This is a genomic window from Pseudomonas sp. LAMO17WK12:I10, from assembly GCF_900215185.1.
GTDB lineage: Bacteria > Pseudomonadota > Gammaproteobacteria > Pseudomonadales > Pseudomonadaceae > Aquipseudomonas > Aquipseudomonas chlororaphis.
Window position 1 is genome coordinate 1 of the sequence record NZ_OBDX01000019.1, and the last position, 111197, is coordinate 111197.

111 protein-coding genes (1 of these 111 running past the window's edge) are annotated in these 111197 nt (G+C 63.1%); 59 read left to right on the forward strand and 52 right to left on the reverse strand.

The genetic code is table 11. The annotated features are described in order from the left end of the window. Positions 1-363, forward strand: a 363-nt coding sequence (locus CRO75_RS33265; RefSeq protein WP_239990615.1) for a hypothetical protein, incomplete at its 5' end; no start/stop codon positions are given. Between the two features lie 84 nt (positions 364-447). Here the strand turns inward: CRO75_RS33265 and CRO75_RS19980 are convergent. Together CRO75_RS19980 and CRO75_RS19985 are read right to left on the reverse strand one after the other, a co-directional pair. Further along, positions 448-1668: a CaiB/BaiF CoA-transferase family protein gene (locus CRO75_RS19980; RefSeq protein WP_097137660.1), complete on the reverse strand. Its 1221-nt coding sequence runs from the start codon at positions 1666-1668 to the stop codon at positions 448-450. A gap of 13 nt (positions 1669-1681) precedes the next feature. Continuing rightward, a complete protein-coding gene (locus tag CRO75_RS19985) occupies positions 1682-2863 on the reverse strand; it encodes an acyl-CoA dehydrogenase (protein WP_007924234.1) in 1182 nt (393 codons plus the stop codon). Positions 2864-3020: 157 nt separating this feature from the next. Between CRO75_RS19985 and CRO75_RS19990 the strand changes: the two genes are divergently transcribed. From CRO75_RS19990 to CRO75_RS20040, 11 genes are all read left to right on the forward strand, one after another. Continuing rightward, entirely contained in the window at positions 3021-3920 is a 900-nt protein-coding gene (locus CRO75_RS19990; protein WP_009046306.1) for a LysR family transcriptional regulator, read from the forward strand. Positions 3921-4371: 451 nt separating this feature from the next. Further along, the gene (locus CRO75_RS19995) at positions 4372-5493 is read left to right on the forward strand and encodes a Re/Si-specific NAD(P)(+) transhydrogenase subunit alpha (RefSeq protein WP_007924238.1); all 1122 of its coding nucleotides are present in this window, start codon (positions 4372-4374) and stop codon (positions 5491-5493) included. Positions 5494-5508: 15 nt separating this feature from the next. Continuing rightward, entirely contained in the window at positions 5509-5832 is a 324-nt protein-coding gene (locus tag CRO75_RS20000) for an NAD(P) transhydrogenase subunit alpha (RefSeq protein ID WP_003187010.1), read from the forward strand. Beyond that, positions 5832-7268, forward strand: a complete 1437-nt coding sequence (locus CRO75_RS20005; RefSeq protein ID WP_097137661.1) for an NAD(P)(+) transhydrogenase (Re/Si-specific) subunit beta — start codon at positions 5832-5834, stop codon at positions 7266-7268. Before CRO75_RS20000 ends, CRO75_RS20005 begins: the two co-directional genes overlap by 1 nt. A 180-nt stretch (positions 7269-7448) precedes the next feature. Further along, entirely contained in the window at positions 7449-8942 is a 1494-nt protein-coding gene (locus CRO75_RS20010) for an acetyl-CoA hydrolase/transferase family protein (RefSeq protein ID WP_009041554.1), read from the forward strand. Between the two features lie 319 nt (positions 8943-9261). Further along, positions 9262-9477 carry a DUF1127 domain-containing protein gene (locus CRO75_RS20015; RefSeq protein WP_009041553.1) on the forward strand — a complete coding sequence of 72 codons (216 nt, stop codon included), beginning with the start codon at positions 9262-9264 and terminating at the stop codon, positions 9475-9477. Between the two features lie 277 nt (positions 9478-9754). Continuing rightward, positions 9755-9964: a DUF1127 domain-containing protein gene (locus CRO75_RS20020; RefSeq protein WP_007924249.1), complete on the forward strand. Its 210-nt coding sequence runs from the start codon at positions 9755-9757 to the stop codon at positions 9962-9964. Between the two features lie 165 nt (positions 9965-10129). Further along, positions 10130-10447, forward strand: coding sequence for a DUF2388 domain-containing protein (locus CRO75_RS20025; protein WP_007924251.1), 318 nt, complete (start codon positions 10130-10132; stop codon positions 10445-10447). Between the two features lie 106 nt (positions 10448-10553). After that, positions 10554-10862 (forward strand): DUF2388 domain-containing protein, encoded by a 309-nt coding sequence (locus CRO75_RS20030; RefSeq protein ID WP_053263282.1) that lies wholly within the window; start codon positions 10554-10556, stop codon positions 10860-10862. A 27-nt stretch (positions 10863-10889) separates the two neighbouring features. After that, on the forward strand, positions 10890-11210 hold the full coding sequence (locus CRO75_RS20035) for a DUF2388 domain-containing protein (protein WP_009041550.1): 321 nt from the start codon (positions 10890-10892) through the stop codon (positions 11208-11210). Beyond that, on the forward strand, positions 11207-13168 hold the full coding sequence (locus CRO75_RS20040; protein ID WP_097137664.1) for a DUF4105 domain-containing protein: 1962 nt from the start codon (positions 11207-11209) through the stop codon (positions 13166-13168). The genes CRO75_RS20035 and CRO75_RS20040 overlap by 4 nt, the downstream gene beginning before the upstream one ends. Before the next feature lie 56 nt (positions 13169-13224). Here CRO75_RS20040 and CRO75_RS20045 read toward each other — a convergent pair whose 3' ends face one another. Further along, positions 13225-13626: a GFA family protein gene (locus CRO75_RS20045; protein WP_097137665.1), complete on the reverse strand. Its 402-nt coding sequence runs from the start codon at positions 13624-13626 to the stop codon at positions 13225-13227. Positions 13627-13968: 342 nt separating this feature from the next. On the opposite strand from CRO75_RS20045, the gene CRO75_RS20050 reads away from it, so the two are divergent. The 9 genes from CRO75_RS20050 to CRO75_RS20090 all read left to right on the forward strand — a co-directional run bounded on the left by CRO75_RS20050 (position 13969) and on the right by CRO75_RS20090 (position 24124). Continuing rightward, positions 13969-15276: a CitMHS family transporter gene (locus CRO75_RS20050; protein WP_007924260.1), complete on the forward strand. Its 1308-nt coding sequence runs from the start codon at positions 13969-13971 to the stop codon at positions 15274-15276. 88 nt (positions 15277-15364) lie between these two features. Next, positions 15365-16132, forward strand: coding sequence for a TerC family protein (locus CRO75_RS20055; protein WP_009046297.1), 768 nt, complete (start codon positions 15365-15367; stop codon positions 16130-16132). A gap of 215 nt (positions 16133-16347) precedes the next feature. Then, positions 16348-18006: a Na/Pi cotransporter family protein gene (locus CRO75_RS20060; protein WP_097137667.1), complete on the forward strand. Its 1659-nt coding sequence runs from the start codon at positions 16348-16350 to the stop codon at positions 18004-18006. 56 nt (positions 18007-18062) lie between these two features. Further along, positions 18063-19445 carry a pitrilysin family protein gene (locus tag CRO75_RS20065; RefSeq protein WP_097137669.1) on the forward strand — a complete coding sequence of 461 codons (1383 nt, stop codon included), beginning with the start codon at positions 18063-18065 and terminating at the stop codon, positions 19443-19445. A gap of 60 nt (positions 19446-19505) precedes the next feature. Further along, positions 19506-20537, forward strand: coding sequence for a DUF5924 family protein (locus CRO75_RS20070; protein WP_097137670.1), 1032 nt, complete (start codon positions 19506-19508; stop codon positions 20535-20537). A 69-nt stretch (positions 20538-20606) separates the two neighbouring features. Further along, positions 20607-21755 carry an ABC transporter permease gene (locus tag CRO75_RS20075; RefSeq protein WP_097137672.1) on the forward strand — a complete coding sequence of 383 codons (1149 nt, stop codon included), beginning with the start codon at positions 20607-20609 and terminating at the stop codon, positions 21753-21755. Beyond that, the gene (locus tag CRO75_RS20080; protein ID WP_007924271.1) at positions 21752-22555 is read left to right on the forward strand and encodes an ATP-binding cassette domain-containing protein; all 804 of its coding nucleotides are present in this window, start codon (positions 21752-21754) and stop codon (positions 22553-22555) included. Before CRO75_RS20075 ends, CRO75_RS20080 begins: the two co-directional genes overlap by 4 nt. 1 nt (position 22556) lies before the next feature. Then, positions 22557-23495, forward strand: coding sequence for an MlaD family protein (locus CRO75_RS20085; RefSeq protein ID WP_097137674.1), 939 nt, complete (start codon positions 22557-22559; stop codon positions 23493-23495). Further along, positions 23492-24124: an ABC-type transport auxiliary lipoprotein family protein gene (locus CRO75_RS20090; RefSeq protein ID WP_097137676.1), complete on the forward strand. Its 633-nt coding sequence runs from the start codon at positions 23492-23494 to the stop codon at positions 24122-24124. Before CRO75_RS20085 ends, CRO75_RS20090 begins: the two co-directional genes overlap by 4 nt. A gap of 78 nt (positions 24125-24202) precedes the next feature. On the opposite strand, the gene CRO75_RS20095 is transcribed toward CRO75_RS20090, so the two are convergent. The 5 genes from CRO75_RS20095 to CRO75_RS20115 form a co-directional block, all read right to left on the reverse strand. Further along, a complete protein-coding gene (locus CRO75_RS20095; RefSeq protein WP_097137678.1) occupies positions 24203-25432 on the reverse strand; it encodes a spore maturation protein in 1230 nt (409 codons plus the stop codon). A gap of 99 nt (positions 25433-25531) precedes the next feature. Continuing rightward, on the reverse strand, positions 25532-26863 hold the full coding sequence (gene gltP, locus CRO75_RS20100; protein ID WP_085532561.1) for a glutamate/aspartate:proton symporter GltP: 1332 nt from the start codon (positions 26861-26863) through the stop codon (positions 25532-25534). Between the two features lie 740 nt (positions 26864-27603). Beyond that, positions 27604-28068 (reverse strand): inhibitor of vertebrate lysozyme family protein, encoded by a 465-nt coding sequence (locus tag CRO75_RS20105; RefSeq protein WP_097137679.1) that lies wholly within the window; start codon positions 28066-28068, stop codon positions 27604-27606. A gap of 2 nt (positions 28069-28070) precedes the next feature. After that, positions 28071-28235 carry a DUF1328 domain-containing protein gene (locus CRO75_RS20110; RefSeq protein WP_003177151.1) on the reverse strand — a complete coding sequence of 55 codons (165 nt, stop codon included), beginning with the start codon at positions 28233-28235 and terminating at the stop codon, positions 28071-28073. 71 nt (positions 28236-28306) lie between these two features. Further along, positions 28307-28594: a hypothetical protein gene (locus CRO75_RS20115; protein WP_097137682.1), complete on the reverse strand. Its 288-nt coding sequence runs from the start codon at positions 28592-28594 to the stop codon at positions 28307-28309. Between the two features lie 447 nt (positions 28595-29041). Here CRO75_RS20115 and algB point away from each other — a divergent pair, with 447 nt between their 5' ends. Then, the gene (gene algB / locus CRO75_RS20120; protein WP_009041536.1) at positions 29042-30388 is read left to right on the forward strand and encodes a sigma-54-dependent response regulator transcription factor AlgB; all 1347 of its coding nucleotides are present in this window, start codon (positions 29042-29044) and stop codon (positions 30386-30388) included. Positions 30389-30398: 10 nt separating this feature from the next. Further along, positions 30399-32186, forward strand: a complete 1788-nt coding sequence (locus CRO75_RS20125) for a KinB sensor domain-containing domain (RefSeq protein WP_097137684.1) — start codon at positions 30399-30401, stop codon at positions 32184-32186. A gap of 3 nt (positions 32187-32189) precedes the next feature. Here CRO75_RS20125 and CRO75_RS20130 read toward each other — a convergent pair whose 3' ends face one another. From CRO75_RS20130 to CRO75_RS20160, 7 genes are all read right to left on the reverse strand, one after another. Then, positions 32190-33812 (reverse strand): EAL domain-containing protein, encoded by a 1623-nt coding sequence (locus CRO75_RS20130; RefSeq protein WP_177409768.1) that lies wholly within the window; start codon positions 33810-33812, stop codon positions 32190-32192. 72 nt (positions 33813-33884) lie between these two features. Further along, a complete protein-coding gene (locus tag CRO75_RS20135; protein ID WP_009041533.1) occupies positions 33885-34664 on the reverse strand; it encodes an N-acetylmuramoyl-L-alanine amidase in 780 nt (259 codons plus the stop codon). 105 nt (positions 34665-34769) lie between these two features. Further along, a complete protein-coding gene (locus tag CRO75_RS20140; protein WP_097137686.1) occupies positions 34770-36911 on the reverse strand; it encodes a GGDEF domain-containing protein in 2142 nt (713 codons plus the stop codon). Then, positions 36908-37786, reverse strand: a complete 879-nt coding sequence (locus CRO75_RS20145) for an endonuclease/exonuclease/phosphatase family protein (RefSeq protein WP_097137688.1) — start codon at positions 37784-37786, stop codon at positions 36908-36910. The genes CRO75_RS20140 and CRO75_RS20145 overlap by 4 nt, the downstream gene beginning before the upstream one ends. 13 nt (positions 37787-37799) lie before the next feature. Next, on the reverse strand, positions 37800-38429 hold the full coding sequence (locus CRO75_RS20150; RefSeq protein WP_009041530.1) for a thiol:disulfide interchange protein DsbA/DsbL: 630 nt from the start codon (positions 38427-38429) through the stop codon (positions 37800-37802). A 195-nt stretch (positions 38430-38624) separates the two neighbouring features. Beyond that, positions 38625-39230, reverse strand: coding sequence for a c-type cytochrome (locus CRO75_RS20155; RefSeq protein ID WP_009041529.1), 606 nt, complete (start codon positions 39228-39230; stop codon positions 38625-38627). Positions 39231-39275: 45 nt separating this feature from the next. Beyond that, the gene (locus CRO75_RS20160; protein WP_009041528.1) at positions 39276-39566 is read right to left on the reverse strand and encodes a c-type cytochrome; all 291 of its coding nucleotides are present in this window, start codon (positions 39564-39566) and stop codon (positions 39276-39278) included. A 191-nt stretch (positions 39567-39757) separates the two neighbouring features. Between CRO75_RS20160 and yihA the strand changes: the two genes are divergently transcribed. After that, entirely contained in the window at positions 39758-40399 is a 642-nt protein-coding gene (yihA, locus tag CRO75_RS20165; RefSeq protein WP_007924293.1) for a ribosome biogenesis GTP-binding protein YihA/YsxC, read from the forward strand. Between the two features lie 423 nt (positions 40400-40822). On the opposite strand, the gene polA is transcribed toward yihA, so the two are convergent. Continuing rightward, positions 40823-43627, reverse strand: a complete 2805-nt coding sequence (gene polA / locus CRO75_RS20170; RefSeq protein WP_092421582.1) for a DNA polymerase I — start codon at positions 43625-43627, stop codon at positions 40823-40825. A gap of 74 nt (positions 43628-43701) precedes the next feature. On the opposite strand from polA, the gene CRO75_RS20175 reads away from it, so the two are divergent. Further along, complete coding sequence (locus CRO75_RS20175) at positions 43702-43989, forward strand: DUF2782 domain-containing protein (protein WP_007924295.1); 288 nt, start codon at positions 43702-43704, stop codon at positions 43987-43989. Between the two features lie 62 nt (positions 43990-44051). Then, positions 44052-45002: a homoserine kinase gene (locus CRO75_RS20180; protein WP_097137690.1), complete on the forward strand. Its 951-nt coding sequence runs from the start codon at positions 44052-44054 to the stop codon at positions 45000-45002. A gap of 73 nt (positions 45003-45075) precedes the next feature. Here CRO75_RS20180 and CRO75_RS20185 read toward each other — a convergent pair whose 3' ends face one another. Continuing rightward, positions 45076-46005, reverse strand: coding sequence for a zinc ABC transporter substrate-binding protein ZnuA (locus CRO75_RS20185; protein ID WP_097137692.1), 930 nt, complete (start codon positions 46003-46005; stop codon positions 45076-45078). 57 nt (positions 46006-46062) lie between these two features. Between CRO75_RS20185 and zur the strand changes: the two genes are divergently transcribed. Genes zur through CRO75_RS20205 form a run of 4 tightly spaced genes read left to right on the forward strand, consistent with a single transcriptional unit; the run spans position 46063 to position 48862 of the window. Then, positions 46063-46545 (forward strand): zinc uptake transcriptional repressor Zur, encoded by a 483-nt coding sequence (zur, locus tag CRO75_RS20190; protein WP_007924301.1) that lies wholly within the window; start codon positions 46063-46065, stop codon positions 46543-46545. Further along, entirely contained in the window at positions 46545-47330 is a 786-nt protein-coding gene (gene znuC, locus CRO75_RS20195) for a zinc ABC transporter ATP-binding protein ZnuC (protein ID WP_007924302.1), read from the forward strand. Before zur ends, znuC begins: the two co-directional genes overlap by 1 nt. Further along, complete coding sequence (gene znuB / locus CRO75_RS20200; protein WP_007924303.1) at positions 47323-48111, forward strand: zinc ABC transporter permease subunit ZnuB; 789 nt, start codon at positions 47323-47325, stop codon at positions 48109-48111. Before znuC ends, znuB begins: the two co-directional genes overlap by 8 nt. A 37-nt stretch (positions 48112-48148) precedes the next feature. After that, on the forward strand, positions 48149-48862 hold the full coding sequence (locus tag CRO75_RS20205) for a PA5502 family lipoprotein (RefSeq protein ID WP_097137694.1): 714 nt from the start codon (positions 48149-48151) through the stop codon (positions 48860-48862). A gap of 113 nt (positions 48863-48975) precedes the next feature. Here CRO75_RS20205 and katE read toward each other — a convergent pair whose 3' ends face one another. Next, complete coding sequence (gene katE, locus CRO75_RS20210) at positions 48976-51168, reverse strand: catalase HPII (protein WP_256596234.1); 2193 nt, start codon at positions 51166-51168, stop codon at positions 48976-48978. A 213-nt stretch (positions 51169-51381) separates the two neighbouring features. Between katE and CRO75_RS20215 the strand changes: the two genes are divergently transcribed. Genes CRO75_RS20215 through CRO75_RS20225 form a run of 3 tightly spaced genes read left to right on the forward strand, consistent with a single transcriptional unit; the run spans position 51382 to position 53892 of the window. Then, complete coding sequence (locus CRO75_RS20215; RefSeq protein ID WP_007924306.1) at positions 51382-52389, forward strand: methionine ABC transporter ATP-binding protein; 1008 nt, start codon at positions 51382-51384, stop codon at positions 52387-52389. Then, a complete protein-coding gene (locus CRO75_RS20220) occupies positions 52389-53063 on the forward strand; it encodes a methionine ABC transporter permease (protein ID WP_007924307.1) in 675 nt (224 codons plus the stop codon). Before CRO75_RS20215 ends, CRO75_RS20220 begins: the two co-directional genes overlap by 1 nt. A gap of 55 nt (positions 53064-53118) precedes the next feature. Then, on the forward strand, positions 53119-53892 hold the full coding sequence (locus CRO75_RS20225; protein WP_097137697.1) for a MetQ/NlpA family ABC transporter substrate-binding protein: 774 nt from the start codon (positions 53119-53121) through the stop codon (positions 53890-53892). Between the two features lie 189 nt (positions 53893-54081). Here CRO75_RS20225 and CRO75_RS20230 read toward each other — a convergent pair whose 3' ends face one another. Genes CRO75_RS20230 through CRO75_RS20250 form a run of 5 tightly spaced genes read right to left on the reverse strand, consistent with a single transcriptional unit; the run spans position 54082 to position 57990 of the window. Continuing rightward, positions 54082-54717, reverse strand: coding sequence for an SCO family protein (locus tag CRO75_RS20230; protein ID WP_009041520.1), 636 nt, complete (start codon positions 54715-54717; stop codon positions 54082-54084). Next, entirely contained in the window at positions 54714-55613 is a 900-nt protein-coding gene (gene cyoE, locus CRO75_RS20235; RefSeq protein ID WP_097137699.1) for a heme o synthase, read from the reverse strand. The genes CRO75_RS20230 and cyoE overlap by 4 nt, the downstream gene beginning before the upstream one ends. Next, complete coding sequence (locus CRO75_RS20240; RefSeq protein WP_097137701.1) at positions 55601-56680, reverse strand: COX15/CtaA family protein; 1080 nt, start codon at positions 56678-56680, stop codon at positions 55601-55603. Before CRO75_RS20240 ends, cyoE begins: the two co-directional genes overlap by 13 nt. Positions 56681-56690: 10 nt before the next feature. After that, the gene (locus tag CRO75_RS20245) at positions 56691-57284 is read right to left on the reverse strand and encodes a hypothetical protein (protein ID WP_097137703.1); all 594 of its coding nucleotides are present in this window, start codon (positions 57282-57284) and stop codon (positions 56691-56693) included. Continuing rightward, positions 57250-57990 (reverse strand): SURF1 family protein, encoded by a 741-nt coding sequence (locus CRO75_RS20250; protein WP_097137705.1) that lies wholly within the window; start codon positions 57988-57990, stop codon positions 57250-57252. Before CRO75_RS20250 ends, CRO75_RS20245 begins: the two co-directional genes overlap by 35 nt. A 69-nt stretch (positions 57991-58059) precedes the next feature. Here CRO75_RS20250 and CRO75_RS20255 point away from each other — a divergent pair, with 69 nt between their 5' ends. Then, positions 58060-58263: a twin transmembrane helix small protein gene (locus tag CRO75_RS20255; RefSeq protein ID WP_016703917.1), complete on the forward strand. Its 204-nt coding sequence runs from the start codon at positions 58060-58062 to the stop codon at positions 58261-58263. An 8-nt stretch (positions 58264-58271) separates the two neighbouring features. Here CRO75_RS20255 and CRO75_RS20260 read toward each other — a convergent pair whose 3' ends face one another. The 4 genes from CRO75_RS20260 to coxB form a co-directional block, all read right to left on the reverse strand. Beyond that, the gene (locus tag CRO75_RS20260) at positions 58272-59159 is read right to left on the reverse strand and encodes a cytochrome c oxidase subunit 3 (protein WP_097137707.1); all 888 of its coding nucleotides are present in this window, start codon (positions 59157-59159) and stop codon (positions 58272-58274) included. A gap of 27 nt (positions 59160-59186) precedes the next feature. Next, complete coding sequence (locus CRO75_RS20265; protein ID WP_009046265.1) at positions 59187-59741, reverse strand: cytochrome c oxidase assembly protein; 555 nt, start codon at positions 59739-59741, stop codon at positions 59187-59189. A 49-nt stretch (positions 59742-59790) separates the two neighbouring features. Continuing rightward, the gene (gene ctaD / locus CRO75_RS20270; protein WP_009041514.1) at positions 59791-61392 is read right to left on the reverse strand and encodes a cytochrome c oxidase subunit I; all 1602 of its coding nucleotides are present in this window, start codon (positions 61390-61392) and stop codon (positions 59791-59793) included. An 82-nt stretch (positions 61393-61474) separates the two neighbouring features. After that, entirely contained in the window at positions 61475-62602 is a 1128-nt protein-coding gene (gene coxB, locus CRO75_RS20275; protein ID WP_097137709.1) for a cytochrome c oxidase subunit II, read from the reverse strand. A 372-nt stretch (positions 62603-62974) separates the two neighbouring features. On the opposite strand from coxB, the gene CRO75_RS20280 reads away from it, so the two are divergent. Next, positions 62975-63625, forward strand: a complete 651-nt coding sequence (locus CRO75_RS20280) for a hypothetical protein (RefSeq protein ID WP_007924324.1) — start codon at positions 62975-62977, stop codon at positions 63623-63625. Between the two features lie 132 nt (positions 63626-63757). Here the strand turns inward: CRO75_RS20280 and CRO75_RS20285 are convergent, their stop codons facing one another. From CRO75_RS20285 to CRO75_RS20310, 6 genes are all read right to left on the reverse strand, one after another. After that, positions 63758-65326, reverse strand: a complete 1569-nt coding sequence (locus CRO75_RS20285) for a SulP family inorganic anion transporter (protein WP_097137711.1) — start codon at positions 65324-65326, stop codon at positions 63758-63760. A gap of 90 nt (positions 65327-65416) precedes the next feature. Then, positions 65417-66151, reverse strand: coding sequence for a carbonic anhydrase (locus CRO75_RS20290; protein ID WP_007924326.1), 735 nt, complete (start codon positions 66149-66151; stop codon positions 65417-65419). 659 nt (positions 66152-66810) lie between these two features. Then, positions 66811-67869, reverse strand: coding sequence for a PA0069 family radical SAM protein (locus tag CRO75_RS20295; RefSeq protein WP_009041511.1), 1059 nt, complete (start codon positions 67867-67869; stop codon positions 66811-66813). 106 nt (positions 67870-67975) lie between these two features. Further along, the gene (locus CRO75_RS20300) at positions 67976-69301 is read right to left on the reverse strand and encodes a cytochrome c (RefSeq protein ID WP_062824112.1); all 1326 of its coding nucleotides are present in this window, start codon (positions 69299-69301) and stop codon (positions 67976-67978) included. A gap of 12 nt (positions 69302-69313) precedes the next feature. Further along, positions 69314-71098: a GMC family oxidoreductase gene (locus CRO75_RS20305; RefSeq protein ID WP_097137713.1), complete on the reverse strand. Its 1785-nt coding sequence runs from the start codon at positions 71096-71098 to the stop codon at positions 69314-69316. Between the two features lie 2 nt (positions 71099-71100). Further along, a complete protein-coding gene (locus CRO75_RS20310) occupies positions 71101-71844 on the reverse strand; it encodes a gluconate 2-dehydrogenase subunit 3 family protein (protein WP_097137715.1) in 744 nt (247 codons plus the stop codon). A 296-nt stretch (positions 71845-72140) separates the two neighbouring features. On the opposite strand from CRO75_RS20310, the gene CRO75_RS20315 reads away from it, so the two are divergent. Further along, a complete protein-coding gene (locus tag CRO75_RS20315; protein ID WP_097137717.1) occupies positions 72141-72797 on the forward strand; it encodes a tyrosine-protein phosphatase in 657 nt (218 codons plus the stop codon). A 118-nt stretch (positions 72798-72915) separates the two neighbouring features. Here the strand turns inward: CRO75_RS20315 and CRO75_RS20320 are convergent, their stop codons facing one another. Next, positions 72916-73203: a YheV family putative zinc ribbon protein gene (locus CRO75_RS20320; RefSeq protein ID WP_087092822.1), complete on the reverse strand. Its 288-nt coding sequence runs from the start codon at positions 73201-73203 to the stop codon at positions 72916-72918. Further along, complete coding sequence (gene prlC / locus CRO75_RS20325) at positions 73200-75251, reverse strand: oligopeptidase A (protein WP_097137720.1); 2052 nt, start codon at positions 75249-75251, stop codon at positions 73200-73202. Before prlC ends, CRO75_RS20320 begins: the two co-directional genes overlap by 4 nt. A 102-nt stretch (positions 75252-75353) precedes the next feature. On the opposite strand from prlC, the gene CRO75_RS20330 reads away from it, so the two are divergent. Then, the gene (locus CRO75_RS20330; protein WP_025806838.1) at positions 75354-75899 is read left to right on the forward strand and encodes a gamma carbonic anhydrase family protein; all 546 of its coding nucleotides are present in this window, start codon (positions 75354-75356) and stop codon (positions 75897-75899) included. A gap of 27 nt (positions 75900-75926) precedes the next feature. Beyond that, the gene (locus CRO75_RS20335) at positions 75927-76577 is read left to right on the forward strand and encodes an HAD family hydrolase (protein ID WP_097137722.1); all 651 of its coding nucleotides are present in this window, start codon (positions 75927-75929) and stop codon (positions 76575-76577) included. Positions 76578-76634: 57 nt separating this feature from the next. Here CRO75_RS20335 and CRO75_RS20340 read toward each other — a convergent pair whose 3' ends face one another. After that, the gene (locus CRO75_RS20340) at positions 76635-77714 is read right to left on the reverse strand and encodes an aminopeptidase (protein ID WP_097137724.1); all 1080 of its coding nucleotides are present in this window, start codon (positions 77712-77714) and stop codon (positions 76635-76637) included. A 59-nt stretch (positions 77715-77773) separates the two neighbouring features. Between CRO75_RS20340 and CRO75_RS20345 the strand changes: the two genes are divergently transcribed. Both CRO75_RS20345 and CRO75_RS20350 read left to right on the forward strand, forming a co-directional pair. Continuing rightward, positions 77774-78187 carry a hypothetical protein gene (locus CRO75_RS20345; protein ID WP_097137726.1) on the forward strand — a complete coding sequence of 138 codons (414 nt, stop codon included), beginning with the start codon at positions 77774-77776 and terminating at the stop codon, positions 78185-78187. A 42-nt stretch (positions 78188-78229) separates the two neighbouring features. After that, entirely contained in the window at positions 78230-78649 is a 420-nt protein-coding gene (locus tag CRO75_RS20350) for a hypothetical protein (RefSeq protein ID WP_009041502.1), read from the forward strand. Positions 78650-78653: 4 nt separating this feature from the next. Here CRO75_RS20350 and CRO75_RS20355 read toward each other — a convergent pair whose 3' ends face one another. Next, positions 78654-78893 (reverse strand): DUF1161 domain-containing protein, encoded by a 240-nt coding sequence (locus CRO75_RS20355; protein WP_009041501.1) that lies wholly within the window; start codon positions 78891-78893, stop codon positions 78654-78656. 209 nt (positions 78894-79102) lie between these two features. Beyond that, complete coding sequence (locus CRO75_RS20360) at positions 79103-79534, reverse strand: OsmC family protein (RefSeq protein ID WP_009041500.1); 432 nt, start codon at positions 79532-79534, stop codon at positions 79103-79105. A gap of 241 nt (positions 79535-79775) precedes the next feature. On the opposite strand from CRO75_RS20360, the gene CRO75_RS20365 reads away from it, so the two are divergent. Then, positions 79776-80777, forward strand: coding sequence for an LLM class flavin-dependent oxidoreductase (locus tag CRO75_RS20365; protein WP_097137728.1), 1002 nt, complete (start codon positions 79776-79778; stop codon positions 80775-80777). Positions 80778-80940: 163 nt separating this feature from the next. Here CRO75_RS20365 and CRO75_RS20370 read toward each other — a convergent pair whose 3' ends face one another. Both CRO75_RS20370 and CRO75_RS20375 read right to left on the reverse strand, forming a co-directional pair. Further along, complete coding sequence (locus CRO75_RS20370; protein WP_085532596.1) at positions 80941-81165, reverse strand: DUF1161 domain-containing protein; 225 nt, start codon at positions 81163-81165, stop codon at positions 80941-80943. Positions 81166-81294: 129 nt separating this feature from the next. Further along, on the reverse strand, positions 81295-81510 hold the full coding sequence (locus tag CRO75_RS20375; protein WP_009041497.1) for a dodecin: 216 nt from the start codon (positions 81508-81510) through the stop codon (positions 81295-81297). A gap of 156 nt (positions 81511-81666) precedes the next feature. Here CRO75_RS20375 and CRO75_RS20380 point away from each other — a divergent pair, with 156 nt between their 5' ends. Continuing rightward, positions 81667-81993, forward strand: a complete 327-nt coding sequence (locus tag CRO75_RS20380; protein ID WP_007926179.1) for a DUF883 family protein — start codon at positions 81667-81669, stop codon at positions 81991-81993. Here CRO75_RS20380 and CRO75_RS20385 read toward each other — a convergent pair. Then, positions 81990-82883 (reverse strand): LysR family transcriptional regulator, encoded by an 894-nt coding sequence (locus CRO75_RS20385; RefSeq protein ID WP_062824120.1) that lies wholly within the window; start codon positions 82881-82883, stop codon positions 81990-81992. The genes CRO75_RS20380 and CRO75_RS20385 overlap by 4 nt on opposite strands. A 127-nt stretch (positions 82884-83010) precedes the next feature. Between CRO75_RS20385 and trpB the strand changes: the two genes are divergently transcribed. The 3 genes from trpB (at position 83011) to CRO75_RS20400 (ending at position 85631) form a co-directional block, all read left to right on the forward strand. After that, entirely contained in the window at positions 83011-84231 is a 1221-nt protein-coding gene (gene trpB / locus CRO75_RS20390) for a tryptophan synthase subunit beta (protein WP_062824121.1), read from the forward strand. After that, a complete protein-coding gene (gene trpA / locus CRO75_RS20395; RefSeq protein WP_062824122.1) occupies positions 84231-85049 on the forward strand; it encodes a tryptophan synthase subunit alpha in 819 nt (272 codons plus the stop codon). Before trpB ends, trpA begins: the two co-directional genes overlap by 1 nt. A gap of 114 nt (positions 85050-85163) precedes the next feature. Next, positions 85164-85631 (forward strand): anti-virulence regulator CigR family protein, encoded by a 468-nt coding sequence (locus CRO75_RS20400; RefSeq protein ID WP_097137730.1) that lies wholly within the window; start codon positions 85164-85166, stop codon positions 85629-85631. A gap of 32 nt (positions 85632-85663) precedes the next feature. Here the strand turns inward: CRO75_RS20400 and CRO75_RS20405 are convergent, their stop codons facing one another. After that, on the reverse strand, positions 85664-85990 hold the full coding sequence (locus CRO75_RS20405; RefSeq protein WP_009046239.1) for a DOPA 4,5-dioxygenase family protein: 327 nt from the start codon (positions 85988-85990) through the stop codon (positions 85664-85666). A gap of 80 nt (positions 85991-86070) precedes the next feature. On the opposite strand from CRO75_RS20405, the gene CRO75_RS20410 reads away from it, so the two are divergent. Beyond that, a complete protein-coding gene (locus tag CRO75_RS20410) occupies positions 86071-86721 on the forward strand; it encodes an NAD(P)H-binding protein (protein ID WP_097137731.1) in 651 nt (216 codons plus the stop codon). Between the two features lie 25 nt (positions 86722-86746). Here the strand turns inward: CRO75_RS20410 and CRO75_RS20415 are convergent, their stop codons facing one another. Continuing rightward, positions 86747-87697, reverse strand: coding sequence for a LysR family transcriptional regulator (locus CRO75_RS20415; protein WP_097137733.1), 951 nt, complete (start codon positions 87695-87697; stop codon positions 86747-86749). A 114-nt stretch (positions 87698-87811) separates the two neighbouring features. Here CRO75_RS20415 and betC point away from each other — a divergent pair, with 114 nt between their 5' ends. The 3 genes from betC to CRO75_RS20430 all read left to right on the forward strand — a co-directional run bounded on the left by betC (position 87812) and on the right by CRO75_RS20430 (position 92041). After that, entirely contained in the window at positions 87812-89326 is a 1515-nt protein-coding gene (gene betC, locus CRO75_RS20420; protein ID WP_097137735.1) for a choline-sulfatase, read from the forward strand. A gap of 15 nt (positions 89327-89341) precedes the next feature. Continuing rightward, positions 89342-90286: a choline ABC transporter substrate-binding protein gene (gene choX / locus CRO75_RS20425; protein ID WP_097137737.1), complete on the forward strand. Its 945-nt coding sequence runs from the start codon at positions 89342-89344 to the stop codon at positions 90284-90286. A 186-nt stretch (positions 90287-90472) separates the two neighbouring features. Next, the gene (locus CRO75_RS20430; RefSeq protein WP_097137739.1) at positions 90473-92041 is read left to right on the forward strand and encodes a SulP family inorganic anion transporter; all 1569 of its coding nucleotides are present in this window, start codon (positions 90473-90475) and stop codon (positions 92039-92041) included. 128 nt (positions 92042-92169) lie between these two features. Here the strand turns inward: CRO75_RS20430 and aroE are convergent, their stop codons facing one another. Together aroE and hemF are read right to left on the reverse strand one after the other, a co-directional pair. Then, the gene (aroE, locus tag CRO75_RS20435) at positions 92170-92991 is read right to left on the reverse strand and encodes a shikimate dehydrogenase (protein ID WP_007926203.1); all 822 of its coding nucleotides are present in this window, start codon (positions 92989-92991) and stop codon (positions 92170-92172) included. Between the two features lie 115 nt (positions 92992-93106). Further along, positions 93107-94024: an oxygen-dependent coproporphyrinogen oxidase gene (hemF, locus tag CRO75_RS20440; protein WP_009041486.1), complete on the reverse strand. Its 918-nt coding sequence runs from the start codon at positions 94022-94024 to the stop codon at positions 93107-93109. Between the two features lie 168 nt (positions 94025-94192). Between hemF and CRO75_RS20445 the strand changes: the two genes are divergently transcribed. After that, positions 94193-95170 carry an NADPH:quinone reductase gene (locus tag CRO75_RS20445; protein WP_097137741.1) on the forward strand — a complete coding sequence of 326 codons (978 nt, stop codon included), beginning with the start codon at positions 94193-94195 and terminating at the stop codon, positions 95168-95170. A 52-nt stretch (positions 95171-95222) separates the two neighbouring features. On the opposite strand, the gene CRO75_RS20450 is transcribed toward CRO75_RS20445, so the two are convergent. The 3 genes from CRO75_RS20450 to CRO75_RS20460 all read right to left on the reverse strand — a co-directional run bounded on the left by CRO75_RS20450 (position 95223) and on the right by CRO75_RS20460 (position 98194). Then, a complete protein-coding gene (locus CRO75_RS20450; RefSeq protein WP_062824130.1) occupies positions 95223-95780 on the reverse strand; it encodes a Sua5/YciO/YrdC/YwlC family protein in 558 nt (185 codons plus the stop codon). Between the two features lie 197 nt (positions 95781-95977). Continuing rightward, positions 95978-97087: a DNA-processing protein DprA gene (gene dprA / locus CRO75_RS20455; RefSeq protein ID WP_097137743.1), complete on the reverse strand. Its 1110-nt coding sequence runs from the start codon at positions 97085-97087 to the stop codon at positions 95978-95980. Positions 97088-97168: 81 nt separating this feature from the next. Then, complete coding sequence (locus CRO75_RS20460; RefSeq protein WP_097137745.1) at positions 97169-98194, reverse strand: LysM domain-containing protein; 1026 nt, start codon at positions 98192-98194, stop codon at positions 97169-97171. 152 nt (positions 98195-98346) lie between these two features. Here CRO75_RS20460 and def point away from each other — a divergent pair, with 152 nt between their 5' ends. From def to CRO75_RS20485, 5 genes are all read left to right on the forward strand, one after another. Next, entirely contained in the window at positions 98347-98853 is a 507-nt protein-coding gene (gene def / locus CRO75_RS20465; protein WP_009041482.1) for a peptide deformylase, read from the forward strand. A 69-nt stretch (positions 98854-98922) separates the two neighbouring features. Then, a complete protein-coding gene (gene fmt, locus CRO75_RS20470) occupies positions 98923-99882 on the forward strand; it encodes a methionyl-tRNA formyltransferase (protein ID WP_097137747.1) in 960 nt (319 codons plus the stop codon). Beyond that, complete coding sequence (gene rsmB, locus CRO75_RS20475) at positions 99879-101204, forward strand: 16S rRNA (cytosine(967)-C(5))-methyltransferase RsmB (RefSeq protein ID WP_097137749.1); 1326 nt, start codon at positions 99879-99881, stop codon at positions 101202-101204. Before fmt ends, rsmB begins: the two co-directional genes overlap by 4 nt. 24 nt (positions 101205-101228) lie before the next feature. Then, entirely contained in the window at positions 101229-102602 is a 1374-nt protein-coding gene (gene trkA, locus CRO75_RS20480; RefSeq protein ID WP_038583358.1) for a Trk system potassium transporter TrkA, read from the forward strand. 118 nt (positions 102603-102720) lie between these two features. Beyond that, a complete protein-coding gene (locus tag CRO75_RS20485) occupies positions 102721-103044 on the forward strand; it encodes a tetratricopeptide repeat protein (protein WP_009041478.1) in 324 nt (107 codons plus the stop codon). A gap of 161 nt (positions 103045-103205) precedes the next feature. Here CRO75_RS20485 and CRO75_RS20490 read toward each other — a convergent pair whose 3' ends face one another. The 3 genes from CRO75_RS20490 to tag all read right to left on the reverse strand — a co-directional run bounded on the left by CRO75_RS20490 (position 103206) and on the right by tag (position 105011). Then, complete coding sequence (locus CRO75_RS20490; protein ID WP_009041477.1) at positions 103206-103445, reverse strand: pilus protein PilZ; 240 nt, start codon at positions 103443-103445, stop codon at positions 103206-103208. 70 nt (positions 103446-103515) lie between these two features. Next, positions 103516-104403: a lysophospholipid acyltransferase gene (locus tag CRO75_RS20495; RefSeq protein WP_009041476.1), complete on the reverse strand. Its 888-nt coding sequence runs from the start codon at positions 104401-104403 to the stop codon at positions 103516-103518. Between the two features lie 44 nt (positions 104404-104447). After that, the gene (tag, locus tag CRO75_RS20500) at positions 104448-105011 is read right to left on the reverse strand and encodes a DNA-3-methyladenine glycosylase I (protein ID WP_097137752.1); all 564 of its coding nucleotides are present in this window, start codon (positions 105009-105011) and stop codon (positions 104448-104450) included. 81 nt (positions 105012-105092) lie between these two features. On the opposite strand from tag, the gene glyQ reads away from it, so the two are divergent. The 4 genes from glyQ (at position 105093) to CRO75_RS20520 (ending at position 109495) form a co-directional block, all read left to right on the forward strand. Further along, a complete protein-coding gene (glyQ, locus tag CRO75_RS20505) occupies positions 105093-106046 on the forward strand; it encodes a glycine--tRNA ligase subunit alpha (RefSeq protein WP_022641565.1) in 954 nt (317 codons plus the stop codon). Beyond that, the gene (gene glyS, locus CRO75_RS20510) at positions 106043-108097 is read left to right on the forward strand and encodes a glycine--tRNA ligase subunit beta (protein ID WP_007921024.1); all 2055 of its coding nucleotides are present in this window, start codon (positions 106043-106045) and stop codon (positions 108095-108097) included. Before glyQ ends, glyS begins: the two co-directional genes overlap by 4 nt. A gap of 7 nt (positions 108098-108104) precedes the next feature. Further along, the gene (gmhB, locus tag CRO75_RS20515; RefSeq protein ID WP_009041473.1) at positions 108105-108638 is read left to right on the forward strand and encodes a D-glycero-beta-D-manno-heptose 1,7-bisphosphate 7-phosphatase; all 534 of its coding nucleotides are present in this window, start codon (positions 108105-108107) and stop codon (positions 108636-108638) included. Positions 108639-108724: 86 nt separating this feature from the next. Beyond that, on the forward strand, positions 108725-109495 hold the full coding sequence (locus CRO75_RS20520) for a lysophospholipid acyltransferase family protein (RefSeq protein ID WP_097137754.1): 771 nt from the start codon (positions 108725-108727) through the stop codon (positions 109493-109495). Positions 109496-109665: 170 nt separating this feature from the next. On the opposite strand, the gene CRO75_RS20525 is transcribed toward CRO75_RS20520, so the two are convergent. Next, a protein-coding gene (locus tag CRO75_RS20525; RefSeq protein WP_097137788.1) for a CHASE2 domain-containing protein crosses the window boundary here: on the reverse strand, positions 109666-111197 show its 3' portion. Its footprint extends 784 nt past the window's final position; the window shows 1532 of its 2316 coding nt (coding positions 785-2316); the start codon falls outside the window, past its right edge; the stop codon is at positions 109666-109668.

The following is a 111197-nucleotide window of genomic DNA, read 5'->3' on the forward strand; positions in this document are numbered from 1 at the left end:
ATTCTACAGCAGCCTCTGCATCTGTCAAGCGGTTATTTTAAGAAGTTTTCAAAGTTTCCTTTGCAACTTCAACCACTTGCGCCTCCGATCTCTCGTCAGCGGGAGGCGAATTCTACAGCGTTACACGCTGCTGTCAACACCTCTTTTTCTCCGCTTTCGACCGAGAAGATCGAATCGTTAATTCGGCGAAAACTGACTGCCGAACCAACTCCTTCGGGCTTCGATGAACTGAAGCGTGACCGCTGTCGAAAACCGTGTAACTCGTTGAATCTCAAGGAGTTTTCCGTTTCGACTGCGCCGGAAGTGGGGCGAATTATAGACTTCCAGAATCTGCCGTCAACCCCTAATTTGCTTTTACTATGAATAAACCTGAAAACACCCCAAAAGGGGTGTTTTCAGGCCTCTTATATAGAAGGGATCATATGCTCTCTATATAGAAGAGCGCATTCACACCACGCCCGAGGCTCGCAAGGCATCCACGGACTCAAGCTCAAGCCCCAGCACTCGCTGCAGAACCTGGGCGGTATGCTCTCCTAATAGAGGAGGCGCATGACGGTACTCGACCGGCGTCTCGGAGAGCCGGATCGGACTCGCCACCTGAGGCACCAACCCCGCCAACGCGTGAGGCAGCTCGATCGCCAACCCGCGCGCTTTGACCTGCGGGTCCTCGAACATCTGCGCCAAGTCGTTAATAGGGCCGCAAGGCACTCCTGCCTGCTCCAACTGGGCAACCCAATCAGCGGTGGTCTTGAACACCGTGGCCTGACGGATCAATGGAATCAACACCGCCCGATTGGCAACCCGCAGCTTATTAGTCGCAAAGCGCGGATCGTCCGCCCACTGCGGCTGGCCTGCCACCTCGGCAAACTTGCGGAACTGCCCGTCATTCCCCACGGTAAGGATGAAATCGCCATCCGCCGTGGGAAAGTCCTGATAAGGCACGATATTCGGGTGAGCATTACCCAAGCGCTTGGGAGCCACTCCGGTGGTCAGGTAGTTCATCGCCTGGTTGGCCAGGCACGCAACCTGTACATCCAGCAACGCCATATCAATGTGCTGCCCACCACCGTCATGCTGCCGGTGCGCCAATGCGGCAAGAATCGCCACAGTCGAGTACAACCCCGTCAGGATATCCGTCAATGCCACGCCGACTTTCACCGGCCCGGCGCCCTCATCACCCTCGGGACGCCCGGTCAGGCTCATCAGCCCACCCAGCCCCTGAATCATGAAGTCGTAGCCGGCACGCTTGGCATAAGGCCCGGTCTGGCCGAAGCCGGTAATGGAGCAATAGATCAGGTTAGGGTTGAGCGCCTTCAGCGACTGATAGTCCAACCCATAGGCCGCCAGACCGCCAACCTTGAAGTTCTCGATCAGAATGTCGGACTTGGCCGCCAACTCGCGCACCAGGCGCTGACCTTCCGGCCGAGTGAAGTCGATAGTCACCGATTGCTTGTTGCGGTTGGCCGACAGGTAATAGGCAGCCTCCGTAGTGTTCTCGCCATAGGCGTCCTTGAGGAAAGGCGGTCCCCAGGCGCGCGTATCGTCACCGTTACCCGGACGCTCGACCTTGATCACCTCGGCCCCCAGGTCCGCCAGGATCTGACCGGCCCAAGGCCCGGCTAGCACTCGCGACAAGTCCAGCACCCGCAAATGAGATAACGCGCCCATGGTCGTTCTCCTATCAGTAGAACGCCTGGATGCCGGTCTGCGCGCGCCCCAGGATCAGCGCATGAACGTCATGGGTCCCTTCGTAGGTGTTCACCACTTCCAGGTTGACCAGGTGACGGGCGATGCCGAACTCGTCGGAGATGCCGTTACCGCCCAGCATGTCGCGGGCCATGCGAGCGATGTCCAACGACTTGCCGCAGGAGTTGCGCTTCATGATCGAGGTGATTTCCACCGCCGCCGTACCTTCATCCTTCATCCGCCCCAGACGCAGGCAGCCTTGAAGGGCGAGAGTGATCTCGGTCTGCATGTCCGCCAGTTTTTTCTGGATCAGTTGGGTAGCCGCCAGCGGGCGACCGAATTGCTGACGGTCCAACGTGTATTGGCGAGCGGTGTGCCAGCAGAATTCGGCCGCACCCAGGGCGCCCCAGGAAATACCGTAGCGGGCAGAGTTCAGACAGGTGAACGGACCTTTCAGACCCCGTACATCCGGGAAGATGTTCTCTTCCGGCACAAAGACGTTGTCCATGACGATTTCGCCGGTGATGGAAGCGCGCAGGCCGACCTTACCGTGAATCGCTGGAGCACTCAGACCTTTCCAACCTTTCTCCAGTACGAAGCCGCGGATATCCCCAGCATCGTCCTTGGCCCAGACCACGAACACGTCAGCAATCGGGCTGTTGGTGATCCACATCTTGCTGCCAGTCAGGCTGTAACCGCCATCGACCTTACGGGCACGAGAAATCATCGCGCCCGGGTCGGAGCCATGGTTAGGCTCGGTCAGACCAAAGCAGCCGATCCACTCGCCGGAGGCCAGCTTTGGCAAATACTTCTGCTTCTGGGCTTCGGTACCAAATTCATTGATCGGCACCATCACCAGGGAGGACTGCACGCTCATCATCGAGCGGTAGCCGGAGTCAACACGCTCCACTTCGCGGGCAATCAGGCCGTAGCAGACATAATTCAGACCGCTGCCGCCGTACTGTTCGGGAATGGTGGCCCCCAGCAGGCCAACTTCGCCCATTTCGCGGAAGATCGCCGGGTCGGTCTTTTCATGACGGAAAGCTTCGAGCACACGCGGCGCCAGCTTGCCTTGAGCGAATTGCTCGGCACTGTCGCGCACCATGCGCTCCTCTTCAGTGAGCTGTTGATCCAGCAGAAGGGGATCGATCCAGTTGAAGCTTGCTTTACCGCCCATGAGTGAGTCCTCGTGAAGTAGGTCAACGTTCGTGGACTGATCCTAGGCCGGCTTTGCGGGCGCGGCAAACGAGGATTTCGCATACTGTTGTGCTAATTTCTCACTCCGTAACAGCCGAAAGCGGCTTTTAGCGATTCCATTAGTGAGATTGCCGTACATGCGCAGAAAGATCCCCAGCACTGCCGCCCTCATCAGCTTCGAAGCCGCCGCACGTCACGAGAGCTTTACCAAGGCGGCGCAGGAGCTTTCGCTGACACAAGGTGCAATTTGCCGACAGATCGCCAGCCTGGAAGAGTTTCTCGGGGTCGAGCTGTTCCGCCGGTCCCGACGCGGCGTCAAGCTGACCGAAGCCGGGCTCTCCTACAGCCGCCGCGTGGCGACTCAACTGGACGCGGTGGAACGCGACACGCTGTCCGTCATGGGCCAGCAGGGCGCCAACGTCATCGAACTGGCGGTGGTCCCGACCTTTGGCACCCAATGGCTGCTGCCCCGACTCAAGGATTTTCAGCAGCGACACCCGGAAGTCACGGTCAACCTGACCAACCGCACCCGGCCTTTCCTGTTCGCCGATACCGACTTCGACGCCGCGATTTACTTTGGCGATGCCGACTGGTCGGGCACCCAATCCCATCGCCTGATGGGAGAAAACCCGATGCCGGTATGCAGCCCCGCAACCCTGGGCAACCGCACCCGGCTAAGCGCCGAAGAAATCGCCGAGTTGCCGCTGCTGCAACAGACCACGCGCCCCTATGCCTGGCGGCAATGGTTCAACTCACAGCACCTGAATATCCCGCGAGACATGACAGGCCCGCGTTACGAACTATTCTCCATGCTGGCGCAGGCCGCCATGCACGACATGGGCATCGCCCTGATCCCGCCATTCCTTATTCAACGGGAGCTGAGGGAAAAGCGCCTGGTGATCGCCAACCCCGAAGCACTAGCAAGCATCAAGGCGTATTACCTGATGATTCCCGAGCGCAAGGTGGAATCAGCGTCTTTACGGGCTTTTCGCGATTGGCTGGTGGAGCAGGCACAAAGCTACAGCCTTGAGAAATAGCGGGGCAGGGCGACAAGCTGACTTAGTAGTCAGAAAAACCAAAACACTACAGATATAACTAAATGTCGCATTTAGGCAGACTGTATCGATAAGCGGAACAACCGTCCTATAAGCGCCTAACCACGTGGCTTGTAGGGCTTTTTGAGGGTCATAAACGCTCATTCACGCGAGCAATATGAAAATTGTTTTATTTTCCGTCGAAATCCTTACAGGTCACGGCTTACAAGGGATTGGCCCAGACCCTTGCGACATTCGGTCACAGGGTGACTTGTAGTTAATTTTCCGTCACCCCTCATAATCCCTTGAAGGGCGTAATGTTCGCCTGCAAAATGCCGCGCCCCGCCTTGATTCTGGCGGGATCGTGCTGATCGGCCGCCCCAGCTGCACCATCCGTAGTGCGCTGGCCTTCTAGAAAAGATCGAAAGCAATAAGATCAAGCAGGAGATTTGACGTGCACATTGGTGTTCCTCTCGAGACCCAAACGGGTGAAACACGGGTTGCTGCAACCCCGGAAACCATCAAGAAACTGATCGGCCAGGGTCATAAAGTCACTGTGCAGAGCGGCGCCGGCATCAACGCCAGCGTTGTCGACAGTGCCTATGAAGCGGCAGGTGCAACCATTGGCAGCGCCAACGATGCATTCGGCGCGGAGCTGATTCTCAAGGTCGTGGCTCCCAGCGACAGCGAACTGGCCCTGATCAAGAGCGGCACCGTCCTGGTGGGCATGCTCAATCCGTTCAGCAATGAAACCATTGCCAAGATGGCCGAGCGCGGCATCACCGCCTTCGCCCTGGAAGCAGCGCCGCGTACCTCGCGGGCTCAGAGCCTGGATGTGCTGTCCTCGCAAGCCAACATCGCCGGTTACAAAGCGGTGCTGCTGGCTGCCCACTATTACCCGCGCTTCATGCCGATGCTGATGACCGCCGCGGGCACCGTGAAAGCCGCTCGCGTGCTGATTCTCGGTGCCGGTGTTGCCGGCCTGCAGGCCATCGCCACCGCCAAGCGCCTGGGCGCCGTGATCGAGGCCTCGGACGTACGTCCGGCGGTCAAGGAACAGATCGAATCCCTGGGGGCCAAGTTCGTCGACGTGCCTTACGAGACCGATGAGGAGCGTGAATGCGCCGTCGGTGTCGGTGGCTACGCACGTCCGATGCCTGCCAGCTGGATGCAACGCCAGGCCCAGGCCGTGCACGAACGCGCCAAGCAGGCGGACATCGTGATCACCACCGCCCTGATTCCAGGCCGCAAGGCGCCAGTACTGCTGAGCGCCGAAACCGTGGCCCAGATGAAGCCGGGATCGGTGGTCGTCGACCTCGCCGCGGCCCAGGGCGGCAACTGCCCGCTGACCGTGGCGGATCAGGTGGTCGTCGAGAATGGCGTGACCATCGTCGGCCCAACCAACCTGGCCGGCGCTGTCGCTGCCGACGCCTCGGCGCTGTACGCCCGCAACCTGCTGGACTTCCTGAAGCTCGTCTTCACCAAAGAAGGTCAGTTCGAGGTCAACCTAGAAGACGACATCGTCGCCGCGTGCCTGATGTGCCGCGACGGCCAAGTCATCCGTAAAAACGCCTAAGCAGGGATTCAGACGATGGAAGAGCTTATCTCCCCCGGTATCTACAACCTGATCATCTTCGTGCTGGCGATTTATGTCGGTTATCACGTGGTCTGGAACGTTACACCCGCACTGCACACGCCGCTGATGGCGGTGACCAACGCCATTTCGGCGATCGTGATCGTCGGCGCCATGCTGGCCGCCGCCCTGACCGTGACACCGCTGGGCAAGACCATGGGCACGCTGGCCGTGGCCCTGGCCGCGGTCAACGTGTTCGGCGGCTTCCTGGTAACCCGCCGCATGCTTGAGATGTTCAAGAAAAAAGCCCCGAAAGCCGTAAAAGAAGAGGCGCCCAAGTAATGAGCATGAATCTGGTAACGACGCTCTACCTGATCGCGTCGATCTGCTTTATCCAGGCCCTCAAAGGTCTGTCGCACCCAACCTCCTCGCGTCGCGGCAACCTGTTCGGCATGCTCGGCATGGCCCTGGCGATCGTCACCACCGTCGGCCTGGTGTTCAAGCTCGGCTCGGAACTGGCAACTGTTGGCATCGGCTACGTGATCGTCGGCCTGCTAATCGGCGGCACCGCCGGTTCGATCATGGCCAAGCGCGTGGAAATGACCAAGATGCCGGAGCTGGTGGCCTTCATGCACAGCATGATCGGTCTGGCGGCGGTGTTCATTGCCATTGCCGCCGTGGTGGAGCCGCAGTCCCTGGGCATCGTCAAGCAGCTGGGTGATGCGATTCCGGCCGGTAACCGCCTGGAGCTGTTCCTCGGCGCGGCCATCGGTGCCATTACCTTCTCCGGTTCGGTGATCGCCTTCGGCAAGCTGTCGGGCAAGTACAAGTTCCGCCTGTTCCAGGGCGCACCGGTACAGTTCGGCGGCCAACACAAGCTGAACCTGGTTCTCGGCCTGGCGACCCTGGGCCTGGGCGTGACCTTCATGCTCACCGGCAACCTCGGCGCCTTCGCCCTGATGCTGGTCCTGGCCTTCGTGATGGGCGTGCTGATCATCATCCCGATCGGCGGCGCCGACATGCCGGTGGTGGTGTCGATGCTCAACAGCTACTCGGGCTGGGCGGCGGCGGGGATCGGCTTCTCGCTGAACAACTCGATGCTGATCATCGCCGGCTCCCTGGTGGGTTCGTCCGGTGCGATCCTGTCGTACATCATGTGCAAGGCGATGAACCGTTCGTTCTTCAACGTACTGCTTGGCGGCTTCGGCAACACTGCCGACGCCGGCGGCCCGGCAGGCGCGCAAGAGGCCCGTCCGGTGAAGTCCGGCTCGGCCGACGACGCCACCTTCCTGCTGACCAACGCCGACACCGTGATCATCGTTCCGGGTTACGGCCTGGCGGTCGCCCGGGCACAGCACGCGCTGAAAGAGCTGACCGAGAAGCTGACTCACCGCGGCGTGACCGTGAAGTACGCGATCCACCCGGTAGCAGGACGCATGCCCGGCCACATGAACGTGCTGCTGGCCGAGGCCGAAGTGCCGTACGACCAGGTGTTCGAGATGGAAGACATCAACTCCGAGTTCGGCCAGGCCGACGTGGTGCTGGTGCTCGGCGCCAACGACGTGGTCAACCCGGCGGCGAAGAACGATCCGAAATCGCCGATCGCCGGCATGCCGATTCTCGAGGCGTTCAAGGCCAAGACCATCATCGTCAACAAGCGTTCGATGGCCAGCGGCTATGCCGGTCTGGACAACGAACTGTTCTACCTAGACAAGACCATGATGGTGTTCGGTGACGCCAAGAAAGTCATCGAAGACATGGTCAAAGCCGTCGAGTAAAACCTGCTCCAGCGCAACACCCAAGACCTCAGCCTTTAGTAGGCTGGGGTTTTTTATTTCCCGCACAAACCCGACAAAAGGCTCTAAATCGCGGCCTTTCATTCGACCTTGGTAGCGGGACGAATTTTTTTGAAATCACTAGACTGCGCATCTTGCTTCCGCTGCCCGAGATAACAATCCATGTACCGTGATCGTATCCGCTTGCCTTCGTTGTTGGATAAGGTGATGAGCGCCGCCGACGCCGCCGCTCTGATTCAGGACGGCATGACCGTCGGCATGAGCGGTTTCACCCGCGCCGGCGAAGCCAAGGCCGTGCCCCATGCATTGGCCGAGCGCGCCAAGGTAACCCCACTGAAAATCAGCCTGATGACCGGCGCCAGCCTGGGCAATGACCTCGACAAGCAACTCACCGAGGCCGGTGTCCTGGCCCGACGCATGCCGTTCCAGGTCGACAGCACCCTGCGCAAGGCGATCAATGCCGGCGAGGTGATGTTCATCGACCAGCACCTGTCGGAAACCGTGGAACAGCTGCGCAACCAGCAGCTCAAGCTGCCGGACATCGCCGTCATCGAAGCCGTGGCGATCACCGAGCAGGGGCATATCGTGCCGACCACCTCGGTGGGCAACTCCGCCAGTTTCGCAATCTTCGCCAAGCACGTGATCGTCGAGATCAACCTGGCGCACAACCCGAACCTGGAAGGCCTGCACGACATCTATATCCCGACCTACCGGCCGACCCGCACGCCTATCCCGCTGGTGAAGGTCGACGACCGGATCGGCAGCACCGCCATCCCGATCCCGGCGGAGAAGATCGTCGCGATCGTCATCACCAACCAGGCGGACTCGCCATCCACCGTCTCGACCCCTGACAGCGAAACCCAGGGCATCGCCAATCACCTGATCAACTTCTTCAAGCAGGAAGTGGACGCTGGCCGCATGAGCAACAAGCTCGGCCCGCTGCAAGCAGGCATCGGCAACATTGCCAACGCGGTGATGTGCGGCCTGATCGAATCGCCGTTCGAAGACCTGACCATGTACTCCGAAGTGCTGCAGGACTCGACTTTCGACCTGATCGACGCCGGCAAGCTGAGCTTCGCCTCAGGCAGTTCGATCACCCTGTCGAGCCGCCGCAACGCCGATGTGTTCGGCAACCTGGAACGTTACAAGGACAAGCTGGTACTGCGCCCGCAGGAGATCTCCAACCACCCGGAAGTGGTGCGTCGCCTGGGCATCATCGGCATCAACACCGCCCTGGAGTTCGACATCTACGGCAACGTCAACTCCACCCACGTCTGCGGCACGCGGATGATGAACGGCATCGGTGGTTCGGGTGACTTCGCGCGCAACGCGCACCTGGCGATCTTCGTCACCAAGTCCATTGCCAAGGGCGGGGCGATTTCCAGCGTGGTGCCGATGGTCAGTCACGTCGACCACACCGAGCACGACGTCGACATCCTGGTGACCGAGATCGGCCTGGCCGACTTGCGTGGTCTGGCACCACGGGAGCGGGCACGGGTAATCATCGACAACTGTGTACATCCGGACTATCGCCAGGCGCTGAATGACTACTTCACCGCCGCCTGCGCCCTGGGCGGTCACACGCCACACGTCCTGCGCGATGCCCTGCGCTGGCACATGAACCTGGAAGAAACCGGGCGCATGCTCGCTGTGTGATGGGTACAGTCGATGGGTGACGCAAGTCCAGTTGTGTCAGCCCATCGACAATCCTTAAACACCTGTCAAAAACTGTACTGCTGTACCGGTATTTTACCCCCTCAAAATCCTATCTTTTTCAAGAAAACCCCTTGAGACGCACCTAAATGGTGCCGACAGGTACAGTTGCATCATTTCCGAACAGTACAGCACCTATAAACAGTTAACTGGTCCCTCACAATACAGATGAACTGTATCTACAGAGACTAGCGCGAGAGGAGGATCATGGGCACCAGTTAAACCACTACCTAATCCCGCCACAAGCGGAAGGATGCACATCATGGAACGTACACTCAGTTCCGAACTGTTCTTCGAAGACAAAGCTGCAAAAACCCAGGCTTCCATGCCTCTGCGCGTTCTCGCCAACCTGATGCTGTGGCAGCGCCGCATCTCCAGCCGCCATCAACTGGCTCGCCTGGATTCGCGTCTGCTGGCTGACGCAGGTATCAGCGAAGCTCAACGCTATGAAGAGCTGAGCAAGCCGTTCTGGCGCTAAGTTAGCGTCGCTGGCTCTGACCCATCGGGTCCACCGCCAGCACCCCGAATTGAAAAAACAAAACCCGTCGCGGGCAACCGCGACGGGTTTTGTCGTTTAAGGCCTGGCAATGCCGGAAGCCGCCGGTACAGAAAGGGTATGGCTCGACAGATACAGTTTAAATATAAACCAAACTGAACCAGTACAATTTTATACTGGTGTATCTGTATGCATGCCTGCGTGAATAGCAACATGGTGTCCCAAGTCCCTGACTTCGGCCTGCCGAAAGGACCGCACCATGAACCACATACCAGGACGTATTGCACCTCTCAGCTTTTCCCATCCTCAGATAAGCGTGTGGAAACGCTTGTACCGCGCCTTGTGCCAGATGCAGCAGAACGCCCGAACACGCCGCGTGCTGGCAGGGCTCAACGATCAGCAATTGTCCGATGTCGGCATCAGCCACAGCGACCGCATGGCCGAACTGGACAAACCCTTCTGGCGCTAGTTCGCACCAGGACAGCAGAAGAGGGCTATTCGAACAGATGGGGGTGGGCCTAATATCCGGTAGCGTGTAGCGATTTTCCTGAAGGGGCGTCTGATTCATTTGCCCCACAGTGACTACCCGGTGCCCACTCAGCACCACCCTATCTGTTATCAAGGAGTTTTACCTATGTCCCGTCTTCGCCTGCTCAGCGCTGCTGCCTTGCTGGCCTTGGCCTCCAACGCCCACGCCTCCAGCTTTATCGTCACCACCGATGCGGTAGTCGGCGCACTCAAGGCCACTTCCGATGCGACTTCCGACGTCACATCCTCGTTCCGTGACAACAAAATCGTGCGCGCCGCTCGTGACGACGCCGCCAGTTTTGTCGCTACCGAAGGCGCCATTCGCGGTGTGAAGCTGGAAAGCGCGTTTGACCACATCCGCCAGCAGTTGCCACAACTGAGCGCTACTGACGCCCAGCTCGCTCAGGCCATCCTGACGATCTGACCTCCGCTCCGGTGACGGGTGCGCCAACGCACCCGAAACCCTGGACGCTGGCTCTCGCCCAGGCATTGCGCTAGCCTTGCCGCTGGTTTTTCAGCTGTCGAGACTCATGCGTTTTTTCAGATCCCTGCTTACCGTCCCTTCGTTGATTGTCCTGTGTTGGACTGGCTCGGCCGCTGCTTTCGACCTGAGCACACAAGGCCTGGTCATCACTGGCTACGCCACCAGCAAGGTGACCTCCGCGCCTTTCGACAACAAACGCGTACTGGCTGCCCAGGATGATGCCGCGGCGTTCATTGCCACTGACGGCCACCTGCGCGGAGCCCGGCTGGAATCAGCCCTGAAATACCTGCGTAAAACCCAGCCACAACTTCATGTCGGCGACCTTGAACTGGCGCAGGCAATTCTCGTCCAATAACTATCCCTGTCATCCCGGAGTCGTTCCATGCGTAGCCCGCTGATTGCTGCCACCCTTGGCCTGTTGCTGTTGGCTGATGTGGCCCAGGCGCAAACCCTGGTAGCCACCAGTAACATCATCGTTCGAGCCTTTGGTCGTACCATCGATTTCACCTCGGACACCACCACCTCCATCCGCGACTCGAAAATCGTACGTGCCGCCCATGACGACGCCGCCAGCTTCGTCGCCAGCGACGGCGATATTCGTGGCGCCCAACTGGAAGCCGCCTTCGATACCTTGCGTAACCGCGTGCCGCAAGCCCGCGACGCCAGTGATCAGGTGCTCGCCGAAGCCATCCTCGCACTGTGAGGCCGCTCGCCGCCTGGCTGCTGGGCGCAGCGCTGTTACTCCTGGGCAACAGCGCCCAGGCCAGCCTGCAACTGCGGCTCAAGACCGAAGGCTTGAGCCCGGAGCAGCAGCACGCCAGCCAGGCACTGCTGGATGAAGCGATGCAAGCGCTGCCGCCGCGCTTCATCGAACAACTGGACCGTCGCATCGATGTCGGCTGGACCGACGACATGCCTCACAACGCCTACGGCCAGGCATCGCTGGTCGACGAACTCGACCTGAATCGCAAACTGCTGGCCAGCCTCACCGACGGCAGCGCGGCCACCCAGAAAACCCATCGCCCCCATGGCACCGTGCGCCGGGAAATGCTCGCCACCGTGCTGCATGAACTCACCCATATTTATGACCGTTCGCGCCTGTGGTCGGGTGCCGAACGCACGCTGATCCAGCGCTGCAGCCGCCAGAACAGCGCCTCGGGCCTGATCGGGCTGCCGGACCAGTGCCGCGGCCAGACCGCGCGCCGCTTCACCCTCAGCGACGACCCGCGCCTGCTCGACCTCGCCGGCTGGCCGCAATACGTCGGCCGCCGCGGCGAACGCGAGCAGTACAACCGCCAGGTCGCCCGCAGCCCGGATATCTACGAAACGACCAACCCCAAAGAGTTCGTCGCGGTGAACATGGAGTACTTCCTCCTGGACCCGAGCTACGCCTGCCGCCGACCGGCGCTGTACCGTTATTACCAGGAACACTTCGGCTGGGCGCCGAAGGCCAAGGACACCTGCGCCCAGTCCTTCGCCTTCCTCAATGCCGGCAACGACTTCGCCAAGCAGCCGCTGGGCAAGGTCGACCCGGAGCGGGTCTATGCCGTGGATTACCTGCTGGCCGAGGCCAACCAGAACTGGGTCAGCCGCTGGGGGCACAGCATGTTGCGCCTGGTCATCTGCGCGCCTGGCCGGCCACGCGGGCCGGATTGCCGGCTGGACCTCGAGCAGCACCTGGTGCTGTCCTACCGCGCCTTTGTCGGTGACGTGCAATTGTCGAGCTGGGACGGCCTGGTCGGCAAATACCCATCCCGCCTGTTTATCCTGCCATTGGCCCAGGTCATCGATGAATACACCAAGACCGAGCTGCGCAGCCTGGCTTCGGTGCCGCTGAACCTGTCGCGTAACGAGATCGAAGAAGTGGTCGAGCGTGCCGCCGAGATGCACTGGAGCTACGACGGCAACTATTACTTCCTGTCCAACAACTGCGCCGTGGAAAGCCTGAAGCTGCTGCGCAGCGGCAGCAACAATGCCCAGCTCACCGGGCTCGACAGCATCATGCCCAACGGCCTGCTGGAGGTGCTCAAGGGCCGCGGTCTGGCCGACACCAGCGTACTGGACGATCCTCGCGAAGCCTTGCGCCTGGGGTATCGCTTCGACTCCTTCCGCGACCGCTACCAGGCGATGTTCGAGGTGTTGAAAAAGCACCTGCCGATCAAACAGAACAGCGTGGAAGACTGGCTGTCCCTGAGTGCTGCGGAGCGTCGCCAGTGGTTCGACCAGGCGGACCTGCGCACCAGCGCTGCCTTGCTGCTGCTCGAACAGGCGAGCTTCCGGCGCCAGCTACTGCTGGCCCAGGATGAGGTCAAGCAGCGTTATCTGGGGGCTCGCGAGCTGCAGAACGGCGGCATGGACAAGGCCAACAAGACCCTGCAGGAAATCCTCGCCAACAGTGGCTTCCTCAGTCGCCCGGCCGAATTGCTCGGTAGCAGCGGTTATGGCTTGCCGCAGCCGAGCGAATGGCAACGCCTGGAAGCGGAAAGCAGCCTGCGCCAGAAACAGCTGCAGGCCCTGACCGGCGATCTGGACAAGGAAGTGCGTGCGTTGCTGGAGCCGAGCCGCGCAGCCGAAATCGCCGCCAACGAGGCCAACCTGAAACAGCTCGGCGAACATCTGCGGGCCTTGCACAAGGCGGCGGGCGGGCTGGAACTGCCCTGATCCCGCATCGCGGGCCAGCTTCCTTCATCGCTGGCCCGCGAAGCGATCCCACAACCTTACAACGTCTCCTCGGCCTCTCCCGGCAACTGCTCATCCAGGTGCAGCCAGGGCAAACGGCTGTCGGTCCAGATATGCCGCTCGGCCGGCGCCAGCTCCGGATGGTCCAGGGTAGCGATGGTCACATCGATGCTGTCCGGGCTCAATTGGGTGATCAGCGCCAGATGCGCGCCGCAGTTCGGGCAGAAATACCGCGCACAACCGGGCGAAGAGTCGTAGCGGGCCGGCGTCCCGGCCAGCCATTGGAAAGCCTGGCGGGGCTGGGTGATCCAGGTAGTCACCAGGCCGCCGCTGACCCGTCGGCAGATCGAACAATGGCAATGGGCGATATCGCGCAGCGGCCCGCTGAACTGATAACGCAGCTGGCCGCAATGGCAACCGCCGGTGTGCAACAGGCTCATACGAGGACCTCCCAGCGACTGTTCCGGAAAACTCGGCCAACGGGCCGATCTGGTTGTTTTTTGACCGCACGTCGGCTCGCGACGCATCCACTCATTGCTTTCTACAACGAAAGGTAGCTGAAAGCTTCCGCGATTAGGATCGCCTCCACTGCCGGCAACAGACCGGTTGGCCAATGGGCGTTTTGCGCCTCCAGGCCCAATTAACAACAACAATGGTGATTCTGATGTCCGTTCGTACCCGCCTTTTCATCCCGCTTCCTCCAGCCTGTCCCGCGCTTCCCGTTCTGCGCTGACCCCATCCGGTTCGCCATTCCCTAGCCGCGCTACGCCTGGAGTATTCCTATGCTGACTTTCCTTGGCTTCGCCATGGTCATCACCTTCATGTTCCTGATCATGACCAAGCGCCTGTCCGCGCTGATCGCGCTGATCATCGTTCCTATCCTGTTCGCGCTGTTCGGCGGCTTCGCCCCGAAGATCGGCCCGATGATGCTCGAAGGCATCACCAAGCTGGCACCGACCGGCGTGATGCTGATGTTCGCCATCCTGTATTTCGCCCTGATGATCGACTCCGGCCTGTTCGACCCGGCCGTGCGCAAGATCCTCAAGCTGGTCAAGGGTGATCCGCTCAAAGTCTCGGTCGGTACCGCCGTGCTTGCGCTGGTAGTGTCCCTGGACGGCGACGGCGCCACCACCTACATGATCTGCGTGGCGGCCATGCTGCCGCTGTACAGCCGCATCGGCATGAGCCCGCGGATCATGGCCGGCCTGATCATCCTGGCCGGCGGTGTGATGAACATGACCCCCTGGGGTGGCCCGACTGCCCGTGCCGCCAGCGCGCTGCATGTCGACCCGTCGGACATCTTCGTGCCGATGATCCCGGCGATGCTGGCCGGCGTGGTAGCAATCCTGGCGATCGCCTACATGTACGGCAAGCGTGAACGGGCGCGCCTGGGCGAACTGCACCTGCAGGGCGACGAGATCGACCACAGCGAAATCAGCGTTTCGCAGTTCCCGGACGCTCGTCGTCCAAAGCTGATCTGGTTCAACGGCGCCCTGACTTTCGCCCTGATGTGCGCACTGATCGCCGGCCTGTTGCCGCTGCCTGTGCTGTTCATGGTGGCCTTCAGTATCGCGATGATCGTCAACTACCCGTGCCTGCAACAGCAGAAGGATCGCGTCGCGGCCCATGCCGGCAGCGTGCTGGCGGTGGTCGGGCTGATCTTCGCCGCCGGCATCTTCACCGGCATCCTGTCCGGCACCGGCATGGTCGATGCCATGTCCAAGAGCCTGCTGGCGGTGATTCCGGATGCACTGGGCCCGTACCTGGCGGTGATCACCGCGCTGGTGAGCATGCCGTTCACCTTCTTCATGTCCAACGACGCCTTCTATTACGGTGTGTTGCCAGTCCTCGCCGAGGCCGCCAGTCACTACGGCATCACCGCGGTGGAAATGGCACGCGCCTCGATCGTCGGCCAACCCGTCCACTTGCTGAGCCCACTGGTACCCTCCACCTACCTGCTGGTAGCCCTGGCCGGTATCGAATTCGGCGATCACCAGCGCTTCACCCTCAAGTGGGCAGTGCTGGTTTGCCTGTGCATAATGTTCGCCGCCTTGCTGATGGGGATTTTTCCGCTGTTCAGCACTCTATAAAAAGCAATTGACTCACCGCGCCGGCCGCTAGACTTCGTTCTCGGAAATCTCGACTGGCGCGGTACAACACTCGCTCAAAGGAATACACATGGAATGGCTGACCAACCCGGAAATCTGGGTTGCCTTCTTTACCCTGACCGCCCTGGAAATCGTCCTGGGTATCGATAACATCATCATGATCTCGATCCTGGTCAGCCGCATGCCCAAGCACATGCAGGCACGGACCCGGATCTTCGGTCTGGCGCTGGCCATGATCACGCGGATCCTCCTGCTGCTGTCGATCACCTGGGTCATGCGCCTGACCGCCGACCTGTTCGTGGTCTTCGGCCAGGGTATTTCCGGGCGTGACCTGATCCTGTTCTTCGGTGGCCTGTTCCTGCTCTGGAAGAGCTCCCAGGAGATGTACCACGCCCTGGAAGGCGAGGACGAAACCGCGGAAGAGCCAAGCGGCAAGGGCGGCAACTTCCTCTACACCATCATCCAGATCGCGATCATCGACATCGTGTTCTCCCTGGACTCGGTGATCACCGCCGTCGGCATGGTCTCCCATGTACCGGTCATGGTCGCGGCGATCATCGTCGCGGTGCTGGTGATGATGCTGGCTTCGGGCACCATCAGCGAGTTCATCGACAAGCACCCGTCGCTGAAGATGCTGGCGCTGTCGTTCCTGCTGGTGGTCGGTACCGTACTGATCGCCGAGGCGTTCGAAGTGCACGTGCCAAAAGGCTACGTCTACTTCGCCATGGCCTTCTCGCTGGCGGTGGAGGCGATCAACATCAAGATGCGCACCGCCATCGCGAAAAAGAAAAAGCAGCAGGACCCGGTGAAACTGCGCAAGGACATCCCCGGTCAATAACCCGAGAGCGCAGCAGGAAAAGGGGCTTTCGAGCCCCTTTTTCACGCCTGCAGAAAGTCGTTTTCTTTATGACAGTTTTGTTTCAATCGCCGCATCAGCTATGCGATGCTGGCGCACAGACCGTTAGCCAACTACAGCTTAAGTACAGAACGTAGAACAACGCGCGGCACCGTTAACTTGCCCCTCTGGGGCGCTATTCACCACAGGGGGCCGTTATGCTCACCCTGCTCAATTTGCTGTCCGCCGTGGCCTTGCTGATCTGGGGCACGCATATCGTCCGCACCGGCATCCTGCGGGTCTATGGCTCGAACCTGCGCCACCTCATCGGCCAGAACATGGCCAAGCGCCCACTGGCTTTCATCGCCGGGATCCTGGTCACCGCCATGGTCCAGAGCAGCAACGCCACGGCGATGCTGGTCACCTCGTTCGTCGGCCAGGGGCTGATGGCCCTGACACCCGCCCTGGCGACCATGCTCGGCGCCGACGTCGGCACCGCGCTGATGGCCCGGGTACTGACCTTCGACCTGTCCTGGCTGTCGCCGCTGCTGATCTTTCTCGGGGTGATCTTCTTTCTGTCGCGCAAACAGACCCGCGCCGGCCAGCTCGGGCGGGTAGGAATCGGCCTGGGGCTGATCATCCTGGCCCTGCAACTGATCGTCGAGGCCGCCGCGCCCATCACCCACGCCCAGGGCGTGAAAGTCCTGTTCGCCTCACTGACCGGCGACATCCTGCTCGACGCCTTGATGGGCGCGTTGTTCGCCATGATTTCCTACTCCAGCCTCGCGGCCGTGCTGCTCACCGCGACCCTGGCCGGGGCCGGCGTGATCAGCCTGCCGGTGGCCATCGGCCTGGTGATCGGCGCCAACATCGGCAGCGGGGTGCTGGCCTTTCTCAGCACCAACATGCAGAACGCCGCCGGCCGCCAGGTGGCGCTGGGCAGCCTGCTGTACAAGCTGATCGGCCTGGTGCTGATCATTCCGGTGCTCGACCCGCTCGCCCACTGGATGGACAGCCTGGACTTCAGCCCGCAAGAAGTGGTGATCGGTTTCCACCTGCTCTACAACACCCTGCGTTGCCTGGTGCTACTGCCGACGGTCGGGCCGATGGCCAAGGTCTGCATCTGGTTGCTGCCGGAACGCCCGGAAACCAATGGCCGGGCCAAGCCTCGCCACCTCGACCCGACTGCCCTGGCCACCCCCAGCCTGGCCCTGGCCAACGCGGCACGGGAAACCCTGCGCATCGGTGACCTGGTCGAAACCATGCTCGAAGCCGTGCGTGATGTGCTGCACGGCAAGCAGACCGCGGTCACCCAGGAAATGCGCAACCTCAACGACGATGTCGAAGTGCTCTATAACGCGATCAAACTCTACCTGGCGCAGATGCCCCGGGAAGACCTGGGCGAACAGGACAGTCGGCGCTGGGCCGAGATCATCGAACTGGCGATCAACCTGAAACTGGCCAGCGACCTGATCGAACGCATGCTGCGCAAGGTCCAGCAGCAGAAGACCGCGCAGCGTCGCTCCTTTTCCGAAGTCGGCCTGGAAGAACTGGCCGGCCTGCATGAACAGCTGATCGCCAACCTGCGCCTGGGGCTTTCGGTGTTTCTCAGCGCCGATCCGGAAAGCGCCCGCCAGCTGCTGCGGGAAAAACGCCGCTTTCGCGCTCAGGAACGTCGCCTGGCCCATGCCCATGTCAGCCGTCTGCAACGTAAAATCGTCCAGAGCATCGAGACCAGCTCGCTGCACCTGGAACTGATCGCCGATATGAAGCGCTTGAATTCGCTGTTCTGCGGCAGCGCCTACGTGGTGCTGGGTTCCTCCGAAACCGGCGCGCTCGCCGTGGACGATATGGCTGACATCACCCATTCACCCTGAACGTCCAGAGTTACTCGAAGTCTGTTGAACTTACGCCCGTCGTAAGGAAGCCCGTTATGCGTTGCCTGTTATTCGCCTGTCTGCTGCTCGGATCAGCCCATTCGTTTGCCCTGGATCGCTTCCAGGTCGAAGGCTACATGCTGCCCAACGGCCTGCAGTTGCTGCTCAAGCCGGGCAACGTGCGCGGCCACGTGGCGATTCGCCTGGTGGTCGGGGTAGGGCTGGACGACTTCGGCTGCGCCGACAAGGAACTGCCGCATGTGCTCGAACACCTGCTGTTCAGCGGCATCGACGCCAGCGGCGAAGGCGGGCTGGAGGAACGCATGCAAGCCCTGGGCGGCGAGTGGAACGCCTACACCGGCAATGCCGACACCACGTTCGTCATCGAGGCCCCGGCGAAAAACCAGCGCAAGGTGCTGGACCTGCTGCTGGCCCTCTTGACCCGTACCGAACTCGACGACAACGCATTGCAAACGGCGAAACGGGTGGTCGAGCGCGAGGACGGCGGGCATTACTCGCACCTGCAACGCTGGCTGGACCGCCAGGACCTGGGCCATTCCGCCAGCAATCAGCTGGCGGTGGAGCTGGGCCTGAAGTGCGCCGAACGGGCCGAGGTCGATCAACTGACCCTGGAACAGCTGGAGCAGCTGCGCAAGAACTGGTACGCGCCGAACAACATGACCCTGATCGTCGTCGGCGACCTTGACCGCCTGTTGCCGGCCTACCTGGAACGCAGCTACGGGGCGCTGGAACCGGTGGAGCCCAGCGAGCACCAGGGCCTGCCGGACATTCAACAAACGGCCGCCGCCGAGCGCAGCCTGATCCACGGCTGGGTCGGCGACAGCGCCAAGCTGCACTGGCTGTTCCCCGAGCCGATCCTCGACCGGCAGCACGATGAAACCTTCGATCTGCTCAAGGATTACCTGGACTGGGCGCTGTACCAGAAGCTGCGCCTGCAGCATGAGCTGTCCTACGGGCCGAACAGCGAACGCGAGGTGTTCGGCGGCGTCGGCTTTCTCAGCCTGAATGCCGACCTGGAGCGCGCGGACGTCCCCGAGGCCCGGCAAGCGATCGACGAGCTCAAGGCGCAGCTGCTCAAGGACGGCCTGGAGCCGGCCACCTTCGCCCGTCTGCAACAGGCCGCCATTGCTCGCCAGGCCTGGGCGGTACAGGGCAATAGCGCCCTGGCGGACTACTACTGGGGCGCCTTGAGCGACTACGCGGACGGGCGTTTCAGCGACCCGGCCAAGCGCCTGCAAGCCGTCAGCCTGAAGCAGGCCAACCAGGCCATGCGCCAACTGCTGGAACAGCCCGGCTACCTGCGGATCGAAAAACCGCTGCTGAGCTATACGGCCCTGAGCGGGCTGATCGGCGCACTGCTATTGATTGTTTTTGCTCTGTTCGGCTGGCGGGCTTATCGCAAACGAATCCGTGCCTGATGCGTCTTTTGTCATGCTAAACCGTTATTCTGTCGGGGATTTTTCTAGTGTGATCGCCGAATGCCAAACCTGACTCATTACATGCAGCGCATCCTGGAACTGATGAAGCGCTACCCAGGGGTCATTGCGCTCGGCGGTTTCATTTCCGGTGTCGGCAGTTTCATCCTGGTGGACCGCCAACAGGGTCTGGCCACCTGGATCGCCGTGATCATGCTGGTGAGCTGGATCTGGCTGATGCTGGAAAACAGCCTGACCCAGTTGTTCACCAGGATCTTCAAGCGGGAAATCCCCCAGCCGCTGCTGCGTTACGCAACGCAGATGATTCACCAGGAAAGCCTGTTTTTCGTCCTGCCGTTCTTCTTCATCACCACCGCCTGGAACAGCGGGCAACTGGTATTCACCGGCCTGCTGGGCGCCTCGGCGCTGGTCTCGATCATCGACCCGCTGTACTACAAATGGCTGGCCCCACGCCGCTGGCTGTTCCTCGCCCTGCACACCCTGACGCTGTTCGCCGCATTGCTGACCGCGCTGCCGATCATCCTGCACCTGACCACCGCGCAGAGCTTCAAGCTGGCCCTGGGCATCGCCATGCTGTTGTCGTTCCCCAGTCTTGCGTCGATCTTCCCGATCCGCAACCTGCGCGGCGCGCTGATGCTGCTGGGCATGACCCTGGCCATCGGCGGCACTGGCTGGCTGCTGCGCTCCTGGGTTCCGCCGGCGACCTTGTGGATAACCGAGGAAGCCATCAGCACCCAGTTGCAGGACCGCACCCCCGGCGCCAGCCTCAAAGAGGTCAGCGCCGCCGACGTGCGCAGCGCCGGGCTGTATGCCTACACCGCGATCAATGCGCCGCGCGGGCTGGACGAGCGCATTTATCACGTCTGGCAATTCAACGGTAAAGAGGTCGACCGGGTGGCCCTGGACATCCACGGCGGACGCAAGGAGGGCTACCGCGCCTGGTCGCACAAGCAGAACTTCCCCGGCGATCCGACCGGCAGCTGGCAGATCCGGGTGCTGACCGAAGACGGGCAGGTGATCGGCGTGCTGCGCTTCAAGATCACCGGCACCAACGGGCAAGACTCAGCACCTTAGTACAAGGCAAAGTCGTCTCGATCGTGGTATTACGTAGCACTGCGTAAAAACCATGCAAGCACGGAGCTTATGACTCAGAGCACGACGGCCGGCAGTGCCCAACTGGATACGTCGAGTTCCCCCTCGCGGTTGCGAGTCGCGGGGGACTGGACGCTCGTCCATTACACCGAGCTCAAGCACCTCTGCGAAAAGCTCACCGGACAGTACGACAGCAGCACCCACATCGACCTCAACGGCCTCGGCGCCCTGGATACCGCGGGCGCCTCGCTGTTGGTCGAGCTGCTGGGCTCCGAGCGCCTCGGCCAGTCCACCGAACACCCCGATTGCACCTTGTCTTCAGCCGACCGCGCGCTGCTGCAGACCGTCTACTGCTCGCTGGCCGACTTCTGCGTGCCGCTCAAGGAGCCGGAAATATCGGTCGGCATCCAGTTGCTGACCCGGATCGGCAAGGCGGTCGACGCCATCTGGCAGGACACCCTGAAGCTGCTGGGTTTCGTCGGCCTGATCCTCGAAACCCTGGCCCGCGGCCTGCTGCGCCCCAAGCGCTGGCGCATCACGCCGATGGTCGCGCATATCGAGCAGACCGGCCTCGACGCCGCGCCCATCGTCGCCTTGCTGACCTTTCTGGTGGGCGCCGTGGTGGCCTTCCTCGGCGCCACGGTGCTGCAGAGTTTTGGCGCCAGCATCTTTACCGTGGACCTGGTGGCGTTCTCCTTCCTGCGGGAGTTCGGTGTGCTGCTCACCGCGATCCTCATGGCCGGGCGAACCGCCAGCGCCTTCACCGCGCAGATCGGCTCGATGAAGGCCAACGAGGAAATCGACGCCATCCGCACCCTGGGCCTGGACCCGATGGAGCTGCTGGTGCTGCCCCGGGTCCTGGCGCTGCTGGTGGCGCTGCCGATGCTGACCTTCCTGGCGATGCTCTCGGGGATTGTCGGTGGCGGGGTGGTCTGTGCGCTGTCGCTGGATATCTCGCCGGCGATGTTCCTTGCCTTGCTGCAATCGGACATCGGCGTGCAGCACTTCCTGGTGGGCATGGTCAAGGCGCCGATCTTCGCCTTCCTGATCGCCGCCATCGGCTGCCTGGAAGGTTTCAAGGTCAGCGGCAGCGCCGAGTCCGTAGGCGCCCACACTACGTCCAGCGTGGTGCAATCGATCTTCGTGGTGATCGTCCTCGATGCCGTCGCCGCGCTGTTCTTCATGGAGATGGGCTGGTGAACCGTTCAACCCGTCCGCCCGCCGAGGCGGTGATCGAAGTCCGTGGCCTGTGCAATCGCTTCGGCCCGCAGAGCGTGCACGAAAACCTCGACCTGGACCTGTACAAGGGCGAGATCCTCGCGGTGGTCGGCGGCTCGGGCAGCGGCAAGTCGGTGCTGCTGCGCAGCATCATCGGCCTGCGCCAGCCCAGCGAAGGTTCGGTGCGGGTCTTCGGCCAGAACCTGCCGAGCCTGGCGGAACATGAGCGCTCGCTGATCGAACGGCGCTTCGGCGTACTGTTCCAGAAGGGCGCGCTGTTCTCGTCGCTGACCGTGACCGAAAACGTTGCCCTGCCGCTGATCGAGCATGCCGGCCTGAGCCGCGCCGACGCCGAGCACCTGGCGGCGGTGAAACTGGCGCTGGCCGGGTTGCCGCTGTCGGCGGCCGACAAATACCCGGCCTCGCTGTCCGGCGGCATGATCAAGCGTGCCGCCCTGGCCCGGGCGCTGGCCCTGGACCCGGACATCCTGTTTCTCGACGAACCCACCGCCGGCCTCGACCCGATCGGCGCCGCGGCTTTCGACCAATTGATCCTGACCCTGCGTGACGCCCTGGGCCTGAGCGTGTTCCTGGTCACCCACGACCTGGACACGCTGTACACCATCACCGACCGGGTGGCGGTGCTGGCACAGAAAAAGGTGCTGGTGGCGGATGCCATCGACCAGGTCGCCGAGACCGACGACGCCTGGATTCACGAGTACTTCCATGGCCCTCGCGGCCGCGCGGCGTATCAGGCCGCTACACAGCTCAACGAGGTATGACATGGAAACCCGAGCCCATCATGTACTGATCGGCCTGTTCACCGTGATTGTGGTGGTCGGCGCCCTGCTGTTCGGCCTGTGGCTGGCCAAGTCCAGCGTCGACACGGAGTTCAAGGACTACGAGATCGTGTTCAACGAGGCCGTCAGCGGCCTGTCCAAAGGCAGCGCCGTGCAGTACAGCGGGATCAAGGTCGGCGATGTGGTCAGCCTGCGCCTGGACCCGAACGACCCGCGCCGGGTCCTGGCGCGGATCCGCCTGAGTGGCGAAACCCCGATCAAGGAAGACACCCAGGCCAAGCTGACCCTGACCGGCATCACCGGGACCTCGATCATCCAGCTCAGTGGCGGTACTCCACAAAGCCAGCCGCTTCTGGGCAAGGACGGCAAACTGCCGGTGATCGTCGCGTCGCCATCGCCGATCGCCCGCCTGCTGAACAACAGCGAAGACCTGATGACCAGCGTCAATCTGCTGCTGCACAACGCCAACAGCATGTTCTCGCCAGAGAACGTCGAGCGCATCGGCAACACCCTCGAACACCTGGAGCAGACCACCGGAGCCATCGCCGAACAGCGCGGCGACGTGCGCCTGGCCATGCAGCAACTGGCGTCCATCGGCAAGCAGGCCAGCGCCACCCTGGAACAGACCACCGCGCTGATGCGCAACGCCAACGGCCTGCTCAACGAGCAGGGCAAGCAGATATTCGGCAGCGCCGGGCTGGCCATGCAATCGCTGGAACAGAGCAGCGCCACCCTCAACAAACTGCTGACCGACAACCAGGACTCGCTGAACAACGGCATCCAGGGCCTCAATGGCCTGGCGCCGGCCGTGCGCGAACTGCGCGATACCCTGAGCTCGCTGCGGGCCATTTCGCGTCGCCTGGAAGCCAACCCCAGCGGCTACCTGCTGGGCAGTGACAAGAACAAGGAGTTCACGCCATGAAGCGTGCCTATCGCCCATTCGGCCGGCTGGCCCTGGCCGCCGGATTCGCCTTGAGCGGCGCCTGCTCGATCCTGCCCCAGGCCGACCCGGTGGATATCTATCGCCTGCCCACGGCCCAGAGCGCCACAGCCCGGCCTCAAGGCCACGCGCAGCCCTGGTCCCTGCGCCTGACCAAACCCCTGGCGAGCGACGCCTTGAACAGCGCGAGAATCGCTGTGATCCCCCAAGGCGATGTGATCAGCAGCTACAAGGACGCGCGCTGGAGCGATCCGGCGCCGGTGCTGCTGCGCAATCGGCTGCTGGATGGGTTCCTCGCCGATGGCCGGGTGCAGTTGCTGGGCACCGACGACAGCGATGTGCAGACCGATCTCGAACTGGGCGGCAACCTGCAGGCATTCCAAAGCGAATACCAGGGCAAGGCGGTGGCGGTGGTGATCCGCCTGGATGCGCGCCTGGTGCGCGGCTACGACCAGAAGATCCTGGCCAGCCAGCGCTTCGAAGTGCGCCAGCCGCTGAACGATACCAAGGTGCCGGCGGTGGTCGCCGGGTTTGGCCAGGCCGGGGACGCCTTGAACCGGCAGGTGGTGGAGTGGACGGTGAAGCAGGGCAGTCAGCTGGTCAGGCACTGATGGCCTCACGCGGGCAAGCCTCGCGCCTACAGGATGGTCCTGGTAGGCGCGAGGCTTGCCCGCGAATCGTTCCGAGCCTTAACCGAAGAACCAGTAGCACACCGTAATCGCCGCCACCACGCCGGCCAGCTCGGCCAGCAGGGCGCAGCCGACGGCATGGCGCGCCCGCTGGATGCCGACCGAGCCGAAGTACACCGCCAGCACATAGAAAGTGGTCTCGGTACTGCCCTGGATCGTCGCCGCGGCCAACGCCGGGAAACTGTCCACGCCCTGGGTCTGCATGGTTTCGATCAACATGGCCCGCGCGGCGCTGCCGGAGAAGGGCTTGACCAGGGCCGTCGGCAAGGCATCGACGAAGCGTGTGTCCCAGCCAGCCCATTCCACCAGATGACGGATACCGTCCAGGCCGAAGTCCAGAGCCCCGGAGGCGCGCAGCACGCCCACCGCGCAGAGCATGGCCACCAGATACGGCAGCAGGTTCTTGGCGACGTCGAAACCTTCCTTGGCGCCCTCGACGAAGGCCTCGTAGACCTTGACCTTGCGCAGCGCGCCAATCACCAGGAACAACATGATCAGGCCGAACAGGGTCAGGTTGCCCAGGATCGACGACAGCGACGCCAGCGCGGAGGCCGACAGCGTGGCGAGCAAGGCCATGAAGCCACCCAGGGCCAGGGCGCCGGGAATCAGGTAGGCCAGCACCACCGGGTCCCACAGGCGCAAGCGCTGCATCACCGCGACCGACAGCAGACCGACCAGGGTCGAGGCGCTGGTGGCCAGCAGGATTGGCAGGAACACCAGGGTCGGGTCGGTGGCGCCTTGCTGGGCGCGGTACATGAAGATGGTCACCGGCAGCAGGGTCAGGGACGAAGCGTTCAGCACCAGGAACAGGATCTGCGCGTTGCTCGCCGTGGTCGCGCTGGGGTTGAGGTCCTGCAGGGCGCGCATGGCCTTGAGGCCGATCGGCGTGGCGGCGTTGTCCAGCCCCAGGCCATTGGCCGCAAAGTTCAGGGTAATCAGGCCGATGGCCGGGTGCCCTGGCGGCACGTCCGGCATCAGGCGGGTGAACAGCGGGCCCAGGGCCTTGGCCAGCCAGTCGACGATCCCGGCCTTTTCGGCGATCCGCAAAAAGCCCAGCCACAGGGTCAGGGTGCCGAACAGCAGCACCATCACTTCCACCGACAGCTTGGCCATGGCGAAGATGCTTTCCACCATCGCCGCGAAGATCCCGGCGTTACCGCCGACCAGCCACTGCGCCAGCGCTGAAACGGCCGCCACGATGAAGAAGCCAAGCCACAGGCCATTGAGCATCAGTTATTCCCCCAGAAGATGCGGCGAATGATAGCGGTGCAGACAGAAACGACAAACCCCGGATTGACCGGGGTTTGTCGATGATGACAGCTACAGCTGTCAGCCTTTGGTGACTTCACCGGCCGGCAGCGGCTCCTTGCTGCGCCAGTGCGGCAGGGAATTCCAGTAGCGCTGACCCTTGGCGTCGTCGTACATGCCTTCCCAACGCGCAATGACCAGGACCGCCAGGGCGTTGCCGATCACGTTCAGCGCGGTACGGGCCATGTCCATGATGCGGTCGACACCGGCGATGAAGGCCAGGCCTTCCAGCGGAATGCCCACGCTGCCCAGGGTCGCCAGCAGCACCACGAAGGACACGCCCGGTACGCCGGCGATACCTTTGGAGGTGACCATCAGGGTCAGGACCAGCAGCAATTGCTGGCTGATCGACAGGTCGATGCCGTACAGCTGGGCGATGAAGATCGCCGCGATGCTCTGGTACAGGGTCGAACCGTCGAGGTTGAACGAGTAACCGGTCGGTACCACGAAGCTGCAGATGGCTTTCGGCGCGCCGTAGGCTTCCATCTTCTCGATCACCCGCGGCAGCACGGTTTCCGAGCTGGCGGTGGAGTAGGCCAGCACCAGCTCATCCTTGAAGATGCGCATCAGCTTGATCACCGAGAAGCCGAACAGGCGAGCGATCAGGCCCAGGACCACGAAGGCGAAGAAAACGATGGCCACATAAACCAGGATCACCAGCTTGGCCAGCGGCAGCAGGGAAGCGAAACCGAAGTTGGCCACGGTCACCGCGATCAGGGCGAATACGCCGATCGGGGCGTAGTTCATGATCATGTGGGTGACTTTGAACATGCTTTCCGAGACGCCCTGGAACATCTTCACCAGCGGCTCGCGCAGGTCGGCCTGCAGGCTCGACAGACCGAGGCCAAACAGCACCGAGAAGAAGATGATCGGCAGCATCTCGCCGCGGGCCATGGCCGCGAAGATGTTCGATGGGATCAGGTTGAGGATGGTTTCGATGAACGCGTGTTCATGCTGTACCTCGGCGGCGGTCGCCTGGTACTTGGAAATATCCACGGTACCCAGGGTGCTCATGTCGATGCCGGCGCCCGGGTGGAACACGTTGGCCAGCACCAGGCCGACCAGGATCGCGATGGTGGTGACGATTTCGAAGTAGATGATGGTCTTCAGGCCGATACGCCCGAGCTTCTTTGCGTCGCCCACGCCGGCAATACCGACGATCAGCGAGGAGATCACGATCGGGATCACGATCATCTTGATCAAGCGGATAAAGATATCGCCCGCAGGTTGCAGGACGTTGCTGATCCACCAGGCTTTTTCGGCACTGAAATGGTTGAGCAGCGCACCAATTGCAATCCCCAGCACCAGACCGATGAGGATCTGCCAGGCGAGGCTTAGTTTTGCCTTCTTCATATCATTACCCTTACTTCAGTTGGACTCGGGCTGATGCGCGAACTGGAACGCTCAATGGCGGAAAAGTCTGTGCATCGGCCCCCGTATAAGGTCACCCCGAGCGAGCATTTACGGCTCTCTGCAGGCGAAAAAAGGCGCAACTATTCCGACGCAAGGGGGGCGCGTCTAATGCCGTAAACGCCTACCCTATGCCGAATCGGCATGAGTTTTTCTAAACAAAACGGGCGTCCCAACCGGTTTGAATGCGACATTTCGGCCTGACCATCTGCCGTGAAACGGCCATTTCAGGCGGCATTCAGCGCTTTTGGGCGGGCTCGGAATGACCTTCGAAAGAAGGGAAAGTTCTTACGTTAGAACCAGAAATCTCATGTGGAAAAAGCTAAAAGTTTCTCGATGTACGGTCGCAAGGAAACACCGTGAAACGGTTAGACCAGGCAACTCGAAATATTTGTCGCGAACCCCTGCCTGAAAAAGCAGGCCACCGCTCTGCCACAAAGGTTTGTGGCATCCAAACACGACGCAAGTCGTCAAGCCTGAGCGGCTGGCGAACTTGCGCCGCAGTTTTTCCTGAGCCGGCCCTCGCGGAGGCACTCCCTGTACCCCTAGGTCACTCCGATCCGGTTGCGATCAGAACGTCCCGGCCCCCTGGTCATGCGCGGCCCCTCCTCGGGGCGGTGCAACAGAAAGCAAGGCCCGGGTGGGGCGCCTGCTTTCCATGGTCGAACCTTCAAGCAGTCAACTCAGTACCAGTTCGGATCCTTTTTCAGCTGTTCCTTGAGCAAGCCCTGCATGCCAGCGTCCGGCTTGCCGAGAAAGCGGTATTCGGCATGGCGGGTCGGCGACTTGTCCGCGGGCAGGCCCGCCGGCACTTCGACCAACATGGCGTAGGCGTGTTTCTTGTCGAAACTGAACGCCACGATCAGGCGCTGGTTGCGACAGGTATCGCGGGTTTCGCAAAGCGGACCGACCAGGTACTTGTCGCCGTCTTCTTCCACCGCATTCATCTGCTGCGCGTCACCGGACAGGTTCATCACCCATTCCGGCAGGCGCTCTTCCTTTTCGACGACTTCCTGCCAGGTTTCACGGTATTGCGGGTCACTGTTCAACAACTCGTTGACCCGGGTCTGCCCGTCGTTGGCCGCCATCGCCGTGGCCGCGCCGCCCAGCAACAGGGCGGCGGCCAATGTTTTCAAAGAAACGCTCATGTTCAACCTCGACCACGACGGCCAAAGAAGAAGGAAGCGATGAACATCACCAGGAAAACGACAAAGAGAATCTTGGCGATCCCCGTGGCGGTGCCCGCGATACCACCAAAGCCCAGTACCGCGGCGATGATGGCAATGATCAGGAATGTGATTGCCCAGCTCAACATGGTCATTCTCCTTACGCTTCTATTTAGAGGTACTGCCTAGCCGGCCCGCCGTTGCGCACCGACTGTCCTGCCTAGAACACCCAGCGCTCCCGATAAGCCGTGTCGGTGGCAGGCTGAGCCTGGTCGACGTCCATCAGAAGCATCGGGGCGGAATCGGCAAACCGAGTGCTGACTGCACTGAAGTGGGTTTGAGTGGGGTGAGAAACCGGCAACCTCACAGCTTCTTGCTGCTGGCTTTGCTCCCAACGCGAAAACTGCTGACCGCCAATCAAGGTCACCAGCAATGCCAGGCTGGCGAACAATCCCTGCTGCAGATGCAGGGACGAAACAGACAATGGGGCGAGACGTTGGCGTTTCATCCGGAAGCTCCTCCCATGGGGGTCATTGTTCTCAACGCTTTGCTGCGCCTGCAGCTTGTTCAACCGAGCCTGATCAGGTTGTTGCAGCCTGCATGCCAGCTTTCATGATTAAAACAAACCCAATAAAAACAATGAGTTGTAATAAGCCTGGGAGGCTTGCCATACGCCATCCTGCACGATGCCGCCCTGGATACCGTGCGAATTGCACGATCGGCCCGGTACTTGAGGAAAAAAGCGCAGCTGAAAATGCATGGAGTACAGTGGCGAAATCGGGAAAGGACTGCGGGCAAGACCTCAAATCAATAAAAAACCTATTGTTTCCAACCGATTAGCAATAGGCCCCGGAGATAACTAATCTGCACGCCTGGAAATCGATCAGAATTAACCATGCAACTTGCCCGATTTTTCCGGGACTAAATAAGATCACTCACTTCAGGAGCCTCGGACATGGAATCAGCACCGGAAAATCAAGGCCGCATTCTTCTGGTAGATGATGAGTCCGCGATCCTTCGTACCTTCCGTTACTGCCTGGAAGACGAGGGCTACACCGTCGCCACGGCCAATAGCGCCGCTCAGGCCGATACCTTGCTGCAACGCCAGGTGTTCGACCTGTGTTTCCTCGACCTGCGCCTGGGCGAGGACAACGGCCTGGACGTACTGGCCCAGATGCGCATCCAGGCCCCCTGGATGCGGGTGGTCATCGTCACCGCCCATTCGGCCGTCGATACCGCGGTGGACGCCATCCAGGCCGGCGCCGCCGACTATCTGGTCAAGCCCTGCAGCCCCGATCAACTGCGCCTGGCGACCGCCAAGCAGCTGGAAGTCCGCCAGCTCTCGGCGCGCCTGGAGGCCCTCGAAGGCGAAGTGCGCAAACCCAAGGACGGCCTGGATTCGCACAGTCCGGCGATGAAAGTGGTGCTGGAAACCGCCCGCCAGGTCGCCGGCACCGACGCCAACATCCTGATCCTCGGCGAGTCCGGCACCGGCAAGGGCGAGCTGGCCCGGGCCATTCATGGCTGGAGCAAGCGCGCCAGGAAATCCTGCGTCACCATCAACTGCCCGTCGCTGAACGCCGAGCTGATGGAGAGCGAGCTGTTCGGTCACAGCCGCGGGGCCTTTACCGGCGCCAGCGAAAGCACCCTTGGCCGGGTCAACCAGGCTGACGGCGGCACGCTGTTCCTCGACGAGATCGGCGACTTCCCGCTGACCCTGCAACCCAAGTTGCTGCGGTTCATCCAGGACAAGGAATACGAGCGGGTCGGCGACCCGGTGACCCGCCGCGCCGACGTGCGCATCCTCGCCGCGACCAACCTCAACCTCGAGGACATGGTGCGCGACGGACGCTTTCGTGAAGACCTGCTGTACCGCCTGAACGTGATCACCCTGCACCTGCCGCCGCTGCGCGAGCGCAGCGAAGACATCCTGACCCTGGCCGACCGTTTCCTGGCGCGCTTCGTCAAGGAATACGCCCGTCCCGCCCGTGGCTTCAGCGACGAGGCCCGCGAAGCGCTGCTCAACTACCGCTGGCCGGGCAATATCCGCGAGCTGCGCAACGTGGTGGAACGCGCCAGCATCATCTGTCCCCAGGAAAAGGTGGAGATCAGCCACCTGGGCATGGCCGAGCAACCAACCAACAACACCCCGCGCATCGGCGCTGCCTTGAGCCTGGACGAGCTGGAGAAAGCCCATATCGGCGCCGTACTGGCCACCAGCGATACCCTCGACCAGGCCGCCAAGACGCTCGGCATCGACGCCTCGACGCTGTACCGCAAACGCAAACAGTACAACCTGTGAGCCGCACCTCATGAAGTTAGCGATGAAACTGCGCACGAGACTGTTTCTGAGCATCTCGGCGCTGATCACCGTGGCGCTGCTCGGCCTGCTGCTCGGGCTGGTCAGCGTGATGCAGATGGCCAAGACCCAGGAAGCGCTGATCCGCAACAACTTCATTACCCTGGACCTGGGGCTCAAGCTGCGACAGACCCTGGGCGACCAACTGCTCATCATGCTCAATCACAACCCTGACCGGACGGCGCTGGACGACTCCAGGCAGGAATACCTGGCCCTGCTCGAGCAGGGCATCGAGCATGAACGGCAAAACAATGTACGTAACGGCTTCACCCAGGCACGCGACGACTACCAGCGTTTCTTCGAAGCCTTCGAGCGCGCCGACGGGAGCTCGGCAGGGGTCAATGGCAATACCGAACTGACCCACCGCTTCAATACCCTGCGCAATGGCTTGATCGGCGAGCACAAGCAGGCCCTGGACAACATCAATGACATCGAACACCAGGCCCGCAACCGCGCCTTGCTGATCGCCGGCCTGCTCGGCCTGGTCGGGCTGGCCGTGCTGATCATCGGCTTCATCACCGCCCATGGCATCGCCCGGCGCTTTGGCGGCCCCATCGAAGCGCTGGCCAAGGCCGCCGACAATATCGGCCAAGGCAACTTCGACGTGACCCTGCCCCTGTCTGCGGCTGCCGAGATGAACTTGCTGACCCGGCGCTTCGGAATCATGGCCCAAGCCCTGCGCGAGCATCAGGCCACCAATATCGACGAACTGCTCGCCGGCCAGCAGCGCCTGCAATCGGTGCTCGACAGCATCGACGACGGTTTGCTGATGATCGACCGCCAGGGTCACCTGGAACACCTCAACCCGGTAGCCCAACGCCAGCTGGGCTGGGACGATGAATGCCTCGGACAAGGGCTGGGCAGCGCCCTGCAGCGACCGGAACTGGACGAGCAACTGCAACTGGTATTGCGCGGCGGCACCCTGGAACGGGCGCCGGAAGACCTCAGCGTCGAGGTCGATGGCGAATCGCGCCTGCTGACGTACAGCCTGACCCCGGTCAGCCATCCCCAGGGGCATATCCTCGGCGCGGTGATGGTGCTGCACGACGTCACCGAGCAGCGAGCCTTCGAGCGTGTGCGCAGCGAGTTCGTATTGCGTGCCTCCCACGAATTGCGCACCCCGGTCACCGGCATGCACATGGCGTTCGGCCTGTTGCAGGAACGCCTGCGCTTCCCGGAGGAGTCCCGCGAAGCCGACCTGCTGAACACCGTCAACGAAGAAATGCAGCGCCTGATGCAACTGATCAACGACCTGCTGAACTTCTCGCGTTATCAGAATGGCCTGCAGAAGCTCACCCTGGTGCCTTGCACCCTCGAAGAGCTGCTGGAGCAGGCGCGCAACCGCTTCATCGGCGCCGCCACGGCGCAGGGCATCGAGCTGCGGGTGGAGCTCCAGGCGCCATTGCCGCGGCTGCACGCCGACCGCATGCAACTGGAGCGGGTGCTGGACAACCTGATCGACAATGCCCTGCGGCATACCGCCAAGGGTGGCTTGATCCGCTTGCAGGCCCGCCGGCATGGCGAGCGGGTCATCATCAGCGTCGAAGACAACGGCGAAGGCATCGCCTATGGGCAACAGGGGCGGATTTTCGAACCCTTCGTCCAGGTCGGACGCAAGAAAGGCGGGGCCGGCCTGGGCCTGGCGCTGTGCAAGGAAATCGTGCAACTGCACGGCGGGCGCATGGGCGTCTATTCACGGCCCGGGCAGGGAACCCAGTTCTATCTGGCCTTGCCCCTCTAGGGGCTAGGCCCCGTCATCCAGGCGCCGCGGCCCCAGGCGGCGCCCGCGGGTAATCAGGTCGATGAACTGCACCGCGCTCAGCGCATGGGCGAACAGCCAACCCTGGCCAAAACGCACACCCTCGCTGCTCAACAGCAACGCCTGATCCTCGAACTCGATGCCCTCGGCAATCACCTTGAGCTGTAGAGCATGGGCCATGCGAATGATGTGCGGGGCGACGCCGCTGCTGGCGGCGTCATGCCCCAGGGCATCGATGAATGCCTTGTCGATCTTCAGGTAATCCACCGGCAGGGTCTGCAGGTACGCCAGGCTGCAATAACCCGTGCCGAAGTCGTCGATCAGCACCTGATGGCCAACGTCCCGCAAGGCTTGCAGGTTATGCCGGGCGACCACCACATCGATCAGCCCGCGCTCGGTGACTTCGAAGGCGATCTGCCGCGCCGCCACCCGATGCAGCGCCAACAGGCGCGCCATCACCTTGCCGATCCGCGGCACCATGACATCGCAGGCCGCCAGGTTGACCGAGATGTACAGCTGCGGGTTGGCCCGCAACAGATGCCCCAACTGTTCGAGCAGGCGTTGCAGGACAAAATCGGTGATCGGGCGAATCTGCCCGGTGTTCTCCGCCATGGGAATGAACAGGTCCGGGCTGGTCAGGGTGCCGTCCGGACGACGCCAGCGCAGCAGGGCCTCGGCGCCGACACACTGGCGCGTTCGCAGATCGAAGATGGGTTGATACAGCACCTGCAGCTCGCCGCGGCGCAGCGCCCCCTGCAATTCGGCGCCCAGGGATTGGCGCTGCCCGGCCAGTTGAAAGGCCAGGCCGCCGATGAAGACCGCCAGCACCAGGCTGCTGGGCAACAGCCACCACCACCCCTCGAAGATTTCTCGCCGCATGTTGCTGCGGGGGGTGATGAGCACCATCTGATACTCCGGATTGCTGGTGGGCATCCGGTAGATCAATTGGTCCTGGGTCACCAGCAACGGGCTGCGTCCCGTGGGCGGCCACGGTTCGGTCGGCGGCCAGTCCAGCGCCGGCCCCAGCACCGGGATGGCCCGCGAGCCATGGTCGAGAACCACCATCAGGCTGCTGTTGGCGGGCAGGTCGACCATGTCGGTCAGGTGCCCGCGAGACGTCGCCACGCGGAAGTTGCCGCGCCCGAGCATCAGCGCCGCGCGGTTTTCATTGGGTTCGGTAGAAGTGTTCAGCCAGTAGCTGTAGGTCGGGCCGCGGATATCCGGCGGCCGCATCACGGCCAGGTTGTCCTGGAGCGGCCAGTTGGTGCAGGCCTGGGCTGCATCGATATAGGCCGCTTCATAAATGAAGCGATAACTGAAGCTGATCTGCTGCAGGGCCACGACCATCTCGGGGCTGCATCCGCGCAGGGGCTGCGCCTCGAGTACGTCCAGGCCTTCACGCAACTGACCGAACAGTTGCTCCAGGCGTTCGAGAAAACGCTGGCCCTGGGCATTCATCTGCTCGCTTTCGCGCAGTTGCGCCTCGTGCATCGCAATGCCCAGGCTCGCCGCCAACAGCAGGGCCGCACTCAACACAGCCGTACACATCGCCAACAGCCAGGGGCGATAGAACCAACTGCGTAGGGGTTCGCGAGCGGCCGGCATCATTGGATATCCGAGGGTTACCAATGAGTTATAGCTACTGATTGAGAAAAAACCCTGACCGTCGGGCGGGCGTCATTATTTTGTCTGGTTGAGCACCTGCAGGATCGCAGCGCTTTCTGCATCCGGCTGGCCGTCGAAACGCGACGGCCGGTAATGCATCTGGAACGCGGCCAGCACGTGACGGGTCGCCACATCCAGTTCGCCGGTCTGCGGCGTCTCATAGCCCAGGCGAGCCAGCTCTTGCTGGAACCAGGCGATGCTCGGCAGCGACGCGGCAAAGAACGCCTGCTGGCGCGCCACCGCCTGGGCGTTCGGCCACCGGCCCAACCCGGCTTCGGCCAGACGCTTCCAAGGGAACAGCGGACCCGGGTCGAGCTTGCGCAGGGGAGCGATATCACTGTGGCCGATAATGTGCTGTGGCGCGATGTTGTTGCGCTTGCTGATGTCCTTGAGCAGCACGATCAGGCTCTGGACCTGCGCTTCGCTGTAGGGATACCAGACACGCCCGGTGGGCAGGTCGCGAAAGCCCGGGTTGACGATCTCGATCCCGATGGAACTGGAGTTCAGCCAGGTACGGCCTTGCCACTGGCTCTCGCCGGCGTGCCAGGCGCGGTATTGCTCGTCCACCAGTTTGTAGATGGTCGCCGCCTTATCGTCGCCGATCAAGTAGTGGCTGCTGACCTGGCCATGGGTCAGCAGTTGCAGGGAGCGCTCCATCGAGGCCGAGGTGTAATGCACCACCACGAACTGCACCCGCTCATCGAAGTTGACCGAAGGGTGGCTGGTATCGAAACGCGGACCGCTGGCGCAACCGGCCAGCAACAGAAGGGACAAGGCGAGGACAAGAACTTTCATGGCGGAAGGCAGTACGCTGGAGAAAATAATGCAACAGTGTAACGTACTGCCTTTGCGGAAAAACGGCGAAAACACCGGTTTATACAAAATGGAACAAATTATGCGTCAGCCCAGTTCCACCCGGTTGCGCCCCGCCTCCTTGGCCCGATAGAGCGCCTGATCGGCTCTCTTGAGCACCAGATCGCTGCGTTCTCCCGGCTTGAAGGCACTCATGCCGATGGACATGGTGATGGTCACCCGCTCGCCCTTGAAGTGAAACGGACAGGCTTCGATGGCCGCCCGCAAGGTTTCCGCCAGGCGTGCCCCGACCGGCCATGTGGTATCGGGTATCAGCAGGACGAACTCTTCGCCGCCGAAGCGGGCGATGAAATCGTTGCCGCGCAGGCGCTTGCGCAGCACGCCGGCGATGATCTTCAGCACCTTGTCGCCGGCCAGGTGACCGTAGTTGTCGTTGATGCGCTTGAAGTGGTCGAGGTCGAGCATCGCCAGCAACAAAGTGTTGCCGTGCTGCTGCCACTGCGCCACTTCATGCTCCAGACGCTCGCTCCAGGCCGCCCGATTGGGCAGGCCGGTGAGGGGATCGATCAGCGCTTTCTGCCGCTGTTCTTCCAGGTGCTCGCGGTAGCCCTGGGCTTCCTGCTCCATGCTCGACACCCGCTCGGCCAGGCTTTGCAGGCGCGCGGCCACTTCCTTCTCGCGCTCGTCACGCTGCTTCTGGTGATGGTCCATGGTGCCAAGCAGGCCTTCCAGGTGGCTTTCCAGGACTTGCTTGAGATCGTCCAGATCCGCCGCTTCCTGAACGCTGCTTTGCAGGCCATCGACCTGCTCGCGAATCTGCGTGTCCATCTCCCGCGCCGCCGAACTGCTGTCGGCGTGACCCTCGCTGGCGGCCTGCAGGTTGCTCTGGAAGGATTCCAGGCGCTCGTTGAGTCGCTTGAGATACGCCTCGAACTCATGCTGGCCGCTGTCGGTGATCGCCAGCATCAATACTGCTAGATCGTCGAGGATCGGCAGCAATTCGTACCAGTTCAATCCATGTTGCAAGCGGTCGCGCATGGACTCGGCTTGCGGCCGATGACGTTCTGGCAGGCTCAGGTCATCCAGAAGGCCGAGCAGGGTATGTTCGATGTGCTTGGCCACCGAACTGTAGGAGGGCTCCGGCGTGTCGGGCAGGGCATACAGCACATCCTGCTCGGCCTGCTGCGGGTCGATCGCCGCCAGCGCCTCGGCCATGGCCGCCGGCAACGGCAAGCGATCGAGCAGCACAGGCGCCGGGGCCGCCTCGGCGGGGGCGGCAACGATCAATTCGTCCGGGTTGGAAAGAGCAACCGCAGCGTCGACCGCCGAAGGCTGCACGGCCGGCGGCACTTCAATGGGTTCAGGCACGGCTGGCGGCGGTTCCTGTGAGTCCAGCAGCGGCGGGGCCGGCTCGACAGCGATGGGTTTCTCCGACTCCAGCACCGGCGGTACAAAGGCCTCGACCTGGGCAGCCGTGGTTACCTCGGGCAGTGCTTGCGGTTGTGGCTCGGGCGCCTGGCTGACAGCTGCGAGCTCCTCGACCACAGGCGCAGGGGTTTCGGACGGCCGTGCAGGCGCGACTTCGACACGAGACGGGGGCGTTTCAACCATAGATCTTTCAGCCGCTACCAGTGGCTGTACCGCAACCGGGCTCGCCACCACCGCAGGCATTTCGGCCGCGGGCAGGGCAGGCGCTTCGTCAGCGTCACGACCACCAAATAGACGCTGCAGCAAACCTGGGCGGGGCGGTTCCGCGGGGCTCTCTAACTGGCTCAGCGCCTTGCCTTGCAGGCCGCTCAGCTCACCCAGCAACAGTGGAATTTCCCGGGCTTGCCCGACGCGACCATCCAGTTGCTTGGCGAAGTTTTTCAGCGGACGGCTCACCTCGCGAGGCAACGGCAGCTTCTGCAACTGGCTGACCAGCGAGGTCAGGGCCGTGCTCATTTGCTCGATACGGGTCTCGCGGCGCTGCTCGGAGTCCAGCACGGCTTTTTCCAGGCGCGGCAACAGGGCCGCCAGGGCCGCGTCCATATCGTCGGTGCGCACCACCTCGCGCATTTCCTTCATGCACTGATCGACAGCGCGATCAGTACCTTCGGCCGCCAGCGTGCTGCGCACCAGGCCACGGCGAAGCAGGTCGAGGCGGGCATTCCAGCGTCGCTCGAGTTTTTCCTGTTGTTCGATACTTTTGAGGTACTTCTCTTTCCAGCGCTGGGCGTCGTCGCTCATTCATGGGTTCCGCGAGGGGCAGGACTCAGCGCGGGGAATGCATCGGCCGTGAGCGAACCCGGCAGACGAATCTCTACCGCGACCGGCAGGTGATCGGAAATCGGTTGGGCCAGGACTTCGACCCGCTCCAGCGTCAGGCTGGGGCTGAGCAAAATATGATCAAGACAGCGTTGCGGGCGCCAACTGGGGAAAGTCGCTTCCAGTTGCGGCGCCAACAGGCCGAGGTCGCGCAACGGCGAATGTTCCAGCAGATCGCTGGCATGGGTATTCATGTCGCCCATCAGCACCTGATGCTTGTAGCCACCAATCATCTCGCGGATATAGGCCAGTTGCCGGGTACGCGTACGGGCACCCAGGGCCAGGTGCATCATCACCACCACCAACGCTTCGGGACCATCGCCGAAGCGTAAAAGAATCGCACCACGGCCCTTGGGGCCGGGCAGCGGATGATCTTCGATCGCCCAGGGACGCAGGCGGCTGAGCACGCCATTGCTGTGCTGGGCCAGGCGGCCAAGGTTGCGATTGAGCTGTTGGTACCAGTAGGGGAAGGCGCCGAGTTGGGCCAGGTGCTCGACCTGATTGACGTAGCCCGAGCGCAGGCTGCCGCCATCGGCTTCCTGCAGGGCGACCAGATCGAAGTCGCCCAGCAGATCGCCGATCCTTTGCAGGTTGTCGGCGCGCCCGTTGTGCGGTAACAGGTGCTGCCAGCCACGGGTCAGGTAATGCCGATAACGTTCGGTACTGATACCGACCTGGATATTGAAACTGAGCAACCGCAGACGGCTGTCTGCCGGCAGGCCGGAGGACGCCACATGGTGCTCGTTGACCCGCGGATCATGCAGGCCAACGATGCGTTCCGTACCCCAACGTCGCATGGCAGGGGCTCGCTTACTTGGCCGCCCGCTCTTTGGCGATCAGCTGGTCGGCGACGCTCAGGGCACCTTCAGGGCCACCGGCGGTGCCCAGGTCGAAGCGGTACTTGCCGTTGACGACCATGGTCGGTACGCCAGAGATCTGATAGGCCTGGGCCTTCTTCTTCGCGTCCTCGACCTTGCCTTTGACGGCGAACGAATTGTAGGTGCTCAGGAATTTGTCCTTGTCGACGCCTTCGCCGGCCAGGAACTCGGCCATTTCCTCTGGGGATGCGAGTTTCTTGCCGCCATGGATGGCTTCGAATACCGCTTTGTGGACCTTGTGCTCGACACCCATGGCTTCCAGGGTGATGAACAGTTGGCCGTGGACGTTCCAGATACCGCCGAACATGGCAGGGATGCGCACGAAGTTGACGTCGGCCGGCAGTTTTTCAGCCCATGGGTTGATGGTCGGCTCGAAGGCGTAGCAGTGCGGGCAGCCATACCAGAACAGCTCGACCACTTCGATCTTGCCAGGCACCGCAACCGGAACGGCGCTGCTCAGCTCTACATATTGTTTACCGGCTTCAAGGGGCTCGGCGGCTTGAGCAGTCATGCCAAACAGGCTGGCGGTGACGAGAGCGGCGCTGAGAATCAGATTACGCATGCTTTACTCCTGAACAAGTAAGGTCGCCTCGCGCGGCCTGTTCGCAGACAGGTCATGGCAGGGCTTGAGTTCGCTAGTGTAGCGGCAGACGCCATAAAAAAGGGCGGCCTGAGCCACCCTTTATGCTTTCATCGACAGATTAATCGATCATTAACGTTGCGCAAGATAGACCCTTTCGCAACATGATCGCCGGCCTCAGTGCAGGCCCTGGATGTAGCTGGATACCGCTTCGATGTCCTTGTTGCTCAGCTTGGCGGCGATGCTGCGCATGATCATGGTGTCGCCGTCGTTGGTGCGGTTGCCTTCGCGGAAGTCGGTCAACTGCTTGGCTACGTACTGAGCATGCTGGCCACCCAGGTGCGGGAAGCCGGCAGCGGCGTTACCCGTGCCATTTGGCGAGTGGCAACCGGTGCAGGAAGGCATGCCTTGATCCAGCTTGCCGCCACGGAACAACTCTTCACCGCGAGCCACGACTTTCGGGTCTGCCGCGCCGACGCTGCCTTTCTGGCTGGCGAAGTAGGCGGAGAGGTCGGCCAGGTCCTGGTCGCTCAGGTTGGTCAGCAGGCCGGTCATTTCCAACACCTGGCGCTTGCCGGACTTGATGTCGTGCAACTGCTTGTTCAGGTAACGCTCACCCTGACCCGCCAGCTTTGGAAAGTTAGGCGCCATGCTGTTCCCATCCGGACCATGGCAAGCGCCACATACAGCGGCTTTCGCCTGACCGGCAGCAGCGTCGCCTGCAGCATGGGCGACACCTGTGATGCCCAAGGTCAACAGCAGACTCACGAGTAATTTGTTCATCAGCTAATCCAACTACGGCTAAGGGTTAAGAGTTATGGACCGGGATCACTCGCTCATCCAAAGGATGATGGCTCGGTAATCCTCGGCACTGCAGTCCATGCACAAACCACGCGGCGGCATCGCCTTGAAACCCTGGGTCACGTGTTGCACCAGCGTCTCCATACCTTGCGCCAGCCTCGGCGCCCAAGCTCCCTGGTCCCCCTTGCGGGGAGCCGTTGGTAGTTGGCCGGAATGACAAGCCCCACAAACACGGTTGTACACAGCTTCCGGATCCTGTGTAGCCTGAGCGCTGTAAAGCGGTATCAGGACGCCGGCAGCCAGCAGCCATTTCGTCATAAAACGACCTTTTCAGGGTTGAGAGCGTGCTGCGTTCTAATGCGCAATCAAGGTCTATCGCTCTCGTGAACTTCATCCTACGCTGGGACAAAGCGCACACAAAATCTGCGGCATTATATACTGGCGCTACTGAAACGGAAACGACACCGCTCGCCGCGTCCATTCTCGGCACCGCCCCTATCGGAAATCCCATGCAACTCAAAAATCCCATTCTTGGTCTGTGCCAACAGTCCACTTTCATGCTCAGCGCCGCCAAAGTCGATCAATGCCCCGACGACGAAGGCTTCGAAGTGGCCTTCGCCGGGCGTTCCAACGCCGGCAAATCCAGCGCCCTGAATACCCTGACCCATGCCAGCCTGGCACGCACCTCGAAAACTCCGGGCCGTACGCAGCTGTTGAACTTCTTCAAGCTAGACGACGATCGCCGTCTGGTCGACCTGCCGGGTTACGGTTACGCGAAAGTACCGATCCCGCTCAAGCAGCACTGGCAGCGTCACCTGGAAGCCTACCTGGGCAGCCGCGAGAGCCTGAAAGGGTTGATTCTGATGATGGACATCCGCCATCCGATGACCGACTTCGACCTGCTGATGCTCGACTGGGCCGTCGCCAGCGGCATGCCGATGCACATCCTGCTGACCAAGGCCGACAAACTGACCTACGGCGCGGCCAAGAACACCCTGCTCAAGGTGCAGTCGCAAATCCGTAAGGGCTGGGGCGATAACGTCACCATCCAACTGTTCTCGGCACCAAAACGCATGGGCCTGGAAGAGGCCTACACTGTACTGGCGGGCTGGATGGAACTGGCGGACAAAGGCGCAGAAACCGAGGCCTGAAAGACATACGCAAAACTGCCTGTGGTGTGATCAGGCAAGGCAAAAACTGGCGGGAACGGCTGGGGTCGCATTCGACTTTAGGGGCCTAAATGAGCATTTCCCGCCAGTTTTTAACGCAGCATGATCGCGCCACAGGCAGTTTTGGGGCAAAAAAAACCCCGGACTTCGTATGGGGAGGGGAAGTTCGGGGTCCAAGTTCCGGACCGCTAGGGCGGGGTCCAGATATCTGCCAACACTTAACACAACATAGGAGCATCGAAGGGCTTCACCAGCCATTCAGTTACTCTGAGTGGGCTTTCACGGATTAAGTTCCGGGAGGTTTCAAAAACTATTGGCAATAGTCGATGAAATTTTCCGCACTAATAGCTCTTCGCTAGCCTTCGCCGCGGCACTGTGCCGCGGCCAAAGTACTGCCTTCTCGCCTCAGTGCGCCTCATCCCAGTTGCTGCCCACCCCGACTTCGACCAGCAGCGGCACATCCAGGGTCGCGGCATTGCTCATGTAGCCGCGAATCTCCTCGCTCACCTTGTCCACCAGGTCTTCGCGCACTTCCAGCACCAGTTCGTCGTGCACTTGCAGGATGACCTTGGCATCCAGGCCTGAGGCCGTCAGCCAGTTGTCTACCGCCACCATGGCCTTCTTGATGATGTCGGCCGCCGTGCCCTGCATCGGTGCGTTGATCGCCGTACGTTCGGCACCGGCGCGCTCCTGCGGCTTGTTGGAGTTGATCTCCGGCAGGTACAGGCGGCGGCCGAACAGGGTTTCCACATAACCCTGTTCCGCGGCCTGGGCGCGGGTGCGGTCCATGTATTCGCGCACGCCGGGGTAGCGGGCGAAGTAGGTGTCGATGTAGGCCTTGGCAGTCTTGGTATCGACGCCGATGTCCTTGCCGAGCTTCTGCGCACCCATGCCATAGATCAGGCCGAAGTTGATCGCCTTGGCACTGCGGCGCTGATCGGAACTGACGTCCTTGAGTTCGACCTTGAACACTTCGGCCGCAGTGGCCGTGTGCACGTCGAGGTTGTTGCGGAAGGCATTCATCAGCCCTTCGTCGCGGGACAGGTGCGCCATGATCCGCAGCTCGATCTGGGAATAGTCCGCCGCCAGCAGCTTGTAGCCAGGCGGCGCGATGAAGGCCTGGCGAATGCGCCGGCCCTCGGCGGTACGCACCGGGATGTTCTGCAGGTTCGGATCGCTGGAAGACAAACGCCCGGTAGACGCGACTGCCTGATGGTAGGAGGTGTGGATCCGCCCGGTACGCGGGTTGATCTGCTCCGGCAGACGGTCGGTGTAGGTGCTCTTGAGCTTGCTCATGGAGCGGTATTGCATCAGCACCTTGGGCAGCGGGTAGTCGTCCTCGGCCAGCTTGGCCAGCACTTCTTCAGCGGTGGACGGCTGGCCTTTGGCAGTCTTCTTCAGCACCGGCAGGCCGAGCTTGTCGTAGAGGATGACTCCCAGTTGCTTGGGCGAACCCAGGTTGAATTCTTCGCCAGCGATCTCGAAGGCTTCACGCTCCAGCGCCACCATCTTGTCGCCCAGCTCGATGCTCTGCACGCCCAGCAGGTCGGCGTCCACCAAGGCACCCTGGCGCTCGATCCGCGCTAGCACCGGCACCACGGGCATTTCGATATCGCTGAGCACGCTGGCCAGGCTCGGGATCGCGGCCAGTTTTTCATGCAAGACCTGATGCAGGCGCAGGGTCACATCGGCGTCTTCCGCCGCGTAAGGCCCGGCCTGCTCAAGAGCAATCTGGTCGAAGGTCAGCTGCTTGGCGCCCTTGCCGGCGATGTCCTGGAAGCTCACGGTGGTATGGCCCAGGTATTTCTCCGCCAGGCTGTCCATGTCGTGCCGGGTAGCCGTGGAATTGAGCACATAGGACTCGAGCATGGTGTCGAAGGCGACACCGCGCACCGTGATGCCGTTGGCCTGATCGCCGCCGATGGCGCAGTTGGCCAGGATATTCATGTCGAACTTGGCGTGCTGGCCGACCTTGAGTTTGTTCGGGTCTTCGAGAATCGGCTTCAGGGCGCGCAGGACGGTGTCGCGATCCAGCTGCTCCGGCACGTCGAGGTAGGAGTGAGTCAGCGGAATATAAGCCGCTTCGTTGGCCTGCACGGCGAAGGACAGCCCCACGAGCTGCGCCTGCTGGGCGTCGATGCCGGTGGTTTCGGTATCGAAGGCGAACAGCTTGGCGTTCTTCAGTTTTTCCAGCCAGACATCGAAGCGCGCCTGATCGAGGATGGTTTCGTACTGGGCTTCGACAACCACCGGCACTTCGATCTCGACCTCGACCTGAGTCAACAAGTCGGCCACCGGCTCGGAGGCGGCAACACTCAGCTCCAGGCGCTTGGCATCGCGCTGCAGCTCGTCGAGCCAGCTCTTGAACTCCAGCAGGCTGTACAGCTCGACCAGTTTGTCGCGGTCCGGTTCGCCCAGGTGCAGGTCGTCCAGGCCGATATCCAGCGGCACATCGACCTTGATCGTCGCCAGCTGATAGGAGAGGAAAGCCATCTCTTTGTGCTCTTCGAGCTTGGCCGGCAGGGTCTTGGCCCCACGAATCGGCAGGCTCGGGACGATATCGAGCTGTGCATACAGCTCGTTCAGGCCACCGTTGACCCCCACCAGCAGGCCGGAAGCAGTCTTCGGGCCGATGCCCGGCACACCCGGGATGTTGTCGGAGGAGTCGCCCATCAGCGCCAGGTAATCGATGATCTGCTCGGGAGCGACGCCGAATTTCTCCTTCACGCCCTCCACGTCCATGCTGCTACCGGACATGGTGTTGACCAGCGTAATGTGCCCGTCCACCAGTTGCGCCATGTCCTTGTCGCCGGTGGAGATCACCACCGGCCGGTCGGCCGCCGCGCTGCTGCGGGCCAGGGTGCCGATCACGTCGTCCGCCTCGACGCCCTCGACGCACAGCAGCGGAAAGCCCAGGGCGATCACGCTGGCGTGCAGCGGTTCGATCTGCACCCGCATGTCGTCGGGCATGCTCGGGCGATTGGCCTTGTACTCGGCGTACATGTCATCGCGGAAGGTCCCGCCCTTGGCGTCGAACACCACGGCGAACGGGCTGTCCGGGTACTGCTTGCGCAGACTCTTGAGCATGTTCAGCACGCCCTTGACCGCACCGGTCGGCATGCCTTTGGAAGTGGTCAGCGGGGGCAGCGCGTGGAAGGCGCGGTACAGGTAGGACGAACCGTCCACCAGGACGAGGGGGGCTTGGCTCATGAGCAGGATCAACCTTTTCGGCGGGTCCGGCGCTAGAATAGCGGGACCGTTGACGACAAAGGGACAAGGTTATCATGCGCACACTAAATCGCTTGCTGCTGGCCAGCCTGATTGCAATCGCGCCGATGGCCGTGATTGCGGCGGAGGATGCGCCATCGGCGGATCCGGAAGTAACCATTCGCACGGAAGGCGACAAGACCATCCAGGAGTACCGCCAGAACGGTTTCCTGTACGCCATCAAGGTCACACCGAAGGTCGGCAAACCCTACTTTCTGGTGCGCGCCGACGGTTCCGATGGCAACTTCATTCGTTCTGACCAGCCGGATATGCTGATTCCGGCGTGGAAAATTTTCGAGTGGTAAACCACTCCTAACTTCAACCGGCGCTGGCTCGACAGCGGCGCCCGTACTGGCAGTTTTTAACCATGTCTGTGTTTACTCCCCTGGCTCGGCCCGAGCTGGAAACCTTTCTCGCCCCTTACGGGCTCGGCCGTCTGCTTGACTTCCAGGGGATTGCCGCTGGTAGCGAAAACACCAACTTCTTCATCAGCCTGGAACAGGGCGAGTTCGTCCTGACCCTGGTCGAGCGCGGTCCGGTCCAGGAAATGCCGTTCTTCATCGAACTGCTGGACGTGCTGCACGACGCCGACCTGCCGGTGCCTTACGCCCTGCGCACCACCGACGGCGTGGCCCTGCGCGAGCTGGCCGGCAAGCCGGCGCTGCTGCAGCCGCGCCTGGCCGGCAAGCACATCAAGGAAGCCAATGCCCAGCATTGCGCGCAGGTCGGCGAGCTGCTCGCTCATCTGCACCTGGCGACCAAGGACAACATGATCAAGCGCAAGACCGATCGTGGCCTGGACTGGATGCAGGAAGAAGGCTCGCAGATGCTGTCCCATCTCGATCCGCAGGCACGGGATCTGCTGCAGCGAGCCCTGGATGAAATCGCCGAGCAGAAGGTGAAGATCCTCGCGCTGCCTCGGGCCAACATCCACGCCGACCTGTTCCGCGACAACGCGATGTTCGAAGGCACGCACCTGACCGGGCTGATCGACTTCTATAACGCCTGCTCCGGGCCGATGCTGTATGACGTGGCGATTGCCCTGAACGACTGGTGTTCCGACGCCGACGGCCTGCTCGACGGCTCGCGCGCCCGGGCCCTGCTGGGCGCCTACGCGGCCCTGCGTCCGTTCAGCACCGCCGAGGCCGAGCTGTGGCCAACCCTGTTGCGGGTGGCCTGCGTGCGCTTCTGGCTGTCACGCCTGATCGCCGCCGAGTCCTTCGCCGGACAGGACGTGCTGATTCACGATCCGATGGAGTTCCAGCTGCGCCTGGCCCAGCGCCAGCAGGTCAGCACGCCATTGCCGTTCGCCATCTGAAAGCATCGCGGGCAAGCCCGCCCCTACGATCTCTTGTAGGAGCGCGGCTTGCCCGCAATAGCGCCAGCAGTCTTTACAGCGATTCCAGGCAACCCGCCAGATCGTTGCCCAGCTTCTCCAGCACCTGCTCGTACCCCTGCGCGGTGGCCGGGGTGTAGCCGCCCAGCGCATCGAGCTCCGCCAGCTTCACCGGCAAGCCCGCCACCAGGGTTTCAGCCAGGCGTGGACGCAATGGCGGCTCGCTGAACACACAGGTCTTGCCAACTTCCTGCAAGCGCATGCGCATCGCCGCTACGTGCTGCGCGCCTGGCTGCACCTCGGCCGCCACGCTGAACACACCCGCATGCTTGAGGCCATAAGCATCTTCGAAATAATCGAAGGCTTCGTGGAAGACGAAATAAGGCTTGCCAGCGATTGGCGCCAGGCGGGCTTTCAAACGGGCGTCCAGGGCATCCAGGCGCTGGTCGAAGGCCTTGGCGTTGCTCTGGTAACGCGCGGCGTTGGCCGGGTCCGCGGCACTCAGGTCGGCCGCCATGCGGTCGGCGATGACCCGGGCGTTGACCGGCGACAGCCACAGGTGCGCATCGAGGCTGCCTGGACGATGATCGTGGTCATGTTCGTCGGCCTCTTCAGCATGCGAGTGGTTATCTTCGGCGAAATGACGGAGTTTCAGGCCTGGCAGGTCCTGCACCGCCAGCGCTGGCAGCGTGCGGCCCTTGAGGACCCGCGGCAGGAAGCTCTCCATGTCCGGGCCGATCCAGTACAGCAACTCCACCGACTGCACCTTGCGCACGTCGGAAGGACGCAGCGCATAGTTGTGCGGCGATGCACCCGGCGGCAGCAGGACCTCGGGCACGGCGATGCCGTCCTGGACGGCGGCGGCGATCAATTGCAGGGGTTTGATGCTGGTCAGGACCCGGACCTCGGCCTGGGCCGAGCTGATCACGAACAAACTGGCGGTAAAAGCGACAAAAAGGGCAAAAAGTCGGGACACGATGACCACTCGAAGAGGCAAGAACGGGTAACATAATAACGTCTCTCACCATTATCGTCGCCGCTCATGCCTAAAACCCCCCTTGCCAGTCGCCCCCACGACCACTCTCACTGCGTACACAGCGCACTGTCCGAGGCCGATGCCCTGTGCGCCCGCCAAGGCCTGCGCCTGACCGCCCTGCGTCGGCGGGTGCTGGAACTGGTCTGGCAAAGCCACAAGCCGCTGGGTGCCTACGACATCCTCGCCGTGCTCAGCGAACAGGACGGTCGCCGCGCCGCGCCGCCAACGGTGTACCGCGCCCTGGACTTCCTCCTGGAAAACGGCTTGGTGCATCGCATCGCCTCGCTCAACGCCTTCGTTGGCTGCAACCACCCGGAACACGCGCACCAGGGCCAGTTCCTGATCTGCCGCGTCTGCCACGCCGCCATCGAGCTTGAACAGAAATCCATCAGCGACGCGATCATCAGCAGCGCGCGCGATGTCGGCTTCGTTGTCGAAGGCCAGACCGTCGAAGTGGTCGGCCTCTGCTCGGGTTGCCAGGGGGCTTGATGAGCAATGCCTTGATCCGCCTCGATCAGGTCGCGGTGACCTTTGCCGGGCAGACCGTGCTGGACAACATCCAGCTCAGTGTCGAGCCTGGGCAGATTGTCACCCTGATCGGCCCCAACGGCGCCGGCAAGACCACCCTGGTGCGCGCCGTGCTCGGCCTGCTCAAGCCCGACAGCGGCAGCGTCTGGCGCAAGCCGAAGCTGCGGGTCGGCTACATGCCGCAGAAGCTGCATGTCGATCCGACATTGCCGCTGTCGGTGCTGCGCTTCCTGCGCCTGGTGCCCGGCGTGGACCGCGCGACAGCCTTGGCCGCGCTGAACGAAGTCGGCGCCGAACAGGTGATCGACAGCCCGGTGCAGAGCATTTCCGGCGGCGAGATGCAGCGTGTACTGCTGGCCCGCGCCCTGCTGCGCGAGCCGGAATTGCTGGTACTGGACGAGCCGGTACAAGGCGTGGACGTCGCCGGCCAGGCCGAGCTGTACAGCCTGATCACCCGCTTGCGCGACCGCCACGGTTGCGGCGTGCTGATGGTCTCCCACGACCTGCACCTGGTGATGAGCACCACCGACCAGGTGGTCTGCCTCAATCGCCACGTGTGCTGCTCCGGCCACCCGGAACAGGTCAGCGGCGACCCGGCCTTCGTCGAGCTGTTCGGCCAGAACGCGCCGAGCCTGGCGATCTACCACCACCATCACGACCACGCCCACGACCTGCACGGTTCGGTGGTCACCGGGGCCGCGGCCGGCCACGTTCATGTTCACGGAGATAGCTGCAAGCATGGCTGATTTTCTGTTGTACGCCCTGCTCGCAGGCCTGGCGCTGGCGCTGGTGGCAGGTCCCCTGGGATCGTTCGTGGTCTGGCGGCGCATGGCCTATTTCGGCGACACCCTGTCCCATGCCGCCTTGCTCGGCGTGGCCCTGGGCTTTCTGCTGGATGTCAGCCCGGCAGTGGCGGTGACCGTCGGCTGCCTGCTGCTGGCGGTGCTGCTGGTCACCCTGCAACAGCGCCAGCCGCTGGCTTCCGATACGTTGCTGGGGATTCTCGCCCCCAGCACCCTCTCCCTCGGGCTGGTGGTACTAAGCTTCATGCATGACGTGCGGATCGACCTGATGGCCTATCTGTTCGGCGACCTGCTGGCGATCAGCCCCGGCGACCTGGCGTGGATTCTTGGCGGCAGCGCCGCGGTCCTGCTGCTATTGGTGGCCCTGTGGCGGCCGTTGCTGGCGATCACCGTGCACGAGGAGCTGGCCAGGGTCGAAGGTTTGCCGGTGGCGTCGCTGCGCCTGGCGCTGATGCTGTTGATCGCGGTGGTGATCGCGGTGGCGATGAAGATAGTCGGGGTCTTGCTGATCACTTCGCTGCTGATCATCCCGGCGGCTGCGGCTCAACGTCACGCCCGCTCCCCGGAGCAGATGGCGCTGGGTGCGAGCCTGCTGGGCATACTCGCGGTCTGTGGCGGGCTGGCGTTGTCGTGGTTCAAGGACACCCCCGCAGGGCCGTCGATCGTGGTCACGGCGGCCGCATTGTTTCTGCTGAGTTTTGTCCTGCCCCGTCGAGGGGTGTAGACTTGCTCGCTTTTTGCGCAATTAGAGAGTCGCAGGAATGAAGCCGTTCGCCTCCCGTTATCTGCTCCTTGTCGCATTTTCCCTGCTGCTGGGCGCCTGCCAGAGCACGCCGCCGGCTGAAGTGCCCGACGCCCGCGCCACGGCCATCGCACAGCTGCAGCAAAATATCGCCAGCAGCGAACTGGCCACCGCCGAAGACCAGTTGAGCGCCTTGCAGGCCCAGTCGCCCAACGACCCGCAGCTCGAGCAATACCAGCGCCAGCTGGCCGAAGCCTACCTGCAGCGCAGCCAGATCGTGTTGCAAAAGGGTGATGTCAACGCCGCCGCCACGGCCCTGAGCCGCGCCCGCGCGCTGATGCCCAAGGCACCGGCCCTGACCGGTGGCGTCGATGGCGCCATCACCCAGGCCCGTAAAGCCGAGCTGGAAAAAGCCGAAGCCGCGCTCAAGGCCGCTGAAGCCCGGCCGCCAGCCAAGCTGATCGACCCGGCCGCCGAGAGCAGCACCATTGCGCTGAACCTCAGCGATATCAAGCAACTGCGTCGGCAACTCGATGCGATCGCCGCCGATGTGGTGAATTACCAGTGCGACGTGAGCATCCAGGCGCCACGCACCGAAGACTACCCCTGGCTGAAGACCCTGCTGAGCAAGCGGGTGAAAAAGCTCGACGGCGAGTTCGACCTGCAGATCGAGCGGCAGATCCTGCGCCACATCCCGGCACAGATGGTGCTGACACCACGCAAACCCCAATAATACCACCTCTGTAGGAGCGAGCGGGCGGCGATCCGACTTGCCCGCGATAAACGCTAACGCGGTGCCAAACTCTTTCGCACGCAAGCTGTGCTCCTACAGAAGCGTCAGCAGCATCAGGCCGGAATCGCCTTGGCCTTCGGCTCCCGCTCCCAGACCCGGTGATGGGCAATCGCGTTGAAGAACGCCTTCAACGCCTGGGCATCCCCGCCGACGATCAACCCCGCATCCACTTCCAGCTTGAGCACATCCAGCAACTGCTTGGCCTCGCCCTGCAAGGCAATCGCCTTGAGGTGCTTGTAGGCTTCGAGCAGGTAATGCAGGGCCACGCCATTGCCGCTCAAGGCTTGTATCGACTGGGCGCCACCCGGCACGAACACCGCGTCGAACGCCACTGACGGTAGTCCTTCCATGGAAGCGTCCACCGGCAGGGTCTTGCCGTCCGCCGTGGTCACGGGCGCCGAGGTCGGGCCCAGCAACCTGGCGTGGGCGCCTTCGGCTTGCAGGGCCTTTTTCAAGGCGTCGATCGCCTTGCCGTCGACGCCGTTCGCCGCCAGGATCGCCACTTTGCGGGTCTTGATATCCCCCGACAGCAGGTTGGCCTGGCTCAGGGCCGGCGAGTGATCGAGGGACAGCTCAGGCACGTCGACCGTACCGCGCTTGGGTACCGGTAAGCCCAGGTTCTGCGCGACCCGCTTGGCCAGTTCGAGATCGATATTGGCCAGGATCTCGTTGACCTGCCGCGCGCGGATCCACTCACGCTCGACCTTGCCCAGCTCGAAGCTATAGGCGGCGATGATGTGTTCCTGCTCATGCGTGCTCATGCTCTTGAAGAACAGTCGCGCCTGGGAGAAGTGGTCGCTGAAGGACGGGCTGCGCTGGCGGATCTTGTGTGCGTCGATGCGCTCGTTGTAGCTCTCGAAACCGCCATCCTCGGCCGCGGGCGGCGTCTCTTTCGGCCAGCCGCCATCGATGGAATTGGGCTCGTAGGACGCCCGGCCCTTATCGATGGTGGTGCGGTGCATGGCGTCGCGCTGGCCATTGTGGAAGGGCGCCAGCGGGCGGTTGATCGGCAGCTCATGGAAGTTCGGCCCGCCGAGGCGGCTGATCTGCGTATCGGTGTAGGAAAATAGCCGGCCCTGCAGCAGCGGATCGTTGGAGAAGTCGATGCCCGGCACGATATGCCCCGGGCAGAAGGCAACCTGCTCGGTCTCGGCGAAGAAGTTGTCCGGGTTGCGGTTGAGCACCATCTTGCCCAGGGGCGTGATCGGCACCAGCTCCTCGGGGATCAACTTGGTCGGGTCGAGGATGTCGAAATCGAACTTGTGCTCGTTTTCCTCGACGATCACCTGCACACCCAGCTCCCACTCCGGGTAATCGCCGCTCTCGATCGACTCCCACAGGTCGCGGCGATGGAAGTCGGTGTCCTTGCCCGCCAGCTTTTGCGCCTCGTCCCAGACCAGGGAACAGGTGCCCACTGTCGGCCGCCAGTGGAATTTGACGAAGCTGGAGGTGCCTTCGGCATTGATGAAACGAAAGGTGTGTACGCCAAAGCCCTGCATGCTGCGCAGGCTTTTCGGAATCGCCCGGTCGGACATGGCCCAGATCACCATATGCGCCGATTCCGGCTGCAGCGACACGAAGTCCCAGAAGGTGTCATGGGCCGAGCCTCCGGTAGGGATCTCGTTGTGCGGCTCGGGTTTGACCGCATGGACGAAGTCGGGAAACTTGATCGCGTCCTGGATGAAGAACACCGGCATGTTGTTGCCCACCAGGTCGAAGTTGCCTTCGTCGGTGAAGAACTTCACGGCAAAACCGCGCACGTCGCGCACGGTGTCGCCAGAGCCGCGCGGACCCTGCACCGTGGAGAAGCGCACAAACACCGGGGTCTTCTTCCCCGGATCGCGCAGGAAGCCGGCCTTGGTCAGGGCCGAATGATTCTCGTAGGCCTGGAAGTAACCATGGGCGCCGACGCCACGGGCATGGACGATACGCTCCGGAATCCGCTCATGGTCGAAGTGCGTGATCTTCTCCCGCATGATGAAGTCTTCCAGCAGCGAGGGCCCACGGGCGCCGGCCTTCAGGGTGTTCTGGTTATCGGCGACCTTGACCCCCTGGTTGGTGCGCAACGCCTGTTCGGTGGCGTCGGAGCGGAAGGTCTCCAGGCTTTGCAACTTGCTGTTGGTGTTGCCGCGATCCAGGGTCTCGGTCCCGGCCAGCTGGCTTTTCGGTGCGCTTGGCTTCTTGCTACTCATCAGGCAAAACTCCTCGTTGGCGAAGCCCCGGCGGGGCGGGGCTTCATCGGTCAAAATCGCCAGGCACGGCACCTGGCTTTTTTCGAGTGGCTTATTGAGTGACTGATGAGGTTAGGCGCCGTTCCTTTTTTATGACCTTTGATCGCGTTATTGCCAAATCGAAGGATGAATACAAAATAAATGCTAAGAACCTCTATACGGACAGGCTAAAATGCGCGCCCGGCTAACCGCTGATCCTTTTCTAACGCGCCCCACAAGGTTCGCTACGTGATCGAGTTTCAAAACGTCCATAAAACCTACCGGGTCGCCGGTAAGGATATTCCCGCCCTGCATCCGACCAGCCTGAAGGTCGAGAACGGCCAGGTATTCGGCCTGATCGGCCATTCCGGCGCGGGCAAAAGTACCCTGCTGCGCCTGATCAACCGCCTGGAAAACCCCAGTGGCGGCAAGATCGTCGTCGACGACGAGGAAGTCACCGCCCTGGACGCCAACGGCCTGCGCCGCTTCCGCCAGCAGGTCGGGATGATCTTCCAGCACTTCAACCTGCTGGCCTCCAAGACCGTGGCCGACAACGTCGCGCTGCCGCTGACCCTGGCCGGCGAGCTGTCGCGCAGCGCGATCGACCAGCGCGTGGCCGAGTTGCTGGCCCGCGTCGGTCTTTCCGATCACGCCAAGAAATACCCAGCCCAGCTGTCCGGCGGGCAGAAACAGCGCGTCGGCATCGCCCGCGCCCTGGCGACCAAGCCGAAGATCCTGCTGTGCGACGAAGCCACCAGCGCCCTGGACCCGCAGACCACCGCGTCGGTCCTGCAACTGCTGGCCGAGATCAACCGTGAACTGAAGCTGACCATCGTGCTGATCACCCATGAGATGGACGTGATCCGTCGCGTCTGCGACCAGGTGGCGGTGATGGACGCCGGGGTGATTGTCGAGCAGGGCTCGGTGGCCGAGGTGTTCCTGCATCCCAAGCACCCGACCACCAAGCGTTTCGTCCAGGAAGACGAGCAGATCGATGAAAGCGAACAGCGCGACGACTTCGCCCACGTGCCGGGCCGCATTGTGCGCCTGACCTTCCAGGGCGATGCCACCTACGCGCCGCTGCTGGGCACCGTGGCCCGCGAAACCGGGGTGGACTACAGCATCCTCGCCGGCCGTATCGACCGCATCAAAGACGTCCCTTACGGGCAACTGACCCTGGCTATCACCGGCGGTGACATGGAGGCGGCCTTCGCCCACTTCACCGCGGCGGATGTCCACATGGAGGTGCTGCGCTAATGGAACTGCTGACAAGTTTCTTCGCCAATATCGATTGGTACGAAATCTGGCTGGCCACCGGCGACACCCTGCTGATGCTCGGTGGCTCGCTGCTGTTCACCGTGCTGCTGGGCCTGCCCCTGGGCGTGCTGCTGTTCCTCTGCAGCCCGCGCCAGTTGCTGGAGCAGAAGAGCCTCTACGCCCTGCTGTCGCTGCTGGTGAACATCCTGCGCTCGCTGCCGTTCATCATCCTGCTGATCGTGATGATCCCGTTCACCGTGCTGATCACCGGCACCTCGCTGGGTGTCGCCGGCGCGATCCCGCCCCTGGTGGTCGGCGCCACGCCGTTCTTCGCCCGCTTGGTGGAGACCGCCCTGCGCGAAGTGGACCGCGGCATCATCGAGGCCACCCAATCGATGGGCGCGACCACCCGGCAGATCATCACCAACGCCCTGCTGCCGGAAGCCCGTCCGGGTATTTTCGCGGCAATAACCGTGACAGCGATTACCCTTGTTTCCTACACCGCCATGGCGGGCGTGGTAGGCGCGGGCGGTCTCGGCGACCTGGCGATCCGCTTCGGTTACCAGCGCTTCCAGACCGATGTGATGGTGGTTACCGTGGTGCTGTTGCTGGTGCTGGTTCAAGTTCTGCAAACCGTCGGCGACAAGCTGGTGGTGCACTTTTCCCGAAAATAAGTCGGCCCTGGCCGGCAGGCGTCCGGCACCGGGCGCCTCACAAGGAGCTAGCTGGATGAAAAAACTACTCGTCGCTTTCGCCGCCGTTGTCGCGTTCTCCGCGCACGCCGCTGACACCCTGACCGTGGCCGCCACCCCGGTGCCTCACGCCGAGATCCTCGAATTCGTGAAGCCGGCGCTGGCCAAGGAAGGCGTGGACCTGAAGGTCAAGGTCTTCACCGACTATATCCAGCCGAACGTGCAGGTCGCGGAAAAGCGCCTGGACGCCAACTTCTTCCAGCACCAGCCATACCTGGATGAGTTCAACAAGGCCAAGGGCACCCACCTGGTAAACGTTGCCGGCGTGCACCTGGAGCCGCTGGGCGCCTACTCCAACAAGTTCAAGAAGCTCGAAGAACTGCCGGGCGGCGCCAACGTGGTGATCCCCAACGACGCCACCAACGGCGGCCGTGCCTTGCTGCTGCTGGCCAAGGCCGGCCTGATCAAGCTCAAGGATTCCAACAACATCCTGTCCACGGTCAAAGACATCACCGAGAACAGCAAGGACCTGAAATTCCGTGAGCTGGAAGCCGCGACCATCCCGCGCGTGCTGACCCAGGTCGACCTGGCGCTGATCAACACCAATTACGCCCTGGAAGCCAAGCTGGACCCGTCCAAGGACGCCCTGGTGATCGAAGGCAAGGACTCGCCTTACGTGAACATCCTGGTGGCCCGTCCTGACGACAAGGACTCGGACGCCATGAAGAAACTGGTTGCCGCTCTGCACAGCCCCGAGGTGAAGCAATTCATTCTCGAGAAATACAAAGGCGCCGTGGTACCGGCGTTCTGATCGATTGCAGAAATACAAACGGGGCGCCTCAAGGCGCCCCGTTTCGTTTCAGTTGCCTGCCGGGTTCCCTGTAGCCGCTGCCGCAGGCTGCGATCGGCTCCGCAGGAGACGCGCTCTTGAGGGCCTCGGAAGGTGCTCCGCACCTTATCGCAGCCTGCGGCAGCGGCTACAGGATTCAGGCGTCCCGGATTACTTGCGCTGCAACATCACCGGCAGCTGGGCCACCAGTTTCTGGTTGTTCAGCGGCGCGCGGATGAAGCCGCGCTGGGTGCCGTCCGGGCCGATCACCGCCAGGTTGCCGCTGTGGTCGACGGTGTAGTTGGGCTTGCTGGTGTCCGCTGGAATGAACGGAATGCTCACCGCGTTGGCGAGCTTCTGCACGTCCGCCACCGAGGTCGCGGTCAGGCCCTTGAAGTCCTTGTCGAAGTAGCCCAGGTACTGTTTCAGCTGCTGCGGCGTGTCGCGGTTCGGGTCGACGCTGACCAGCACCACCTGCAGGTTATCCACCGCCTCCTTGGGCAACTCGCTCTTGATCTGGCGCAGCTGGGCGAGGGTGGTCGGGCAGATGTCCGGGCAGAAGGTATAGCCGAAGAACAGCAGGCTCCATTTGCCCTTGAGCTCATTGAGCACCACCGGCTGGCCTTCCTGGTCGGTCATCTTTACATCCGGCAGGTTGCGGCTCTGGGGCAGCAGGATGATCCCGGCGTCGATCAACGCGGTCGGATCCCCCTGGTTCTTGCCGGTCAGCACTTTGTTGACGGTGAGCCCCAGCACCAGGGCCACCAGCGCCACGAGAATAAAGACGGTTTTCTGAGTTCGAGTCATAGGTTCAACAATAGGTAGTGGTCTACGAGCAGCGCGATAAACAGCAGGAACAAGTAATAAATAGAGTACTTGAAGGTGTTGATCGCCGCGTGCGGCCGACTGCCACGGTACAGCACCCAGGCCCATTGCAGAAAGCGCGCGCCCAGGCCAAGGGCACACATCAGGTAGAGCAGGCCGCTCATGTGGATCGCATAAGGCAGCAGGCTGACCGCCAGCAAGGCGCAGGTGTAGAGCAGGATATGCACCTTGGTGTAGTGCTCGCCATGGGTCACCGGCAGCATCGGGATATCGGCCTTGGCGTATTCCTCCTTGCGGTGAATGGCCAGCGCCCAGAAGTGCGGCGGGGTCCAGGCGAAGATAATCAGCACCAGCAACAGCGGTTCGGCCGTCACATGGCCGGTGGCCGCGACCCAGCCCAACAGCGGCGGCGCGGCCCCGGCCAGGCCGCCGATCACGATGTTCTGCGGGGTCGCCCGCTTGAGGAAGCCGGTGTAGATCACCGCATAACCGAGCAACGACGCCAGGGTCAGCCAGGCGGTCAGCGGGTTGGTGAACGCCAGCAGCAAGGCTTGCCCGGCGATGGCCAGCAGCAGGGCGAAACCCAGCGCCGCCGCCGGCGACACCCGGCCTTCGGCCAGCGGCCGTTTGTGGGTGCGCGCCATGACTGCATCGATCCGCCGGTCCACCACATGGTTCACCGCTGCCGCCGCGCCGGCGCACAGGGCAATGCCCAGGTTGCCGAACACCAGCACCGTCCACGGCACCCCGGCGCGGGTGGCGAGGAACATGCCCACCAGCGAGGTGATGAGCATCAGCACCACCACCTTGGGCTTGGTCAGCTCCAGGTAGTCACGCCAGATCGCCTGGCTGTGACGCTCGCCGATCAGAGTCGCCATGGCATCTCTCCTTTAATGGTTATGGGCCCGGCAGCGTGTTTGCGCGGGCTCAGGCGCCAGCCCAGCGGCAGGTGCGAGCGGGCGCGGACCAGGCTGGTGCGGGCGTGATAATTGACCAGCACCAGGGTCAGCAGCAGCGCCGCGCCGCCGGCGTTGTGCGCCACGGCCACCGGCAGCGGCAGGTGGAACAGCACATTGCTGATGCCAAGGGCGATCTGCGCCGCCAGCGCCACCAGCACCAGCCCGGCGAGGCGGGTCATGCCCACATGCTTGAGTTGCCAGGCCAGGCCGAGCAACACCAGGGTCACCAGCAGCGCGCCGATGCGATGGGTCAGGTGGATGGCCGTGCGCGCGTCACTGTCGAGCTGCCCGCCCAGGTAGTTGGGGCCGATGTGCTGGGTCAGGTGAAAGCCATTGGCGAAATCCACCGCCGGCCACCACTGGCCGTGACAGGTCGGCAAGTCGATGCAGGCCACCGCCGCGTAGTTGGAGCTGACCCAGCCGCCCAGGGCGATCTGCCCGATCACCAGCACCAGCCCGGCCGTGGCCCAGTATTGCAGGCGCCTGGGCACGATCAGCGCCGGCAGTACCCCGGACAGGCGTAGCGTCAGTAAAAACAGCAGGCTCAAGGTGGCGAAGCCGCCCAGCAGGTGCGCGGTGACGACTTGCGGCCACAGCTTGAGGGTCACCGTCCACATGCCGAACAAGGCCTGGGCGAACACCACCGACAACAGGAACAGCGGCAACTTCAACGGCTGCCCGGGATGATGCCGGTGGGTCCAGGAGCGTGCCGCCAGCAGCACGATCAACAGGCCCAGGGTGCCAGCGAAATAGCGGTGGATCATCTCGTTCCAGCCCTTGTGGGCTTCCACCGGGGTGTCGGGAAAATGCAGTTCGGCATGGGCCAGCTGGGCGTCGCTTTTCGGCACGCTGATGAAACCGTAGCAACCCGGCCAGTCCGGGCAGCCGAGGCCGGCGTGGGTCAGCCGGGTATAGGCACCGAGCAGCACCACGATCAGTGCCAGCAAGGTGGCAAACAAGGCGAGGCGAAATCCAGGTTTGGCCATGACGATGCCCTTATCCGATGTTCGACAGTTTCAGCAGATGACGCAGGTCGTTGAGCAGGTCCTTGCCCTTGACCCGGGCGTCGTAGCGCAGGACCAGATTGCCGTGCGGGTCGACGATCCACAGCAGCGGTGCGTCCTGGTCGCTGGCGCCCTTGGTGAAGGTCGGCAAGTCCAGTGGATAGCGTTGCAGTTGCGGGTATTCACGTTGCAGCTTGGCCTGGTAGTCGGCGTCCAGCGGCTGGGCGGCGGCCAGGGCGTGGCTGGCCCGGGAGGCGTCGCGGCCGAGGGAGATCTGGATCTGCCGCGCCAGGTACACCAGTTGCTGGCAATCCACGGCGCAGTCCCTGGGCGCGGTGACCAGGATCTGCCAGCGCGCCTCGTCGGCCTGGACCCCGATGTCGGCGCGGCTCTGGCCGTTGCCGATCAGCTCGCCGTGGTAGCTGCGGCTTTCCGGTACCCAGAACTGCAACTTGTACATGCCGGTGGCGAGGATCATCGGGCCGATCACCATGGCCACGATCAGCAGCAGCTGCCAGCGTCCGCGGCGCCGGTTGTGGGGCACCTGGGCCTCAGAAATGTTGGGTGGATTCATGGCCGCTCCCATGGTGTTTCTCCCTTGCGTTATGCCATCCGAGATAGAGGTACAAAGCGCACAGGGCCAGCGCCATGGCGAACCACTGCACGGCGTAGCCCAGGTGTTTTTCCGGCCCCATGGCCACTACCGGCCATTCGGTCAGGTAGGCGCCCGGGCCAGCCTCCTGGCGTAGCTCGTAGGCAAAGCCGCTGCGTCCCAGCTCGCTCCAGAGCCTGGCCGGATCGACCGTCGTCACCAGCCGCGGCCACTGGGCATTCAGGGGGTCGGCATGCAGTTGAAAGGTCGCGCCGGGGGCGACATAGACCCAGGCGTCGAGGTCCAGAGGTTGTTCGGGAGTACTGAACACCGGTGGCGTGCGCCGGTCCGGCCAGGGCAGCCAGCCCCGGTTGAGCAACAGCCATTGGCCGCTGGCCTGGTCGAGAAAGGGTTGCAGCAGTTCGACCCCGACCTTGCCCTCATGCATACGGTTATCCAGCAGCAGGCTGTGGGCCGCATCGAAGCGACCGTGTAACTGCACCCGACGGAACGCCGGGTCAGGGGCAGCCTGCAGCTCATCCAGGGTCAAAGGCTCAGCCACGCGCCGTTCGGCGTAGCTGGCCAGCAGCTCGCGTTTCTGTTCGCCCCGGCCCAGTTGCCAGAACCCGAGCGTCACCAGCACCGGCAGTAACGCCAGTACCACCAGGGTCGGCAGCATGCCCGGGCGAAAGCCGTTCATGGCAGCGCCCGAAAGTGGCGAGATCGACTGGCTATACTCAAGCGCATCGCGTTTCTCCCGGAGCCCACCATGCTTAAAGCGGCCATCGTCCTGTTGCTGATCGCCACGCTCATCAGCCTGTTCAGCGGCTTGTTCTTTCTGGTCAAGGACGACAGCAGCTCCCATCGCCTGGTCAGGTCGCTGACCGTGCGTGTGTGCCTGGCCGCGCTCACCGTCGGCTTGATCGCCTGGGGCTTCTTCAGCGGCCAGTTGGTGTCGCACGCGCCCTGGTAACGCCGCGCTCAGAGCACGTAGACGAAGACAAACAAGCCGATCCACACCACATCGACAAAGTGCCAATACCAACTGGCCGCCTCGAAACCGAACTGATGCTCGGCGTCGAAGTGCCCCTTCACGATGCGCATCAGCATCACAAACAAAATCAGCGTGCCGATGGTCACGTGGGCACCGTGAAAGCCCGTGAGCATGAAGAAGGTGGCGCCATAGATGCCCGATCCCAGGGTCAACCCCAGTTCGTGGTAGGCGTGCAGGTACTCCTCGGCCTGGAAGCCGAGAAAGGCACAGCCCAGCAGCACGGTGATCGCCAGCCAGATTTTCAGCGCGCCGCGGTGACCATTCTTCAGGGCGTGGTGGGCGATGGTCACAGTGACGCTGGAACTCACCAGCAGCACGGTGTTGAGCAGCGGCAGGCCCCAGGGACTGATGACTTCCTTGGGCGGCGGGAACAGCTTGGAATCGGGGTTTTCGAGCAATGGCCAGACGAACTCGAAGTTCGGCCAGAGCATGTGCGCGATGCCCTTGCTGCCTTCGCCGCCCAGGGCCGGGCCGGCGATATGGCGCACGTAGAACAGCGCGCCGAAGAAGGCGATGAAGAACATCACTTCGGAAAAGATGAACCAGCTCATGCCCCAGCGGAACGAGCGATCCAGCTGGGCGCTGTACAGGCCGGCGCGACTTTCCTTGATCACCGCGCCGAACCAGCCGAACAGCATGTAGGCCAGCAACAGGCCACCGACGAAGAAAATCAGCGGGCCATGGGATTCCGGGCGCGCGGCCTTGAGGTCGTTGAACCAGGTAGCCAGGCCGAACACCGTAACGAACATGCCCACCGTGGCGATGATCGGCCACTTGCTCTGGGCGGGAACGTAATAATGCTCATGAGTTGCCATTTATTGTTCTCCTTATCGGGCACCGTCTTAACCGCCGGTGTTGGTGCTCACGGCCACCGGTGGATGACGCGCGGTGATATCGAACAGCGTGTAAGCCAGCGTCAGGTGCTTCACATCCTTGGGCATGTCGCGGTCAACGATGAAACGTACCGGCATCTCGATCTGCTGACCGGGCTGCAGCACTTGCTGGGTGAAACAGAAGCATTCGGTCTTGTGGAAATACATCGCGGCGCTGCTCGGCGAAATGCTCGGGATCGCCTGGGCGCTCATCGGGCGGTCGCTGGGATTGCGGGCGATGAAGATCATCTCGTTCACCGCGCCTGGATGAACCACGATGTCGTCGGCCTTGGGATAGAAGTCCCAGACCATGTCGATCGCGTTGGTCGACAGGAACTGCACGCGCACCTGGCGCGAGACATCCACTTGCTGCTCGCCGGAATACTGCCCGCCGGTCTTGCCGTTGATGCCCAGCGCCTTGCACATCACGTCGTAGATCGGCACCAGGGCAAAACCGAAGACGAACATCGCCGCCACCACCAGCAACAGGCGGGTGACCAGCTTCTTCATCGAGATCTCGGCCATCAGCAACCTCCTGCTGCTTCAGAGGCGAGCGGGCAGCGCGGCAGGCTGTTCATTTCACTTCCGGCGGCGTGGTGAAGGTGTGGTAAGGCGCCGGCGACGGCACGCTCCACTCCAGCCCTTCGGCACCGTCCCAGGGCTTGGCCGGCGCGGGTTGGCCGCCACGGATGCACTTGATGACGATGAACAGGAAGAAGATCTGCGTCGCGCCGAAGGTGAACGCGCCGATGGACGACACCATGTTGAAATCGGCGAACTGCAGGTTGTAGTCCGGGATCCGCCGCGGCATCCCCGCCAGGCCAACGAAGTGCATCGGGAAGAACGCCATGTTCATGCCGATGAAGGACAGCCAGAAGTGCAGCTTGCCCAGGGTTTCGTCGTACATGTGCCCGGTCCACTTCGGCAGCCAGTAATAAGCCGAGGCGAAGATGCCGAAGATGGCGCCCGGCACCAGCACATAGTGGAAGTGCGCGACCACGAAATAGGTGTCCTGGTACTGGAAGTCCGCCGGGGCGATGGCCAGCATCAGCCCGGAGAAGCCGCCGATGGTGAACAGGATCACGAAGGCCACGGCGAACAGCATCGGCGTCTCGAAGGTCAGCGAGCCCTGCCACATGGTGCTGACCCAGTTGAAGACCTTGACCCCGGTCGGCACCGCGATAAGCATCGTGGCGTACATGAAGAACAGCTCGCCCACCAGCGGAATGCCGACCACGAACATGTGGTGCGCCCAGACGATGAACGACAGGAAGGCGATACTCGCAGTGGCGTAGACCATCGAGGTGTAGCCGAACAACGGCTTGCGCGAGAAGGCCGGGATGATCGCGCTGACGGCACCGAAGGCCGGCAGGATCATGATGTACACCTCGGGGTGACCGAAGAACCAGAACACATGCTGGAACAGCACCGGATCGCCGCCGCCGGCGGCGCTGAAGAAGCTGGTGCCGAAGTGGATGTCCATCAGCATCATGGTCACGCAGCCGGCCAGCACCGGCATCACCGCGATCAGCAGGAACGCGGTGATCAGCCAGGTCCAGACGAACAGCGGCATCTTCATCAGGGTCATGCCGGGCGCACGCAGGTTGAGGATGGTGGCGATCACGTTGATCGCGCCCATGATCGAGCTGATGCCCATCAGGTGGATGGCGAAGATGAAGAAGGTCACGCTTTCCGGCGCGTAGGTGGTGGACAGCGGGGCGTAGAAGGTCCAGCCGAAGTTGGGTCCGCCACCGGGCATGAACAGGGTCGAGACCAGCAGCAGGAACGCCGCCGGCAGCAACCAGAAACTGAAGTTGTTCATCCGTGGCAGGGCCATGTCCGGCGCGCCGACCATCAGCGGGATCATCCAGTTAGCCAGGCCGACGAAGGCCGGCATCACCGCGCCGAAGACCATCACCAGGCCATGCATGGTGGTCATCTGGTTGAAGAATTCCGGCTGCACGATCTGCAGGCCAGGCTGGAACAGCTCGGCGCGGATCACCATGGCGAACGAGCCGCCGAGCAGGAACATGGAGAAGGCGAACCACAGGTACAGGGTGCCGATGTCTTTGTGGTTGGTGGTCAGCACCCAGCGCATCAGGCCCTTGGCGGGGCCGTGGGTGTGGTCGTGATCGCCAACGATGGCATGACCCTGTTCGTCGCTCACAGCGTTCATGGCCTGTCTCCTGTAAACGGGTGGGCTGGACGATCGAGGGCGGCACGCCCTGATCGGCTGCGGGAACACGCAATGGACCGGGTCATTTGCTTTGCGCCTGTTTCAGAGCCAGGACATCCTTGGGCGTCACCATGTCGCCCTTGTTGTTGCCCCAGGCGTTACGTTCGTAGGTGATCACCGCTGCCAGGTCGACTTCCGACAGCTGCTTGCCGAACGCCGCCATGGCGGTGCCGGGCTTGCCGTGGAAGACGATGTTCAAGTGATCCGCCACCGGCCCGGTGGCGATCTTCGAGCCCTTGAGCGCCGGGAACATCGGCGGCAGGCCCTGGCCTTCGGCCTGGTGACAGGCCACGCAGGTGGTGTGGTAGACCTTGTCGCCACGGGCCACCAGCTCTTCGAGGGTCCATTCCTTGCTGGTCAGTTCCTTGAGCTTGAGGGCTTCGGCCTTGCGTTCGCCCAGCCAGGTGTCGTAGTCGGCCTGGGTCTTCACGTCGACCACGATCGGCATGAAGCCATGGTCCTTGCCGCACAGCTCGGCGCACTGGCCGCGATACAGGCCGGGCTTGTCGACCCGGGTCCAGGCTTCGTTGACGAAACCGGGGATCGCATCGCGCTTGACCGCAAAGGCCGGGACCCACCAGGAATGGATGACGTCGGCGGAGGTCACCAGAAAGCGCACCTTGGCGCCGATCGGCAGCACCAGCGGCTGATCGACTTCCAGCAGATAATGTTCGCCCTTGGCGCTCTGGTTATGAATCTGGTCGGCGGGAGTGGTCAGGTTGCTGAAGAACTCGACGTCCTGGCCCAGGTATTTGTAGTGCCACTTCCACTGATAGCCAGTGATCTGGATGTCCACATCCGGTTCGCTGGCGTCGTACATCTTGATCAGGGTCGCGGTGGCGGGAACGGCCATGGCCACCAGGATCAGCAGCGGCACCACGGTCCAGAGGATTTCCACCGTCGTGCTTTCGTGGAACTTGGCGGCCACCTGGCCGGTGGAGCGGCGGTGCAGGATCATCGACCAGAACATGGCGCCAAAGACAATGACGCCGATCACCACACAGATCCAGAAGATGGTCATGTGCAGGTCGAATACCGCGTGACTTATATCAGTCGCTCCAGGCGCCATATTCACGGTCCAGGCGCCATGCGCCTGGCTGAATACCGACCACAACAGGAGGCCCATCCAGACTTGTGGATGTCGCATCATTGCGGGTTCCCCTTATCGTTCTTGTTATCCCGCCGGCTTGCACCTGCGGCCAAGGGAGCGGCTGCCTAGACTACGAACTTAAACCGCCGAGCCTTCGCTGCGCATGCAGTCAGGCGTCATCAGCTAACTTCATTCAGACCCGAGTATAGACAGCGACTTCGACCTCGCAATGCGGTGCCGTAAATCCACTGAAACAGTTTGCCGCTGCCTTATAGGCCACGGTTGGAAAGGGATAGGGGATGAATGATGGCGAAGCGATATAACCCAGACGACTAACCATGAAATAATTATGAAAAATACGTCTTAAGCGATTTCGTGAGCAGGCTAACTTATGTCTTCCCTAATTAATTGCCCTTGTTTCCTGGAGTATTCATGAACACCGCCGCATTGCGCGAGCAGATCCAACGAGCCCATCAACATGAGTCCGGCACCGGGCAATTACGCCGTCAGCTGGAAACCCAATTGCCACACCTGCACCCCGCCATCCAGCTCCCCGAAGTGGACGCCCAGGGGGTGATGACCCGTTTTGTCGCCGCTTATATCGATCAGGTTCCCGACCTGCTGGACGCCGCCAACGAAGTTGCGCGCGAAGCCGGTATCGAGTCGCAGATCAAGCCGGTGCTGAAGATCGCCGAGCAGTTCTTCCTCCAGCCGCCCGCCATCATGGCCGGCCACGAAGGCCTAGACAGCCTGTTGGACGAAGCCTATCTGGCCCATCGCCTGGTGGAGGAGGTCAACGACCTGTACATCACCCATTTCGGCCAGCCGCTGATTCCCCTGGACACCACGGTGGCCAACCTGATCGCCCACCAGTTGATCGGCGAAACCTTCGCCAACCAGCTGGACGAAGCGGTGCACCATGCGGTCGACGCGATGCTCGACGAAGAGAGCTTCGCCCTGGAGTCGGTCGAGGCCTACCGGGAAAAGCTCAACAGCCCCGACACCGATGCCGCCTGGAAACGCTGGCCGTGCCTGTCGCGCCAACTGGGCGTGGAACTGGAACTCGACCAGCCGGCTGCCTGATGATTGCAGGTAGCGGCCCTGTAGCCGCTGCCGCAGACTGCTATCGACCGGCACGGTCGCAGCGATATCACCGACGCTGAAGGCCCTTCGGACCTTATCGCAGCCTTCGGCAGCGGCTACAGGGCCACACACTTACGCCCGGCTCAGGCCTTTGGCCTCCAGCTTCGAGGCCGGGCTCACGCCCACATTGGTGTGCAAGCGCCCCTCCAGGCGGCGCTTCAACCCGCGCGACTCGATCACCAGCTTCGAGCCCTTGGCCGCATTGGCCCGTCCCCACTCCTCGAGCAGCTCCAGGCAGGCATGGTCGATGTAGCCCAGGTTATTGAGCGGCACATGCACGGTGGTGCCCGCTGGGATACTGCCCAGCGCCTGGGTCAGGGCCGGCACCTTGAGGAAGGTCGCGGCGCCCACCAGGCGCAGCTCCATTTCGCCTTCGGCCGGCAGGTCCACCAGGCTGATCTTCAGCCGCGAAGCGCCCCAGGCCAGCTTCACCAGGGTCAGGCCGAAACCGATCAGCACACCGGTCAGCAGGTCGGTGAAGACAATCGCCAGTGCGGTCACGCCGTAGGTCAGCATCGGCATCGGCCCATAACGACCCAGCTTGCGGAACGACTTGAGGTCCACCAGCTTGAACCCGGTGTACACCAGTACGCCCGCCAGGCTGGCCACCGGAATGCTTTGCAGCACGCTGGACAGCAACAGCACGAACGCCAGCAGCCACAAACCGTGGAAGATCGCCGACAGCCGCGTGGTCGCGCCCGCCTGGACGTTGGCCGAGCTGCGCACGATCACCCCGGTCATCGGCAGGGCGCCGAGCAATCCGCAGAGCATGTTGCCGATCCCTTGCGCCGACAGTTCACGGTCGAAATCCGAGCGCGTACCGCTGTGCATGCGATCCACCGCGGCGGCGGACAGCAGGGTTTCGGCGCTGGCGATAAAGGCCACGGCAAAGGCCGCGATCAGCAGTGTCGGGTCCGCCAGGTTGAGCAGGTCGGCCGGCCGCAGCCAGTCGATCGCCTCGGTAAGATTTTCCGGCACCTCGACCCGCTTGACCTGTAGCGCCAGGGCCAGGCTGGCAAAGGTCGCCAGGCCGACGCCCAGCAGGGCGCCGGGGATGAAGCGCAGCGAATGCGGGCGCAGTTTTTCCCACAGGAACATCACCGCCATGGTCGACAGGCCGAGCAGCCCGGCCTGCCAGCCAAAGCCACCGCCCAGGCTGGGCAAGGCCTGGGCCACCGCCTCGGGGAAGCCCGCGAGGTTATCCAGGCCGGACGCCTGGGGCTGGGCGTCGAGCATCACGTGCACCTGGGAGAGCACGATCAACACCCCGATCCCGGCAAGCATGCCGTAGACCACCGCCGGCGCCGTGACCCGAAACCAGCAACCCAGGCGCAGGCGCCCGGCCACCAGTTGCAGGAAACCCGCCAGCAGCAGGATCGGCCCGAGCATGGCGATACCGTGCTGGCGCACCAGCTCGAACACCAGGACCGCCAGCCCCGCGGCCGGACCGCTGACCTGCAAGGGCGAGCCGGCCAGCCAGCCCACCACCAGGCCACCGATGATCCCGGTGATCAACCCCTTGGCCGGCGGCATGCCGGAAGCGATGGCGATACCCATGCACAAGGGCAGGGCCACCAGAAACACCACCACGGAAGCGAGCAGCTCCCGTGGCAAAACAGCTTTCAATTGTGCTGCACGCATGATGATTCTCCCGAAGCTTTCTTCAGGCGTGGCAAAGCCTGACCGCGCGGACGGCAGTCATGGCTGAACCCCACTGGGATTTAGGAGGATTTAGAAGCGCGCTTTAGGCGTCGCAACCGGGATCGGATGGCGTCCGTCCAACGGCAGGAAACACCCTTGATCCGCGTCGTAGGCTTTGATTTCGCTGGTTTCGATGTTGTACACCCAGCCATGGATGAACAACTGACCGTTGGCCATGCGCGAAGCCACCGAAGGGTGGGTGCGCAAATGCTGCAACTGGGCGATGACGTTCTCTTCGGTCAGCACATGCATGCTGGCGTTCTCGTCGGCGCAGTCGCAGTTCTCCTGGACCATGGTCTTGGCCACTTCGGCGTGGCGCAGCCAGGCTTTGACCGTCGGCATCTTTTCCAGGCTCTGCGGGTTGAGCACCGCGCGCATGGCGCCGCAGTCGGAATGGCCGCAAACGATGATGTGGTGCACACCCAGGGCCATGACCGCGTATTCGATGGCCGTGGACACACCGCCGTTCATCTGCCCGTAAGGCGGTACCACGTTACCGACGTTGCGGGTCACGAACAGGTCGCCCGGGGCGCTCTGGGTAATCAGTTCGGGGACGATGCGCGAATCCGCGCAGGCAATGAACATCGCACGCGGCCGCTGGGCCGTGGCGAGTTTCTTGAACAGTTCTTCCTGCTGTGGGAAGACCTCGTGATGAAAATGCAAAAAGCCGTCAACGATTATCTGCAGCGCTGCATCGGCGCTTTCGGCGACCTCCGGGGACGCTGAAGCCGACGCAGCCAACGGCTGTTTATCCTTGTCACTCATGATTCATCCTCTTTTGACGGATTAGGCTCTGTCGAAAAGTGGCTGCACTCGGTCATGCTGCGTTAAAAACAGGCTCGGAATGCTCATGTAGGCCCCTACACTCCGCTTCCTCGCCTGTTTTTGCCTTGCCTGACCTTCGCTCGCCGACTTTTCGCTCAGACCCTTAGGTGAATTTTCCAGTTTTATCCGGCACGACGCCAGCGATTGATTAAAAAACAACCAGGCCGCTGACAGCGACCCATCGGTCACTTGGTGAACAAGGTAGCCTTCCAAACTTAACTCAAACTGAACCGGCCGCTCTAAAACGCCACTATTGGCGATGCAAAAAGGTGACCAGCGTATAGACGACGGTGCATCGGCTCTACTCCACCATAGGCCAATACCTCCTAGGCTCTGTACGAAAAGTGGCTGCACGCTGGGCGCCTTCGGCGCTACGCAGGCCATGCTGCGCGCTAGACGCCTGCGGCGTTACGCAGAAACAGGCTCGTGCGCGAGTCCGATCGGAATGCTCATTTAGGTCCCTAAAGTCGAACGCGACCCCGGCCGTTCCTCGCCTGTTTTGATTCGCTGCGCTCACCCTTCGGGCCAGCCCTTGGCTGTTACTCCCGCTGGTCGTTGCGCCTTGCCTGACCTTCGCTCGCCGACTTTTCGTACAGACCCTAGAGCAACGACATCTGCCCTCCCGGCGGACAGAACGCCGTGCAGTCGAGGTTGTAGCCTTCGCGCCGATCGAGCCCCAGGCGTTTGCTGGCCTTGGCGAAACGCTGCGCCAGCAGGGCCGCGAAGGGGCCTTCGCCGCGCATCCGTGCGCCAAAACGGCTGTCGTACAGCTCGCCGCCGCGACACTGGCGGATCAGGCTCAGGACATGGGCCGCCCGCTGCGGATAGTGAGCGTTGAGCCATTCCTCGAACAGCGGCGCCACTTCCAGGGGCAGGCGCAGCATCATGTAGGCGGCGCTTTGCGCGCCCGCGGCATGGGCTTCGGCGAGCAGGCTTTCCAGCTCGCTGTCGTTGATCATCGGAATCATCGGCGAACACAGCACGCCCACGGGAATCCCCGCCTCGCGCATCACCCGGATCGCCCGCAACCGCGCCTTGGGCGCCGCCGCCCGGGGTTCGAGGATGCGCTTGAGCTCGTCGTCCAGGGTGGTCAGGCTGATCATCACCGCCACCAGCCGCTGCTCGGCCAGTTCGGCCAACAGGTCGAGGTCGCGCAGGATCAGCGAGCCCTTGGTGACAATGGTCACCGGATGCCGGTAGCGCAGCAGCACCTCCAGGGTCCGCCGGGTCAGCTGGTGCTCGCGTTCGATGGGCTGGTAGGGGTCGGTGTTGGACCCCAGGTTGATCGGCGCGCACTGGTAGCCGGGCTTGGACAGCTGCTGTTCGAGCATCGCCGCGGCATTGGTCTTGGCGATCAGCTTGGTCTCGAAGTCCAGCCCCGGCGACAGGTCCCAATAGGCGTGGCTGGGCCGCGCATAACAGTAAATGCAGCCGTGCTCGCAACCACGATAGGGGTTGATGGAGCGGTCGAAGGGCAGGTCCGGCGAGCTGTTGCGGGTAATGATGGATTTCGCCGTCTCAAGGCGCACCTCGGTGCCCTGGGTCAGCGGGGCTTCCTGGTACCAGCCGTCGTCGAAGGCCACCGAGCGCTGGGGCGCAAAACGGTTGTGCGGATTGGTCGCGGTGCCACGGCCGCGTGGGGGCAGGGGGCTGGACATGGGCAGGCACTCTATTACTGTATTTATATACAGTAATAGAGGTTTGAGCTGTTGCAAAGCGCCGTCGGGCAGAGCACGCCGTTGGCGCTGATTGCATAGCGGTCGATCAGCCGCCGCTGTGCTTCGTCACCTGCCCCAGGTCGTCGTTCGAGGTGCTTTGCAGGTCGCCCTTGCGCAGTCCCGCCACATCCGCGGCCTTCACCTCGGAACCCTGGTTGCCCCAGCTGGTGCGGATGAAGTTGACCACATCGGCCACCTCCTGGTCCGACAGGCGCCAGGCGAAAGCCGGCATGGTGAAGGTCGATGGCGCGGTATGGGTCGCCGGCAAGGTACCGCCCTTGAGCACGATGTGGATCAAGGACGTGGCATCGGCGCTTTGCAGCACCGGGTTGCCCGCCAGCGCCGGGAACACCCGGGTATAGCCATGGCCGTCGGTACGGTGGCACGCCGCGCAGTTGTCGATGTACACCGCCGCCCCCGGCTTGCTGTCGTCACCTTTCCACAACGCCTCGGCCACCGCCTTGTCGTACTGGTGCGGCTGGTCGTTGGCGTCCACCGCCGGCAGCGACTTGAGGTAACGGGCGATGGCCGTCAGGTCGTCCGCAGACATGTATTGCATGCTGTGCACCACCACGTCGCTCATGCCACCGAACACCGCGCCGCGGTCGCTGCGACCGGTCTTGAGGAACTGCACCAACTGCTCTTCGCTCCAACTGCCGAGGCCGTCCTTGTGGTCACCGCGCAGGCTCTTGGCGATCCAGCCTTCCAGCGGCGCGCTGCCGGCCAGGAAGTCGCTGCCTTCGCTGGCGCTCAGGGCTTTCTCCTGCATGGTCAGGGCGCGCGGCGTGTGGCAGGCGCCACAGTGGCCGAGGCCTTCCACCAGATAGGCACCGCGGCTGACCACCGGGTCTTGCGCAGCCTGCGCCTGGCCGCTGCCTTGCGCGCCCGCTACGCTCGGCGCGAACATCCAGCGCCAGCCCGCCAGCGGCCAGCGCATGCTCAGCGGCCAGGGGATGTCGCTGTCGCGGTTCTCCTGGACCACCGGCGCCACGCCTTGCATGAAGTAGGCATACAGCGCCTGCATGTCGGCGTCGCTGACCCGCGCATAGGACGGGTAGGGCATGGCCGGGTACAGGCTGCTGCCGTTCTTGGCCACACCGTGGCGCACGGCCTTGTCGAAGTCGTCGAAGCTGTACTCGCCGATGCCGGTCTTGTCCGGGGTGATGTTGGTGGAATAGATCGTGCCGATCGGGGTTTCCATCGGCAGGCCGCCGGCAAACGGCTTGCCGTCCTTGGCGGTATGGCAGGCCACGCAGTCACCGGCACGGGCCAGGTATTCGCCCTGCTTGATCAAGGCTTGCCGATCGGTTTCGGCGGCGCAGAGGGAAGCGCTGCCGAGCAGCGCCAGGGTCGCGATAACGAGGGTTTTCATGGTCATCGCTCCTTATGCCTGGACCAGCGGGCCGGGGTTTTTCAGGTACTGCTCGCGGATCGCGCGGGCCGACCAGTAGGTCAACGCGGCCACCAGGCCGGTCGGGTTGTAGCCCAGGCCCTGGGGGAAGGCCGAAGCGCCCGGGACGAACACGTTGTGCACGTCCCAGCTCTGCAGGTAACGGTTCAAGGCACTGGTTTTCGGGTCGGTGCCCATGATCGCGCCACCGTTGAGGTGGGTGGTCTGGTAGGACGCGGTGTTGAAGTGCTCGCCGACCTTCTTGCCCAGCACCGCGATGGCCTTGGGGTTCATCGCCTCGGCGATCTTGCCCATCTTCTCGACCATGAAGCGGTTCATCTTGATGTCGTTTTCCTGCCAGTCGAAGGTCATGCGCAGCAGCGGCAAGCCGTAGGCGTCGCGGTACACCGGGTCGAGATCGAGGTAGTTGCCGCGGTAGGACTGGTGGGCACCGTGGGCGTCCATCGACACCTGGTGGGTGTAGTAGTCGGCGGTGGCCTTCTTCCAGGCGCTGCCCCAGGCCGGGGTGCCCGGCGGGTTGGAGGTGCCGGCGATCGGCCGGCTGCCGGCCTGGTTGACCCAGAACGGCGAGCCACCGACGAAGCCGTGGGGGCCGTGGTCGAAGTTGTCGGCGTTGAAGTCGTCCACCGCCACGCCATTGCCGCCGGCGCCGATGAAGTTGTTGGTGTGCACGTCCTTGTCGAAATAGGCCTTGATGGTGGCCATGTTCTGGTAGGCGAAGTTCTTGCCCACCACGCCTTCGCCAGTGATCGGGTCGTACGGCTTGCCGATGCCGGACAGCAGCATCAGGCGCACGTTATGGAACTGGAAGGCGCCGAGGATCACCAGGTCCGCCGGCTGCTCGATCTCCCGGCCCTGGCCGTCGACGTAAGTGACGCCGGTCGCCTTGGTCTTGGTGCTGTCGAGGTTGACCTTGAGCACGTGGGAGTTGGGGCGCAGCTCGAAATTCGGCAGCGGCTTGAGGGCCGGCAGGATGTTCACGTTCGGCGAAGCCTTGGAGTACATGTAGCAGACGTAGCCGCTGCAGAACCCGCAGAAGTTGCACGGCCCCATTTGCGCGCCATAGGGGTTGGTGTACGGCCCCGAGGTGTTGGCCGACGGCAGGTTGTAGGGCTTGTAGCCGACTTCGCCGGCGGCCTTCTGGAACAGCTGGGCGGAGTAGGTGTTCTTCTGCGACTCCAGCGGGAAATGCTCCGAACGGTCCGGCGCGTAAGGGTTGCCGCCCTTGCCTTCACCGACCAGCTGGCCTTTCACGGTCCAGGCCTGGCCCGAGGTGCCGAAGACTTTTTCCGCGTAGTCGAAGAACGGCTCCAGTTCTTCGTAGGTGACGCCGAAGTCCTGGATGGTCATGTCCTTGGGGATGAAGTGCTTGCCGTAGCGTTCTTCATAGTGGCTGCGCATACGCAGCTCGATCGGGTCGGCGCGAAAGTGCACGCCGGACCAGTGCAGACCGGCGCCGCCGACGCCGTTGCCCGGCAGGAACGCGCCCAGCTGGCGGTTCGGCAGGGCCACGTCGTTGACGCTGTGGCGAATGGTCACCGTCTCCCGGGAGATGTCCTGGAAGAGCTTCTTGCGCACGCTGTAGGTGAGTTCGTCGATCACCTGCGGGTAGTTGCCGTCCGGGTAGGTGTCCTGCATCGGCCCGCGCTCCAGCGCCAGCACGTTGAGCCCGGCCTCGGTCAGCTCCTTGGCCATGATCGCGCCAGTCCAGCCAAACCCCACGATCACCGCGTCGACCTTCTTCATTACCGTTGCCATGCTCAAGCCCTCTCGCCGCGAATCGACACTGCCGGGAAAGGGTATTGCTCGTTGCGTTCCACCCAGTCCATGAAATCGGCGCGAGCGCCAGGGAAGCCGATCAAGGTCCAGCCGACCATGCCTTTATTGCCGCCGTGGATCGGGTCGCAGAAGAACCCTTCCTTGGTGTTTTGCAGCAAAAGATTGAAGAAAATCTTCGGCGGAACGCTGTCGAATGTGGGCTTTCCCGCTTCGAGCTGCTTGAGCAAATCGTCTCGGGTAGCGCTGTCTTGCGCGGCAAATGTTTTACCGTTGAAGGCTTTCGACCATGCATCCGTCGCGGCAATGCCCAGGCGATAGATCTCCTTGGGCACCAGTTTGCTCTGCCAGCCCATCTCCGGCGCCGCGTCGGCGTTGAACGGACCTTGCATGTACCACAGGGCACCCGCGGCGTAGGGGGTGTTCATCTGTCGGTCGATGTATTCCGGCACACCGGCTTCCAGGGCGCCCGGGCCTTGTTCGTCGGCCGGGATCAGGCGCTCTACCGCGGCCTGGACAAAGGCCCACTCTTCGGCGGTGAAATAGGTCGGCTGGTAAGCCTCGGTGCTGGCCGGGGTTCGGGCCGGCTCCACCGGCTTGGGCGCTTCGGGGGCGGCCATCAGCATCGAGCTGCCAAGACCGGTACTGGCGACCGTGACCACCGGGATCAAGGTCAGGGATTTGCGCAGAAACTCACGCCGCGGGTTGTCTTGATCGTGATCAGACATGGGGGTGCACCTCACACTAGGCATTCACGGGTTGGGCAGCCGCGTCATGGCGTGGCTTGTCGTTCTGGCGGCGATTGGGAGCGCCGGGGAAACACAGTTCAGCAAACTTTGGTTACAAATGGTAGCAGGCTAAGCATTCGAATAAATCGTTTGCGTTGCAAAAAAGTCGCGATTGCCGAGAAAAAACCTCTATTGCCGCGGCTTCACGTTTCTTTGACGAGCGCCTCACAGGACGTTGACCGGCCCGGATGGAAGCTAGGCTCCATCCATCCCCATTTCCGGTCACGGCCTTGCGCATGCACAACTTTCGTACCCTTCCCGCCCTCTGCCTGTCCCTGCTGACGCTGCTTGCCTGGCCCCAGGCCCAGGCCGCCGAAACCGGCGCGACCCGCCCGGCCCAGTGGGCCCAGCCGGTGGAAACCCACTACAACCTGTACCAGATGTCGCCGACGCTCTACCGCAGCGCCTTGCCGGACAGCGGCGCCGTGCCTTTGCTGGAAAAGCTCAAGGTGGGCACGGTGATCAACTTCCTGCCGGAGTCCGACGCCAGCTGGCTGCAGGCCCCGGCAATCAAGCAGGTGCAATTGCCTTACCGGACCAATCACGTTGACGACGCCGATGTGCTGGCGGCCTTGCGCGCGATCCAGAACGCCGAAAGCGAGGGTCCGGTGCTGATGCACTGCAAGCACGGCTCGGACCGCACCGGCCTGATGTCGGCGATGTATCGGGTGGTGGTTCAGGGCTGGAGCAAGGAGGAGGCGCTGAATGAAATGACCGGAGGCGGGTTTGGCGACAGTTCCCACTTCAAGGACGGCATTCGCTACATGATGCAGGCCGATGTCGACAAGTTGCGCACCGCCCTGGCCAATGGCGATTGCAGCACCAGCGTGTTCGCCATCTGTTCGGTGAAAAGCTGGTTCGAGACGGTGAGCGTCAGCAAGCCGGCGAATTGAGCAAGGAAAGGGGGTCGATGCGCTCCTGTAGGATCGAGCTTGCTGGCGATAGCGGCGCAGCAGACACACCGCGGCGCCCTGATCGCCAGCAAGCTTGGCTCCTACACAAGCCTGGGGGTTACTTCGCGTCGTCGGTCTTTTTCTTCAACTTGGGGTTGGGGAAAAACTGCACCGACTGGACCTTGGCATCCGGCGCCTTGAGGGCCGTGGTGTTGACCCGCGTGCCCAGTTCCTTGGGCACCGACAGCCCCTGTTCATTCAGGGTGTCGGAATAACCGCAGGCCACGCACTCGCGATGGGGAACGTCGTCTTCGCTCCACATCATCAACTTGTCCTGCTCGCTGCACGCCGGGCAGACCGCCCCGGCGATAAAGCGTTTTTTCGTCTTCACTGGCCCCTCGCTCATGCCGCTGCGTCCTCGGTGAGGCCGCTGTGGCGCAAGAGTGCGTCAATCGACGGTGCGCGTCCGCGGAAGTCGACGAACAGCACCATCGGCTCCTGGGAACCGCCACGGGCCAGGATCGCCTCGCGGAACGCGCGACCGGTCTCGGCATTCAGCACGCCTTCTTCCTCGAACTTCGAGAAGGCATCGGCCGACAGCACTTCGGCCCACTTGTAGCTGTAGTAACCCGCCGCGTAACCGCCGGCGAAGATGTGCGCGAAGCTGTTGGGGAAGCGGTTGTAGGCTGGCGGACGCATCACCGAGACCTCGTCGCGCACGCCTTCGAGCACTTGCAGCACGCTACGGCCGTCACCATGGGTGGCATGCAGTTCGAAGTCGAACAGCGAGAATTCCAGCTGGCGCACCATCATCAGGCCGGACTGGAAATTTTTCGCCGCGAGCATTTTTTCCAGCAGGTCCTGGGGCAGCGGCTCGCCGGTTTCATAGTGACCGGAGATCAGCGCCAGGCCTTCCGGCTCCCAGCACCAGTTCTCCATGAACTGGCTCGGCAGCTCCACCGCGTCCCAGGCCACGCCGTTGATGCCGGAAACGCCGGCATGTTCGACGCGGGTCAGCAGGTGATGCAGGCCATGGCCGAATTCGTGGAACAGGGTGGTGACTTCATCGTGGGTCAGCAGGGCAGGCTTGCCGCTGTCGGCCGGGGTGAAGTTGCATACCAGGTTGGCCACCGGGCTTTGCAGTACACCGTCAATGGTGCGGCGACGGTCACGGGCGCCGTCCATCCAGGCACCGCCACGCTTGTTGGCGCGGGCATACAGGTCGAAGAAGAAACGCCCCACGTGCTGGCCGTTTTCCTTGATCTCGAACAGGCGTACATCCGGGTGCCAGCTGTCGAAGCCTTTCAGTTCGGCGATCTCGATGCCGTACAGGCGCTGGACGATGGCGAACAGGCCGCCGAGTACCTTGTCGATCGGGAAGTAGGCGCGCAGGGTTTCCTGGGCCACGCTGTAGCGCTGCTCGCGCAGCTTCTCGCCGTAGAAACCGCTGTCCCAGCTTTGCAGGTCCGGGCAGCCTTGCTCGGCGGCGTAGGCCTTGAGCTGTTGCAGGTCCTGGGCAGCGAACGGTTTGCTGCGCTTGGCCAGGTCCCGCAGGAAGCTCAGCACCTGGTCGCTGGACTCGGCCATCTTGGTGGCCAGGCTCAGCTCGGCGAAGTTGGCGTAGCCCAGCAGTTGGGCCAGTTCCTGGCGCAGGTCGAGGATTTCCTGCATGACGGGGCCGTTGTCGTTCTGGCCGGCATTCGGGCCCTGGTCCGACGCGCGGGTGCAGTAGGCGGCGTAGACTTCTTCGCGCAACGCGCGGTCTTCGGCGTAGGTCATCACCGCGTAGTAGCTGGGGAACTCCAGGGTGATCAGCCAGCCTTGCAGGTCCTTGGCCTGGGCCGCGGCAGCCATCTGCGCCTTGGCCGACGCAGTCAGGCCGGCCAGGGCCGCTTCGTCGGTGACGTGCTTGGTCCAGGCCTGGGTGGCGTCGAGCAGCTGGTTGGAGAAGCGGCTGCCCAGTTCGGAGAGCTTGCTCTGCACTTCGGCGTAACGCTTCTGCTGCTCTGGCGGCAGGTCGATACCCGACAGGCGGAAGTCACGCAGGGAGTGTTCCAGGATAGTTTTTTGCGCCACGTCGAAACCGGAGGCTTGCGGGCTGCCCGCCAGGGCTTCGAAGGCCTGGAACAGCTCGCGGTTCTGCCCCAGCTCGGTGGAATAGGCGCTCAGGGCCGGCAGGCAGGACTCATAGGCCTCGCGCAGTTCGGCGCTGTTGCACACGGCATTGAGGTGGCTGACCGGGCTCCAGGCCGCGCCCAGGCGGTCGTTGAGTTCGTCCATGGCCAGTACCAGGCCGGCCCAGGTCGGTTGCGTGCCCTGGTTCTTGAGGATTTCAGCGATGGCGGCGCGGTTGTCAGCCAGGATCTGTTCGATGGCCGGCTGTACGTGCTCGGCGCGGATCGCCGAAAACGGCGGCAGGTCGTAGGGCTGCAGAAGAGGGTTGTTCACACTCACGGTTGGCACCTTGGCTGGAAGAAACGTAGCGTCATCTTAATTACAATCGACGCACACCGCAGCTATCGACCCCATTAATAAATGTCAGAGCAGGTATCCAACTTGGCCATTCGCAGCTATCAGAACCACACGCCCATCCTTGGCCCGCGGGCCTTCGTCGACAGCTCGGCGGTGGTGATCGGCGACGTCGAAATCGGTGCCGACAGTTCGGTCTGGCCACTCACGGTGATCCGCGGCGACATGCACCGCATCCGCATCGGCGCCCGCACCAGCGTGCAGGACGGCAGCGTGCTGCACATCACCCACGCCGGCCCCTTCAACCCGGACGGCTTCCCGCTGCTGATCGGCGACGACGTGACCATCGCCCACAAGGTGATGCTGCACGGTTGCAGCGTCGGCAGCCGAGTGCTGATCGGCATGGGCAGCATCGTCATGGACGGCGCGGTGGTGGAAGACGATGTGATCGTCGGCGCTGGCAGCCTGGTGCCGCCGGGCAAACGCCTGGAAAGCGGCTTCCTCTACGTGGGCAGCCCGGTGAAACAGGCCCGCCCGCTGACCGACAAGGAGCGTGCCTTCTTCACCTACAGCGCCGCCAACTACGTGAAGCTCAAGGACCTGCACCTGGCCGAAGGCTACGACCAGGCTTGAGCCCCGACCCACCGCCCAGGAATCCACATGCATTACCAAACCGTTCTGTTCGACCTCGATGGCACCCTGACCGACCCGCGCGAAGGCATCACCCGCTCGATCCAGTTCGCCCTCGGCAAGCTGGGCATCGACGAGCCCGACCTGAGCAAGCTGGAACACTTCATCGGTCCGCCGCTGTTGCAGGCGTTCATGCAGTTCTACGGCTTCGACGAAGCCAGGGCCTGGGAGGCGGTGAATTTCTACCGCGAGCGTTTCAAGGTCACCGGCCTGTATGAGAACCGCGTGTTCGATGGCGTCACGCCCCTGCTGGAAACCCTCGGCGGGCAAGGCCGCCAGCTGTACATCGCGACCTCCAAGCCATGGGTGTTCGCCCGCGAGATCGCCCGGCACTTCAATTTCGCCCGGCACTTCAAGGTGATCTACGGCAGCGAACTGGACGGCACCCGCACCGACAAGGTCGAGCTGATCCGCCACCTGATCAGCGAAGAAGGCCTGGACCCCAGCGATACCCTGATGATCGGCGACCGCAAGCACGACCTGATCGGCGCCCGCCGTAACGGGCTGGATGCGGCGGCGGTGGGTTATGGCTTCGGCAGCCACGAAGAACTGAGCGCCGAGGCGCCGACCTATCACTTCCAGACCCTGGATGAGCTGCATCAGGCGTTCCTGCAGCGCTGAGCCACCGGCCATCGCGGGCTTCTGCTCGACGCTCGCTTGCCCGCGATGGCGTCCTTTTCAGGCGGCGTTCATCAGTGCTTGCAGCGCCGCCTTGCGCTTTTCAGCTGGCAGCGCGCCGAGCTTCTCCACGGCCTGGTAAAAGGCCGGCCAATCCCCGTTCACCTGCTTGAACAAGGCGGCGAATGCCGGTACCCACTGGTCGTACAGGCCAAAAGGCAGCAGCCTGGCATTGTTCAGCGGGGTGTTGATCCAGAAGTCGTAGCGCGCGTCGCCATGCCATTGGCTGTCCTTCAGCTGTCGGTAATCCCGGCGCAGCTGTTCGAATTCGGCGGCCTTGCGCTGGCGCATCTGCTCGGCTGGGAGCGGCAGGGTATACAGGCGTTCCAGGCGTTGGCGGGTATCGAGGATCAACTGGATGAACTGGTCCTTCTGCTTGACCAGGGCATCGCTGGCCGGCGCCAGGCCGCGGGCCGCGCGCCATTGCCGGGTGCCTTCCTGCTCGACGAAGGTGGCGAAGGATTCGTTGAACTCGGTGTCGTCCTTCACATAAAAGCGCTGATGGGCCAGCTCATGGAAGATCAGGGTCGCCAGGCGCTCGTCGCCCCAATGCAGCATCGAACTGAGGATCGGGTCGTTGAACCAGCCCAGGGTCGAATAGGCCTCCACCCCACCAATGGCCACATCCATGCCCTGCTGTTTCTGCAAGGCCGCCTCGCCACGGGCCGCGCCCTGGCTGTAGTAGCCGCGATAGGCCACGCAGCCGGCAATCGGGAAGCAGTGGGTCTTGGGGCTTAGGGAAAACTCAGGGGTGCTGAATACATTCCACACCACGTAGGGCCGGCCGATGTCAGCGTAGAGGCGATAGCTCTGGTTGTCCGGCAGGTGCAGGTGCTGGCTGGCAAAAAGCCGGGCCTTCTGCGACTGGGCCAGATGGGCACGCAATAACGGGTCGCGAGCCGGGTCGGCGATGACCTGCTCGACCGGCGTGCGGGCCTGCAACAGCTGCCATTGGCCACTGGCCAGTTGGCCGTAGTAACCCACGCTGGAACAACCGTTGAGCGACAAAAGCAGCAAGCCCGGAAACAAAAAGCGCAAAAGATGATCAAGTAACCCATGGCTTGAACGCGGCCTAATCAAATCGAATCATCCTTCGAGAGTCTGCCCCCAAGACTATCTCGCCTGCCTGGAGTTTCGCTATGCGCGTGTTGCTGCTGACCACCGGACTCTTGACCTTGAGCGGCTGTGCCGGATTGCCCGCCCCCGATCCGACGCAAGCCTGGATCGACCTCGACACCCACCAGGACACCGCCCTGCAGGCGCTGGAGGTCGACGAAAAGGCCTGGGTGGACCGCCGATATTTCGAGGTCCAGCCCGGCAACCATGAGCTGAAGGTGCGCTACCAGTTCGCCGTGGAGCCCAGCAACATCGGCCCGGACAGCGAACCGCTGTGGCGCGACTGCCAGCTGAATGTGAAATACAAGGACTTCAACGCCGGCCAGCGCTATCAGTTGCAGACCGGCAATATCGGCTTCCGGCCCTGGGCCAGACTCTATGACCAGCAGCGCAATCTGGTGGGTACCGGCCAACCGGCGGGCTGCCAGCGCACCTGATCGGCGCTATGCTTGAGGCCTTTCCCCGGACGGCCCGACCTCATGCGCCAACCCTTGCTGCTGCTTGCCCTGACCGGCCTCGTTGCCTGCTCCAGCCCCCTGCCGGCGGTGGATCCGCAGCAGGCCTGGGTCGATTTCGCCACCCCGACGCCGGGCGGCAAGCTGCTGATGGCCGAGCGCCTGGACAACCAGCGCCTGACCGACGGCCGCTATTTCCAGGTCACCCCGGGTAGTCATGAGTTGATGGTGCGTTTCGATTTCGAGGTATTCAGCGGGCGCCTCGGCCTGCTGAACGATCCGGCGGAGCGCCTGTGCTACCTGAGCGTGCGCTACGACCATTTCGAAGCCGGCCAGCGTTACCTGCTGGAAGCCCGCTCGCTGGGTTTCTCTCCCAGTGCCCGGTTGTACAACGCCAAGCGTGAGCTGCTGGCCGAAGACCATAGGGTCAACTGCGTGATCTGAACGATCAGCTGTCGTTGCGCTGATAGATGATTGCCTTGGTGCCGTTTTCACAGGTACCGACCACCATGGCCACGTCGTGCTTTTCGGCTTCCTCCTTGCTGACAATCTCCAGGGTATAGGAGGGCACGGCGTTGGCCTGGATCTTGATTTCAATCTCTTTCTTGAGTTCTTCGCAATCCTTCGGAGCCGCCAGGGCCGAGGTGGCCAGCGCGCAACAAACAACTGCCAGGGCAAAACGTTTCATGATGTGGAGCTCCCTTTGATGCAGCGCCCATGGTCATGGGCTGAGCCTGCAGTCGGCTATTCGACCACATTTTCATGAAGCGAGTTCTGACGCCGCGCATATCGGCGCGGGAGTTTCGATAGGAATGCAATCGCGAGCCAGTTCGCGCCTACGGGTTCGAAGGCATGAGCGAGCTGGCTCGCGAAGCGATACGACAGGTTAAAACACCGTCAGCTGACCAGCGTCGCATCCAGGCTGATCCTGGCATTCAGCACCTTGGACACCGGGCAACCTTCCTTGGCCTTCTTGCTCAGCTCATCGAACTGCTGCTGGCTGGCGCCGGGAATCTTCGCCTTGAGGATCAGGTGCACCGCGGTGATCGCAAAACCGCCATCGACCTGGTCCAGCGTCACTTCGGCGTTGGTGTCGATGCTGTCGGCCTTGAGCCCGGCCTCGCCGAGAATCATCGAGAAGGCCATGGAAAAACATCCCGCGTGCGCGGCGCCGATCAGTTCTTCCGGGTTGGTGCCCTTGCCACCCTCGAAACGCGCCTTGAAGCCGTAAGGTGCATCGCGCAGTACCCCGGTTTCCGTGGAAATCGAGCCAATGCCGGTTTTCAGGTCGCCTTCCCAGTGAGCCGATGCTTTCTTGATGATGCTCATGTCTGTCTCCTCGAGAACGGGCGCGAAAGGCGCGCCCTTGTGGTTTTCTGCTACTCAGGGTTCTAGAGGATAGAAGGCCCGGCGAAGTTCATCCTGTCTGAATCCACCGTTTATCCGGACAGCAAATTCAGCCTGGCTATTGAAACTCGGGTATATGCCCACATTGCATGAAACAGGCTTACAGCATTCGGCAGGTTTTGGCTCATGACAAAGGCCTGCACACCAAAGGAGAAGCAGGTTCATGAAACCACTGTCCGACGTTAAGTTTTCCACCCTCGACCTGGTCCCCGTGCGCGAGGACGGCAGCCCGGCGCAATCGCTGCGCAATTCCCTGGACCTGGCCCGCCATGTAGAGAAGTTCGGCTACACCCGCTTCTGGGTCGCCGAGCACCACAACATGGACGGTATCGCCAGCTCCGCAACTTCGGTGCTGCTGGGCTACCTGGCCGGCGGCACCTCGAGCATTCGCGTCGGCTCCGGCGGCGTGATGCTGCCCAACCATGCGCCGCTGGTGATCGCCGAGCAGTTCGGCACCCTGGAAAGCCTGTACCCGGGGCGTATCGACCTGGGCCTGGGCCGCGCGCCGGGTTCGGACCAGATGACCGCCCGCGCCCTGCGCCGCGAACGGTCCGGCAGCGCCGACGACTTCCCTGAAGACGTGGCCGAGTTGATGGCCTACCTCGGCCCACGCACCCCGGAACAACGGGTGATCGCGGTGCCGGGAACCGGTACCCAAGTGCCGGTGTGGTTGCTGGGTTCCAGCCTGTTCAGCGCGCAACTGGCCGGCGAGCGCGGCTTGCCTTACGCCTTCGCCTCGCATTTCGCACCGCGCTACATGCACGAGGCGATTCGCGTGTACCGCAATCACTTCAAGCCTTCGGCCGTGCTCGACAAGCCTTACGTGATGCTCGGCGTGCCGCTGGTGGCGGCCGATACCGACGAACAGGCCGACTATCTGGCGACCTCGGTGTACCAGCGGATCCTCGCGCTGATGCGCGGCCAGAGCCTGGTGCAGCGCAAACCGGTGAAGAGCATGGAGGGCCTGTGGCTGCCCCATGAAAAAGAGGCGGTGGGCAGCTTCCTCGGCCTGGCCATGATCGGCAGCCCGGCGAAGATCCGCGCCAAGCTCGAAGTGCTGATCGAACAGACCGGCGCCGATGAGCTGATCTTTACCTGCGACCTGTACGAGCACGCCGACCGCCTGCATTCCTACGAACTGCTGGCGCAAGTGATGAAGGGTTGAGTCTGCAATCGGGCCGAAGGACTGGGTGATCCAGAGGCCCTGCGCGCCCTTCGGTCGCGATCGCAGCCTGCGGGAGCGGCTACAGGGGCATGCCTGGCCTGAGTAATAACCGGGCACAAAAAAGCCGACGCATTGCGTCGGCTTTGTTCATTGCTACAAGGGCTCAGCCACGCTTGTAGACGATTTCCTTGGTACCGCCTTCGCAGGTACCGACCACTTTGCCGTCAGTCGCGCTGCCTTTTTCGACAATTTCCAGCGAATAACCCGACACCCCTTTGGCATCGATCTTCGCGGCGATTTCGCTTTTCAGCTCTTCGCATGATTTGCCGGCAGCAAGGGCTGTTCCCGCGACACTCAACAACGCTAAAGCCATTACCAGTTTTTTCATCGGTCACATTCCCTGGTCGAATCAAAATAAGCGTCAAGCCCCGGCCTGTTCGGCATCGAGGCAGATATAGCGCTTTGCCATTCCCTATGGCAATCGGCCAGCGCACAAGTTCAACAGCCTAGCCCAGGTTCAGCTGTTGGCAATGCGGAAACCAACTTTGAGCGTGACCTGGAAATGCGCGGCCTTGCCATCCTTGATATGCCCACGGGTTTCCGTGACCTCGAACCACTCCAGGTGCTGGATGCTTTTGCTGGCTTCGGCCAGCGCATTGTTGATGGCGTCTTCGATGCTGCTAGGGGACGAACCGACCAGTTCGACTTTCTTGTAGGTGTGATGATCAGACATGGCGCGCTCTCCTTATGAGGTAGATCAAAGCCTAGCAGCGATTAGCGGCAACACTTGAGTGAGCCCCGGCCCATCGAAGTTCAGATTTAATGCACTTTCGCCAGGCCGCGCAGTCGGACCCTACAGACCCTCAATCAACAATGCAGGAGAGCCACCATGGCCAACACTTCGTTACGCAAAGCCTCATTGGAAAGCATGGAAGCCGAGATCGAAAGTCTGCTCAAGTCCCTGGAGAGCCTCAAGGACGACGCTTCGGACGAATCGCGCAAAACCCTCAAAGCGCTGAAAAGCAACGCCGAGAGCGCGCTGAGACATTCGCGCAGCCTGCTCAGCGATGCCTATGAAGAAGTCAAAGTGAAAACCCGTGAAACCGGGATCGCCACCCGCGACTACGCCCAGCAGCACCCCTGGACCACCGCCGGCGTCGCCGTGGGCGCGCTGGGCCTGCTGGCCGCTTACCTGCTGTGCAAGCGCGGCAATTAAGGCGTCTGGCGCAGCTCGTTACTGAGCCACTGCGCCAGCTGCCGGGCGCGCCCGTCCGCGGCGCGCTTGGGTAGCCACAACGCCAGTTGCCCCGGGGTTTCACAGAAGCCCCACGGGGCAACCAGGCGTCCGGCACGCAGGTCCTCGGCCACCAGCGGCTGCGGCGCGATCGCCACACCCAGCCCGGCCACCGCGGCCTCCAGCAAATAATACAAATGCTCGAAACCCTGGCCGAACTTCAGCGCTCCGGCGTCGATGCCGTTCTGCCGTGCCCAGCTGGGCCAGGCCTGCGGGCGCGAGGTGGTCTGTAGCAACGTCTCGTTGAGCAGCGCACTGGCCGGCGCCTCGCGCAGTTGCTCGTAACGGCTGTAGCGGGGGCTGAGCACCGGGCCGATGCGCTCGCTGGCCAGCTCAAAGACCTGCATGTCCGCCGGCCACGGCGGCTCGGCGAATACCAGCAAGGCATCCAGCCCTGGCCGGCGCGGGTCGAGATCGCCTTCACCGGCCGACAGGTGCAGGCGCAGGTCCGGCAGGTCGGCATTCAGCCGCCCCAGGCGCGGAATGAACCAGCGCGCCAGCAGGCTGCCGGAACAGCCGAGCACGAAGGGCGCATCGACGGTGCTCTGGGTCAGCTCGGCGCAGACCGTGCGCAGGCGCTCGAAGGCATCGCTGCTGGCATCGCGCAGGCGCACACCGGCATCTGTGAGTTTAAGGCCGCGCCCTTCCTTGACGAACAGGCTCACCCCAAGATGCTCTTCGAGCACCTTCAATTGGCGGCTGACCGCACCATGGGTGACATGCAGCTGTTCGGCCGCCTGACTGACACTGTTCAGGCGAGCGGTGGCTTCGAAGGCCCGGAGGGCGTTCAACGGGGGCAAGTCGTGGCTCATGGGATATGTGAGTTTTCCTGACAGGTTGTGGCGATCTTATCGGTTTTCAGCCTGGGACGTCAGGGGTAGAGTGAACGCCATTGTCTTTCCAGCATTCACCCTTTTGACGAATCACCGGGAGCGCCCCATGAACCAGACCAACCTGCGCAACGGCCCTGATGCCAACGGCCTGTTCGGCGCGTTCGGCGGCCGTTACGTCGCCGAAACCCTGATGCCGCTGATCCTCGACCTGGCCCGCGAATACGAAGCGGCCAAGGAAGATCCGGAGTTCCTCAAGGAACTGGCCTACTTCCAGCGCGACTACGTCGGCCGTCCAAGCCCGCTGTATTTCGCCGAGCGCCTGACCGAGCACTGCGGCGGCGCCAAGATCTACCTCAAGCGCGAAGAGCTGAACCACACCGGCGCGCACAAGATTAACAACTGCATCGGCCAGATCCTCCTGGCGCGGCGCATGGGCAAGAAACGCATCATCGCCGAGACCGGCGCCGGCATGCACGGCGTGGCCACCGCCACCGTGGCGGCCCGTTTCGGCCTGGACTGCGTGATCTACATGGGCACCACCGATATCGAGCGCCAGCAGGCCAACGTGTTCCGCATGAAGCTGCTGGGCGCCGAAGTGATCCCGGTGGTCGCCGGCACCGGCACCCTGAAGGACGCGATGAACGAAGCCCTGCGTGACTGGGTGACCAACGTCGACAGCACCTTCTACCTGATCGGCACCGTGGCCGGTCCGCACCCGTATCCCGCCATGGTCCGCGACTTCCAGGCGGTGATCGGCAAGGAAACCCGCGAACAGCTGCAAGCCCAGGAAGGCCGCCTGCCGGACAGCCTGGTGGCATGCATCGGCGGCGGTTCCAACGCCATGGGCCTGTTCCATCCGTTCCTCGACGACAAGAGCGTGCAGATCATCGGCGTCGAAGCCGCCGGCTACGGCATCGAGACCGGCAAGCACGCGGCCAGCCTGAACGGCGGCCTGCCTGGCGTGCTGCATGGCAACCGCACCTTCCTGCTGCAGGACGAGGATGGCCAGATCATCGACGCCCACTCGATTTCCGCCGGCCTCGACTACCCGGGCATCGGCCCTGAACACGCCTGGTTGCACGATATCGGCCGTGTCGAATACACCTCGGTGACCGACGACGAAGCCCTGGCCGCGTTCCACCAGTGCTGCCGCCTGGAAGGCATCATCCCGGCCCTGGAAAGCGCCCACGCCCTGGCCGAGGTGTTCAAGCGCGCGCCGAACCTGCCCAAGGATCACCTGATGGTGGTCAACCTCTCGGGCCGCGGCGACAAAGACATGCAAACCGTGATGCACCACATGCAACAGTCCCAGCAGGAGAAACACTGATGAGCCGCCTGCAAACGCGCTTTGCCGAGCTTAAGCAACAGAACCGCGCCGCCCTGGTGACCTTCGTCACCGCCGGCGACCCGGGCTACGACGCTTCCCTGGCGATCCTCAAGGGCTTGCCGGCCGCCGGCGCCGACGTGATCGAACTGGGCATGCCCTTCACCGATCCGATGGCCGATGGCCCGGCGATCCAGCTGGCCAACATCCGCGCCCTGGAGGCCAAGCAAAACCTGGCGAAAACCCTGCAAATGGTTCGCGAGTTCCGTGTCGGCAACAACGACACGCCGCTGGTGCTGATGGGGTACTTCAACCCGATCCACCACTACGGCGTACCGCGCTTCATCGCCGAAGCCAAGGAAGCCGGGGTCGACGGCCTGATCGTGGTTGACATGCCGCCCGAGCACAACGCCGAGCTGTGCGACCCGTCCCAGGCCGCCGGCATCGACTTCATCCGCCTGACCACGCCGACCACCGACGACGCGCGCCTGCCGAAAGTACTGAACGGCAGCTCGGGCTTCGTCTACTACGTCTCCGTGGCCGGTGTGACCGGTGCCGGCTCCGCCACCCTGGAGCACGTGGAAGAGGCGGTGACCCGCCTGCGTCGCCACACCGACCTGCCGATCAGCATCGGTTTCGGCATCCGCACGCCGGAGCAGGCCGCGGCCATCGCCCGCCTCGCCGACGGTGTGGTAGTGGGTTCGGCGCTGATCGACCAGATCGCCAATGCCAGCAGTTCCGAGCAGGCGGTGGATGGTGTGCTGAGCCTGTGCGCCTCCCTCGCCGAAGGGGTGCGTCAAGCCCGTGTCAGCCAAGGGTAAAGTTCCTGATACAGAGGAATTCGCCTCAGAGTCCACAGACTAACCAGCAAGACCAAGGGGTTCAGAACCAGGTTCTGAGCCCCTTTTTGTTGTTCGTGCTCTGAGGAAGACCCGATGAAAATGCCCAAACGCCTGATTGCCGGTCTCGGTGTGCTGATGCTCAGCGCCAGCCCGCTGCTGCATGCGGTCGCGGACCCACGTGACGACCACGACCGCGGCGGCCCGCAACCGGGTCGCTACGACAATCGAGGAGACAATCGCGGGGATAATCGGGGCGATGAACATCGCGGCCCGCAGGCCGACCGCCGTGGTGGCCCACCCCGAGATTTCGGCCCGGTGCGCGAGACCATTCGCGACAACCACGCCTACTTCGTACGCGGCGCACCGCCGCCCCACGGCATCCATCTGCTGCGCGGCCAGCCGCTGCCCCGCGGCTACTACGGCGAACGCCTGGACAACCGCGCCCTGGCGCACCTGCCGTACTACCCGGGTTATGAATGGCGGCGCATGGGCGCCGATATCGTGCTGATCGCGGTGGGCACGGGGATCGTCTACGAGATCCTCGATGGCGTGTTGTATTGATCGGGGCTGATGGCGCTTGCTCGCGAAAAACCTCAAAAAATCGACAGGTCCAACGGCCTGATCGCTCCCATCCAGACCGCATGCTCCGTGTGATCCTTCAGGTCGTCCCCGGTATCGGGGTGCAGGAATACCACCAGCCCGTTGCGATTGAGCGCCAGCCACGGCAACACCTCGCCCAGGTACTGCGGCTCGAACGCCAGCTGGCAGCTCCAGTCCGGGTGCGGGCCGACCGGCCGTTCATGCACCCGCCCCATCTTCAATGGAAACAATTGCGCCGCCTGCTCGCACAAGGCCCGCGCCTGGTCGATGGTGCTGGCGTCGAAATAGACGTGGGCGTGATAGCCCTTGATGCGTTGCATGGAACCTCTCATGACAAAGTCGAACCCTGGCGACAGCCCACAGGTCATAACCTTAGCAGTGTAAAGAAACGGGCCGCGCCATGAAAAATGCCGAAACCCCGGTGGTCAAGCTGGTGCTCTACGGTGCCATGAGCAGCCTGGGCAGCGCGCTGATGGCGGAATTCCTGCGGCGCCAGCATGAAGTCATCGCCATCCTCGACGACCTGACGGCCCTCGAGCCCCTTCCCGGCTTGCGCACCAAATGCGGTGACCTGTTCGATGCTGCGCGGGTCAGGCAAAGCGTGGCCGGAGGCGACGTGGTGGTCTGCCTGCTGGATGCCCCGGGGCTGCCCATGGGCCTCGAACAACAGGAAAACCTGTTGCTCGAACCCCGGGAGCAACTTCGCGCGGTCGAAGCGCTGATCGCCGGCATGCAGGCCGCGGGCGTCCGACGCCTGTTTCTGGTGGGGCATTTCGAGGTGCTGGACCAGCCGGAGATGGAAGGTTATCCACACCGTCAGACGGCCGAGACCATCCTCGACGCGCTGCAAGGCAGCAGCTTGCGCTGGACCCTGGTGAATGCGCCGCAAAGCGTACCCGGGCTGACCCTGGAACACTTCAGCCACCCCATCGACAGCCTTGCACCCGAGCGGGTCGAGCCGGTGCAGCGACTGGCACGGGTAGCTGCCGGCATCGCCGATGAACAGCAGTTGAACCTGCATGTGGGCGAGCATGTGAACTTCGTGTGTTGAATCCTTATCGCGCCCGCTTCGAACCTCAGACCGCAATCGAAGGCAGACCCAGCCCGGTCAAAGATTGCGCGCTGTCGGCCTGCTCGGCCATCAACCAGTCAAAAAACCGCTGGATCAACGGCCCGCGGCGTTTGCGCTGGGGCAGGACCACGTAATAGCCGTAGCGGGAGATCAGCGTTTCGCTGATCGGGCGGCACAACAGACCTTGTGCCAGCAAGTTATCCACAAGGTGGCGCCAGCCAATGCCCACGCCCTGGCCACCGATCGCCGCCTGGATCAGCAGGGTGTAGTTGTCGAAACGCAGCTGCCCCGGCGCCGGCGGGGTGGCGATCCCCAACTCGCGGAACACGCCGCTCCAGTCAAACCAGTGGCTGCTGTTTTCCCCCTTCAAATGCAGCAGCGGAAACCCCAGCAGCGACTGGGCACCGAGGGGCAGCGGCCGCTCCTTGAGCAGCAACGGGCTGCACACCGGAAACACTTCCTCGTTGAACAGCCAGTGGCTTTCACCCTGCTTGAAACGGCCATCGCCAAACAGCACCGCCACGTCGATATCGGTGCGCAGCATATTGTGGCTGCGCTCGCTGGTGACCAGGCTCACGTCCACCTGTGGATTGGCGGCGTGGAAGCGATGCAGGCGCGGCATCAGCCAGTAGGCGGCGAAGGCGAAGTCGGTGGCCACCTGCAGCACCTCGTGCTGGTGCTGGGCGGTGATGGCGCTCAGGCCACTGTCGATGCTCTGCAAGCCGGCCTGCACCTGTTCGAACAACTGGCTGCCGGCCTCGGTCAGTTCGATGCCACGGTAGATGCGGTCGAACAGCCGGGTGCCGAGCTGCTCCTCCAGCCGCTTGATCTGCTGGCTGATGGCCGGCTGGGTGGTGCCCAGCTCTACCGCCGCGGCGGTAAAGCTGCGCTGGCGCGCCGCCGCCTCGAATACGCGGAACAGGTCCAGGGACAGGTCGCCGAGCGCTTCATACATAAGTTGTGCTTATCCTAGTCATTGCCGTACGTGGGCTTTACCGTAAATGCCTTGGGTTACATGCTCGATCGCAGCACTTTCGCATAACTGCCCACTATGGAATGCCGCGAATACATGAAGCGCAAGAACATTCTTTTCATCATGGCCGATCAGATGGCCGCGCCAATGTTGCCGTTCTACGGTCCATCGCCCATCAAGCTGCCGCATCTGAGCCGTCTCGCCGCCCAAGGCGTGGTGTTCGACGCCGCCTACTGCAACAGCCCGCTGTGCGCGCCCTCGCGTTTCACCCTGGTCAGCGGCCAGTTGCCGAGCAAGATCGGCGCCTATGACAACGCCGCCGACTTCCCCGCCGATGTCCCGACCTACGCCCATTACCTGCGCCGCCTGGGCTACCGCACGGCGCTGTCGGGCAAGATGCATTTCTGCGGCCCGGACCAGCTGCACGGTTACGAAGAACGCCTGACCAGCGATATCTACCCGGCCGACTATGGCTGGGCGGTGAACTGGGACGAACCGGACGTGCGCCCGAGCTGGTACCACAACATGTCTTCGGTGCTGCAGGCTGGCCCGTGCGTGCGCACCAACCAGCTGGATTTCGACGAAGAGGTGGTGTTCAAGGCCCGCCAGTACCTGTTCGATCACGTTCGCGAAGACGGCGACCAGCCGTTCTGCCTGACCGTGTCGATGACCCACCCGCACGACCCGTACACCATTCCCAAGGCCTTCTGGGACCTGTACCGCGACGAGGATATTCCGCTGCCGCAGACCCCGGCCCAGGACGCGCTCGACCCGCATTCCCAGCGCCTGCTCAAGGTCTATGACCTGTGGGACAAGCCGCTGCCTGTGGATAAGATCCGCGATGCGCGTCGCGCCTATTTCGGTGCGTGCAGCTATATCGACAGTAACGTCGGCAAACTCCTGGAAACCCTGGAGGAAACCGGGCTGAGCGACGACACCATCGTTGTTTTCTCCGGCGACCACGGCGACATGCTCGGCGAGCGCGGCCTCTGGTACAAAATGCATTGGTTCGAAATGGCCGCGCGGGTGCCGCTGCTGGTCAGCGCGCCGGGGCAATTCAACGCCGGCCGGGTAAGCCAGGCGGTCTCGACAGCCGACCTGCTACCGACTCTGGTGGAACTGGCCGGTGGCCAGCTGCAACCGGGCCTGGCGCTGGATGGCCGCTCCCTGGTGCCGCACCTGCAAGGGCAGGGCGGGCATGACGAAGTCTTCGGCGAATACATGGCCGAAGGCACCATCAGCCCGCTGATGATGATTCGCCGCGGCCGCTACAAGTTCATCTACAGCGAAGACGACCCGTGCCTGCTGTTCGATGTGGCCAACGACCCGCGCGAGCAGGAAGAACTCAGCCAATCGCCGCAACATCGCCCGCTATTCGAGGACTATCTCCGCGAAGCACGGGCCAAGTGGGATATCCCAGCCATCCACCAACAGGTACTCGCCAGCCAGCGCCGCCGTCGCTTCGTCGCAGGCGCGCTGAGCCTGGGCAAGCTGAAGAGCTGGGACCACCAGCCACTGGTCGACGCCAGTGCGCAATACATGCGCAACCACATCGACCTCGACGATCTGGAGCGCAAGGCTCGTTATCCACAACCCTGCCCAAACCAATAACGTAAGGGGAAGAGCATGCAAAGGTTATCCACAGCAGTGACGACCGCGCTTCTGGCGCTGGGCAGTGTTTCGGTCCCGGCGCTGGCCTGGGCCGAACAGGGTTGCGAGACGGTGAAGATGGCCGACCCGGGCTGGAGCGACATCGCCGCCACCAATGCCATCACCGGTTTCCTGTTGGACGGCATGGGCTACAAGGCCAAGGTCGATACCCTGGCAGTGCCGATCACCTTCGGCGGGCTCAAGGACGGCCAGGTGGATGTGTTCCTGGGCAACTGGATGCCGGCGCAGCAGGGCTTCTACGACAAGTTCGTGGCCAATGGCGATGTCACCCAGCTGGCGAAGAACCTAGACGGCACCGAGTTCACCCTGGCGGTGCCGGATTATGTCTGGGATGCGGGCGTGCAGGACTTCAACGACCTGAACAAATACGCCGAGCTACACCCAAAAGAAGTCGACAAGAAGCTCTACGGCATCGGCTCCGGGGCCCCGGCCAACTTGTCGTTGCAGGAGATCATCAAGAAGAACGACTTCAACCTCGGCCAGTGGAAGCTGATCGAGTCCAGCGAACAGGCGATGCTCGCCGAAGTCTCGCGGGCGGTGAAACGGCAGAAGTTCGTCACCTTCCTCGGCTGGACCCCGCACCCGATGAACGTGCAGCTGAAAATGCATTACCTCAAGGGCGGCGAGAAGTACTTCGGCGACACCGGCAGCGTCTACACCCTGACCCGCAAGGGGTATGCACAGGCCTGCCCGAATGTCGGCAAGCTGCTGGGCAACCTGAGCTTCACCCAGGAAATGGAGAACAGCATCATGGCCGAGGTGGCCAACAAGAAGATCAGCAATTTTGACGCAGCCAAGGCCTGGATCAAGGCCAACCCGGCAGTGCTGGGCAAGTGGCTGGATGGGGTGAAGACCTTCGACGGCAAGGAGGCGCTGCCGGCGGTACAGGCCAAGCTGTAATCCACCTGTAGCCGCTGCCGCAGGCTGCGATCGACCCGAAGGGGCGCAGGGTTTTCGAGCCCGTGAGGTCCTGCCGGACCTATCGCAGCCTGCGGCAGCGGCTACAACCGTCACTGACGGGCCTTGCACGCTCCGACCTGACACTCCACCCTGACGCCTTTCGCCCCATCCCGACCGCGAGGACCCATGGCCTGGCCCAATCGCCATTCACTCTTGCCCTTCCTGAGCTGGCTGCCCCGGCAGACCCGCGCCAGCGTCGGGCGCGACCTGCTGGTGGGCCTGAGCGGCGCCATCCTCGCCCTGCCGCAATCGATCGCCTATGCCCTGATCGCCGGCCTGCCACCGGAATACGGCCTGTATGCCGCCGTCGTCCCGGTGCTGATCGCCTGCCTCTGGGGTTCTTCCTGGTACCTGATCTGTGGCCCGACCGCGGCGATTTCCATCGTCCTCTATGCCAGCGTCAGCCCCCTGGCGGTGCCGGCGTCCCAGGACTACATCACCCTGATCCTGCTGCTGACCCTGCTCGCCGGCCTGTTCCAGTGGCTGCTGGGGCTGTTGCGCTTCGGCGCGCTGGTGAACTTCGTGTCCCATTCGGTGGTGCTCGGCTTCACCCTTGGCGCCGCGGTGGTGATTGCCCTGGGGCAATTGCCCAACCTGCTGGGCCTGGACTTGCCGAGCGAAGCCACCGCGCTGAACAGCCTGACCTCGCTGTTCGCCCATCTCGATGCCGTGGATAAACCCTCGCTGATTCTCGGCCTGGGCACGCTGGTCGTCGGCCTGGCCCTGAAGCTGCTGGTGCCGCGCTGGCCCTCGCTGCTGATCAGCCTGATCCTCAGCGCTCTGGTCGTGTGGCTGTGGCCGGCGCTGTTCGGCCAGGTAAAACTGGTCAGCGCCTTTACCGGCCGGCTGCCGCCGTTCAGCCCGCTGCCGCTGGACCTGGACATGATCCTGCGCCTGCTGCCCAGCGCCGTGGCGGTGGGCATGCTGGGGCTGGTGACCAGCCTGTCAATCGCCCGCTCGCTGTCGGCACGCTCCGAACAGTTGCTCGATGCCAACCAGGAAGTCCGCGCCCAGGGCCTGTCGAACATCGTCGGCGCGTTCTTCTCCGGCTATCTGTCGTCCGGCTCCTTTACCCGCTCCGGCCTGAGCTACGAAGCCGGTGCCTGTTCGCCGCTGGCAGGGGTGTTCTCGGCGCTGTGGGTGGCCCTGTTCGCCGTGGCCGGCGCGGCGCTGATCGCGCATATCCCGATCCCGGCCATGGCCGGGAGCATCCTGCTGATCTGCTGGGGCCTGGTGGACCACCGCGGCATTCGCGCGCTGTTCCGGGTCAGCCGCGCCGAGTTCGCGGTGATGGGCCTGACCTGTGTCGCCACCTTGCTCCTGGAATTGCAGACAGCGATCTATGCCGGGGTCCTGGCGTCGCTGTTCTTCTACCTCAAGCGCACCTCGCAACCGCGCGTGCAGCACGGACGCGAAGGCGACGAAGACATCCTGCGGGTCGGCGGCTCGATCTTTTTCGGCGCCAGCCATTACCTGCAAGTGCGCATGCAGCGCTGCCATGCGCCGCGCCTGGTGATCGACGCCCGGCAGATCAACTTCATCGACTATTCCGGGGTGGCCATGCTGCATCAGGAAGCCCGCCGCCTGTTGCGGCAGAACCGCTGCCTGACCCTGCGTCGCGCGCGGGCCTCGGTGATCGAAGAGTTGAGAAAGCTCGAAGGCGCGGAGAAATGCCCGATCCGGTTTGAGGATTGAGCCGGGCGAAGATTATGTAGGAGCGAGCTTGCTCGCGATGAACCTCAACAATGATGCGCTGTGGCTGTCACACCACCGCTTCGCGGCTATCGCGAGCACGCTCCTACAATAGAAAGAAGGAAGCAGTGTCAGAGCGCCAGCTGGCGCCGCAGCTCCGCCAGCACCGGCGCAGTGTCCGGGCGCACACCGCGCCACAGGAAGAAGGCTTCCGCCGCCTGTTCGGCGAGCATGCCCAGGCCATCCATGGAAATCGCCGCACCGTATTGGCTGGCCCAGCGACAGAAGGCGGTCGGCTCCTTGCCATACATCATGTCGTAGCACACCGTCTGGCCCGGCTCGATCAGACTGGCGGCGATCGGCGGCACGTCGCCGGTGAGGCTGGCCGAGGTGGCGTTGATGATCAGGTCCACCGGCTCGCGCAGCCAGTCGAAACCACTGGCCGACACCGGCCCCAGGTCGCTGAACAGCTCGGCCAGCAGCTCGGCCTTTTCCACCGTGCGGTTGGCGATGATCACCGATGCCGGCTGTTCCGCCAGCAGCGGCTCCAGCGCCCCACGCACCGCGCCGCCGGCGCCCAGCAGCAGAATGCGCTTGCCCTTGAGGCTGAAGCCGGCGTTGACCGTCAGGTCGCGCACCAGGCCGGCGCCGTCGGTGTTGTCGCCCAACAGGCTGCCATCGGCGAGCTTGCTCAAGGTGTTCACCGCGCCAGCGCGCTGGGCGCGGGCGGTCAGGCTGTCGGCCAGGCGGTAGGCCTCCTCCTTGAACGGCACCGTGACATTGGCGCCACGCCCGTCCACGAAGAACCCGCGGGCACAACCGGCAAAATCGTCGAGGGGCGCCAGCAGGGTGGTGTAAACCAGCCGCTGCGCCGTCTGCTCGGCGAACAGCCGATGAATCAGCGGCGATTTGCTGTGGCCGATCGGGTTACCAAAAACGACGTACTGATCCATCCAATAAAACCCTCATGCACATCCCTGTAGGGAACCAGCTTGCTGGCGACAGGGACGCTGCGCTGTTCTGTTCAATCGCATTATCGTCCAGCGCCGGCCAGCCGGCTGCAACGCTTTACGCAGAGCCCGCCAGCCAGTCGCGGTCCTGCAGGAAATATTCGGTCAGGCGCGCTTCTTCGCTGCCCGGCTCGGCTTTCCAGTCGTAGCCCCAGCGCACCTGCGGCGGCAGGGACATGAGGATCGACTCGGTACGCCCGCCCGATTGCAGGCCGAACAGGGTGCCTCGATCGTAGACCAGGTTGAACTCGACATAACGGCCGCGACGGTATTCCTGGAACTCGCGCTGCTTCTCGGTATAGCCCAGGGCCTTGCGGCGCTGGACGATCGGCAGGTAGGCCTCGAGGTAGGCGTCGCCGATGGCGCGCATGAAGGCGAAGCTGGTGTCGAAGTCCCACTCGTTGAGGTCGTCGAAGAACAGGCCGCCGATGCCGCGCGGTTCATTGCGATGCTTGATGTGGAAGTAGCTGTCGCACCAGGCCTTGTAGCGCGGGTAGACGTCCGGGCCGAAGGGCGCGCAAGCCTTTTGTGCGACGCGGTGCCAGTGCACGCAGTCTTCCTCGTTGGCGTAGTAGGGGGTCAGGTCGAAACCGCCGCCGAACCACCAGACCGGCTCTTCGCCTGCCTTTTCGGCGATGAAGAACCGTACGTTGGCGTGGGAAGTCGGCACATGCGGATTGTGCGGGTGGATCACCAGCGACACGCCCAGCGCCTCGAAACCACGGCCGGCCAGTTCCGGCCGGTGGGCGCTGGCGGACGGCGGCAAGCCGCTGCCAAACACGTGGGAGAAGTTGACGCCGCCTTTCTCGATCACCGTACCGTCGGCAATCACCCGGGTGCGCCCGCCACCGCCGGCCGGTCGGGTCCAGGCGTCTTCGACGAAGCGCGTACCGCCGTCTTCGGCTTCCAGGGCGGCGCAAATACGGTCTTGCAGGTCGAGCAGGTAGGCTTTTACGGCCTCGGTGCGGGTAGTCATGGCATCACCTTGAATCGGGCAAAGCTACGCGGCGCCAGGGATACAGCGGGGGGCCTGCGCAAATGGGCGCGTAGCATAACACCGCACAGGGGCCGGTCGCAGTTGACGGCGGTCAAGCATAGGAGTCCGATAAGGCACTTTCGCGACACGACCGAGGAGAGAGTGCAGATGGCCAAACGTATCCAGTTCCGTGCCCATGGCGGCCCGGAAGTGCTCGAGTATGTGGATTACCAACCCGCCGAACCGGGCCCGCAACAGGTCCGCGTGAGCAACAAGGCCATCGGCCTGAACTTCATCGACACCTACTACCGCAGCGGCCTCTACGCGCCACCGGCCTTGCCATCGGGCCTGGGCGCCGAAGGGGCCGGGGTGGTCGAGGCGGTGGGCAGCGCCGTGACCCGCTTCAAGGTCGGCGATCGAGTGGCCTATGGCAGCGGCCCGCTGGGTGCCTACAGCGAGCTGCATGTGCTGCCCGCGGACAATTTGGTGCACCTGCCGGACAGCATCAGCTTCGAACAGGCGGCCGGGGTGATGCTCAAGGGCCTGACCGTGCAGTACCTGCTGCGCCAGACCTACGAACTCAAGGGCGGCGAGACCGTGCTGTTCCACGCCGCCGCCGGCGGGGTCGGGCTGCTTGCCTGTCAGTGGGCCAAGGCCCTGGGGGTGAAGCTGATCGGCACCGTCAGCTCGCCGCAGAAAGCCGCGCTGGCGAAATCCCTCGGTGCCTGGGAAACCATCGACTACAGCCATGAAGACGTGGCCAAGCGCGTGCTGGAGCTGACCGACGGCAAGAAATGCCCGGTGGTCTACGACGGCGTGGGCAAGGACACCTGGCTGACCTCGCTGGACTGCCTGCAGCCACGGGGCCTGATGGTCAGCTTCGGCAACGCCTCGGGCGCGGTGGAGGGGGTCAACCTGGGCATCCTGGCGGCCAAGGGCTCGCTGTACGTCACCCGTCCGACCCTGGGCACCTACGCCAACAACGCCGAGAACCTGCAGGCCATGGCCGACGATCTGTTCGCCATGATCGCCAGCGGCAAGCTGAAGATCGAGATCGGCCAGCGTTATCCGCTGGCGGAAGCGGCGAAGGCGCAGACCGAACTGGCGGCGCGACGCACCACGGGTTCGACCATTCTGTTGCCTTGAAATGCATCGCGGGCGGCGATCCGGCTTGCCCGCGATAAACGACGACGCGGTGTCAGGCCGGACGCACGATCTTGCCGGTCACCAGGTCGCGGATCAGGCTCGGGTTCTTGCGCCCGCCCAGGCTGCCGCCCAGGACCATGTCCAGCTCCCCGCGGAAATACTGCTCGACGCGAATCCGCGTGCGGGCCGCAGGGCGTCCCTGAGGGTTGGCCGAGGTGGAAATCAGCGGCCCCACCAAGGCGCACAACTCACGCACCAGTGGATGATCGCTGACTCGCAGGGCCACGGTGTCGTGGACCCCGGTGACCCATTCCGGCAACAGATTCTGATGGGGTACCAGCCAGGTGTTCGGGCCCGGCCAGGTGCTGGCCATGCGATCGAGCCATTCCTGGGGGAAATCCTCGAAGAGAAAATCGAACTGGCGGATGTTGTCGGCGATCAGGATCAGGCCCTTGTCCACGGAGCGCGACTTGATGGCCAGCAACCGATCCACCGCCTCTTCGTTCCACGGGTCGCAACCCAACCCCCAGACTGCTTCGGTTGGATAGGCAATCACCGCCCCTGCGCGAATTTCTCGTGCGGCTTGTTGCACACGCCAACTGCTGACCATTGCTGACTCTCCGGATTAAGGCTGTGCGCAGTTTACCGATCCTGCCTATAAAACCTAGGGTCTGTACGAAAAGTCGGCGAGCGAAGGCCAGGCAAGGCAAAAACAGGCGAGGAAGCGGAGTTTAGGGGCCTAAATGAGCATTCCGAGCCTGTTTTTAACGCAGCATGGCCGAGCGCAGCCGCTTTTCGTACAGAGCCTTAGCCTTTTGCCCGGGCAAACCAGCAACCGCCTTCGCACGTCGCATGGCCCCCCAGCTCCAGTTCGGTGAGCGCCGCCAGCACCCTGGGCAGGCTCCAGCCACTGGCCTGCACCAGGCCCTCGCTGGTCTGCGGCGCGGCATGCAACAGCGCCAGCAACGGGTGAGCGGGCGCGGCTGTTGGCGGGGCTGTGGATAACGGCAGCCGTTGCCAGCCACGCAGGGCTTCGAGGATATGTTCGATGGTTTCCACCAGCACCGCGCCATCGCGAATCAGCTGATGACAGCCCCGGGCTCCGGGGTGATGGATCGACCCGGGTATCGCATACACCTCGCGGCCTTGCTCGGCGGCGAGCCGGGCGGTGATCAGCGAACCACTGGCGACGCTGGCCTCCACCACCAGCACGCCAAGGGACAGGCCGCTGATGATCCGGTTGCGCCGGGGAAAGTGGCTGGCGTGGGGCCCGGTCTCCAGCGGGAACTCGGAAACCAGCGCGCTGCCCTGGGCGATCATGGCATCGGCCAGGCGCCGGTTGCGCTGTGGATAAAATTTTTCCAGGCCGGTGCCGAGCACGCCGACGGTCTGCCCGCCAACCTCCAGAGCGGCCTGGTGCGCCGCGCCATCGATCCCCAGCGCCAGGCCGCTGGTGATGACAAAACCGGCCGCGGCCAGGCTGCGGGAAAAGGCCGCGGCGGTGTCCATCCCGGGCCGCGAAGCGCGACGACTGCCGACCACCGCCAACTGCGGTTTTTCCAGGATGCGTGGGTCGCCAGCGACAAACAGCAGCGGTGGCGCATCGGCGATTTCATTCAACAGCGGCGGGTAGTCAGGCTGGTCCCACATCAGTAAATGCTGGCCCGGACGCTCCAGCCAGGCCAATGCATGGCTGGCGCCATCACGCACTTCGGCATTGCGCCGGGCCTCGGCCGCGCCCGCCGGCAGGCCCAGCGCGCGCCAGGCGCTGGCCGGTGCGCTGATGGCCTTGGAGGCCGAACCGAAGGCTTCGAGCAGCAGCTGAAAGCGCTTCGGGCCGAGGTCGGGCAAGCGGTGCAAACGTAGACGGGCTTCCAGTTCCGCGGGGGAAACCGGAGCCTGGGCAGGCAGTGACATAGGATCATCCTTGATCGTTATAAGCCCGGTCGCAGCTGGAATAAGCTGTGGATAACTCTGTTGGTAACTTGTTGAGGGTTTTTACGGGTTACGGACTTTGTCCATGATCGCCAGGGAACGGGAAGCATTGAGCACCAGGCCGTAACTGAGCTTGTCGTAGGTGCGGAAAACCATCAGCAGACCGGCCCGCTCATCCGGCATCTTCACTTGTCCACCGGCTACCCGGTCGCGCACGGTTTCGCCGGTTTTCATTACCGCCAGCACGTTGCCTTCAGCCAGGCCATCGCGCCGTCCCTTGTTCAACGTCACCACATCCAACGCACCGATCTGGGTGACACCCCGTGGCACGTCGATGATCAGGCCTTCGACCGCCCGGCTCGGCGCACTGGGGACAAAGGTCGAGTTGATGACCCGCGGCTCGCCGCCGAACAGGCGGTCGCCCAGGCGCACTTCCTGGGTGGTGCGCTGCAATTGCAGGGTGGCGATATCGCCCTCGACCGCGACCACCTCGCCGCCGCCGATTTCGTCGGCATTGATCCCCAGTACTTCACCACTCTGCGGGTCGGTGTAGGTCTTGCCCTGGCGGAAGATGCCGTAGGCCGATTGCTCCGGGTCGAAGCGGCCGCGCGCGAAGATCCGGTCGCCGGTGCCGCTGAGTACCCGTTCGGCATCGCCGGCGACTATGTAGGGCGCGCTGTCGAAGGCGTCGGCCCGGTCGAGGATGCGGTTGCTCAGCAGAAAGCTGTCGATGGCCTGCAGTGGGATGCTCGGGATCGCCTCGGCCAGCGGCGTGCGGCGCACCTGGGGCGAGAGCTTGACAGTGCCCCGGGAAGCGCCGCGCTCCAGGGTCAGGCGTGGTTCGCCATCGACCCGGACCAGCGCCAGGGAGTCACCGGGGTAGATCAGGTCGGGGTCGGCGAGGCTGGAATTGGCCTGCCAGAGCGCCGGCCATTGCCAGGGATCGCGCAGGAAGCGGCTGGCGATGCTCCACAAGGTATCGCCCGCCACTACGGTGTAGCGCTGTGGATAACCCTCCCGGAGCGGCACCTGCGCCTGGCCGAAACCGGCCCAGCCCACGAGCAGCAAGGCGAGTAGTGATTTCCTCATGCGGTGAATCCCTTTATTATGTGTATTCGCGTGAAACGCCAGCGCCTGTGCGCTCCCTGCTCCTGACCGAGCACGTTTTACAACGGTTGCCCTTCCAGAACCCGCAAGGCCTCCGACTCCGAACTTACTTCACACGTGTAGCAATTACGCTTATGGCCATTTTAAACATCCTCGAATTCCCCGACTCGCGCCTGCGCACTATCGCCAAACCAGTGGCCGTAGTGGACGACGAAGTGCGTCAGTTGGTCGACGACATGTTTGAAACAATGTATGAGGCGCCCGGCATCGGCCTGGCCGCTACCCAGGTCAACGTGCACAAGCGCATCGTGGTCATGGACCTGTCCGAAGACCGCAGCGAGCCACGGGTGTTCATCAACCCCGAGTTCGAAGCGCTCACCGACGAAATGGGCCAGTACCAGGAAGGCTGCCTGTCGGTACCGGGCTTCTACGAGAACGTCGATCGTCCGCAACGCGTGAAAATCAAGGCCCTGGACCGTGACGGCCAACCTTACGAACTGATCGCCGAAGGCCTGCTCGCGGTGTGCATCCAGCACGAATGCGACCACCTCAACGGCAAATTGTTCGTCGATTACCTGTCCACGCTCAAACGCGACCGGATCAAGAAGAAGCTGGAAAAGCAGCATCGTCAGCAAGCTTGATTCCCTTCTTTCAAAGGCTTGCAGCGGCAAGCCTTTTTCTTTTCCGCGTGTTTATTACCGAGAACTCCCATGACTGAGCCACTGCGCATCGTCTTTGCCGGCACCCCGGAATTTGCCGCCGAACACCTCAAGGCCCTGCTCGACAGCCCTTACGAGATCGTCGCGGTCTACACCCAGCCGGACCGCCCGGCCGGGCGCGGGCAAAAGCTGATGCCGAGCCCGGTCAAGCAGCTGGCGCTGGAGCACGACATTCCCGTGCTGCAACCGCAGACCCTGCGCGACCCGCAGGCCCAGGCCGAACTGGCGGCCCTCGCGCCGGACCTGATGGTGGTGGTCGCCTACGGCCTGATCCTGCCGCAGGCGGTGCTGGATATTCCGCGCCTGGGCTGCATCAACAGCCACGCCTCGTTGCTGCCACGCTGGCGCGGGGCGGCGCCGATCCAGCGCGCCGTGGAAGCCGGCGACGCCGAGAGCGGCGTGACCGTGATGCGCATGGAAGCCGGCCTGGACACCGGACCGATGCTGCTCAAGGTCAGCACCCCGATCAGCGCCACCGACACCGGCGGCAGCCTGCATGACCGTCTCGCCGAAATGGGCCCGCCGGCCGTGGTGCAGGCCATCGCCGGCCTCGCCACCGCAACCCTGCAAGGCGAAGTGCAGGACGACAGCCTGGCCACCTACGCCCATAAATTGAACAAGGACGAAGCGCGGATCGACTGGAGCCGCCCTGCGCTGGAGCTGGAGCGCCTGGTGCGAGCCTTCAACCCCTGGCCGATCTGCCACAGCACGCTGAACGGCGAAGCGCTGAAGGTGCTGGCCGCCAGCCTCGCCGAAGGCAAGGGCGCACCGGGGACCATCCTCGGCGCCAGCAAGGACGGCCTGCTCGTCGCCTGCGGTGAGCAGGCGCTGTGCCTGACCCGCCTGCAATTGCCCGGCGGCAAGGCGCTGAACTTCAGCGACCTGTTCAACAGCCGCCGCGAGAAATTCGCCACCGGCACCGTGCTCGGACAAGCGGCGGACGCCCAATGAACCCGCGTCTGGCCGCCGCCAAGGCCCTGACCTCGGTCCTCAACGGTAAAGCCTCGCTCAACAGCTCGCTGCCAACCCTGCTGGACAAGGTCGAAGCGCGCGATCGCGGCTTCACCCAGGACTTGGCTTTCGGTACCGCGCGCTGGCAGCCACGGCTGGCGGCGCTGGCCGCCAAGCTGTTGCAGAAGCCGTTCAAGGCGGCCGATGCCGACGTCGAGGCGCTGCTGCTGGTGGGCCTCTATCAATTGCTCTACACCCGCGTCCCGGCACATGCCGCCATCGGCGAAACCGTGGGCTGCGCCGACAAACTGAAAAAGCCCTGGGCCAAGGCGCTGATCAACGCGGTGCTGCGCCGTGCTCAACGCGAGAGCGAAGCGCTGTTCGCCGAGCTGGAGCGCGACCCGGTGGTGCGTACCGCCCATCCGCGCTGGCTGCAAAAGTCCCTCAAGGCATTCTGGCCCGAGCAGTGGGAAGCCATCTGTGCCGCCAACAACGCCCATCCGCCGATGATCCTGCGGGTCAACCGCCGCCACCATTCCCGCATCGCTTACCTCCAGTTGCTGGGCGAGGCCGGCGTTGCCGCCAAGCCTTGCGTCTACAGCCAGGACGGCATCGTGCTCGATGAAGCCGCCGACGTGCGCGCCCTGCCGGGCTTCGCCGAAGGCTGGATCAGCGTGCAGGACGAAGCCGCGCAACTGGCCGCCGAGCTGCTGGAACTGGCACCGGGACAGCGGGTGCTGGACGCCTGCTGCGCGCCCGGCGGCAAGACCTGCCACATCCTCGAAGTCGAGCCCGCGCTGGCCGGCGTGGTCGCGGTGGACCTGGAAGCCAAGCGCCTGGTGCGCGTCCAGGAGAACCTCGACCGCCTGGGGCTGAACGCCGAGCTGATCGCCGCCGACGGCCGCGACACCGCCAAATGGTGGGACGGCAAGCCGTTCCAGCGCATCCTGCTGGACGCGCCGTGTTCGGCCACCGGGGTGATCCGTCGCCACCCGGATATCAAGCTCACCCGTCAGGCCGACGACATCGCCGCCCTGGCCAGCCTGCAAGGCGAACTGCTGGACGCCATGTGGTCGACCCTGGAAGTCGGCGGCATCCTGCTGTACGCCACCTGCTCAACCTTGCCGACTGAAAACACCGAGGTCATCGAGGCTTTCCTGGCCCGTACCCCGGGTGCTCGCGAACTGGACATCGCCGGGCAACTGGGTCAGCCTCCGGCCGGCCTGAAGCAACCCCACGGTCGCCAGCTGTTGGCGCAAGAGGGCGGCCACGACGGGTTCTACTACGCCAAGCTGATCAAGATTGCCGCCGCGCGCGGTTAAGAAAGGTTCGAAGGGAGTGACTGGATGAAGATCATCATCCTCGGAGCAGGGCAGGTGGGCGGTTCCCTGGCGGAACATCTGGCCAGCGAAGCCAACGACATCACGGTGGTCGACACTGACGGCGATCGCCTGCGCGATCTCGGCGACCGCCTGGACATCCGCACCGTACAGGGCCGCGGTTCGTTCCCCACGGTACTGCGCCAGGCCGGCGCCGACGATGCCGACATGCTGGTCGCGGTGACCAATAGCGACGAAACCAACATGGTCGCCTGCCAGGTCGCCCATACCCTGTTCCACACCCCGACCAAGATCGCCCGGGTTCGCGAAGCGGCCTACCTGACCCGCGCCGGCCTGTTCGACAACGAGGCGATTCCGGTCGACGTGCTGATCAGCCCGGAACAGGTGGTGACCAACTACATCAAGCGCCTGATCGAACACCCCGGCGCCCTGCAGGTGATCGACTTCGCCGAAGGCAAGGCCCAGCTGGTGGCGGTCAGGGCCTATTACGGCGGGCCGCTGGTGGGGCAGCAACTGCGCCAGCTGCGCGAGCACATGCCCAATGTCGACACCCGCGTCGCGGCGATCTTCCGCCGTGACCGGCCGATCCTGCCCCAGGGCGATACGGTGATCGAGGCCGACGACGAAGTGTTCTTCATCGCCGCCAAGGCCAACATCCGCGCGGTGATGAGCGAGATGCGCCGCCTCGACGAATCCTACAAACGCATTGTCATCGCCGGCGGCGGGCAGATCGGCGAACGCCTGGCCGAAGCCATCGAAAGCCGTTACCAGGTGAAGATCATCGAGATGAACCCGGCGCGTTGCCGCTACCTCTCGGACAACCTCGACAGCACCGTGGTCCTGCAAGGCAGCGCCTCGGACCGCGACCTGCTGATGGAAGAGAACATCGCCGACGCCGATATCTTCCTGGCCCTGACCAACGACGACGAGGCCAACATCATGTCCTCGCTCCTGGCCAAGCGCCTGGGGGCGAAGAAGGTGATGACCATCATCAACAACCCGGCCTATGTCGACCTGATCCAGGGCGGCGATATCGATATCGCCATCAGCCCGCAGTTGGCCACCATCGGCACCCTGCTGGCCCACGTGCGCCGTGGCGATATCGTCAGCGTGCACTCGCTGCGCCGTGGCGCGGCGGAAGCCATCGAGGCGATTGCCCATGGCGATGCCAAATCGAGCAAGGTGATCGGCCGCGCCATCGAGGACATTACGCTGCCGCCAGGCACCACCATCGGCGCGATCATCCGCGACGAGGAAGTGCTGATCGCCCACGACGACACGGTGATCGAAGCCGGCGACCACGTGATTCTGTTCCTTGTGGATAAAAAACATATCCGCGATGTGGAAAAGCTGTTCCACGTGGGGTTGAGCTTTTTCTGATCCAACGCCGTCCTGTAGCCGCTGCCGCAGGGGCGCGGCGATCTCCGACCCGCAGGAGGTCCTCCGGACCTGTCGCAGTCTGCGGCAGCGGCTACAAGAGTCCACAGGAGTGACAACGATGCTCGAATCCCTGGAAAAAATGCTCGCCAAGGGCATGGATAACTCGCTGCTGCGCTTCGGCCTGGGCAAGGGTTATCTGGATCTGCACGAATACGCCAAGGCCGCCGAACACCTGCAACGCTGCGTCGGTTTCGACCCCAAGTATTCGGCGGCGTGGAAGCTGCTGGGCAAGGCCTATCAAGGCCTGGAGGACTATCCGGCGGCGCGCCAGGCCTGGGAGCAGGGCCTGGAAGCAGCCCGTGGGCATGGCGACAAGCAGGCAGAAAAGGAAATGACGGTGTTCCTCAAGAAGCTCGAGCGCCAGGGCAAAGGCGGACTGTAGCCGCTGCCGAGTGAGCGAGGCTGCGTACGAGGACGTAGTCCTCGCTAAACCTGAACACCGGGATTGTCAGGCGAATCGCAGCGTCTGGTCTTGCGCCCGCTTCGCGGTCGATCGCAGCCTCGCAAGCTCGGCAGCGGCTACAGAGGCAATGTCCGGCCGCGTCACAGGTAACGCAGGCCGATGCCCTCGGCGTCCACCAGCACCACCTCCATCTTCACCCGCGGCGCGTTCATCGGCAGACCTTGCACCTGGCCGTAGACCACCGCGCCCTTGGGCAGCGCCGCCAGTGCCGGGTGCTTGACGTAGACCCCGCTGGCGGACAGGTTGCGCGTCTGGCCCAGGCACTCGCCGAAGCTTTCGTGCTGGATCTTGATCCTCAGGGATTTGCGCGAATCGGGCATATGCTGTGCTCTGCTTCAGCCTTTGCGGATAACCTTGGGCGAAAGGTTATCCACAGATCGTGCCAGGCGGTCAGTACCAGCGTTCTTCGCCGGGCGGACGTTTCTTGAAACGCTTCATGCTCCACATGTACTGGCTCGGATAAGCCCGCACATAGCGCTCGACCACCTGGCTCATCGCCGCGCAGGAGGTTTCGGTGTCGGTGCTGTACATCGCGTCCGGCGCGGCTTCGAGGATCACCTTGTAGCCCGAACCGTCGGGCAGGCGCAGCGCATGCAGGAACACCCCGACCGCCTTGCCGCCGGCGAGCATGTTCGGCACGAACTTGCTGGTCAGCGCCTGGGTGGCGAAGAAGGGCACGAAGATCCCGGCGGATTCGGCCGGTTCCGGGTCGGCGGGAATGCCCACCGCCCCCCCTTTGCGCACTTCCTTGATGACGCTGAGGATGCCTTCCTTGGTCGAGGCCGCCACCCGGTTGCCCAGCTGGACCCGCTGCTTGCGCAGCAGTTCGTCCACCGCCTTGAGCTTCGGCGGGCGGTAGAAAATGATCGGTTTGCACTGGCTGCAATAGAAGTGGTTGAGCACTTCCCAGTTGCCCAGGTGGCTGGTGATGCCGACCACGCCCTTGCCCGACGCCAGCGCTTCTTGCAGCACCTCGAGGCCCTCGACTTCACGCACCAGGGCGATCGAACGCTCGGCCGGCCAGATCCAGGCGCAGGCGCTTTCAGTCAGGGACTTGCCGATGTCTTTCAGGCTCTGTCCCACTAAACGCTCGCGCTCGGCGGCGTCCATCTGCGGAAAGCACTTGGCCAGGTTGATCCGCACCACATCGCGGGAACGGTTGGGGGTCTTCCACATGATCCAGCCGATGGCCGAACCGACCGCCTGCACCGCGCGCCAGGGCAGCAGGGCAAACAATCGCAGAGCGCCCACCAACAGGGCGCCTTTAAACTTATCCACAGGTGACTCCTGATATCCGGGTCATGAACCTTGTCGCAAGCCGGTTATTCTAACCGCCCGTTTGCCAGGATGGCGTAGCGATCGCAGTCCCGAGTGTGATCCATCACCATGCCCGAAGCCTGCATCAGTGCATAACAGATGGTCGGCCCGATAAAGGTGAAGCCGGCCTTTTTCAGACCCTTGCTCATCGCCTCGGCCTCTGGAGTCACCGCCGGGACCTCGCTGCGATCCTTGAAATGATTGACCCTGGGCACCCCGCCGACGAACGACCAGAGGAATTCCACCGGATCCTCCAGCGCCATCCAGGCCTGGGCATTGCGCCGCGCGGCAGCGAGTTTCAGGCGGTTGCGGATGATCCCGGGATCGAGCATCAACTCGTCGATTTCCGCGTCGCTCATCTGCGCCACGCGCTGCACATCGAAGCCGAACAGCACTTGCCGATAGCGCTCGCGCTTCTTCAGGACGGTGATCCAGGACAGGCCGGCCTGGAACCCTTCGAGCAATAACAACTCGAACAAACGCTGCGCATCGCGTAGCGGCACGCCCCACTCCTGATCGTGGTACGCCATGTACAGGGGATCTTCGTTGCACCAAAAGCAGCGTGGCATAAGGCTCCAGTGGGCGTGCGCACAACTGAATCGGGTATACTCCCGCTCTTTAAATCGCAGCCCAAGTAACAGGTGAATTTCGTGAGCCAGCCTACGCCAGCCGTGCGTACCTTCCAAGACTTGATCCTCGCCCTCCAGCAATACTGGGCCGAGCAAGGTTGTGTGGTACTTCAGCCCTACGATATGGAAGTAGGCGCCGGCACTTTCCATACCGCCACGTTCCTGCGCGCCATCGGCCCGGAAACCTGGAACGCCGCTTATGTGCAGCCCAGTCGTCGCCCGACTGACGGCCGCTACGGCGAAAACCCGAACCGTCTGCAGCACTACTACCAGTTCCAGGTGGTCTTGAAGCCGAACCCGGAAAACTTCCAGGAGCTGTACCTGGGCTCGCTCAAGCACGTCGGCCTCGACCCGCTGGTGCACGACATCCGTTTCGTCGAAGACAACTGGGAATCGCCGACCCTCGGTGCCTGGGGCCTGGGCTGGGAAGTCTGGCTCAACGGCATGGAAGTGACCCAGTTCACCTACTTCCAGCAAGCCGGTGGCATCGAGTGCTACCCGGTGACCGGCGAGATCACCTACGGCCTGGAACGCCTGGCCATGTACCTGCAGGGCGTGGATTCGGTCTACGACCTGGTCTGGGCCGACGGCCCGTTCGGCAAGGTGACCTATGGCGACGTGTTCCACCAGAACGAAGTGGAGCAGTCGACCTACAACTTCGAACACGCCAACGTCGACAAGCTGTTCGAACTGTTCGATTTCTACGAAAGCGAAGCCAAGCGCCTGATCGAGCTGGATCAGCCGCTGCCGCTGCCGAGCTATGAAATGGTCCTCAAGGCCTCGCACACCTTCAACCTGCTGGATGCCCGTCGCGCGATCTCCGTGACCGCGCGTCAGCAGTACATCCTGCGTGTGCGCACCCTGGCGCGTTCCGTCGCGCAAGCCTACCTGCTGGCCCGCGCCAAGCTGGGCTTCCCGATGGCAACCCCGGACCTGCGTGATGAAGTGTTGGCTAAGTTGGAGGCGGCACAATGAGTGCGCAAGATTTTCTGGTTGAACTGGGCACTGAAGAACTGCCACCCAAAGCACTGAACACCCTGGCCGAAGCCTTCCTGGGCGGTATCGAAAAAGGCCTGCAGGCCGCCGGCCTGAACTTCGAAACCAAACATGTCTACGCCGCACCACGCCGCCTGGCGGTGCTGATCAGCGGCCTGGCCACCCAGCAGCCGGATCGCAGCATCAACCTCGACGGCCCGCCGCGCCAGGCCGCCTTCGACGCCGAAGGCAACCCGACCCAGGCTGCCCTGGGCTTCGCCAAGAAATGTGGCGTGGACCTGAGCGAAATCGACCAGAGCGGGCCGAAGCTGCGCTACAGCCAGAGCATCAAGGGCAAGCCGACCGCCAGCCTGCTGCCGACCATCGTCGAAGACTCGCTGAACGACCTGCCGATTCCGAAACGCATGCGTTGGGCTGCGCGCAAGGAAGAGTTCGTGCGTCCGACCCAATGGCTGGTGATGCTGCTCGGTGACCAGGTCATCGACTGCACCATCCTCGCCCAGAAAGCCGGTCGCGACTCCCGTGGCCACCGCTTCCATCACCCGCAAAGCGTGCGCATCACCTCGCCGGCCAACTATCTGGACGACCTGCGCGCCGCCTACGTGCTGGCCGACGCCAACGAGCGTCGCGAGCTGATCAGCAAGCGCACCGAAGAACTGGCGCGCCTGCAGGAAGGCACCGCCATCGTTCCAGCTGATTTGCTGGACGAAGTGACCGCCCTGGTGGAATGGCCGGTGCCGCTGGTTTGCTCGTTCGAGGAGCGTTTCCTCGAAGTGCCGCAGGAAGCCCTGATCACCACCATGCAGGACAACCAGAAATACTTCTGCCTGCTGGACGTCGACGGCAAGCTGCTGCCGCGTTTCATCACCGTGGCCAACATCGAAAGCAAGGACCCGCGCCAGATCATCGAGGGCAACGAGAAAGTCGTTCGCCCACGCCTGACCGACGCCGAATTCTTCTTCAAGCAGGACAAGAAACAGAAGCTCGAAGACTTCAACCAGCGCCTGCAGAACGTGGTGTTCCAGGAGAAGCTGGGCAGCGTCTACGACAAGGCCGAGCGCGTCTCGAAACTGGCCGCGTTCATCGCCCCGCGCATCGGCGGCGACGCCCAGCGTGCCGCGCGCGCGGGCCTGCTGTCGAAGTGCGACCTGGCCACCGAAATGGTCGGCGAGTTCCCGGAAATGCAAGGCATCGCCGGTTACTACTACGCCCTCAATGACGGTGAGCCGGAAGACGTCGCCCTGGCGCTGAACGAGCAGTACATGCCACGTGGCGCCGGCGCCGAGCTGCCAAGCACCGTCACCGGTGCCGCCGTGGCCATCGCCGACAAGCTCGACACCCTGGTCGGCATCTTCGGCATCGGCATGCTGCCAACCGGCAGCAAGGACCCGTACGCGCTGCGTCGTGCCGCGCTGGGCGTGCTGCGCATCCTGATCGACAAGAAGCTCGACCTGGACCTGACCGAAGCCGTGGCGTTCGCCGTCAGCGCGTTCGGCAGCAAGGTCAAGAGCGCCGGCCTGGCCGATCAGGTCCTGGAGTTCATCTTCGACCGTCTGCGTGCCCGTTACGAAGACGAAGGCGTGGATGTCGCCACCTACCTGTCGGTCCGTGCCCTGAAGCCGGGTTCGGCCCTGGACTTCGACCAGCGCGTGCAGGCCGTGCAGGCCTTCCGCAAGCTGCCGGAAGCCGCCGCATTGGCCGCGGTGAACAAGCGCGTTTCGAACCTGCTGAGCAAGGTCGAAGGCAGCGTGCCGACCACCGTGGAAGCCAAGTACTTCGACAATGCCAACGAGTTCTCCCTGTACTCGGCGATCCAGCAAGCGGACCAGGCCGTGCAGCCAATGGCCGCGGCGCGCCAGTACAGCGAGACCCTGGCCCGCCTGGCCGCCCTGCGCGAGCCGGTCGATGCCTTCTTCGAGAAGGTGATGGTCAACGCCGAAGACGCCAACGTGCGGGCCAACCGCTACGCGCTGCTGGCACGTCTGCGAGGTCTGTTCCTCGGTGTCGCCGACATCTCGTTGCTGGGGTAAGGCGTACGTGAAACTGCTGATTCTCGATCGGGACGGAGTGATCAATTACGACTCCGACGCTTACATCAAATCGGTGGAGGAGTGGATTCCGCTCCCCGGCTCGGTCGAAGCCATCGCGCAGTTGAGCAAGGCCGGCTGGACGGTAGCGGTCGCTACCAACCAGTCGGGCATCGCTCGCGGTTACTACGATGTCGCCACCCTCGACGCCATGCACGAGCGCCTGCGCGCTCTGGTGGCCGAGCAGGGCGGCGAACTCGGCCTCATCGTGTACTGCCCCCATGGCCCGGACGAAGGTTGCGCCTGCCGCAAACCCAAGCCCGGCATGTTGCAGACCATTGCCCGGCATTACGCAGTGGATCTGGCTGGTCTATGGTTTGTGGGCGACAGTCTCGGTGACCTGGAGGCCGCAAAAGCCGTCGACTCTCAGCCAGTTTTGGTAAAGACCGGGAAAGGCGAAAAGACCCTGGGGAAAACCCTACCGGTAGGCACCTTGATTTTTGACGACCTGGCGGCAGTTGCCGCTGAACTTATCCACAATTAGAGAGCTCTTCTGACATCCTGGCCAAGGATTGTTCGGGAGTGCGCTTTTTTTAGAGGCGGGCAATGCCCGCAACGGTAAACGCCGCTATGTCGATCCTGCAGGCAATCAGAACCTTCTTCTTTTACCTGCTGCTGGGCACCAGTTCGTTGCTGTGGTGCTCCCTGAGCTTTTTTATCGCGCCCTTCCTGCCGTTCAAGGCGCGCTATCGCTTTATCAACGTCTATTGGTGCCGCTGCGCGTTGTGGCTGGCCAAGGTGTTTCTCAAGATCAATGTGGAAGTGAAGGGCGCGGAAAACGTCCCCGAGCGTCCTTGCGTGATTGTCTCGAACCACCAGAGCACCTGGGAGACGTTCTTTCTCTCGGCCTATTTCGAACCGCTGAGCCAGGTGCTCAAGCGGGAGCTGCTGTATGTGCCGTTCTTCGGCTGGGCCATGGCCATGCTGCGCCCGATCGCCATCGATCGCGACAATCCCAAGGCCGCGCTCAAGCAGGTCGCCAGTAAGGGCGACGAGCTGCTCAAGGACAGTGTCTGGGTGCTGATCTTCCCGGAAGGCACCCGGGTGCCTTACGGCCAGATGGGCAAGTTCTCCCGTAGCGGCAGCGCCCTGGCGGTCAATGCCGACTTGCCGGTGCTGCCGGTAGCGCACAACGCCGGCAAATACTGGCCGAAGACCGGCTGGGTCAGGCACCCCGGTACCATCACCGTGGTGATCGGTGCGCCGATGCACGCCGAAGGCTCCGGACCACGGGCCATCGCCGAGCTCAACGACCGGGTCGCGGCCTGGAATGAGCAGGCGCAGCGGGACATGGGTTCGCTGCCTCCGGTAGCCGCGGCGCCGGACAAAATGGCCATCTGAGTTTCTGTGGATAACCTGTGTACCGTTTTATTGGAAATCGCTATATAAAATCCGTAAATAGATGATTTATATACATATTTCCTAAACCCATAAAATACCGGAAAACGTGCATAAGTTTTCTGGATACGAAAAAACCGGCCTGGAGCCGGTTTTTTTTCGCCTATCGATATTCAGTCCGTGAGCAGAGGTAATTGCAGGCTGAAGGTCGTCCCCTCGCCGACCACGCTACGGCAGACAATCCGCCCTTTATGCCGGTCGACCACCGCCTTGACCATCGACAACCCCAGCCCCAGGCCTTCGCTGCCCTGGGCCGAGGCGAAGCGCTGGTACTGCACGAACAGCTGCGGCAGTTCATCGGCCGCAATGCCTTTGCCCTGGTCGGTGATATCGCAGGTCAGCCAGCCCTCCGTACACGCGACTTGCACCCGGACAGTCGAGCCCGACGGGCTGTACTTGATGGCGTTTTCCAGCAGGTTGAACAAGGCCCGGGTCAGCAGGGACTGATCGGCCAGCACCATGCCTTCGGCATCGTCGTCGAGGTCATGCACCAGCTGGATGTTTTTCAGCTGGGCGATGGTCATGGCCTGGTCGAACGCATCCAGCACCAGCATGGCGAACATGCTCGGCTGGAACTGATAGGCCTCGGACTCGGCCTTCGCCAGTTGCACAAAGGCTTCGGTGAGCCCCAGGGCGCGACGCACCTGGAGTTCGATCTGGCTGTAGATCCGCGTGTCGCCCGAGCCCTGGTGCCGCTGTACATCGAGCAAGGCCAGGATCGCCGAATGAGGCGCGCGCAGGTCATGGGACAGGAAGCGCAACAGGGTGGCCCGCTGCTGTTCGGCGTCCCGTTCCAGGCTCAGGTCAGTGAGGCTCAGCAGCCAGCCGATCGGCGTATCGCTGTCGATCGGCAGCAAGGGCGCCAGGTCCACGCGCAGGCTGCGCTGCTCAATATCGCGAAACTCCAAAGGCTGCAGCTGCGACAGGGCAGGGCGTTGCCCATCCTGCAAACCGGGATAACCCAGGCCGGACAACTGGTGGACCAAGTCCTCGCCGATCAGCGCGTTGCCAAACACTTCGCGGGCGTTGCGATTGGCCAGCAACACGCGGCCGTCCGGATCGCTGATCAGGGTGGCCACCGGCAGGTATTCCAGGCCGTCGGCAATGAACCGGCGGGTGTCGCGGGTGCGGCTCAATGCCTGCTCCAGGGCCACGATCTGCCCCTGCAGTACATCCCCTGCGGGAGCCTGGGTGCGTCGGCGCTCGGGCAGTACCTTAGGCTCGCTGTCCAGGCGTGCCAGCTCCCAGCCGAAGTAGGCCAGGATCACGCTCAGACGGCGCCAGTTCCAGATCAGGTACGCCAGCAACATCCCCAACAGGCTGGCCACCGGTGGCCACCACAGCCCCAGGCGCAGCAGCCCGGCCGAACCGAGCAGGGCTGCTGCCATGCAGGCCAGGGTCAGCCACAACGCATGTCGCGGCCGCACCAGCAGCAATCCCAGCAAGGCCGCCACCAGCAGCACCGACAGCGCCGCGACCGGCCATTGCCCGAGGGCGACGATGGTGCGCTGCTGCAACAAGCCATTGAGCAGGTTGGCCTGGATCTCGATACCTGGGGTGGTGCCGACACTGGCCGACTGCGGGGTGACATAGCGGTCACCCAGGCCGGGCGCGGTAGTGCCGATCAGGATCAGCTTGTCGCGCA

Excerpts from the sequence above, each read along its gene's own strand:
- CRO75_RS19980 (WP_097137660.1), bottom strand. The coding sequence starts at position 1,668 with ATGGGCGCGTTATCTCATTTGCGGGTGCTGGACTTGTCGCGAGTGCTA.
- CRO75_RS19985 (WP_007924234.1), bottom strand. The coding sequence starts at position 2,863 with ATGGGCGGTAAAGCAAGCTTCAACTGGATCGATCCCCTTCTGCTGGAT.
- CRO75_RS19990 (WP_009046306.1), top strand. The coding sequence starts at position 3,021 with ATGCGCAGAAAGATCCCCAGCACTGCCGCCCTCATCAGCTTCGAAGCC.
- CRO75_RS20000 (WP_003187010.1), top strand. The coding sequence starts at position 5,509 with ATGGAAGAGCTTATCTCCCCCGGTATCTACAACCTGATCATCTTCGTG.
- CRO75_RS20005 (WP_097137661.1), top strand. The coding sequence starts at position 5,832 with ATGAGCATGAATCTGGTAACGACGCTCTACCTGATCGCGTCGATCTGC.
- CRO75_RS20010 (WP_009041554.1), top strand. The coding sequence starts at position 7,449 with ATGTACCGTGATCGTATCCGCTTGCCTTCGTTGTTGGATAAGGTGATG.
- CRO75_RS20015 (WP_009041553.1), top strand. The coding sequence starts at position 9,262 with ATGGAACGTACACTCAGTTCCGAACTGTTCTTCGAAGACAAAGCTGCA.
- CRO75_RS20020 (WP_007924249.1), top strand. The coding sequence starts at position 9,755 with ATGAACCACATACCAGGACGTATTGCACCTCTCAGCTTTTCCCATCCT.
- CRO75_RS20025 (WP_007924251.1), top strand. The coding sequence starts at position 10,130 with ATGTCCCGTCTTCGCCTGCTCAGCGCTGCTGCCTTGCTGGCCTTGGCC.
- CRO75_RS20030 (WP_053263282.1), top strand. The coding sequence starts at position 10,554 with ATGCGTTTTTTCAGATCCCTGCTTACCGTCCCTTCGTTGATTGTCCTG.
- CRO75_RS20035 (WP_009041550.1), top strand. The coding sequence starts at position 10,890 with ATGCGTAGCCCGCTGATTGCTGCCACCCTTGGCCTGTTGCTGTTGGCT.
- CRO75_RS20045 (WP_097137665.1), bottom strand. The coding sequence starts at position 13,626 with ATGAGCCTGTTGCACACCGGCGGTTGCCATTGCGGCCAGCTGCGTTAT.
- CRO75_RS20050 (WP_007924260.1), top strand. The coding sequence starts at position 13,969 with ATGCTGACTTTCCTTGGCTTCGCCATGGTCATCACCTTCATGTTCCTG.
- CRO75_RS20055 (WP_009046297.1), top strand. The coding sequence starts at position 15,365 with ATGGAATGGCTGACCAACCCGGAAATCTGGGTTGCCTTCTTTACCCTG.
- CRO75_RS20060 (WP_097137667.1), top strand. The coding sequence starts at position 16,348 with ATGCTCACCCTGCTCAATTTGCTGTCCGCCGTGGCCTTGCTGATCTGG.
- CRO75_RS20065 (WP_097137669.1), top strand. The coding sequence starts at position 18,063 with ATGCGTTGCCTGTTATTCGCCTGTCTGCTGCTCGGATCAGCCCATTCG.
- CRO75_RS20070 (WP_097137670.1), top strand. The coding sequence starts at position 19,506 with ATGCCAAACCTGACTCATTACATGCAGCGCATCCTGGAACTGATGAAG.
- CRO75_RS20075 (WP_097137672.1), top strand. The coding sequence starts at position 20,607 with ATGACTCAGAGCACGACGGCCGGCAGTGCCCAACTGGATACGTCGAGT.
- CRO75_RS20085 (WP_097137674.1), top strand. The coding sequence starts at position 22,557 with ATGGAAACCCGAGCCCATCATGTACTGATCGGCCTGTTCACCGTGATT.
- CRO75_RS20090 (WP_097137676.1), top strand. The coding sequence starts at position 23,492 with ATGAAGCGTGCCTATCGCCCATTCGGCCGGCTGGCCCTGGCCGCCGGA.
- CRO75_RS20095 (WP_097137678.1), bottom strand. The coding sequence starts at position 25,432 with ATGCTCAATGGCCTGTGGCTTGGCTTCTTCATCGTGGCGGCCGTTTCA.
- gltP (WP_085532561.1), bottom strand. The coding sequence starts at position 26,863 with ATGAAGAAGGCAAAACTAAGCCTCGCCTGGCAGATCCTCATCGGTCTG.
- CRO75_RS20105 (WP_097137679.1), bottom strand. The coding sequence starts at position 28,068 with ATGAGCGTTTCTTTGAAAACATTGGCCGCCGCCCTGTTGCTGGGCGGC.
- CRO75_RS20110 (WP_003177151.1), bottom strand. The coding sequence starts at position 28,235 with ATGTTGAGCTGGGCAATCACATTCCTGATCATTGCCATCATCGCCGCG.
- CRO75_RS20115 (WP_097137682.1), bottom strand. The coding sequence starts at position 28,594 with ATGAAACGCCAACGTCTCGCCCCATTGTCTGTTTCGTCCCTGCATCTG.
- algB (WP_009041536.1), top strand. The coding sequence starts at position 29,042 with ATGGAATCAGCACCGGAAAATCAAGGCCGCATTCTTCTGGTAGATGAT.
- CRO75_RS20125 (WP_097137684.1), top strand. The coding sequence starts at position 30,399 with ATGAAGTTAGCGATGAAACTGCGCACGAGACTGTTTCTGAGCATCTCG.
- CRO75_RS20130 (WP_177409768.1), bottom strand. The coding sequence starts at position 33,812 with ATGATGCCGGCCGCTCGCGAACCCCTACGCAGTTGGTTCTATCGCCCC.
- CRO75_RS20135 (WP_009041533.1), bottom strand. The coding sequence starts at position 34,664 with ATGAAAGTTCTTGTCCTCGCCTTGTCCCTTCTGTTGCTGGCCGGTTGC.
- CRO75_RS20140 (WP_097137686.1), bottom strand. The coding sequence starts at position 36,911 with ATGAGCGACGACGCCCAGCGCTGGAAAGAGAAGTACCTCAAAAGTATC.
- CRO75_RS20145 (WP_097137688.1), bottom strand. The coding sequence starts at position 37,786 with ATGCGACGTTGGGGTACGGAACGCATCGTTGGCCTGCATGATCCGCGG.
- CRO75_RS20150 (WP_009041530.1), bottom strand. The coding sequence starts at position 38,429 with ATGCGTAATCTGATTCTCAGCGCCGCTCTCGTCACCGCCAGCCTGTTT.
- CRO75_RS20155 (WP_009041529.1), bottom strand. The coding sequence starts at position 39,230 with ATGAACAAATTACTCGTGAGTCTGCTGTTGACCTTGGGCATCACAGGT.
- CRO75_RS20160 (WP_009041528.1), bottom strand. The coding sequence starts at position 39,566 with ATGACGAAATGGCTGCTGGCTGCCGGCGTCCTGATACCGCTTTACAGC.
- yihA (WP_007924293.1), top strand. The coding sequence starts at position 39,758 with ATGCAACTCAAAAATCCCATTCTTGGTCTGTGCCAACAGTCCACTTTC.
- polA (WP_092421582.1), bottom strand. The coding sequence starts at position 43,627 with ATGAGCCAAGCCCCCCTCGTCCTGGTGGACGGTTCGTCCTACCTGTAC.
- CRO75_RS20175 (WP_007924295.1), top strand. The coding sequence starts at position 43,702 with ATGCGCACACTAAATCGCTTGCTGCTGGCCAGCCTGATTGCAATCGCG.
- CRO75_RS20180 (WP_097137690.1), top strand. The coding sequence starts at position 44,052 with ATGTCTGTGTTTACTCCCCTGGCTCGGCCCGAGCTGGAAACCTTTCTC.
- zur (WP_007924301.1), top strand. The coding sequence starts at position 46,063 with ATGCCTAAAACCCCCCTTGCCAGTCGCCCCCACGACCACTCTCACTGC.
- znuC (WP_007924302.1), top strand. The coding sequence starts at position 46,545 with ATGAGCAATGCCTTGATCCGCCTCGATCAGGTCGCGGTGACCTTTGCC.
- znuB (WP_007924303.1), top strand. The coding sequence starts at position 47,323 with ATGGCTGATTTTCTGTTGTACGCCCTGCTCGCAGGCCTGGCGCTGGCG.
- CRO75_RS20205 (WP_097137694.1), top strand. The coding sequence starts at position 48,149 with ATGAAGCCGTTCGCCTCCCGTTATCTGCTCCTTGTCGCATTTTCCCTG.
- CRO75_RS20220 (WP_007924307.1), top strand. The coding sequence starts at position 52,389 with ATGGAACTGCTGACAAGTTTCTTCGCCAATATCGATTGGTACGAAATC.
- CRO75_RS20225 (WP_097137697.1), top strand. The coding sequence starts at position 53,119 with ATGAAAAAACTACTCGTCGCTTTCGCCGCCGTTGTCGCGTTCTCCGCG.
- CRO75_RS20230 (WP_009041520.1), bottom strand. The coding sequence starts at position 54,717 with ATGACTCGAACTCAGAAAACCGTCTTTATTCTCGTGGCGCTGGTGGCC.
- cyoE (WP_097137699.1), bottom strand. The coding sequence starts at position 55,613 with ATGGCGACTCTGATCGGCGAGCGTCACAGCCAGGCGATCTGGCGTGAC.
- CRO75_RS20240 (WP_097137701.1), bottom strand. The coding sequence starts at position 56,680 with ATGGCCAAACCTGGATTTCGCCTCGCCTTGTTTGCCACCTTGCTGGCA.
- CRO75_RS20245 (WP_097137703.1), bottom strand. The coding sequence starts at position 57,284 with ATGGGAGCGGCCATGAATCCACCCAACATTTCTGAGGCCCAGGTGCCC.
- CRO75_RS20250 (WP_097137705.1), bottom strand. The coding sequence starts at position 57,990 with ATGAACGGCTTTCGCCCGGGCATGCTGCCGACCCTGGTGGTACTGGCG.
- CRO75_RS20255 (WP_016703917.1), top strand. The coding sequence starts at position 58,060 with ATGCTTAAAGCGGCCATCGTCCTGTTGCTGATCGCCACGCTCATCAGC.
- CRO75_RS20260 (WP_097137707.1), bottom strand. The coding sequence starts at position 59,159 with ATGGCAACTCATGAGCATTATTACGTTCCCGCCCAGAGCAAGTGGCCG.
- CRO75_RS20265 (WP_009046265.1), bottom strand. The coding sequence starts at position 59,741 with ATGGCCGAGATCTCGATGAAGAAGCTGGTCACCCGCCTGTTGCTGGTG.
- ctaD (WP_009041514.1), bottom strand. The coding sequence starts at position 61,392 with ATGAACGCTGTGAGCGACGAACAGGGTCATGCCATCGTTGGCGATCAC.
- coxB (WP_097137709.1), bottom strand. The coding sequence starts at position 62,602 with ATGATGCGACATCCACAAGTCTGGATGGGCCTCCTGTTGTGGTCGGTA.
- CRO75_RS20280 (WP_007924324.1), top strand. The coding sequence starts at position 62,975 with ATGAACACCGCCGCATTGCGCGAGCAGATCCAACGAGCCCATCAACAT.
- CRO75_RS20285 (WP_097137711.1), bottom strand. The coding sequence starts at position 65,326 with ATGCGTGCAGCACAATTGAAAGCTGTTTTGCCACGGGAGCTGCTCGCT.
- CRO75_RS20290 (WP_007924326.1), bottom strand. The coding sequence starts at position 66,151 with ATGAGTGACAAGGATAAACAGCCGTTGGCTGCGTCGGCTTCAGCGTCC.
- CRO75_RS20295 (WP_009041511.1), bottom strand. The coding sequence starts at position 67,869 with ATGTCCAGCCCCCTGCCCCCACGCGGCCGTGGCACCGCGACCAATCCG.
- CRO75_RS20300 (WP_062824112.1), bottom strand. The coding sequence starts at position 69,301 with ATGAAAACCCTCGTTATCGCGACCCTGGCGCTGCTCGGCAGCGCTTCC.
- CRO75_RS20305 (WP_097137713.1), bottom strand. The coding sequence starts at position 71,098 with ATGGCAACGGTAATGAAGAAGGTCGACGCGGTGATCGTGGGGTTTGGC.
- CRO75_RS20310 (WP_097137715.1), bottom strand. The coding sequence starts at position 71,844 with ATGTCTGATCACGATCAAGACAACCCGCGGCGTGAGTTTCTGCGCAAA.
- CRO75_RS20315 (WP_097137717.1), top strand. The coding sequence starts at position 72,141 with ATGCACAACTTTCGTACCCTTCCCGCCCTCTGCCTGTCCCTGCTGACG.
- CRO75_RS20320 (WP_087092822.1), bottom strand. The coding sequence starts at position 73,203 with ATGAGCGAGGGGCCAGTGAAGACGAAAAAACGCTTTATCGCCGGGGCG.
- CRO75_RS20335 (WP_097137722.1), top strand. The coding sequence starts at position 75,927 with ATGCATTACCAAACCGTTCTGTTCGACCTCGATGGCACCCTGACCGAC.
- CRO75_RS20345 (WP_097137726.1), top strand. The coding sequence starts at position 77,774 with ATGCGCGTGTTGCTGCTGACCACCGGACTCTTGACCTTGAGCGGCTGT.
- CRO75_RS20350 (WP_009041502.1), top strand. The coding sequence starts at position 78,230 with ATGCGCCAACCCTTGCTGCTGCTTGCCCTGACCGGCCTCGTTGCCTGC.
- CRO75_RS20355 (WP_009041501.1), bottom strand. The coding sequence starts at position 78,893 with ATGAAACGTTTTGCCCTGGCAGTTGTTTGTTGCGCGCTGGCCACCTCG.
- CRO75_RS20360 (WP_009041500.1), bottom strand. The coding sequence starts at position 79,534 with ATGAGCATCATCAAGAAAGCATCGGCTCACTGGGAAGGCGACCTGAAA.
- CRO75_RS20365 (WP_097137728.1), top strand. The coding sequence starts at position 79,776 with ATGAAACCACTGTCCGACGTTAAGTTTTCCACCCTCGACCTGGTCCCC.
- CRO75_RS20370 (WP_085532596.1), bottom strand. The coding sequence starts at position 81,165 with ATGAAAAAACTGGTAATGGCTTTAGCGTTGTTGAGTGTCGCGGGAACA.
- CRO75_RS20375 (WP_009041497.1), bottom strand. The coding sequence starts at position 81,510 with ATGTCTGATCATCACACCTACAAGAAAGTCGAACTGGTCGGTTCGTCC.
- CRO75_RS20380 (WP_007926179.1), top strand. The coding sequence starts at position 81,667 with ATGGCCAACACTTCGTTACGCAAAGCCTCATTGGAAAGCATGGAAGCC.
- CRO75_RS20385 (WP_062824120.1), bottom strand. The coding sequence starts at position 82,883 with ATGAGCCACGACTTGCCCCCGTTGAACGCCCTCCGGGCCTTCGAAGCC.
- trpB (WP_062824121.1), top strand. The coding sequence starts at position 83,011 with ATGAACCAGACCAACCTGCGCAACGGCCCTGATGCCAACGGCCTGTTC.
- trpA (WP_062824122.1), top strand. The coding sequence starts at position 84,231 with ATGAGCCGCCTGCAAACGCGCTTTGCCGAGCTTAAGCAACAGAACCGC.
- CRO75_RS20400 (WP_097137730.1), top strand. The coding sequence starts at position 85,164 with ATGAAAATGCCCAAACGCCTGATTGCCGGTCTCGGTGTGCTGATGCTC.
- CRO75_RS20405 (WP_009046239.1), bottom strand. The coding sequence starts at position 85,990 with ATGCAACGCATCAAGGGCTATCACGCCCACGTCTATTTCGACGCCAGC.
- CRO75_RS20410 (WP_097137731.1), top strand. The coding sequence starts at position 86,071 with ATGAAAAATGCCGAAACCCCGGTGGTCAAGCTGGTGCTCTACGGTGCC.
- CRO75_RS20415 (WP_097137733.1), bottom strand. The coding sequence starts at position 87,697 with ATGTATGAAGCGCTCGGCGACCTGTCCCTGGACCTGTTCCGCGTATTC.
- betC (WP_097137735.1), top strand. The coding sequence starts at position 87,812 with ATGAAGCGCAAGAACATTCTTTTCATCATGGCCGATCAGATGGCCGCG.
- choX (WP_097137737.1), top strand. The coding sequence starts at position 89,342 with ATGCAAAGGTTATCCACAGCAGTGACGACCGCGCTTCTGGCGCTGGGC.
- CRO75_RS20430 (WP_097137739.1), top strand. The coding sequence starts at position 90,473 with ATGGCCTGGCCCAATCGCCATTCACTCTTGCCCTTCCTGAGCTGGCTG.
- aroE (WP_007926203.1), bottom strand. The coding sequence starts at position 92,991 with ATGGATCAGTACGTCGTTTTTGGTAACCCGATCGGCCACAGCAAATCG.
- hemF (WP_009041486.1), bottom strand. The coding sequence starts at position 94,024 with ATGACTACCCGCACCGAGGCCGTAAAAGCCTACCTGCTCGACCTGCAA.
- CRO75_RS20445 (WP_097137741.1), top strand. The coding sequence starts at position 94,193 with ATGGCCAAACGTATCCAGTTCCGTGCCCATGGCGGCCCGGAAGTGCTC.
- CRO75_RS20450 (WP_062824130.1), bottom strand. The coding sequence starts at position 95,780 with ATGGTCAGCAGTTGGCGTGTGCAACAAGCCGCACGAGAAATTCGCGCA.
- dprA (WP_097137743.1), bottom strand. The coding sequence starts at position 97,087 with ATGTCACTGCCTGCCCAGGCTCCGGTTTCCCCCGCGGAACTGGAAGCC.
- CRO75_RS20460 (WP_097137745.1), bottom strand. The coding sequence starts at position 98,194 with ATGAGGAAATCACTACTCGCCTTGCTGCTCGTGGGCTGGGCCGGTTTC.
- def (WP_009041482.1), top strand. The coding sequence starts at position 98,347 with ATGGCCATTTTAAACATCCTCGAATTCCCCGACTCGCGCCTGCGCACT.
- fmt (WP_097137747.1), top strand. The coding sequence starts at position 98,923 with ATGACTGAGCCACTGCGCATCGTCTTTGCCGGCACCCCGGAATTTGCC.
- rsmB (WP_097137749.1), top strand. The coding sequence starts at position 99,879 with ATGAACCCGCGTCTGGCCGCCGCCAAGGCCCTGACCTCGGTCCTCAAC.
- trkA (WP_038583358.1), top strand. The coding sequence starts at position 101,229 with ATGAAGATCATCATCCTCGGAGCAGGGCAGGTGGGCGGTTCCCTGGCG.
- CRO75_RS20485 (WP_009041478.1), top strand. The coding sequence starts at position 102,721 with ATGCTCGAATCCCTGGAAAAAATGCTCGCCAAGGGCATGGATAACTCG.
- CRO75_RS20490 (WP_009041477.1), bottom strand. The coding sequence starts at position 103,445 with ATGCCCGATTCGCGCAAATCCCTGAGGATCAAGATCCAGCACGAAAGC.
- tag (WP_097137752.1), bottom strand. The coding sequence starts at position 105,011 with ATGCCACGCTGCTTTTGGTGCAACGAAGATCCCCTGTACATGGCGTAC.
- glyS (WP_007921024.1), top strand. The coding sequence starts at position 106,043 with ATGAGTGCGCAAGATTTTCTGGTTGAACTGGGCACTGAAGAACTGCCA.
- CRO75_RS20520 (WP_097137754.1), top strand. The coding sequence starts at position 108,725 with ATGTCGATCCTGCAGGCAATCAGAACCTTCTTCTTTTACCTGCTGCTG.